This is a genomic window from Photobacterium sp. WH77, from assembly GCF_022014395.1.
Lineage (GTDB): Bacteria > Pseudomonadota > Gammaproteobacteria > Enterobacterales > Vibrionaceae > Photobacterium > Photobacterium arenosum.
Map to the genome: position 1 here is coordinate 115,344 of NZ_JAKLTE010000001.1, position 115,343 is coordinate 230,686.

Sequence of the window (115,343 nt, forward strand, 5' to 3'; positions counted from 1 at the left end):
GGGGATTGACCCGGACAGTGATGATCTGAGCGGCCTGCGCTACGGTAAGATTTGTGTGCTGGCTGACGCCGACTCAGATGGTCTGCATATCGCCACCTTGTTATGTGCGCTGTTCATGAAGCATTTTGAAGCCCTAGTGCGAGCCGGTCATGTGTATATCGCCATGCCGCCTTTGTACCGTATCGATCTGGGGAAAGAAGTGTATTACGCCCTGGACGAGGCGGAGAAAGAAGGCATTCTCGATCGCCTCAGCGGCAAACGCGGCAAAGTGAATGTGCAGCGCTTTAAAGGCTTGGGTGAGATGAACCCCTTACAGCTGCGTGAAACCACTATGGATCCCAATACGCGCCGTTTGGTGCAACTGACAGTGGATGATGACGAGCAGACTATCCTGATGATGGATATGCTGCTGGGTAAAAAGCGCGCTGAAGACCGCCGTAGCTGGCTGCAGAGTAAGGGTGATCTGGCCGACGTGGAAGTCTGAGCCTCGCCAATTGATGATTTCCGCCTGCCGGTCAGACCGGCAGGTATCAGGACAACACGGATTTAGCCACCATGACTGATGTCTCAATGGAAGGTATCGAGCAGCTGCCGCTGCGCAAGTTTACTGAAGATGCCTATCTGAATTACTCCATGTACGTAATCATGGACCGGGCCCTGCCGTTTATCGGCGATGGCCTGAAACCGGTACAACGCCGGATTATTTACGCTATGTCAGAGCTGGGCCTGAGCGCCACAGCCAAATATAAGAAATCGGCCCGTACTGTCGGTGACGTTCTGGGTAAATACCACCCGCACGGCGACTCGGCCTGCTACGAAGCCATGGTACTGATGGCGCAGCCCTTCTCATACCGCTACCCGCTGGTGGACGGTCAGGGGAACTGGGGTGCCCCGGATGATCCGAAATCGTTCGCTGCGATGCGTTACACCGAATCGCGTCTGTCCCGTTTTTCTGAAATCCTGCTGAGCGAGCTGGGCCAGGGCACGGTGGAATGGGGGCTGAACTTTGACGGCACCATGAAAGAGCCGACTATGCTGCCAGCCCGGCTGCCGCATATTTTACTCAATGGGGTGACAGGCATTGCCGTGGGTATGGCGACGGATATTCCGCCGCATAACGCCCGTGAAGTGGCCAATGCCGTGGTGCATCTGATTGAGCATCCGCAGGCGGATCTGGATGCCTTGATGGAATTCGTCAAAGGCCCGGATTACCCGACGGAAGCGGAAATCACCTCTTCCAGCGAGGATCTGAAAAGAATTTACCGTACCGGTAAAGGCAGCGTGAAGATGCGTGCTGTGTGGTCGAAGGACAACGGCGAAATCATTATCACCGCTCTGCCGCATCAGGTGTCCGGTTCTAAGTTGCTGGAGCAGATTGCCGGCATGATGCGCGCGAAGAAGCTGCCGCTGGTGGAAGACTTGCGTGATGAATCGGATCACGAGAACCCGACCCGCATTGTGATCGTACCGCGTTCAAACCGGATCGACGCCGAGCAGCTGATGGAGCACCTCTTTGCGTCGACAGATTTAGAAAAGAGTTTCCGGGTTAACCTCAACATGCTGGGGCTGGATGGCCGTCCTCAGGTGAAAGGTCTGGTAACTATCTTGTCAGAATGGCTGGTGTATCGCCGCGAAACCGTGCGCCGCCGTTTGCAGCACCGTCTGGATAAAGTGCTGGCGCGCCTGCACATTCTCGAAGGTTTACTGGCGGCTTATCTCAATATCGACGAAGTGATTGAGATTATCCGCACGGAAGACGATCCGAAAGCTGAGCTGATCAGCCGCTTCGGGCTGAGTGCGACGCAGGCCGAAGCCATTCTTGAGATCAAATTACGCCAGTTAGCCAAGCTGGAAGAGATCAAGATCCGCGGCGAGCAGGATGAGCTGAGCAAAGAGCGTGAGAAGCTGGAACAGCTGCTGGGCTCTGAACGACGCATGAACACTTTGCTGAAGAAAGAAATTCTGGCCGATGCCGAGACATACGGTGATGATCGCCGTTCGCCGCTGGTTGAGCGTGCTGAAGCCAAGGCGATGACTGAACGTGACTTGCTGCCCAGTGAAGCTATCACTGTGGTGCTGTCCGACAAAGGCTGGATCCGCCACGCCAAAGGGCATGAGGTGGATCCGAGCAGCCTGAACTTTAAGTCTGGCGACAGTTACCTGAGCCATGCCCGCGGTAAGAGTAACCAGCCAGCGATCTTTATTGGCAGCGATGGCCGCAGCTATGCGCTGGAGTCCCATACACTGCCCTCGGCGCGGAGTCAGGGTGAACCTGTGACCGGCCGTCTCAATATTACGGCCGGCAGCAGCGTGCGTCAGGTGCTGATGTCTGAAGAAGAGCAATACTGGCTGATGGCCTCTGATGCCGGTTATGGCTTTGTCTGCAAGGCCAGCGATATGATCTCCAAGAACCGCAATGGTAAGGCCTTGTTGTCCGTTCCGGCGGAATGTGAGGTGATGCCGCCCCAGCCGATCTCAGATCTGAGCAAAGATCAGGTGCTGGCGATTACTAATGAAGGCCGCATGCTGATCTTCCCGATTCAGGATCTGCCGCAACTGGGTAAAGGCAAGGGCAACAAGATTATCAACATTCCTTCGGCCAGAGCCAAAGCCAGGGAAGAGTTTCTGTCTCACTTGCTGGTCTTACCGGCAGGCAGTGAACTGACCCTGTACGCAGGGAAACGTAAGCTGGGCCTGAAAGTCTCGGATCTGGAGAATTTCTATGGTGAGCGCGGCAGAAGAGGCGCTATGCTGCCTCGCGGTCTGCAGCGGGTCACCAGTTATGAAATTGCTTATCCTGATCATAATCAAGACAGCTGATTGCCATTCACCGCAGCGTGTTAGACAAAATAAGCCTCGTTCAGAGGCTTATTTTATTTGCGCTTTACCGAACGGAAATGGCGTCAGGATCAAACAAAAAAGCCGTGATAAGGGTGTAATTTCCCTTTGACTGAGTATACTAGCGCACGCTTGTACGCTGAGGAGAATCTGATGATTGCTGTATTACGACTGTTGGCACTTACGCTGTTTGCCATCGTCATGTTTGTGTTTGGCTGTGGTTACTGCCTGTTAAGCCCGCGTAACCCGAAACACGTCCACACTATTGCGCTGTATTTCGCGAAAATGGCCCGCTTTCTGGGCATTAAACTGGAATTACGGGTTGCGGACGCCGCGCGGGAAGTGGGTCCGAGCGTGCATGTTGGCAATCATCAGAATAACTATGATCTGTTTACGATTTCAGGTGCTGTGCTGCCGCGTACAGTGACTGTCGGCAAGAAAAGCCTGCTGTGGATGCCGTTATTTGGTCAGTTATATTGGCTGACAGGCAACATTCTGATTGATCGCGCCAACCGCAGTAAAGCAATGGGGACTATCGGTCAGGTGGTGGCTAAAATTAAAGAGCGTAAGGTCTCGGTATGGATGTTCCCGGAAGGTACCCGCTCTCGTGGCCGGGGTCTGTTGCCTTTTAAAACCGGTGCTTTTCATGCTGCCATCGGGGCTGGTGTGCCTGTGGTGCCTATTGTGTGCAGCTCCACCGACAAGGTGAAGTTTAACCGTTGGAATAACGGCGTGGTAATTGTGGAAGTGATGCCGCCTGTCTCAACGGAAGGCATGACCAAAGAAGATGTCCGCGAGCTGTCAGAGCACTGTCGCAATCTGATGGCGGCTAAGCTGGATGATCTGAACGCCGAAGCGCAGGCCCGTTCAGCGAAATAACCGTCTCGGATCGCGTCGAATTATCAGGAAGGCAGGCCGTTAGGGCCTGTCTTTGTTTTCAGGGCAGTATGACCTTTTAGCCGTCAGAGGGGTGAGAGATGAGCCGGGAATATGTGATATTGGTGAATCAGGCTGGTGAGCACCTGGGCCTGGCGGAAAAAATGCAGGCTCACCGTGACGGCAGGCTGCATCTGGCGTTTTCCGTTCTGCTGTACCGCCAGACGGCGTCAGGTAAAGAATATCTGCTGCAACAGCGAGCATTAACTAAGTATCACAGCGGTGGTTTATGGACCAATACCTGCTGCTCGCATCCCCGCGACGGTGAGAGTCTGCAGCAGGCGGCAATACGCCGGCTGGGAGAGGAAATGGGGATACGCGAGGTGGCGCAGTTTGAACAGGTCGCCCGTTTTATTTACCGGGCTGAACTGGATAACGACCTGACAGAACACGAACTGGATTATGTTCTGGTGGCGGAAACTTCAGATCTGCACATAGTACCGAACCCGGAGGAGGTCATGGCCTGTCGCTGGTGGCCGCAATCGGAGTTAACCGCTTGTCTGGACAGCCAGCCTGAACAGTTTACGGCCTGGTTCAGTCAGGTGTATCACAAGGTGCTGGCAGCACTTAAATAACAAAAAGACGGGCTTAACCCGTCTTTATTGGTACTGTGCACTATGCAGGGAAGCCTCAGGCTTTGCGTACCGCAATGGCTTCAATTTCGATTTTGACATCTTTTGGCAGACGAGCGACTTCCACACAAGAGCGCGCCGGGTAGGAAGCGTGGTTTTCATCAAAGAAACTGCCGTACACTTCATTGACTGTGCCAAAATCGTTCAGATCCTTCACAAATACCGTCATTTTCACGATATCCGCCACTTTCAGCCCTGAAGATTCGACGACCGCTTTGACGTTCTCCAGCGACTGGCGAGCCTGAGCGGCGATATCTTCCGGTACTTCTCCCGTTACCGGGTTAACCGGGATCTGGCCCGAGGTCAGAACCATGTTACCGAGATCAACACCCTGAACGTATGGGCCGATAGCGGCAGGTGCTTTGTCTGTGTGCAGTACTTGAGTCATGTTTGATCCTTTTTGGCTTCAACAGAAATGCTTACGGCCTCTAGTGTGCAATGCCTTGACGAACAGGTCAAAAGGTTTGCTAGCGGAACGTGGGATCATTGCTCAGGTTCTGGATGACCTCGGCCGGCGAACGGCTGGTATCGGGTTTCTCTTCCTGATAGATAGTCGCTGCACTGTGCTGCAGGGCAACATCATTACTGTTTTCATCCGGCGGCGGGAAGGAGCCGGACACTGGCGTTGCATAGCTGGTGAGCGGGGAGGCCGCTGCCGCATTGTGAGGGGCGACAAGCGGTGTCAGGCCGTTGCTGCTGTGATTCTGGTTATCGGGCAGACCCAGAGAATCGGGCACGTCTGTGCTGCGGTTGAGGCGATTGACATAAGGCGAGACCTGAGCGCTGGCCAGTGCCGGGCTGGCTGATACAGGGCGTATGCCCAGTTCCTGCAGCCAGTCAAAAATCAGTGTGGCAGGGACAAACTGGCTGTATCGTGCGGCCGGGCGCAGGTTGGCGAGATCTTCCGGGTTATCGACAATGGCAACCGTGATGCCGACGATTTCTCCGGCTTCATTGAACACAGGGCCACCGCTCATGCCAGACATCACAGGCGCATCGCTCAGGGAATACAGGCAATTATTGTTGGTATCTATCACATCCTGCAGGTACTTGCCTTTACCTTCAATGCTGTTTCCGAGCAGAGAGTGGCCCTGATGGACCACAGGCTGATCAGGAAAAATTAATCCCCAGGTGGGCACCTGGGCAGAGTCCGTGCGGATCAATGCCAGATCACACAGCGGGTGATAGATAACGTCACGGTTCCAGGAATAGCGCGCAACATGTTTGGCCGTGACCTGCAAATTCGGTGTGACAGGAACGGCTGAACCAAATCCGCCCAGCAAAATGGGCACCCCGATAATCACTTGCTGGTTGGCCATATTTTTTGGCGCATCAAAGACGTCACCGTTGGTCATGACACAACCAGACAGGATCAGACCGGCCAGTATGGCTGGCCGTACGGGTAACAGAGGCCAGAGATAACGATGACAAAACCGCGCACAGATATTCATGCTATGTACTCGTTGTTGGTCACACTTGCTCTTACAGAACGGGTTGATAACCGTTCTGTGCTGATTTCGGCTCAGCGCGGCACTTTGACTGTGAAAGGAGCCAAAAGTGGCACTTTCCCTGAGTCTAGAAACGGAATTAGCGAAACAATGTTGTTGAACTGAGAATGGCTGAACTGAGGCAGAAAAGGGGCGGGAAACTGAAAAGCCGGCTCAGGGCTGAGTCGGCTTTCTTATTTTTGTCACAGGCGGTTTTTCAGGCATGAGTGCCGGAATGTCAGTGGTAATCTGTCACTATGTCGCGAGCGAACACTTTTTCACAGTATTTGCACTTCAGGCGGACTTCGTCATGCTTGGTCACCACTTTAAAGCTGCTGTCGACCGGCTCGTTGTGGGTAATGCAGTTTGAATTCGGGCACTTAAAGACAGCGTTGATCTGTGAAGGCAGCGACAGGGTCAGCTTCTTGACCACTTTGTAGTCTTCAATCTGGTTCACTGTCGCCTTGGGGGCGTAGAGCGCCAGCTGGTTAGCCAGCTCCTCATTGAGGAACACATTTTCGATTTTGATCAAATCTTTGGTTCCCTGTGCTGAGGAAGGCAGATTGAGACCAATCGTGACTTTTTCTTCAGCCTGATGCAGTTGGAACAAGCGCAGCACTTTGATACCGACATTGGCAGGGATGTGGTCAATGACAGTACCGTTCTTAATGGCTTCGACCTGAAGTTGGGACTCTTTTGTCATGCGATATTCTCCTGCTTAAATGTCTTGATTGAGCACCAGTGCCAGCAGCGCCTGGCGGGCATAGACGCCATTTTCCGCCTGCTGGAAATAATAAGCGTGCGGGGTTTTGTCTACATCTGTCGTGATTTCATCAACACGTGGCAGCGGGTGCAGTACTTTGAGGTTGTCACGGGCATCGGTCAGCATGTCAGCACTCAGGATATAGGCGGCTTTCATGTGCGCATACTCGGATTCATCAAAGCGCTCTTTTTGTACCCGGGTCATATACAGGACATCCAGCTCAGGGATCACTTCTTCCATCTGGGTGTGCAGGCTGTACGCAATACCGGCCTCATCCAGCTCTTCGCAGATGTAATCCGGCATCGCCAGCGCTTCAGGGGCGATGAAGTAAAAGCGGATGTTATTGAACTTCGACAGCGCCTGAGTCAGCGAGTGCACCGTGCGGCCGTATTTCAGATCGCCGACAAAGGCAACATTGAGGTTGTCCAGGCGGCCTTGCGTTTCGGCAATACTGAATAAATCCAGCAGGGTTTGGGTCGGGTGCTGGTTGGCACCGTCACCGGCATTGATCACCGGCACTTTGCCTGAGAATTCTGATGCCAGACGGGCGGCCCCTTCTTGCGGATGGCGCATCACGAACGCATCCACGTAAGACGTAATGACCTGAACCGAGTCGATCAGCGTCTCGCCTTTTTTCGCCAGTGAGGTATTGCCACCATTATCGAAGCCAATCACGCTGCCGCCTAAACGCTGAATCGCCGTTTCAAAAGAAAGGCGGGTGCGGGTAGATGGCTCAAAGAAACAACTGGCAATCACTTTGTGCTTGAGCAGTTCAGGATTCGGCTGTTTCTTCAGCTGGGCCGCGGTGTCAACGATCAGCTCGAGTTCGCTGCGGCTAAGCTCGGGGATGGAAATAATGTGCTTATGATATAGCGAATTCGCCATGGCGCTTTTCCCTCTTTTAGTCTGGAACGGGTGGCTTTGGGTCTGTCTTGGCTATCGTACAGGCAAAAAAAAGCCCCCTGAGATCAGGAGGCTTTCGGATGACGATCCGGAGTAACAAAAACGGCATGGCACACCGTTAACCGGCGGCGTCGCTGCACAACTGTGATCGCGGATTGGGCCATTTTTGGTACTCGCTAGACAAATTGCGGAGGATTATACCGCCATTTCTCTATGGCGCAAGCGTTTGCCTGCACCGAACCTGACCCTGACGGTTGCGCACATGCCAGTGCTATTGACCTAAAGTCGCTACCATCACGGCTTTAATGGTGTGCATTCGGTTTTCGGCCTGATCGAAGACGATAGAGTGGGCCGACTCGAAGACCTCTTCGGTCACTTCCAGGCCAGACAGACCATACTTTTCAGCCACCTCTTTACCTACTGTGGTTTCATCGTTGTGAAACGCTGGCAGGCAGTGCATAAATTTCACATTGGGATTGCCGGTTGCCTTGAGTGTCGACGCGTTAACCTGGTATGGCAGCATGGTTTTAACCCGTTCGTCCCAGGCCGACTGTGCTTCACCCATTGAAACCCAGACGTCGGTATACAGATAATCACAGCCTTGCACGCCTTCCTGTACCGACTCGGTCAGAGTAATGCGGGCACCTGTCTCACTGGCAATCTCCAGACACTGGGTGACCAGATCCTCTTCCGGCCAGTAGTCTTTGGGGGCAACCAGCCGGATGTCCATTCCCATCTTGGCCGCACCGACCATCAGGGAATTGCCCATGTTGTTACGGGCATCACCCAGATAGGCAAATTTTATGTCCTGTAACTGCTTGCCCGGGCTGTGTTCCTGCATGGTCAGAAAATCGGCCAGAATCTGAGTGGGATGGAATTCATCGGTCAGACCGTTCCAGACCGGCACACCGGCATATTGTCCCAGCTCTTCAACCACAGACTGACCGAAACCCCGGTACTGGATACCGTCGTACATACGGCCCAGCACACGCGCCGTGTCTTTCATTGATTCTTTGTGGCCGATCTGGCTGCCGGACGGGCCTAAATAAGATACACGGGCACCTTGATCAAAGGCGGCGACTTCAAAAGCGCAGCGGGTACGGGTTGAGGACTTTTCAAAAATCAGGGCAATGTTCTTACCGCTCAGGCGCGGCTGTTCATAACCACCGTATTTGGCTTTTTTCAGTTCTGCGGAAAGCGACAACAGGTGCCCGATTTCGCGTGGGGTGAAATCCAGCAGCTTGAGAAAATTCCGGTTGCGCAGATTAAATGCCATATCTCGTCCTCGTGTTCATGACTTCAGCGAACACTGATCGCTGCGTTATGTGTGAAAATTGATGTTTTATGAATAATTACCCATAAAATATGAAATTATATATATCTGTGTCAATCGCAAAATCCGAGAGAAAGGCGGGAAAAATCGTCTGCTGCATCAGAAAGGCGATTGTGCGACTTTCGCTGAATAGAGAATGGGGCGGGAAATCACGACAGAGGATGGAAATTCGCGGGGATCCGTGCCATATTGGCGGCCAATTTTATACATACTAGTGTGGCTGGTGCCCCTATTTGGAGAGACCTTATGTCTTACGCAGAATTGATTGAAGAGCAGAAGGAAGAGACTCGCGAAATCATTGAGTCCCTGCTGGAAGATGGCAGTGATCCGGATGCGCTGTATTCGATTGAACACCATTTTTCTGCTGATACATTTGCTCAGCTGGAAGGTGCCGCTGCTGAAGCCTTCAAGATGGGCTTTGAAGTGATGGATGCCGAAGAGCTGGAGCTGGATGAAGAAGACGGTGGCGGTACAGTCGTTTGCTTCGATGCGGTCATGGAGTCAGCCCTGGACGCTGAGCTGATCGATGAGCAGGTGCTCAAGCTGGTAGAGCTGGCTCAGAAGTATAATATCGATTACGACGGCTGGGGAACTTACTTTGAGTCTGGTGAAGACGACGAAGAGTAATTCCATTCAGTGCTCAGGAAAAAAGCTGGCTTGCCAGCTTTTTTCTTGCCTGTCGTTTGCTAAACCGCGGATGCTCAGAACCACTTCACCATCCGGATCTCACAGGCGTCGTGGCCTGTGTTGCCCATAGGTTCTTTGGTGTGTTCAAAACCTAACGATGCATACAGCGCGATGGCTTCTGTCAGATTGGCTGTGGTTTCCAGATAGCAGGCCCGGTAGCCCTGTTCACGGGCAAATTGCAGGGCTTTTACCGCGAGCTTACGCGCCAGACCCAAACCGCGTAACTCAGGCAGGAAGTACATCTTCTGCAGCTCGCAGATATTTTCTTCGCCTGCCAGCCTGGCGATACCGCCGCCTCCGAGCACCCGGTGGCGGTGCTCAATAACCCAGTAAGCATGCCCTTCGGGCTGGTAAACCTCACTCATGCTGTCTAAGGTGGGATCGGCTACGCCATATCCCTTGTCTGCTGTCAGTCCGTATTCCGCAGAGACTTTTCGGATCACGGCCGCAATCGACGCATTGTCCAATGGCGTCAGCGGACGAATCTCGTAGCTTTGTTGTCTGCCCGCCATCACCATGGCTTTGCGGTACCGCTCCAGACTTTTGCCTAATTGTTCGATTTCATCTGCGTCCATTTGCGCCAGAAAACCATCGACCTGCTGATTCAGTCTCTGGTGCAGTTCAGCCAGTCTGGACTGGCCTGTCGCGGTAAGGCTGGCAATCTGGCTGCGTTTATCATCAGGATGCGGATGGCTGACGATCAGCCCGCTGTTGCTCAGCACCGCCAGTGTACGGCTGGCGTTGGATTTATCCACATTGAGCAGGGCGGCCATGTCGTTGACCGTGCAGGGATTCGCCTCCAGTTCAATCAGGGCATGGGCCTGAACCGGGGTGAGATCCATGTTGCCACACTGGTTGTCGAGCATGCCGAGTTGACGCACAAGCTGACGGGATAACTGGCGGAGTGTCTGGGCATCCATGTTGATTTATCCATATTGTTGTGATTTGCAACTAAATATAGTTGCGAGCCACAACTATGTCAACAGAGTACAAGTTAATGCAAATTAATGGATGATCGAGTGATGTTGGCAGGATGTGAAAGCGGCTTGGTGCCGGCGCTGCTCTTTGCGCTGCCAGAAGGTTTCATGCACAAGATAAGCCAGCGTATTGATCGACGGTTCGATCAGTGCCATCACGCCGCCAATCATCCAGCTACCGCTCAGTAAATACGCCACGCTGAAGGCCACACTGAAGTGGATCACCGCAAAACTCAGGGTTTTATTGGCGGGTTTGCCAAAGCGGGACTGTTTCAGCACAGGCCATTGCCAGACTTTCTCGTGAAAATAAAAAGCCACAGTGTTGACCATAGGCTCAATCATGGCGATCAGGCTGCCGAGGATCACATCACCTGTCAGCAAATAGGCGATGCTGAAGGCAACGGTAAAGTGGATAGCAGCAAAGCTGAGTGTCTTTTTCATGGTAAAACCCTCTGTAGATGTTCTCAGTATGGGCGTGACCATGCAATCAGTAAAAGCGTTTGATTCTATCCAATCAATAGTTAAATCCTATGATTTGATATTAATAAACATGAATAATGACTTATCGTCGCTTTATGATTGGGAGCGCTGTTTCAGAACCAAACAGTGCGCAAAAACTTTATGCTGTTGGTTGCATTTGGTTGGTTTATATTGAAGATATACTTTTCCAGCAATGAGGCTGGATTGTTCACATTTTTTGCGAAGACTTAGGATAAAAACAATGGAAAACAAGGTTAGGTTTCACGGCCAGGGGGGCGAATTTTTCGGTATCTGGATCGTGAATATTCTGCTCTCTGTCGTCACTCTTGGGATTTATTCTGCCTGGGCGAAAGTCCGCACCAAGAAATATTTTTACGGTAACACTGAGCTGGCGGGAGATAGGTTTGATTATCATGCCACACCGAAACAGATCCTGATTGGCCGTGTTATTGCCTCTGTCTGTGTGCTGGTGTGGTTTACCGCCAGCCATTTCATGCCGCTTTTCGCCCTGTTTCTGATGCTGGCCTTTTTTGGCATTTATCCATTGCTGGCCCGCAATAATGCCCGCTTTGATGCCCGCATGAGCAGCTACCGCAATGTGCGTTTTAACTTTAACGGCTCGGTGAAAGGGGCGTACTGGGCCATGTTGGGATGTGGTTTGGTTTCCATGATTCCGCTGGTGATCCTGTTTGTGATCACTGCCATGGTATTTGATAAATCGCTGTTAGTCGGCGCGCTGTTTGCGTTACTGGCCGTTGCCGCTTATATCTATGTATTTGCTAATATCACGGCCACCATCACCCGCTATTTTGCCAATGGTTACCAGTATGGTGACCGTCAGTTTAGCGCTGAGATAGGGACAGGTTTCTTCGTGAAAACCACAGCGCTGGCGTCTTTGCTCGGATTAGGGCTGTTTGTGGCGCTGATCGGCGTGTTTGTGCTGGTGGCTGGCGTGGGGGCGGTGTCATCCATTGCCAGCGGGCAATTGGATAACCTGCAAGGCGGTTCGCTCTGGCCTTTCCTGGCAATATTTATCGTTTATATAGGTATGTTGCTGGTGATGGTTGCCGTATCGGCATTTGTGAAAGCCCGCACCCGCAATTACACCTTTGCTCAGCTGAAAGCGGCCGGTGAGCCAGAGTATGGCTTTTCCTCTTCACTGAGAACGCCAGCTTTTGTCTGGCTGATTGTGTCGAATATCCTGATGCAACTGCTGACACTGGGACTGGCCCGTCCCTGGGCCATGGTGCGTACTCAGCGTTACCTTGCCGATAACACGGCTGTCATCGGTGATTTGTCTCTGCTTAACGTGACGGGCGAAGCCTTCGAGGGCGGTGCGGCCATTGCCGACGAAGTGGCTCAGGCCTTTGATGTCGGAGTAGGCATTGGATGATCATCAAAGGCTTCTGCCACCCGCCGCTCAGTTCTGAGCGGCGGGAAGCTGAGCTGGACTGCGGTCAGACGGGTCAGGTGACATTGCGCTGCGGCGAGCATATTGTCATGGCTGCCGTGGCCGAGCTGAAGATATCGCCACCTTTGGGATCTTTGCCTGCCAGCATTGGTTTTGCGGATGGCTGGCAGTTTAAAGCTGCTCAGGAGAATGAGCTGGCTGATTGGGTTCGCCACAACACGGTTCAGCCTCAGCGCTGGGTACACAGGCTGGAGCGAAACTGGCTGGCGATAGTGGCCAGTGCGGCGCTGGTGGCCGTATTGTGTCTGGGCGCTTATCGTTACGGTATTCCGGCGGCCAGTCATATGCTCACGCGTCTGCTGCCGCAAGCCGTGCCTGTGTATCTGGGCGAGCATGTCCTGGAGACGCTGGACGATCATATGCTGGCACCTTCTCAGCTTGATGCCCAGGAACAGTGGCAAATACAGGACAGGTTTGCCTTATTACAGGATAACCTGCCGCCGTTACCTTTTGAGCTGAAGATAGTGTTTCGATCCTGGCCGCATGGCCCGAATGCCTTTGCCCTGAGCGATGGCACAGTGATCGTGCTGGACTCACTGGTGGAAATGGCCACCACACCCGCCGAGCTGGACAGTATTTTGTTGCATGAAGTCGGGCATGTGTATCATCAGCATGTGATGGAGTCTGTGGTGCAATCGGCGCTGATTTCTGTGGCCACCGCACTGATTGTCGGTGACAGCTCTGGGATGGCGGATATGCTGACCAGCACAGGCGTATTTGTTGCTTCCAGCGGATACTCGCGGGATGCCGAGCGCGAAGCGGATCAGTTTGCGGCCGAGCAGATGCGGAAAAACTATGGCACCACAGAACCGATGGCCGCCATGTTCAACCGTTTTATGGAACACTATGGCGACAGCGATTTACCTGAGTGGCTACAAAGTCACCCTGAGCTGGAGCAACGGGTTCAGGCCTTGAAATAGTATCCATCCGATTCAGGCCGGAGATTCGGTTTAAAATTGTGGCATAAAAAAGCGACCGATATCGGTCGCTTTTTTTTGTCTGAAGCAATGGACATCGCTTACAGCGCTGCGATGGTCGCTTTCTGCTCTTCCAGTTTGATCAGGGTTTCTTTGTAACCTTCCAGCTTCTCGCGCTCTTTGGCCACCACGGCTTCCGGGGCTTTCGCCACGAAACCTTCATTGCCCAGTTTGCCCGCGATGCGTTTGATTTCGCCCTGTGTCTTGGCCATTTCTTTGTCCAGACGCGCCAGCTCGGCGTCTTTGTCGATCAGGCCAGCCATCGGGATCATCAGGGTAGACTTGCCGACCAGTGCCGTGGCACAGGCTGGGGTTGCTTCGCCGTCTGCCAGCACCTGCAGGCTGTCCAGCTTCGCCAGCGCAACCAGTACGGCCTGATTTTGCTGCAGGCGGGCCGCGTCTTTGTCATCAGCGGCTTTGAGCATCACATTCAAACCTTTACTTGGTGCGATGTCGTACTCGGCGCGCAGGTTACGGATGCTGGTGATGAATTGCTTCACCCACTCGATGTCAGCCAGTGCGTCCGCATTGAAGTTTGCGTCATCATACTGAGGCAGCGCCTGAGTCATGATGGTGTCGCCTTCTACGCCTTTCACCAGTGGTTTCACGCTCTGCCAGATGGTTTCCGTGATGTACGGGATCACCGGATGGGCCAGACGCAGAGTCTTCTCCAGCACAGTGATCAGAGTACGGCGGGTCGCACGTTGCTGGGCTTCGCTGCCTTTCCACAGCACTGGCTTGGTCAGCTCCAGATACCAGTCACAGAACTGGTTCCAGATGAACTCGTAGATCGTGTTGGCAGCCATGTCCAGACGGAAGTTTTCAATGTGGGCATTGAACTCTTTCGCGGCCAGCTCGAACTGCGACTCGATCCACTTGTCAGCCAGTGAGTATTCCAGCTCGGCACCGTCGGCAAAACCGCAATCCTGATCTTCGGTGTTCATCAGCACGTAGCGGCTGGCGTTCCACAGCTTGTTACAGAAGTTACGGTAACCTTCCAGGCGTTTCATGTCCCAGTTGATGTCACGGCCGGTGGACGCCATGGCGGCCAGGGTGAAACGCAGGGCATCGGTGCCGTAAGGTTCAATGCCGTTTTCGAACGTCTTGCGGGTATTCTTCTCGATCTTCGCCGCCAGCTGTGGCTGCATCATGTTGCCGGTACGTTTCTGTACCAGAGACTCCAGATCAATACCGTCGATCATGTCGATCGGGTCCAGCACGTTACCTTTCGATTTCGACATTTTGTCGCCGTTCTCATCACGGATCAGACCGGTGACATAAACGGTTTTGAACGGTACCTGGGCTTTGCCGTCTTCGTCTTTACAGAAGTGCATGGTCATCATGATCATGCGGGCAACCCAGAAGAAGATGATGTCGAAACCTGTCACCAGCACATCTGACGGGTGGAAGACTTTCAGATCGTCCGTCTGCTCCGGCCAGCCCTGGGTGCCGAAGGTCCACAGGGCAGAGGAGAACCAGGTGTCCAGCACGTCATTGTCTTGTTTCAGCACCACGACAGGGGCCAGGCTGTACTTCTCACGTACTTCTTCTTCGGTGCGGCCCACATAGACCTTACCGTCGTTGTCGTACCAGGCCGGGATGCGGTGACCCCACCACAGCTGACGGGAAATACACCAGTCCTGTACGTCGCGCATCCAGGAGAAGTACATGTTCTCGTACTGCTTAGGTACGAATTTGATATCGCCGTCTTCAACCGCTTTCACCGCCGGTGCAGCCAGCGGGGCAGTGCGCACGTACCACTGGTCGGTCAGCATGGGTTCGATCACCACGCCACCACGGTCGCCGTAAGGGACGGTCAGGTCGTGATCTTTGACTTCATCCAGCAGACCCAGCTGATCGAACTCGGCCACGATGGCTTTACGCGCTTCGAATCGTTCCATGCCCTGGTAGGCAGCCGGAAGGTCGGTGCTGTAAGCATCTGTGGGTTCGCCATTACTGTTAAAGACTTCAGCTTCGTTGCGGATGTTGGCATCGAAGGTCAGGATGTTGATCATCGGCAGGCTGTGGCGTTTACCGACTTCGTAGTCGTTGAAATCGTGCGCCGGGGTGATTTTTACACAACCCGTGCCTTTTTCCATGTCGGCGTGTTCGTCACCGACAATAGGGATGCGACGATTAATGATTGGCAGCAGAATGTGCTGGCCGATCAGATCTTTGTAACGTGGATCTTCAGGGTTAACTGCAACGCCTGAATCACCCAGCATGGTTTCAGGACGGGTGGTAGCAACCACAATGTAGTCTTTACCGTCTGCGGTTTTGACACCGTCGGCCAGCGGGTAGCGGAAGTGCCACATGTGGCCTTTCTTGTCTTTGTTCTCGACTTCCAGATCCGAAATGGCGGTGTGCAGCTTAGGATCCCAGTTTACCAGGCGCTTGCCACGGTAAATCAGATCGTCTTCATACAGACGCACGAAGACTTCACGCACGGCGTTAGACAGCCCTTCGTCCATAGTGAAGCGTTCGCGATCCCAGTCAACAGAAGCACCCAGGCGGCGCAGCTGTTTGGTGATGGTGCCGCCGGATTCGCCTTTCCATTCCCAGATCTTGTCGATGAAGGCATCACGACCGTAATCGTGCTTGGTTTTGCCTTCTTCTGCTGCGATCTTACGCTCCACAACCATTTGAGTCGCGATACCAGCGTGGTCAGTACCGACCTGCCACAGGGTGTTTTTGCCTTTCATGCGCTCACAGCGGATCAGGGTATCCATGATGGAATCCTGGAACGCGTGGCCCATGTGCAGGCTGCCCGTGACGTTTGGCGGTGGGATCATGATGCTGTAGGCATCTTTCGTCGTGTCACCGTGAGGCTTGAAGTAACCTGCCTCTTCCCAGCGCTTATACAGCGCTTGTTCAATCGATTGTGGGTTGTATGTCTTTTCCATAGCGCTCTTGATGGATCTAGGTGGAATTAGGGCGATTCAGGCGCAGGTGTGGTCTGCAATTGAATGCCTGCCAACCGGTACGCTTTATAGCGTTCGCGGGCCTGCTGCTTGAGTTTTTCATCGCAAGGCACGAAGTCTACCACTTGTGCAAAGGTCACGGCAAAATTTGGTGCATCCTGACTGAGATTGATCAGTATTGCCCGGCGACCGCTGTGTCGCAGGCCGGGCCAGCCGATTTCAACCGGAGAACCCTGTCTGGGGCCTTCTCCAATCAGGTTGTGGGGCACGAAGTTGTCGGGATCTTGCTGCCAGAGGTATTCGTCCAGCCATTCGGCCTGCTCACGGGTTTCCGCCAGCAGGAACACAGACTGGCCTTGCTGATACCACCATGCTGCTTGCTGACCGGCCAGTTTCAGCCTCGCCTCAGGTTCGGCGTCGTCAATGATATAAAAGGTAGCATGGCTCATAATGTCTTATCCGAAAAAAGGGGCCGGCTGGCCCCTCTGTCGATGATGGTTAATCGAGGTTTTCCAGCCCGGCCCGGTTGAGCAGGAACTGGACCAGCAAAGGTACCGGACGTCCGGTGGCGCCTTTGTTTTTACCGCCTGTCCAGGCGGTCCCTGCGATGTCGAGGTGCGCCCAGTTATATTTCTTGGTGAAGCGCGACAGGAAGCACCCTGCGGTAATTGTGCCAGCGCCCGGTGTACCTATGTTGGCCAGATCCGCAAACGGGCTGGCCAGCTGTTCATGGTATTCATCGTTCATTGGCAGGCGCCATGCGCGGTCGCCGGCCTGCTCAGAGGCGTTGACCAGCTCATGCGCCAGCGGGTTATGGTTAGCCATCAGACCGCTGATGTGATTGCCCAGGGCCACTACGCAGGCGCCGGTCAGAGTGGCGACGTCAATCACGCACTCAGGCTCAAAGCGCTCAACGTAAGTCAGTGCGTCACACAATACCAGGCGGCCTTCGGCATCGGTATTGAGCACTTCCACGGTTTGCCCTGACATAGTGGTCAGGATGTCACCCGGACGGTAGGCATTGCCGCCCGGCATGTTTTCACAGCCTGCCAGCACGCCTATCACATTGATGGGCAGATTCAGTTTCGCCAGTGAACGCATGGCACCGAATACGGTAGCCGCGCCACACATGTCGTATTTCATCTCGTCCATGTTGGCTGACGGCTTGATGGAAATACCGCCTGAGTCAAACGTCAGACCTTTACCGACCAGCACCAGCGGCTTGGCATTAGGATCAGGGTGACCTTTGTACTCAATGATCGACATCATGGCTTCATTTTTCGAGCCCTGGCCCACGGCCAGATACGAGGTCATGCCCAGCTCTTTCATTTCCTGCTCGCCAATGATTTTGGTGCTGACGGTGTCGAAGTCGTCTGCCAGCCGGCGGGCCTGAGAGGCCAGGTAGGCCGGATTCGCCACGTTAGGCGGCATATTGCCCAGATCTTTCGCTGCGCGGACACCTGAAGCGATCGCCAGACCATGGCTGATAGCACGTTCACCCAGTGACAGCTCGCGGCGTGTCGGGACATTGAAAACCAGCTTGCGCAGCGGGCGGCGGGTTTCCGGCTTGGTGCTCTTGAACTGGTTAAAGGTGTAGAGGCTGTCTTTGGTGGTCTCAACCGCCTGACGGACTTTCCAGTAAGTATCACGGCCTTTAACGTGCAGTTCAGTCAGGAAGCAGACGGCTTCCATTGACCCGGTTTCATTCAGCGTGCTAATAGTTTGCTTAATAATTTGTTTGTACTGGCGTTCATCCAGCTCACGCTCTTTACCACAGCCAACGAGTAAAACGCGCTCGGAAAGAACGTTCGGGACATGGTGAAGCAACAGCATCTGGCCAGGCTTTCCTTCCAGATCACCACGACGCAGCAGGGAACTGATGTAACCCTCGCTGATCTTATCCAGTTGTTCAGCAATTGGAGAGAGGCGGCGTGGTTCAAAGACGCCAACGACGATACAGGCACTGCGCTGTTTCTCGGGGCTACCACTTTTTACACTGAACTCCATGCGTACTCCTACATCCTATAAAGACAATTAGGGCTAAATGTTAGATAATACCGCACTTACTTGTTGGTTCTTGAATTCAGGTTAAGATCAAAGTGCAGGCTGACAGTTAGCCGAAAGATAAAAAAATAACTGATTTACCGGAAAATTATAGTGATTCCAGCAAAAAAACAAGTTTTCTATGGGTATATAACGCGTGATTATTGTTCGTTATTTGACACGTGAGACAATCAAGAGCCAGGTAGCGGTCCTTTTTGTATTGTTTCTTATCTTTATCAGTCAGAAGTTTATCCGCATTCTGGCTGATGCGACAGACGGATCCATTCCTGGTGATCTGGTGCTGACTCTGATGGGGCTTTATATGCCCTCAATGGCGATGCTGATGCTGCCGTTGAGTTTATATATTGGGATCCTGCTCACTTTCGGACGATTATATGCCGAAAGTGAAATCACGGTAATGAATGCAACCGGTATCGGGAACACCTTCCTGATCCGGGCGGCATTGTGGCTGGCGATTATCACAGGGGCAATTGCGGCGTTCAATGCGCTGTGGCTGGCTCCCTGGAGTGCCGAAAAAGAAACTCAGGTCATGGAGAAAGTGGAAGCAGACTCAGGTCTGGATCTGCTGGTGAAAGGCCAGTTTCAGGGCGCGCCGGATGGCCGTGGCGTGGTGTTCGTCGATGATATTTCTGACAAGGGCAGCAAGCTGCACCGGGTATTCGTCGCACAGCCGACTGCCAGTGACACATTGCGTCCCAGTGTGATGTTTGCCAACAGCGGTACTGTGGATGTACTCAAAGATGGCCGCCAGGTTCTCGATCTTCAGGATGGCGTCCGCTATGAGGGACTGCCGACCCGTTTGGACTATTCCATCACGGCTTTTGATAATTATCAGGCGGTGATTGGCCAGCGTGCAGTCAAAGAAAAAGATCGTGACTGGGATGCATTGCCAACCTTGGCCCTGATGCAGCGGCCAGAACTGGCGGCCCAGGCCGAATTCCAGTGGCGGATGTCCCTGGTGATCTGTATCCCGCTGCTAACCATGGTGGTGGTGCCTTTATCGGCAGTGAATCCGCGGCAGGGGCGCTTTGCCAAACTGGTGCCTGCGGTGCTGATCTATCTTTGTTATTTCCTGGCGATCAGCGCGGCGAAATCGGCGGTGGAAGATGGTGGGCTGCCGGTCGGTGTCGGATTGTGGAGTATTAATATTGTCATGCTGTTAGTGGCGATTGGGCTCAACAGCTGGGACTCGCTGCCAATGCGACAATTCAGAGACAAATTCCGGAGATGCGGCTGATGTTTAAAATTCTCGACTGGTACATTGGCCGTACCATTATTGCCACTTCTGCTCTGACGCTGTCGACCCTGGTGGGTCTGTCAGCCATCATCAAATACGTGGAACAGCTGCGTAAAGTGGGCGACGGGACGTACGATTTATGGAAAGCATTACTCTTTGTGCTGCTCAGCGCACCACGTGATATCGAAATGTTCTTCCCAATGGCTGTATTGCTGGGAGCGCTGATAGGTCTGGGCACACTGGCGTCCAGTTCAGAGCTGGTGGTTATGCAGGCGGCAGGCTTCTCTAAGCTGGATATCGGCCTGTCGGTGCTGAAAACCGCTGTGCCACTGATGTTGCTGGTGATGGTGCTGGGGCAGTGGGGAGCCCCGGAAGCGCAGAAAGCAGCGCGGGAATTACGTGCGATCTGGACTTCTGGCGGTAATGTGTTTTCGGTACAGCGCGGGGTCTGGGCCAAAGATGATAACGACTTTATTTACATTGGCCGAATTCATGAACAAACCAATCTTAACGCGATAAACATCTGGGAATTTGATGAAAAAGACGCGCTGAAAGACAGTTTGTTTGCCCGCTCTGCGACTTTTCTCGACGGAAAAGGCTGGGAGCTGAAAGATGTCACTGTGACCCACATTGGCGAAGAAAAGCAGGAAAATACCCATTTCGACACCAAAATCTGGCAGACCAGTCTGACCCCGGATAAGCTGGCCGTGGTCACAGTCAAGCCGGAAGAACTGGCACTTTCAGGTGTATACGATTATGTGCAGTATTTAAAAGACACCAAGCAGGATGCCTCCCGCTATGAGCTGGCATTCTGGCGTAAAGCCCTGCAGCCGTTCTCAATAGCCGTCATGATGCTGCTGGCTCTGTCTTTCGTTTTCGGGCCGTTACGTTCCGTAACTATGGGTGCACGGGTACTGTCCGGGGTGATCTTCGGGTTTGCTTTCTACATTTCTAATGAAGTGTTCGGCCCGCTGAGTATGGTGTACCGTTTGCACCCTGTTATAGGTGCGTTGGGGCCAAGTCTGGTTTTCCTCTTTATTACCCTCTATCTGCTCCGACGCAAACTCTGAGTCTGATGACAGGCTCCGATGACAGATAGACAAAAGGCGCCGTTCAGGCGCCTTTTTTGCACGTTCGATCTGCCGATCAGTTGGGTTTTGGCAGCAGCACCATTTCACATTCTGCCATCAAATCCTGCAGTGATTGTTTGGTGTGGCTGAAAGGCACCAGCAAATTGCCCAGGCCAAAGGCCGATGTCGCCATGCGGATAAGGGCTTGGGTAAAACGAATATTTGAACCATCGGCATTTTGAATGCGCAGCTTCCAGGCGCGCATTCCCAGAGTCTGGCCAGCCTTGCACCAGAAATAGCCAAAGAAGGCGACTATGGTGGCACCCAGATACACAGAGTATATCGGTGCAGCAACCGGATGCCGGGTGAGATATTCACTGGCATCAGCATAGTTGCCCAGGCTCAGTGCGCCGCTGCTGAGCAGCAGAGCAATAATGGCCATGGCAAGGCCGCCTGCCAGCATCAGTACCGCTGCGACGACCAGAGCGTCATAAATCCAGGCCCCGATCCGGCGAAATAGCCCCGGATATTGTTTGGTTTGCGTCATGTCCTTTTTCACTGTTGTTGTCATGGTTCCACCAGAAAGAGTAAGAGGGCAGGCAAACCTACTTGCCCTAAAAAAACTGCGGCACAGTGTAGCAATAGTTCCAGGCTCAGGGTACTCAAGTCGCGAGTTACCGTGCCATTGCACCTCATAGTGTCGACTGGATTGGCAACATTATGCATGGGAAAAAGCCTCAGTGATGAAAAATGCAGCAAACGGTGTATCACTCTTCATAAAGTTGCTTGCACATCAACACCGTATACGTATAATGACCGCCATTGCCCGGGTGGCGAAATTGGTAGACGCAGCGGATTCAAAATCCGCCGGTGGTAACACTGTGCCGGTTCAAGTCCGGCCCCGGGCACCAACTTCAACGACAAAGCCTCGACGAAAGTCGGGGCTTTGTCGTTTCTGCCGCTCAAAAACTTACGCTCGCTTTTTTCTTGTCATCAACCTGCGAGAGGCGAGCTTAAGCCTTTTTATCCTCATTCAATTGTGCATGAAAATGCCAGTGGCGGGATTTAGTGTACAGAGCCATACCTTGCCACAAACATCTTCACTGTTTCTTCGATCACGCTTTGCTCGTCGGCATTCTCTAGTGCGCTGAACCCATAGAGTTTCGGGTAAAACGTAAAGGCTTTCAGCTGGTAGACAAACTGCCGCGCTGCGAAGTCGCAATCTTCCACCATCAGCACACCGGCTGAATTGGCATCCTGTAAAAATTGCACCAGCGCAGTCATACAGCCGATGTCTGTATTATCAAGCGACTGCATCAGTTCGGGTTGCTGCAACATTTGCATAAAGGCAATTTTGGCGATGCGTAACAGCTGCGGTGAGGTCAGTAGGGCGACCTCCTGCCCGGCAATTTCTGTCAGCTGCTCTGCAATGTCCCGACTAGCATTAAAGGGTTTGTCCACTCCCTGGCTCAACTGCTCAAACATGCGTGCCAGGATAGCTTCAAACAGTACCTGCTTGGTGGCGAAGTGGTTATACACGGTGCGCTTTGAGACGCCGGCCTCACTAGAGACCTGATCCATACTTGTCTGTTCGACTCCCTGCTGATGAAACAGGGTTTCAGCGGCGTCCAGAATCGCCAGCCTCTTTTTCTCTGATAACGTCATGCCAGTCCTCACTATTCACCCCGGCATTGTAGCCAAACGCAAAAAAACTTGCACTACAGAGTTTACTTTTCTTTGTTTGAGTGTAAAACTACACCGTATAGTTTACTTTATTGGGTGGGGAAACATGCGTATCTGTCGATGGGCATTAACCTGTGCCGTGGGTATAGCAGTCGGAGTGATGATCGTGAATAACAACTTATCTGCCGAGATGACGGAAACCGCCGCTCAGTCTGAGCGCTTTTATGAAGGGACCTTTCATAATGACAAACACCGCGAGCAGCCGGGCTTGATGAAGACACTGGGTATCCTGACTCGCTATATCACAGAGAAGCGGGTGGATGTATCGCCCAGCAGTGCAGTACCTGTCCAGGCGTTGAGCAGAAGGCAGTTGGATGCGCTGAGCACAAATGCCATTCATGTCGTTAAATTAGGCCACTCTTCCATCTTACTCAAAGTGAAGAGTGAGTACTGGCTGCTTGATCCTGTGTTTTCTGAGCGCGCCTCGCCTTTTTCTTTTTTAGGGCCTAAGCGCTTTCATCCTGCGCCTATCAGCATAGATGCATTGCCGCCTATAGATAAAGTGCTGATTTCTCATAATCATTATGACCATTTAGATAAAGCGGCGATAAAACAACTGGCCGCGAAAACCTCGCAGTTTCTGGTGCCTCTGGGGGTGGAAGGTGATTTGAAAGACTGGGGCGTTGATGAAGCGAAAATCCTGACATTTGGCTGGTGGCAGGAACACCAGAGCAGGGATGCCATGATAGCGTTTACGCCGACCCAGCATTTTTCAGGACGCGGACTGACAGACGCGAATCAGACCTTATGGGGATCATGGGTGATCAAAACGGAGGACACCAGTTTGTATTTCAGTGGCGATTCCGGTTATTTCGACGGTTTTAAGGCCATCGGGCACAAATACGGCCCTTTTGATCTGACTATGATCGAAACCGGCGCTTATGATAAAGACTGGGCCAGCGTGCATATGACGCCGGAAGAATCGGCACAGGCCCACCTGGACTTACAGGGCAACATCATGATGCCCATCCACAACGGGACTTTTGATCTGGCGTTTCATGCCTGGTACGAACCGTTGGAACGTATCCGCTCGGTCTCCAAAGAGCGCGGTATTACTCTCACCACCCCTGTATTTGGCCAGCCAATGGCGCTGACACAGCTTCCTGTCACCACAGCCTGGTGGCGGGAGATCTGAGCCGTCAGAATTGAGTGTTCTCTGCCAGTCTCTGGCAACTGGTGGATCCGATCATTGCTGTTCGATGAACTGGGGCAACTTATTCAGCTTGGAATTCACGTCACCAAAAAACTGCATGGCGTACCTGAACCAGCCCCAGTAGCGGGTATGCTGGATGCCTGAATGTGCCGCCGGAACGCTTCCATTTCGGTCTAACGTATCTTTATCGCTTAACGTCAATGATAAAAAATGGCATAGGCCTCTACACTGTTAAGATGTTTTAACGCTGAAGTGGATAAAACAGGGAAGCGATATGATCGATCTGGTGACTTTGGGCGTAACGGTTTTTATGGGCTTTTTTGCCATTATGAATCCCATTGCCAATACGGCGGTATTCACTGGATTGACCGCCAGCCAATCAGCGCATGAAAAAAAGCAAACCGCCATTAAAGCGCTGACCGCCGCTTTTTTCATTGTCGCGGCGTTCAGTTTGCTGGGGAAAGGGATATTCCAGCTGTTCGGGATCACATTACCGGCACTGAGAATGGCCGGGGGAATATTGGTCTTTATGGTGGGTTACCATATGTTGCAGGGAAGCAGTTCTTCCATGCAGACACAAAGCCCAAGCAAGGAGGCCGAGGACGTCGCCATTTCTCCGCTGGCGATCCCGATTCTGGCGGGGCCGGGCACAATAGCAACCGCGATGAATTACTCAGCCGCAGAAAGCTTGCTGCATATTCTGATCACAATTTCTGCGTTCGGGGTGTTGTGCCTGGTCACCTTGCTGTGCTTTTTGTATGCCCAAAAGCTGGTGGCATTTCTGGGTAAAGACGGCGTGAATGTCATCACCCGTATCATGGGGTTACTCTTAACGGTAATTGCGATGCAGATGCTGATTCAGGGTGTACATGATGCGATGCATTTGTTTACGCCAGCGGGCGGTTAATGCATTAAGGATACTTGCAACATTACTAGCGAAATGTTGTAACCTGCTTATCTTTATGGCTTCAACTAGCGATGCTGGCTGAGCGTCAGGGCTGTGAGATTGTTCACTGTTTAAATCAATATATTTGTTCCTGTGTAATATGAAACTAGTCTTGCATGTGTGGTCTATCTTGGAGCGATTGCATGAAAGGTATTGGGCTAGGTTTTATCTTACTTTTGCCAGGCATGGTACTGGCGGCACAGCATAATAATACAGTGAAGATGTCATATGTCGGAGGGCGTATGGCGAGACAACGTTAGATGTATCCTCATCTGATCGTGAGGAATATGAAGAAGCGGGCTTTTCGATTGATGACACGGACAAAGGCTACAAGTTTTTCCTGGGCCACAGAATAAATCGTTACGCGGCTGTTGAAGGGTTTTTGGCGGATCTGGGTGAAGCAACACTGAGTCATCAGGATATGGCGATTTCTGCTTCTATGGAAATGGATACTTGGGGCGGGGCGGTACTGGGGATTGTGCCTTTACATCCACACATTGAAGCCTTTGCAAAGCTGGGGCTGCATGCTTGGGATATGAGCGCAAAAATGCAAGGCCAGACTCTGTTAGAGGATGATGGCACAGATGTGCTGTATGGGATTGGTGCCCGCTATATTTACTACCCGACCTATTCGGATGATGCAGTTTCTGTCCGTATCGAATATGAGCGCTTCGAGCTGGATGAGGAGAGCGTGGATTTGCTCACAGCTGGGATCAGCTACCATTTCTAAACCACCACCGGCTCAGTGAACCCAGGCTTGCCTGGGTTTTTTTGCTAATGGTAAGCAGTTTTCTGTTCACTGCCTGCCAACAATTAATAATCTGCTTTACAACCTCACTGACTATGGGCGAGACTTCTCCCTGTAAATTTTATGGTCAATGTTTTGTGCTGTTTGCTGCTGTGCAGGGCGCGATAATCTGCTAACAGGTTGAATGCTAACTATGTGGGATCCTTTATTGGAAAAAATTGAGCTGGTCATCATGTACTTTTTGACCCACAAACTCTTGCTCAGTCTGTGTGTCATACTGCTGGTGATCGTGATCCGTCGTGTCACCATCACGCGGATCCGTGGCGAGGTTAATTTTCTCAGTGAAGATCAGCGAAAATGGATCTCGCGCACCAAAAATGGTGCTTTTACCTTATTGCTGCTGACCCTTTTTCTATTATGGGAATCGGAAATCAGCAAGTTTGCCCTGTCGCTGACCGCCATTGCAGTGGCCCTGGTGGTGGCATCGAAAGAAATCATTCTCTGTATTACCGGCTCCCTGCAGCGTGCCAGTTCCCGTTCGTTCCGAATTGGCGACTGGATTGAAGTGGGACCAGTTTACGGCGAGGTTATCGAGCATAATCTGATGGCTACTGTGATTCAGGAAATTGCCCTGCAGCAAGGCCAGTACCATTACACGGGCAAAACCATTACTTTGCCGAACAGTATGTTTTTTACCGTGGCGGTAAAAAACCTGAATTTCATGAAACGCTATGTTTATCATGTGTTTACTGTCACAGTGAAAGAAACGGTGAACCTCTATCCTATGGTTCCTGTTCTGTTGGATAAAATTGACGAACATATCGCCGACTTTATCGATATAGCCAGACGCTATAACCATATGATTGAGCGCCATGCCGGGGTCGATTTACCGGGTTCAGATCCGCATATTTATATCACCACGACCGCCACGGGTGAGCAGCAGGTGCACTTTAAGCTGTTTTGTCCGACAGTGCAGGCAGCCGAACTGGAGGCGAGAATCCGGGAAGACTTTATGACCCTGTACTGTGAACAATACCTGCCTGTTACCGCCAAGGCTGTCGAGCTGGAATACCAACCAGCCTGACCCGCGCTGCATGAATTACAAAATCAATCGCAAAAAGCAGCGCCCTATGGCGCTGCTTGGCTTTTGCACAAACTGATTTTCATTGAACACAACACAATCAGGGTGGTGAATCACCACCACTGTGATAGAAGCAAGTTGCAGGCCAGCATGCCAGTTGGCAATTTCATTTTGCAGTTGCTCATTGTCGCCCACTCAGAATTTGCAATTTGAAAAGGCACAAGGCATTGTGCTACCGGATGTATAAGTATTTAAGGATGACACGTATGTTCAGTCAGGCCGTTGATCAGGATATCGAACTGGTTCTGGTGCAGCCCTCTTTCGCTGCCCGTTATGTCGAGCTGGTGAATGCGCATTTTGATTATCTGGCCCAGTGGCTGGCCTGGCCGCCACACTGTAATACTGAGGCGGATTTTACCGATTTTATCCGTCGCTCCCTGCATGATTACGCAGAGGGGAAATCCCTGGTGTGCGGCATTTTTTACCGGGGACAACTGGTCGGCAACTGCAGCTTTAATACCATAGATTACAGCCTGAAAACGGTGGATATCGGTTACTGGCTGGCGGCCGATTTTCAGGGGCAGGGCATTATTACCCGGGTATGCCGCCATCTTTGCTGCCTGGCGTTTGACCACTTTGCTATGGAGAAAGTGGTGATTTCAGCCGCGGTTGAAAATACGGCGAGCAGAGCGGTAGCGGAACGTCTGGGCATGAAGCTGGAAGGAGTGATCACCCGCAGTGAGAACCTCAACGGCCGCATCCTTGATCATGCTATTTATGCCCTCCATCGTGATTCAGAACATTAATGATTGTAAGGAGAGATAATGAGTGAAGTGACTTACCCTATTCACGGGGCCTGCCAGTGTGGCGGCGTGACGTATACATTGCTCGCACCGCCGGCAATGGTTGTGGCTTGCCACTGCAAAGAGTGCCAGAAGCTCTCGACCAGTGCGTTCAGCATTACCGCTATGGTGGACGCCAAAGACGTGGTTTTTGAAGGCGTGATGGCTGACTGGTCTCGTCCTGCTGACAGCGGTAATACCTGCGCCGCGAAATTTTGCCCGACCTGCGGCAACCGTATTTATCATTTTAATCCCAAGCAGCCTGATGCCATTAAACTGAAACCCAGTAACCTGAGTGACACCCGCGTGATTCAGCCGACTGCTCATGTCTGGGTCAGTGAAAAACAGGACTGGGTTTCTATTCCGGCTGGCGTGAAGCAATTTGCCAGGCAGCCGTAAATCCAGCCCACTCTTCCCTGCTTAATCAGTGCCTACTGCCTAACCTCGCTTGATCGTCTACCCCTTAGCTATGGGATATAACTCCAATGGTATGAAAGGTTTGTGCAGACAAGAGATTACTAATCACGGTGTTTTTTTGTTCTACACTCAGAAAGGCAATGTCCGGCAACCTCAGCATGCACGCTGTAAAAGGGCCGGGTGTAAAGCATGACATAAATAAGAATAACAGGGTATCGCGATGAGCAATGTATTCAATATTGGGCCAGGAAAGGCCTGTGGGTGGTTAGGCTTAGGTTTGCTGCTGTTATCTGGCGGCATACAGGCAAAAACAGAAGAAGAGGCAAAAGCGCAGATCAAGCAGGATCTGATAGGCTTTTGTTCAGATTGTCATGGCAGAAACGGGGTGTCTGAGCTTAAGAATGTGCCTAACCTGCGTGCCCAGCCTCCTGAGTATCTGAAAGCGCAGTTGCTGGCTTTTCGCAGTCAGCAAAGAAGCAGCTCATTCATGGATGCATTTATCTATCAGATTAATGATGCACAGATTGAGCAGGCTGTGGCCCATTTCTCTGCCCAGCCTTCGGCACTGAAAGGCAAACCAGCCTGGCGCGGTGAGAAATGGCCCGGTGACATGGCCGCCGGTGAACAGCTTGCGTATGTGGGTAATGCGTCGGCCAATGTTCCCGCCTGTGTGGCCTGCCACGGCCCAAGTGGTATTGGGGTGGAACCGGGTTTTCCACGGTTGGAGGGGCAGAAGCCTCAATACATGATCAACCAGCTTAAAGCATGGCAGGCCGGTAAACGTCCGCCAGGCCCCCTTGGTGTGATGAGTGCTATTGCCAAGTCAATGACGGATGATGAAATTGTCGCCGTTTCTCACTACTTTGCGCAACTGGGGGGCGAACAATGAAAACGCTAATGTTGTTCACTGTGTGTCTGATGAGCTCTGCGGTCTCGGCCGCCACCGAGTATGAACAAGAGTATGTGCATTTAGGCGAAGTGGAGCCGGGCAAGCGATTGCCAGAGGGAGAAAACTACCACGCCCTGCCAGACTGGAATAACCTGCCTGAAGCGCATTTTGGCGAAGCGGTAAAGAAGGGCTATACCCTTTTTACAGATACCCAATCGCTTAAAGAGCAGGGAGTGAGCAAAGGGGGGCTGAACTGTGTTAACTGCCATCTGAACGCTGGTCGTCTGGCCGGTGGCGCTCCGCTTTGGGCCGCTTATGTGGCGTATCCGGCCTACCGTTCCAAAAATGACAGAGTGAACACTTTTGAAGACAGGCTGCAGGGATGCTTTCGCTATTCGATGAACGGTGGCGATAAAGTACCGGCGCTGGACAGTGATGAAATCCGAGCCTTGACGGCGTATTCCTATTGGCTGGCAACCAATGCGCCGGTTAACAGCCAGTTACCTGGCCGCGGGTATTTCAGTGCAGACAAACCTGCACAGGCTCCTGATTTTGCACGTGGTAAAGCGGTTTATCAGGAACAATGCGCATTTTGCCATGCGCAGAACGGTGAGGGACGTAAAGCTGAAGGACGTTATGTTTTCCCGCCGCTTTGGGGAGAAGACAGTTATAACTGGGGCGCTGGTATGCACCAGATCAATACTGCGGCTGCTTTTATTAAAACCAACATGCCGCTGGGGATGGGCAATACGCTGACCGATCAGCAAGCCTGGGACGTCGCCCTGTACATCAACAGCCAGAACCGGCCCCAGGATCCGCGCTTTACCGGCAATGTAAAAGAAACCGCTGAAAAATATCATGCCCATCAGGGCATGTATGGTAAGCCTTCGCCGGCTGATAAGCACATTCTTGGTGATCCGGCTCAACAACCCAAATGACCCGGTGAGTTGAAATTAAGCGAGATAGCGAATGACGGCTCGCTGTCTCGCTTATTACGGCCGATTAAATCATTACACCTTGAAGTGACCTGCCATTTTTTCCAGTTGGGCAGAGAGGGTGGACAGCTCTTCGCTGCTGGCTGATATCTGTTCGACCGCGCTGCTGGTGTCGCGCGACATAATATAAATATTGTTGATATTATTGCTGATTTCTTCTGACACTGCAGATTGCTGCTCAGAGGCTGCCGCGATCTGAGATGTCATGTCTGCGATATGTTCCACCGATTGCACCACTTGCTGAAGGCGCTGAGTGGCATTGGTGGCCTGTTCAGAGACGCCGTAAGTGTGCTCAATGCTTCTGGTCATTACATCGCTGACGTCACGGCCGTGGTTGAGCAGGGTTTCCAGCATGGTGGCGGTGTCGCTGGTGGCATCCTGAGTGTGTTGAGCCAGATGACGCACTTCTTCTGCAACAACGGCAAAGCCACGCCCGTGTTCGCCTGCCCGTGCAGCTTCAATCGCGGCATTGAGGGCAAGCAGGTTAGTCTGGTCAGCAATGTTGCGTATGGTGTCCAGTACCTTGGTGATCTCATCTGAGCTTTGACGAAGCAGGCCCAGTTTATCGTTGGCTTCACGCATGTCACTGGACATTTCATTTAGCCTTTCAGTACTTTGCATAAGTAGGCCAGCGCAATCTGTCACTTGGGTGTTGGCATCGTTGCTGACAGTGGCGACTGTCGCTATATTGCCTGAGATATCTTTGGCTGTGGCACTCATCTGATCGATCGCCACTGTCAGCTGTGTGGTTTCCTGTTCCTGCCGCGATACAGTCTCTGCCGTCTGCACCGCACTGGCAGCTAATGCCTCCGCTTCACTGCGCTGCTGACCGGCCGCGATTTTCAGTTGATGGATGATCTCACTCAGTTTACCGGACATGGTTTTCATCGAGGCATACACCCCGGTCGCCGGTTTGTCGTCAGCCATGTCCAGACGCAGATTGCCGTCGGCAATGGCGCTGGCAATGTGTTCCATGTGCTCAGGCTCTCCGCCTATCGGTCTGGTAATGCTGCGGCTGATCAGGAGGGCGGCAGGAATGATCAGTACCAGCATAGCCAGAATGACAAAAAAACTGCTGATATTGAGCTGGCTGATGGCTGCCAGCGCTTCAGCCTGGTCGATCTCTGCAACGATAACCCAGCGTATGGCCCCGAACTGAACCGGTGCAAACGCCGATAGCACGGCGTTTCCTTTGTAGTCATTGATGGCATCAATATTGGTTTCACCCGCCAGGGCGCGGCGCACGGCTTCGGTATCAATACTGCCTTTGTCAGGATGCAGGAAAGAAGCATGTACTGAGTGGTTAACAGGGTCGATATACGAGTTGGAACGCATCAGCTTATCCGGCCCGACAAGGTAGGTTTCCCCGCTGTCACCCAGTCCGGCCCGGACGCCCATAATGGCCGTCAGACGATCGATCGGAAACTGAATAACTAATACACCAGCCAGACTTGCCCCCTGATAAACCGGGGCCGCTATGAAACCGGCCGGAGAGTGGTAAGAGGGCAGATAGAGGCTGAAATCTATCAACGCAGTCTGGCCTTTCGCCAGCGCCATTCCAGCCTGGTAAGCGTGACTGAGCAAGCTGGCACTGAAAGGGCCGTTACTCAGAGAGGTCGCAAAATCCACCTCCTTGTAGACGCTGTACACTACCTGTGACGTTTGCGCATCGATCAGAAAGAGATCGTAATAGCCTGAGGTTTCAATCAGCTCCCGAAAAAATGGGTGATAGGCAGCATGGGCCTGATCGTAGGCTGAATCACCGCTTTCATCGAGCCGTTGCTTCTCACCCAAAGGATAAGGACTGTTCGCCAGGTAGCTGGCTTGCAGTGAAATAGCTGCAGGAGAAAGCTGGCTAAATAGCGAGTCTGCGGATAACTGAAGATCCGGCGCGTTAGCCTTCAGCTTGGGGATGAACTGCTCGGTGTAAAACTGTTTGACCTGGTGACGTGCAGTCTCATCGACCGGCGGCAGTTCAGCGATTCCCTGACGCAAAGCCTTCAGTGCCTGCGCCGTGAACGGGTTGTTGGCTTCCAGTGTAATTTGCTGATTGAGTGCGGAAAAGTAACGCTCTACCGCATCCAGTTTTACTTCGCGTAATGATTCCAGCTGGTTATAGGCTTGCAGTTTTAGCGAGTCTCCGGCCTGATAAGTGGCAATGATCATCATAGCCAGTGCCGGAACCAGTCCTGACAGGAGCAAAGCGGTGAGTATTTTTTGCTGCAGTTTCATGGTTTGCCTCGTAGAAGCGACGCTGCTGTAATTCGAAATTAGTTCACGTTTTGTGCGACGACGTCAGTTAAACGCGATCAAGAGTGCGTTTTGTGATGTGAATCAAGTGTAATAATGTGAGTGTTGAATAAGCGCATTCAGGGCAGGGGCACGGATGAAGAATCAGGACAATTGTCCCAAAAATAAATGAATTTGCAGTCAGTCTCGGTGCTGAGCAGGCGATTCTTTTTCTGAACGATAAGATTCAGTCGCCCTAACTAGCAGTAATGAACTTAGTCAGGAGACTGTTTTGATGGCAAAAGTGACAACGCTGAGTGCAGAAGAGAAGCAAAATCTGGTGAATGAACTCAAACAGCTCATTGCCCTGCGCATGGGAAAATCGGTCAGTGTGACGCATCAGTTCAATGATGAACAGGGCTTAGTCGTAGCCTTTGCTGTCGAAGGACAACGCTGTATGGAAGTGGCCTTTTAGCCGCCAGTTGCCCGTGCTGAGGTAGCGACGGGCCGCTGACAGATTACACAGGATCAAAAGTGGCCAGCGCCAGTATCTGCTCGATAGTCCGGGTAAAGTCGAGACCGATTTCGCGGCTGGCCATCGGAAAGACGCTGCGCTGGGTCATACCCGGTGACGTATTCATTTCAATAGGGTAGATCTTACCGTCGTCGCCGAGAATCACATCCAGCCGGCCCCAGCCGCGGCATCCTAGCGCCTGAAAAGCCGACAGTGAAAGTTGCTGAATAGCCCGCTCTGTCTCGGTGTTAAGGTCGCTGGGGCAATGGTAACTCGCAGTCTGGGCGCCGAATTTGGCTGTCCAGTCAAAGAAAGTGTCAGAGCGAATTTGTACTACGGGCAGTGCGGTGTCACCCAGAATACCACAGGTGTATTCCCGGCCAGTGATGAAAGCCTCAAGCAGGATATCGTGGTCATATTCAAAGGCCTGCATCACTGCGGCCTCCAGCTGAGCTGAGGACTCTACTTTCGACACCCCTATGCTGCAACCCTGAGAGCTGGGTTTGACGACCAAAGGGTAGCCCAGATCGTCGGCTGCCGACTGAATCTCTTGCAGCGACTGCTGACGATGAACGGCGACCCAATTGGCATAGTGATAACCGTGTTGAGCCAATATCTGGCGTGTGCGCAGTTTATTGAGACACAGTGCCGATGTGGCCAGGCCGCTGCCGGTATAAGGGATTGTCAGCCAGTCCAGCAACCCCTGAATATGACCGCTTTCACCCAGGCTGCCATGCAGGGCAATAAAGACCTTATCGACCGACTGCAATGCCTCCAGGGTGCCGTACAGGCTGGAGGGATCAATCGCCACCACCTCATGCCCTAATTCATCAATGGCTTCGCAGACGGCCTGACCAGAACGCAGTGATACACTCCGCTCGCTCGATTCCCCGCCCATTAACACACCTACACGCATAATCAATCCCTTCCATAAGTCCGTAAGCTCATATAGTAACGAATTAGCCCTGTGATACAAAACTATTGATTTACAAAACAATAATGAAACATGACCTTGGTTCGGTAAATGACAGCTCAATCATTTACTTACCTTTAGAAAAAAAACGTGTCAGCGGATAAACGAAATCAGATCGCATGAGGTGGCATTGTTGTGATGATCTTCAAAGACAGCCCTTCTTTTTCTCTGCTAGCATTTGTTATCAAAGTTACCGGTAACATAACAACTAACAGCCGGCCTTTAACGACAACGACGTGACTAATAACAATAGGACTGTACCTGATGAAAAAGCTCACCTGCACTCTGCTCGCTGCCTCACTGGCCGGCACTTTTACTGCTTCCGCGCTGGCGGCTGACTACACCTTTAAATTCCAGTCGTCTGACCCGGCTGGAGATAAAAACTTTCAGGTTCAGCAAGCCTGGGCGGAGCGTGTTGAAACCATGTCTGCCGGCCGTATCGACATTGACTTACTGCCTGTGGGCAGTGTGGTTAAACACACCGAAACCCTGAACGCGATTAAACTGGGGATCCTGGATGGTCACATCACAGCGACCAGCTACTTTTCCGGCAAAGATCCTGCGTTCGGCTTGATTGGTAACACGGTCGGTGCCTGGTCTGATACCACTCAGCTGTTGCAGTATGTGAATTACGGTGGCGGCTATCAGCTGATGACCGAGCTGTATGCACCTTACGGGGTGAAATTTGTCGGCGGCTCGACCACAGGTGTGGAGTCTTTTGTGTCTAAAGTACCGGTCAATGGTGTGGACGATCTGAAAGGCCTGAAACTGCGTGCCCCGGAAGGTCTGGTTCAGCAGGTGTTTGCGGCGGCGGGTGCCTCACCGGTTAACCTGCCGGGTTCAGAAGTGTTCACCGGCCTGAGCAAAGGTGTGATTGACGCCGCGGATTACACTGTCTTTTCCACTAACCAGAAAGCCGGTATGAACGATGTGGCCACACACCCGGTTCAGCCGGGCTTCCACTCACTGCCGCTGATCGACATTTCGATGAGCCAGAAAAAGTGGGACAAACTGCCTGCGGATCTGCAGGAGATCCTGACGACCTCTGTACGCGATTTTGCCTATGACATGACCACTCAGCTTAAGATCGCCGATCAGCAGGCGGTGAAAGAAGCCCAGGCGAACCCTAACATTACCATTCACAACTGGTCGGACGAAGAGCGTAAGAAATTCCGGGAAATCGCCCGCGAACAATGGAAAGTGTTTGCTCAAAAGTCGCCAAATGCAGAGAAAGTCTACCAATCTGTAACTAAGTTCCTGGAAGATAACGCACTGTTGTAATCCTCCGAACTGCTTGTCTGACACGCACCACTAATCCCCCTGTGAGAGGGCTGTAATCAGCCCTCTGTATCCGATGTAGTAAGAGTTGTGAACTGTCATGAATACCAATCCAACCCCCGCAGAGCATGATGAGGACAAGCCGAAGAATGGCTTGGATGCGGCCATCGTCCACATAGGCAATGCGCTGAGTCTGTTGTTTATTTTTACGGTGATCATTTCATTTTATGAAGTGCTGATGCGCTATGTGTTTGATTCACCGACTATCTGGGTGCATGAAACCGCGTCGTTTCTTGGTGGTTCTCTCTTTATTGTCGGCGGCCTGTATGCCATGGCGACCAACAAGCACGTGCGTGTGGTCCTGCTGTACGACATGGTGTCACCGCGCACGCGTCAGTACCTGAATGTATTCCATCATGTGATGGGGCTGCTGTTTTCTGTGCTGATGTCATGGGCCTCGTACACCATGGCCCGTGAAGCCTGGATCACCCCTTGGGGCGAAATGCGTCTGGAAACCTCAGGTTCTGCCTGGAACCCTCCTTTTCCCGCTTTGCTCAAAGGGATCATTTTTATCTGCCTGTGTGTATTGTCTGTGCAGTTTCTGTTGCACCTGATCGCTGAAATCCGTGGACTGAGGAAAAAAGATGTTTGAGTTATCGTCAATGGGGATCGGCTTCGGCAGCCTGCTGATGCTGGGGCTGATGATTGCCTTGTTGCTGACCGGGATGCAACTGGCGTTTGTCACCGGCCTGGTGGCACTGATCTTTACCCTGGGCTGGTTTGGTCCGGATGCCTTGCCGCTGGTCACCAGCCGGATGTATTCGTTTGTCGACGGCTATATTTTCCTCGCTGTACCTATGTTCGTGCTGATGGCAGCGCTGCTTGATCGCTCCGGCATCGCCCGTGATCTTTTCGACGCCATGAAATCCGTCGGCCGTCGTCTTCGCGGCGGCGTCGCGGTGCAGACCTTGCTGGTGGCCGTGGTGCTGGCGTCCATGTCGGGCGTGATCGGTGGTGAAACCGTGCTGCTGGGTATTCTGGCGTTGCCGCAAATGCTGCGCCTGGGGTATGACCGCAAGCTGGCAATCGGCACCACCTGTGCCGGCGGCGCGCTGGGCACTATGCTACCGCCGAGTATCGTGCTGATCATCTATGGTCTGACGGCCAGCGTGTCGATTGGCGATCTGTTCAAGGCGGCTTTCCTGCCTGCCTTGTTGCTGGCACTGATGTACATCGGCTATGTCCTGATCCGCTGCAAACTCAACCCTGCGCTGGCCCCTTTGCCAACCGAACAAGAGCTGGCGGAAGACGCCGCCAGGGATATCAGCTATTTCAAAGCTTTATTTTTCCCATTACTGTCGGTCGGGGTTGTGCTCGGCAGTATTTACACTGGTGTGGCGTCAGTTACGGAAGCCTCTGCGCTGGGTGTGGTCGGCATCATGATCAGCACTGTGATCCGGCGCGAAATGAGCTGGAGCATGCTCAAAGACAGTGCCATTGCGACCATGCGTACCTGCGGCATGATCATGTGGATTGGCATCGGCGCCAGTGCGCTGGTTGGTGTGTACAACCTGATGGGCGGCATTGATTTCGTTGAAGAAACCATTCTGGCCTTCAGTGGCGGCAGTCCGACCATGACCTTGCTGATTATGATGGTGATCCTGCTGGTACTGGGTATGTTCCTGGACTGGGTGGGAGTCGCGCTGCTGACTATGCCTATCTTTGTGCCCATTATTACCGGTCTGGGCATGGACCCGATCTGGTTCGGCGTGGTGTTCTGCCTCAACATGCAGGTCTCTTTCCTGTCTCCGCCTTTTGGCCCGGCGGCTTTCTATCTTAAATCGGTGGCACCCAAAGATATCAGTCTAGGTGAGATCTTCAGCTCTCTGCTGCCTTTTATCGGCCTTCAGCTGATTGCACTGACTCTGGTGATTGTTTTCCCGCAGCTTGCGCTGTGGTGGCGTTAAGAAAATAACAATAACTATAAGGAACTGCCCTGCGCTGTGAGCAGGGCTGGGATAATGGCGATGAAACCAAAAAAGATAATTGTAATGGGCGTATCAGGGTGCGGCAAAAGCCTGATAGGCAGCACGCTGGCGACGGCACTGGGGCTGCGCTTTTTTGATGGCGATGATTTTCACTCGCCGGACAATGTTCGCAAGATGAGTGAAGGCGTGCCCCTCAATGATGAAGACAGGGCTGAGTGGCTGGCACGGCTCAACCAATTGTTGCGGGATGCCCCCAATGCGGTGCTGGCTTGCTCTGCGCTGAAACCTGAATACCGCCGCCAATTGCGCGCTGGGATCGACGGGCTGGAAATTGTCTACCTTCAGGGGGATTTTGACACTATCTGGAACCGCCACCAGCAGCGTGCGGATCATTATTTTAACGGTCGCGCCATGCTGGAAAGCCAGTTTGCGACTCTGGTTGAGCCAGAGCAGGATGAAGCACTGTTTATCGATATCCGCCAGTCTCAGCATGAGGTATTGCAGGATATTCTCACGCGACTGTCGCCGGCCTGAATAAGGCAAAGCGATTTTGAGTCACTCATTGCAGTAAAGGAAAAAGGAATGACATCAACCCAGTGCAATATAGCCATGATTGGTTTAGGCGTGATGGGGCGGAACCTGGCGCTGAACCTGCTGGAACACGGCTTTGCGGTGGCTGGCTTTGATCTGCAGGCCTCCCTGGTGCAGCAAGCCGGGCAGCAGGCTGAAAAGCTGGCGAAAGCGCCATTTACTGGCTGTGATTCTCTGCATCAGGTATTGGCGGCGCTACAGTCGCCGCGGGTGATTGCCTTGTCTGTCCCGGCAGGAAAACCGGTTGATGCCGTGATCTCTACGTTACTGGAAGCCGGACTGGAACCACAAGATATCGTGATTGATACCGGCAACAGCCTGTGGACGGATACCCTGGCCCGTGATAAGCAGTTTAAGGGACAGTTCCAGTTTTTCAGCACAGCTGTGTCGGGCGGTGAAGAAGGTGCCCGCCATGGCCCGGCTTTGATGGCCAGCGGCAGTGCCGCGGCCTGGCATCAGGTCGGCCCGATGTGGACAGCCATCGCCGCACAGGTCGACAGTGCGGGTCAGCCGCTGCCGCCGTTGAAGCAGGGCGAGGCCTGCGCGGCTTACCTGGGACCGGACGGTGCCGGCCATTACGTGAAAATGGTGCATAACGGCATTGAATATGCCGACATGCAGTTGATCTGCGAGGTTTATCACTTTCTCAGCCAGCACCTTACAATGTCTGCTGCCGAGATAGGTGAGATCTTTGCCAACTGGAACCAAGGGGTACTGAACAGCTATCTGATGGAAATCAGTGCCGATATTTTGCAGCAGCAGGATCCTGACTCCGACCGGCCGCTGGTGGAAATGATCCTGGATAAAGCCGGGCAGAAAGGCACAGGTTTGTGGACGGCCGTCAACAGCCTGGAAGTCGCCAGTCCGGCCCCGACTATTGCCCAGGCGGTGTTTGCCCGCGCGATGAGCGGGATGAAATCTCTGCGTGTGCAGGCGGCCAGCTCACTGCCTCTGGTCGCGGATGACGCTCAGACCCTGAATAAAGCCGAGCTGATCGCCCAGCTGCACGATGCACTCTACTGCGCCAAGCTGTGTACCTACGCACAGGGATTTGCGCTGATGAAAACCACAGCTGCCGGGCAGGGATGGCCGCTTGATTACGCCGTTATCGCCAGGATCTGGCGTGCCGGCTGTATTATTCGCGCTATTTTCCTGCAGGATATCAGTCGTGCCTTTGAGCAGCAGCCAGCGCTGGAAAACCTGCTGTTAGCCGATCACTTCCGCACTCAGCTTACCGAGCGTCAGTTAAACTGGCGTAAGGCCGTTGCGTCTGCCAGCTTGGCCGGTGTTGCCATGCCGGGGATCAGCTCAGCGCTGCAATACTTTGACACCCTGCGCAGTGAAGTGCTGCCGGCCAACCTGTTACAGGCCCAGCGCGATTACTTTGGTGCCCATAGCTATTCCCGCATTGATCAGCCAGAGGCTGACGCCTTCCATCTCAGCTGGGGTCAGTCCCCGCGCGTGCAACGCAAAGTGTAATGCAAACAGGCCGGAGGGCCTGTTTCTTTTTGCGCCAGGTTACAAATCACAACAGGCGCTTGTGGTAATCTTGGGCTTGTTTAGCCCAATCCGACACATGAAAAATACCATGACAACCAAAAATAAACGCCCGACTTTGCAGGATGTTGCGAACCTGGTCGGAGTGACTAAGATGACGGTCAGTCGTTACCTGCGCGATCCCAGTCAGGTTTCAGCGGCCTTGCAGAGCAAAATTGCCGCCGCTGTCGAGGAGCTGGGATACATTCCCAATCGCGCCCCCGATATTTTGTCCAATGCCAAAAGTTATGCCATTGGCGTGCTGGTACCCTCACTCACCAACCAGGTCTTTGCGGAAGTGATCCGGGGCATTGAAAAGGTCACCGGTCCTGCCGGTTATCAGACCATGCTGGCACACTATGGCTATAGCGCTGAAATAGAAGAAAAAAACATCGCCTCCCTGCTGTCCTACAATGTGGATGCCATTATTCTGTCGGAAAGCGTGCATACCGAGCGGGCGCGAAAAATGCTCGATACCGCCGGGGTGCCTGTGGTGGAAATCATGGATTCGGTTTCCCCGGCCATCGCTCAGGCGGTGGGGTTTGATAATCAGGCCGCCGCTGAGGCGATGACAGAGCAGATGATCGCCCGCGGTTGCCGCCATATCGTGTATTTTGCCGCCCGGATGGATGCCCGGACCCACTTGCGCTTTACCGGTTATCAGCAGGTGATGAAGAAACACGGGCTGGTGCCGCGCAGCATTCAGACCGAGGAAGCCTCCTCGTTCAGCTTAGGCGCCGGTTTACTGCGGCAGTCACTGGCAAAATATCCGGATGCCGACGGTATTTTCTGTACCAATGATGACCTGGCCATCGGGGCGATTTATGAATGCCAGCGGTTAGGTATTCAGGTGCCGGCGCAAATGGCGGTGGCCGGTTTTCACGGCCATGACATCAGTCAGGTGATGGTGCCGCGACTGGCCACTGTGGTTACACCGCGTGAGCGGATCGGCTATGTCGCTGCCGAGCAGATTCTGCAGCGGCTGCGCGGCGAGCCGGCGACAGAGAAGGTGATTACCCTGGATGTAAAAATTGAGCTGGGCGAGAGTATTTAGCGGCCCTGAGTTTGGCTTGTTCACGCAACACTGAGCAAGTCATCCGGCCAGTGGCAGAGGTAAAAAAAGGGGACCAGAGGTCCCCGAACTTATTGCCAACACAACCATATAGGATGTAAAAGACACTTCACGACACACGACAGAACCCACCCGCAGCTCACCACTGTGACCGGGCTCTGGACATGTTCTGTTAACCCTGGCGGTAGTTCAGTCCCACCCGGTCTAAATAGTTCAGCTGGCCATGGAGGCGGGCTTTGAAATCATCCCAGTCACGCTGATCCGGCGGACACCAGCAGACTTCACTGACCGCCAGCAGGCGGGGATAAAGCAGGTATTCAAACCTTGCCTGGCTGTAGACATGCTCACACCATAACGCGCACTGAATACCCATGATTTGATTCAGTTTGGGATCGTTTGGCTCCAGCTCGGCCAGCGGGCGATAGCTGTACACAGTTTCCAGCGGTAAGATCCCGGCCCAGTTTGCACCGGCTTCCTCGGCGGAATGTCCCTGCGCCAGATCCAGATAGGTGTACTGCGCGGGCTGCATGATGACCTGATAGCCTTTGCCTGCACAGTCCAGTCCTGCCTGTTCATTTATCCATGGCATCACTATGGTGTTTTTACTGACTTTGTCGCCTTTGACCACTTCCTGCCAGCCGAGCATGCGCTTGCCTTTCTGAGCCAGGTAATTTTCGACAAAGCGTAAAATATGGCCTTGCAGTTCAAACGGGTCTTCATAGCCCTCTGCGGCCATCAGCTCGCGACACGCGGGGCTGTCAGTCCAGACACCGTTTGGCACTTCGTCTGCCCCCACATGCAGGAAAGGCGCCGGGAACAACTCGCAGACTTCATCCAGCACTGTGGTCAGGAAGGTGTAAGTGCCTGCCAGCGCCGGTGACAAAATGTTGTCTGAGTAATTCTGGATGCTGCGGTACTGCGAGCGATCAGCTTCATCAACCAGCAGCTCCGGCAGCGATTTTATGGCTGCCCGGCAATGGCCGGGAATATCGATTTCCGGGATCACCTGAATACCGCGATCTGCCGCATAGGCGACGATATCCCGGATCTGCTGTTTGGTGTAAAAGCCGCCGTACCGGCGATCAACAGTCGAAAACTGCGGGACCAGCTGCTCTTGCGGCCCGCGCCAAGCCCCTATGTCAGTCAGGGCAGGGTAGGCTTCTATCTCGATGCGCCAGCCTTCATCGTCGGTCAGGTGCCAGTGGAACGTATTGAACTTATAACGGGCAAGCTGATCGAGCAGTTTTTTTATCCGGGCAACGGAATGAAAATGGCGCGCGCAATCCAGCATCATGCCGCGGTGGCCGTATTGCGGCTGATCGTTAATTTCCACCATAGGCACGCTGAGCGAGTGCTCAATCTGATGAGTCGGCTGAGCAGGCAGTAACTGCAGCAGGCTGGCAGTTGCATGGCTGAACCCGGCCGAGGAGCTGGCTTCGAGCCAGATGTGATCGGGTTCGACCAGCATATGGTATGCGCCTTCAGCCAGATCGGCGCGCGCCTGATAGTGAATATTGCCGCCGGGGCCGACCTGCAGAGGCGTGTCGAGCCAATGGGCCAACTCCTGCTGCAGCCAGTTCACACAGCCCTGTGCGGCGTCAGGAAACGCTGCCAGTGCGGTATCGCGGGTAAAACGGAACTCGCCCGGTAAGGTTTTCAGACTGGCGGGAGCCGGGATCAGGTTAATCGACTTGGGCGCAGGTAACTCGACAGTCTGTCTGTCCTGCACCGGGTGTTTCAGGTTCACCGGGGTCACAGTCACCGGCAGTGCTTCGCCTTGCTGACTGGCATACAGGCAGGCTTCGATCACGCCGTCACCATGCAGGGTGAGTGGCGGAGTCTTAATGGAAAATTCGGTATAGAAATGGCTGTTGGGTGCCAGGGCGGTAGCGTCTGAGGCTGACAAGGTGCAGTAGCTGCCAATCTGCTGCAACACGCCGCGAGAGACCGAAGCCGGTTCAATCCAGCGACTGAGGATAAAAGCCAGGGACCAGGCTTCCAGCGTCTGTTCACCCAGGTTGTGTAAGGTCAGCGCGAAGCGGGATTCCGTATCGGTTTGATTGATAACAGTTAAATCAAGGCGATAGCTCATGATAGCCCCTTATAATGGATACAGGTTATGATCGCCCTGAGCGATCAGTATTGCGCCATCCATGGCATCTCCCTGCGGAGCAGCCAGTCGGCGTTGAATAGCGGGTGTCAGCCAGGGGGCGATGCGTTCGCCAATGCCGCCCATCAGACACACTTGGTCTGCACCGCGCGTCAGCAGAGCGTTCAGCCACATCTCAATATCTGTGGCCGTCTGCTGAAGCAATGCCACCGCCAGGCTGTCGTTTTGCTCTGACAGTCGGAAAATCTGCGGGGAAAACTGGCCATAATCGCAAGGACGGGCGGTTTTTGACCATTCGACAATGGCATCGACATCCTGTCCGAAGTGAGCCAGTACATGGCGGACCAGTTCGGTTTGAGGCACGATACCGTCAACGCTCAGTAACACTTGCTGAATGAGGCGCAGGCCCATAATGGCGCCGCTGCCCTGATCGGAAATCGGAAATTCCCGCCCGCCCAGCACTGTGATCTCCTTGCCGCGGCGAAGAATACCGACAGAGCCGGTACCGGCGATGAAAATCGCGCCGTCCTGCCCGTTCCAGGCACCCAGACAGGCGCCATAGCCGTCTGTGTTGAGCGCCATCCGGCCATAGGGATGCGGCTGGGCCATGAAGTCGTACCAGGCTTTGCGATGTTCAGCGCCTGCCAGTGCCAGACCGACAGCCATGTGAGAAAAGTCGGCATCGGTCAGGCCGGCTTGTGCCGCGGCGGTTGCAATCGCATCTTGTATCGATGCCATGGCAACTTCCGCGCCGAGCAGAATATTGGCGCTGCCGGTTTTAGCTTCAGCCAGTAGCTGGCCGTTATGATCGCAAAGCCGTGCCCGGCAAGAGGTGCCGCCGCCGTCAATACCGACCAGAAAACGCAAATCATCAGCCATGATGGCGCTCCTTACATTGCATCACGATAGCTAACAGATACCAGGCGGCATGCGGGATCCATTGCTCCCCCCAGCGCCAGTTCTGCAGCATGTCATTCGCCTGGGCCGGTGGCGCAAAGGCAATATCCGCTTCATTGTCAAAACCTGAGGTAATGCCATTGCAGATACCGCCTTTGGCATTGAAAAAACCTAACTCAGGCAGATAAAGCGGATTATTACGGCCGTGTCCGTCCAGCATACTCATATCAAAGGGGTTGAGGCCCAGCATCCAGTTCAGGAGCTGAGTGCCGTAATCTTTCAGCCTGCGGCTCAGTTCACTGCTGTGCACAACCGGGGCGGCCATGAAGGCCATAGCGGCGAGAGAGCCAAGTCTGGCATTTTCTCCCTGCCACCAATATCCGCTTTCATTATTGTGCGGAATAAAGAAAGCACAGTGCTTGTCGCCATCCACTGCTTTGACATACTGGCGCGGATAGCCAAAAGGATTACTGGCCGATTGCGTGATGTTCAATTCAAATTGCAGTGCATTGTCCAGCACCTCTTCCATCGCGTTCAGGCGGTGCTGATCCGATTCAATTTGTAAATACTGCAGCAAACTGATGACCGGCAGACCCGCTTCGGCGGCATGAAAATACGGCCGGCTGCCATCAGCGTTCGCGCTCCAGTAATGTTGCTGCTGGTTATCGGACTGCTGACGTGCAGCCAGTCGATCGGCCCAGTAACGGGCTTCGCTGAGATAGCGGGTTTGATCAGTCGCTTTACTCAGCTCGACCGCCGCCAGCAGCGCGCAATATTCATCAATGATGTTTTCTTCACCATTATCCAGATATTGGCTGTTGTGGGTTTTAAGGTGCCAGTATGCCGTCTGGGCCGATTCCAGATAGGCGTCGGTATGTTTCACCTTGCCCAGATCCAGTTTGCTCACCGCAGCACTGCGTACCAGCCTGGCCGCTGCGGCCAGGGCGGCAATCGCCATGCCGCCGCCCTGACGAAAAGCGGCCTGATAGCTGTCAGCTTTTATTCCCTCCTGAGTTGAATAGCTACAAATCTCCCGTTGCCCGGTGGACTTACTCCACTTATCGAACACTGTCATATAAAAATAACCCTGCGGTGCATGCATCCGCAGTAAAAAATCCGCGCCAAAAAGTGCCTCTTCAATCAGGCGGACGCGGGAAAAATCCGCAAAAGCGGGATCACCCTGCAGCGACTCAAAGGCGGTGAGCATATTCCACACCACCATAGGCGTCTGCTGCGGATTGAGGTAATTGGCATAGGACAGGTGACTCAGGTATTTACTGACATCGCCCGAGGCGTCGTACCAGCCGCCATGGGCGTCGACGACTGTGTCCTGATGGCCAAACAGCGGGACGGCATGATCATGCTGATCGAATTTGCCGCCGCAGCGCTGGGATTTGAAATAGTGCAGTACATCACTGAAAGTGCGCTGCATCAGCAAGCCGTCTGCGATCTCAAAGTCTGAAGACTCAAGATCACCAAAGCGGATCCGGTAGCGTCCTGCTTCCTGCCAGGCACTGAAATCAATGGGTGTTGCCGTGCCTGTGTGCCATTGATCTGTGCGCTGGCTTTGAGAGAGCGGCAGTTGCATCACAGCTTGTCGGTCGTCACTGCGGATCAGGGTCGCCTGCGTCAGGGATAAAGGGACCTGATGCTGAACTATGGCAACCTTATTACCTGTGCGTTCATAACCGAGATGGTTGATTAACAACTGCATAGCTTTCCTTTGTTGTTGTGAGTTATTGTCGATTTTTCAGCGATGTTCGCTGCGATTAGTTACCTGAGCTGCCATCAGCTATTGAACAGATAGCAGCGGACAAAATGGTTTTCCGCCAGCTGCGTGACTTCCGGCAGGCGTTGACGGCACTGCTCGGTCGCGTGGACACAACGCCCTGCAAACGGACAGCCGACACTGTCTGGTGTCCACAGCGGAATATCCCCTTTGTTACCGGCTAACGGCTCATGGATCGACTTGCTCGGATCCGGCACGGCAGAGACCAGTAACTGGGTATAAGGGTGCTGCGGATGATGGATAATCTCTTCGGTATCACCCCATTCCACCATGTGACCGACGTACATTACGGCCAGATCTTCGGCGATATAACGCGCAGTGGCGATATCGTGAGTGATATAAAGCAGCGCCATCTCGCGCTCAAACTTCATTTCTTCCATCAGGTTAAGGACACCGGCACGAATAGAGACATCCAGCATGGAGGTCGGTTCATCGGCCAGGACCACTTCGGCACCAACCGCGATATTGCGGGCCAGGTTGACGCGCTGACGCTGCCCGCCGGATAACTGGTGCGGGTACTTTTCTGCTGTGGCTTTGGGCGGGATCAGGCCGACTTGCTCCAGCAGCTCATAGACTCTCTCTTCCAGCTCTTTTTTATTGCCCCGGCTGACTTTGTTGTGGATCAGCAGGGGACGGGCCAGGTGGTGAAAAATAGTATGGGTTGGGTTGAGCGATCCGAACGGATCCTGCCAGACCATCTGTACCCCCTGACGGTACTGCATCAGCTCGCTTTTTTTGGTGATGTCCTGAATATCACGACCGAAATATTCGATAGCCCCTGAAGTGGGCTCGTACATTTTGGCGATCATTTTCGCTGTGGTGGATTTACCGGAACCGGATTCTCCCACCACCGCCAGGCCACGACTTTTGTACATTTTAAACGACACCTGATTCAGTGCCCGCATCTTGGATTTTTTCAGCGAGTTACTGTTGACCGAAAAGTCTTTGACCAGGTTCTTCCCTTCGATAATGGGTGTTCCGACTGGATTGCTCATTTTGCCTCCGATCCTTCTTGTTATAACTTGTTGTACAGGTGGCAGTTGCTAAAACGGCCGGGTTCCAGTTGGCGAAGCTGTGTGCTTTGCGAGAAGCAGGCGTCGTGCGCTTGGCTACAGCGCGCCTGGAAACGGCAGCCCTGAGGCACTTCCAGCAGGTTGAGCGGATTGCCCGGAATGCCGGTCAGACGGGTTTTTGGCCCGGTCAGTGGCGGAAACGAGCTGCCCAAACCCTGGGTGTAAGGGTGGAACGGGGATTCCAGAATCTGCTTTGACGGCGCGACTTCGACCAGCTCACCGGAATACATGATGCCGATACGATCGGAGAACTCGACCATCAGAGACAGATCATGGGTGATGAACAAAATCGCGAAACCGAATTCTTCTTTCAGGGCATAGATCTTTTGCAGGATCTCGCGCTGTACCACCACATCCAACGCTGTTGTCGGTTCGTCCATGATGATCAGTTTGGGGTTCAGAGCCAGGGCAATGGCGATCACCAGGCGCTGGCGCATACCGCCGGAAAACTGGTGCGGGTAATCGCTCAGTCGGTTCGGGTGAATATCAACGATCTCCAGCAATCCCTGAGCGCGATGCACGGCCTGCTCTCGGGTCATGTTGGTGTGACGCATGATCACATCACAGAACTGCTCTTCCATGGTCAGTACCGGGTTGAGGGCGTTCATCGCACTCTGGAAGACCATGGAAATCTCACTCCAGCGAAAGCTGTTCAGTTTCTGGTCGCTGAAAGTCAGTATGTCGCCGTGACCGTCGAACAGCACTTCACCGGCAGTAATAAACGCAGGCGGCTTGTGCAGACGCATCAGGGAAAAGGCAACGGTGGATTTACCACAGCCAGATTCACCAGCCAGCCCGAAGACTTCACCTTTACCAATGTCAAAGCTGACATCGTTGACGGCGCGGACATCACCGGCGTCGGTAATATAGTCGACGCACAGGTTGCGAATGGAAATTTGTGGAGTCGTCATTACTTCTCTCCTCCTTGCAGTGCAGGCTTAACGGTCGTCGCGGTGGCACGCTGTGCCTGTTGGTTTTTCTTTGCCATGTTCTGCCAGCGGCGCAAGCCTTTGTGCGAACGCAACTGCGGGTTGGCAATCTCATCCACGGCGAAGTTCAGCATCGCCAGTCCGATCGCAATCAGTGTCAGGGCCACGCAGGGTGCCAGCAGCTCCCACCAGGCGCCAACCAGCATGGAAGAAGAGGTCTGTACGTTGTACAGCATTACGCCCCAGCTGATAGAGTTCGGATCGCCCAGGCCGAGGAATGACAGGGTGGCTTCTGTCATGATGGCGAGCATTACTGAGCCGATGAAGCTGGCGCCGATAATCGAAATCAGGTTAGGCAGAATTTCGACAAAGATGATGCGCCAGGAAGATTCGCCCAGGACTTCAGCCGCTTTGACGAACTCTTTTTCGCGCAGTGACAGGGTTTGCGCCCGGACCACACGTGCGCCCCATGCCCAGGAGGTCAGGGCGATAACCACGGCAATCGTCAGCGGTCCGGCCTGGCCGATAAAGGCAGCGATGACGAACAGAATGGGGAGCTGAGGCATCACCAGCATGATATTCATCGCAGCAGTCAGGATGTCGTCGATCCGTCCGCCAAAGTAACCGGCAGACACACCGATCACCGTTGCCAGGAAACAGACCATCAAACCGGCACCGAAACCGACCGCCAGAGACGTACGGGCGCCGTAAACCAGCTGTGACCAGATATCACGGCCCATACGAGAGGTGCCCAGTACATGGTCTGCTTTTTTTGATAACCGCAGGGTCCGGTTGTTATCAGCCAGATTCTGTGCCACCCAGCTGTCCGGGTTGCTCTGTGCCGCCTTGACGATAAAGGCCGGATACTCGTGCGGATTGCCGGTGCGGCGGTCAGGTTCATGCTTGGTGATCAAAGGTGCGAACACAGCGGCCAGAATAAATAAGCTGATAATGATTAAGCCAGCCAGTGCTTTATTGTTGTTGGACAATAGTTTGATTAAAGCTTTCATGATTATTTGCCTCCCTTACGCAGGCGAGGATCCAGTGCCACAATCAGCAGATCGGCCAGGAAGTTAAAGAACAGCATAAACAGCGTCATGATCAGCAGCTGGCCTTGCAGAACCTGATAGTCACGGGCGTGAATGGCATTGAGCATCACTGTGCCCAGGCCCGGATAGTTAAAGATGATTTCGACAATCAGCTGTCCGCCAATCGCCATCCCCAGCGCCATAGACAGTGCCGTTACGCTCGGCAGCATGGCATTACGGGCGGCATAGTTGAAAACCACGCGGTTTTCATTCAGCCCTTTGCCTTTGGCCATGGTGATATAGTCTTCGTTGAGCAGGTTGATCATGTTATTACGCATGCTGATCAAAAAGCCGCCGATTTGAATAGCTGTGGCACACAGCAGCGGCAGTACCGCGTGGTACAGGACGTCTTTATAGAAAGCCAGGCTGGTCCAGTCTGGCAAAGTGCCCGGTGTATAGGCATAGCTGGTCGGGAACCATTTCAGGCCCATGCCGAAAGTAAAGAGCACCAGCATGGCGATAACCACAGGCGGTACGGCCTGGATCACCAGCATACCGGGAGACACAAAGGCGTCATATTTACTGCCGCGTTTCCAGGCGGCGAAAATCCCCAGTACAGAGCCGATGCAGAAGGCCATGATGACTGCAGAACCGGCCAGGAACATTGACCAGCCGACCGCCCCGCCCAATATTTCGGTCACGGTTTGCGGATAAAATTTGATTGAAATACCCAGATCCCAGTTGAGGATACTTTTGATATAGGTGAAATATTGTTGGTACCAGACCTGGGCTTCATCAAAGCCAAGCAGTTTTTTCATTGCTTCGATACGCTCGGCTGTCACCTGAACGGAAGCATTGGCAAACATCATTGTCACCGGATCGCCGGGCATCGCCCGGGGAATTGCGAAGTTCAACGTGGCTGCAAACAGCAAGGCAACCAGGTAGAACGATAAACGACGTAGAAAAAATCCCATAACTCACACCTTTCCCAACCAGTGACTTACGACTCTGGGCTGAACTCTGGACGAAAAACCCCCTGACGCCTGGCGCCATACTTTACACAGTGTGGGGGAAGAGGCGGTGCGCAGAACACGCACCGCAAATTAAACAATAATTATGATTTTGGTTTCAGGTCAATGACTTGAAGTAAGCGCTCTGGAACGCCAGCCCAAACCATTGGACGACCGTTCGGGTGTTTCTCATTCCACCAGCCAGTGAAGCGGCTTGTGTTGTACTGGAACATATCAGCACTGGACATCACAGGAATGGTGATCTGATTTTCAGCAATGATTGCCTGAATCTGATAGGCCATTTTCTTCTGCTCGTCTTTGCTTGCTGTTTTGTAGAAACCATCCAGCAATTTGTCTAGCTCGGCATTCTTGAAGAAGTGCATGGCAAAACGTGGGTTTCCTTCGCCCTGCAGGCGGGAGTTGTAACCACTGTTCCAGTACAGATGCGGATCCGCACCGTGGAAGTAGTTGGTGTACGCCACGTCATACGTTCCTTTGATCATGCCTTCGTTATACACAGCGAAGTCAGGGGTGCGTGCGTTGGCCTTGATACCGGCTTCCTGCAGTTGCTCAACGGCCAGCTGTACTGTGTTGTTGAAGTCGGTCCAACCGTTCGGAGACTGAACGTCCAGCTCAATCTTTTTACCGCTTGGCGTTTCAACGAAACCGTCGCCGTCGATGTCTTTAAAGCCGGCTTTTTTCAGCAGGGCTTTTGAGTTCTCAAGGTTGTAGGTGTTGAAATCTTTGTACTTGTTGTAAACCGCATTGTCAGACCAGGCTTTGAAACCCTCACCCAAACCAGACGCATAGTGGTTTGGTGTACCGCTGCCATAGAAGGCAATGTCGATAATGGTCTGACGGTCAATCGCCATAGAGAAAGCACGACGGAAGTCTACATTGTTGATAGCTTCGTTGTTACCTTCTTTTGGCGACTTGAAGTTCAGCATGAAGGCTTGGGTGCCAGACGCCGGATACCAGTATTTGTGGTTCGGGTTAGAGGCCGCGTACGTGCTGTCGATGTCCGGGATGAACGACGATGTCCAGTCCAGCTCAGAAGCAATAACTTTGCTCAGCAACTGGTCATTGTTGGCAATCTGAGGCATACGAAGACAGTCAACATCCAGATTATCATTGTCCCAGTAGTGCGGGTTACGGCACTGAATGTACAACTGAGGTGTGAAAGTGTCGATTTCAGTAAACGGACCTGTACCAACCGGATTTTCGTTGGCAAAGGTTTCAGGCTCTTTCACTTTGCTCCAGATGTGCTCAGGTACGATAGAAACGAAAGACATTTCATAAGGTACGTTGGAGTTGGCTTCAGTCAGACCGAAAGTGATCTTATTGCCGTCAACTTTGACATCTTTCACCCACTTGATGATACCGCGCTGGTCAAGTGCAGGATGATTTTTCAGCAGCTCATAGGTGAAGGCCACGTCTTTGGCTGTGAAGGGTTTACCGTCTGACCACTGAACGCCGTCACGAATCACAAAAGTGACTTGCAGCAGGTCGTCAGACATATAGAAATCTTTCGCCAGACGCATGACAGGCTCGTTACCGTGCATCTGGTTGAAAATGACCAGTTGCTCATAAACGAAGTCTGTGGTGGTACGCAGGTTGGTTTGCAAATATGGGTTGAAGTTACGTACCAGAGTCGGATAAAAATCGGGCACTATGGTCAGCTCACTGCGCTCAGCACTCATCGCAGGAGAAGTCATGGCAGCGGCAGCCGCGGCCAGGATGGCAAGTGTTACCTTTGTTTTCTTTATGTTGGCAAGCATAGCTGTTCCTTACTCTTTGCTTTGTAGGGTTTACATTTCACTTAGGTTCCCCTCCATCTATGGTGGGGCTGGTAATCCACTCTGGACCGGTTGAGTAAAGCGACCTGGTTCAGATGGCCTGTGGACACTCAGTGCCCTAAGGAAACGACTTCGGGCGGGAATCGTCAATTGCATTGCACGTTAAAAACGTCAAAAACATTAAGCTTGCTGTCAAAAACGTAAAAATCGCCCGCTATTCTACGGGAAAATGCCAGCCATTCTAGCCTTAGAACGAATTGATAACTATCCGCATTTTGGCGCTTACTATCTAAATATTTCATTATTATTAATGATTTAGTTTTTATTTTAACAATGAGGATTACAGGCTTTGAACGTAAAAGCGCTTATTTTCAAACGGAAAATTTTTGTAAAGATTTTGTTGTGATTGGCGTCTCATATCATGAAATTTATCATTAGCTGCCCCTGGTTTGCTGTGGTTGAGGCGATTTTTTCATCACTACCTGGTGGCAGTTTGTACTTTATGTTGAGTGAAAACTAAGCTTATTTTTCGTCACGTGAATTCACTGACGGGCGATTTAGAGGCGAGGACTGTAGCATGAGCCGCGACCTGAAAAACGCACAGGATGCGCGCGTGGCTGAACGGCTGATGGCGGATGGGAGGCTGATGGTATGGCGAACTGATAGCGCACGGGAGGCTGATGGCACGCGGGGAACTGATGGCGGATGAGAGACTGATGACGTGGCGTACGGAGGGCGACGGAATTGCTGTCCGGGCCGCAGAGTGACACAAACCAGTCTCTAATCAAATAGGGTTATTTAAGGCCATAGATGGCTGTCATTCATCCAGCAGCGGCGATCTTACACGGGGGAGCTGCCCCATTGTCCGGGATGAAACGGCTGAATTTACTGGCTGATCATACGCTGAAGACGATTGCGCATCTCAAGGATTGCTTCCCTGTCCCGGCTCTCTTTGGCACAGCGTTCCAGCACAAAATCCAGTGTGTTGAGAACGGTGCGCCAGCGCGGTGTTTTCGGCAGTGTTTCCAGCTGTAAATATTTGTCCAGGGTACGTGTTTGCAGTGTGCTCCTGTCGAGGTACACGCGCCACAAGCCACTTTCTTCTGCCAGATCAAACTTGGTTTTTCCGGTAGAGGCTTCCCAGAACTGCAGGCAGTCTTTCATTACATCTACCAGCATTTGTCTCAACTGATCGGCTTTATCCGGCTGAGAGTGATCCAGCCGGTCTGCCAACTGGCTGAACTCACCACCCATGTCGCGTAAACGCTGCAGGCTGTGCTTGTCGCCATCTGTCGCGAAACCGGAGAGCACATCGACGGCATTTTCCAGTAACGCAATGCGTTGTACTGAGCTGGGACCCTGACTGTCAAAGATAAACATCTGGCTGAGCCCGGACTCGGCGGGCAACTGGATAAGATCGGTCGCCAGAGTCTGCTTGCCATCCTGAATCCGATAGCTCAGTTCACCGCTGTAATGGCGGTTCTGTTCAATATCTTCAGGCAGTTGGGTCAGCAGCAGATCCTGAATCGACAAGCGTTCCAGCTGCTCCGGTGCGCGCTGAAAGAGCTGACCGGCCGCATTGTTAGCATAGCGGATGCGGCCATCTTCGCGGGTGCACAGGATGGCCTCGCTGGTGGATTCCAGCAGACCCAGCAGGCGTGTCTGGGTATCAAGCAGGGCCAGCTGCACCTGTTCGCGGTGGCGGATTTCCTGCTGCAGCCATTGATTTTCAGTGCGCTGCCTTTCTGTCTGGGCGGCTTGCAGGTGGGCCCGGATCCGGGCGGTCAGCTCGTCTTTATTAAAGGGTTTGGTCAGGTAGTCGTTGGCACCGAATTCAAAGCCTTTTACCCTGTCCCGCACTTGCCCTAATGCAGACAGCATGATGATCGGCAGTTCTGTCAAACTATAGCGGGTACGTAATTGCTGACACACTTCATAGCCGCTCATGCCCGGCATCATGACATCAAGCAGGACCAGTGACGGTTGATGCGCTTCCATCAGACTGAGGGCTTGCTGACCGTTTTCAGCTGTGATCACCCGATAGCCGGCAATGCGTAAAAAGCTGGTGACGACCTGTAAGTTCACCGGTTCATCGTCGACGACCAGCAGGAGATCGCCATCAGGATTATCAGGCAAGTCATCAATATTGACCGTGTTGGCATCCTGGCGAGGAGCCTGAAAATGGTCATGCTGCGGCGTGCTGAGCTGGCTGCGGGCAATGTCTTCTTTGGTGGCCAGTGGCAGGATGAAGCTGAAGGTCGTCCCTATCATTGGCTGGCTGCTGACATACAGGCTGCCGCCCATCAGCTCAATCAGCTGACGGCTGATGGACAGTCCCAGCCCGGCCCCCTGGTGGTAGTTCGCCGAGCCTGTGTTGGCCTGCACCAGGGGTTCAAAAATGTGTTCCAGTTGCTCAGCAGGTATGCCCTGACCGGTATCAACTACCTGAATGCGGACCTGACTTTCCAGCACAGTGGCGGAAAGAATAATTTTGCCCTCTGAGGTGTACTTAATGGCGTTGCCCACCAGGTTGTACAATATCTGTTCCAGGCGTTGTTCGTCAGCGATCACCAGAGGTAAATCCGCAGGGATCTGATTGATGATACGCACCGGCTTGCCATCCAGCAGATGTGCCGACAGTTCAAGCACTAAGCGGTTGGCCGCCGCAAGATCGACCGCGTGGGGCTGGATATCGAGATCGCCATAGCGCATTTTGTGGTAGTCGAGCAAATCGTCGACCAGTTTGGTCAGGCGCTGACCACTGCTGATGATCATGTCCAGCTGGCGTTGCTGATCAGGCTGGATCGGTCCGTTGGCCCCGGCCAGCATGGCTTCGGCGATGCCGACCATACCGTGCAGCGGGGTGCGCAGCTCATGGGAGGTGGTGGCAAGAAATTCGTCTTTGAGCTTGTCGGCGGTCTGCAATTCTTCGTTCTGTTGCTGGATAACGGCCAGATTGTGTTCCAGCTCGGTATTTTGCTCGCGGATCAGGGTGATTTTTTCGCGAATGGAGCGTTGCATTCTGGCAAAGCTGATCGCCAGACGGCCAATTTCATCACGGCGATCGGTCGAGGTGATCTTTTGATCCAGATCGCCGGCTGAGACTTGCTCGGCGGCCCAGGTTAAACGCAGCAGCGGGGCGGTGATGTAATTGGACAGCCAGTGCGCCGTGATGGTCACCAGTATGACGGCAGCCAAAATGGCCAGAAGGAAAAATTCCTCTAACTGGTGGATGCGGGAGAAAGCTTCCTGCTCCGGCAGTTCAACTACCAGGGCCCATTTGTTGCCGAGCACGTCAATGGGGGCGTACGCACTCAGCACAGGAATCTTGTTGAAATTCAGTAAGCTGCCGACGCCTGCCTGGCCTGCCAGTGCATGATCAATACCGGCACTGGCCAGCTCTGCCGGTAAGTCACCGTCGTTGGGCAAGCGCAGGTTGTGGTCCTGCCCGATGAGCAGCGTCTGGACGTACTGATTAGCCTCACTGCTGCTGGACATGACGTCGGCAATGGTGCGGTTGCTCAGTTTAAAGAAAGCGTAACTGTGCAGGTAGCCATGCTGAATGATAGGAGCGGCGAACCAGGCGGTCGCTTCTCTGTTTTCGCCATCGGCGGCGAAATCGGTAAAGGCGATAGGCATCTGCTCTGGCTCGCGATCACCCAAGTTTTTTTGGCTGTTACGAGATTGCCGCTCTCTGAACTGAGCGGTCAGGTTTTTGATGGTGCTGTAAGTCTGGCTGAGTGCCGGGTATTGCGCGCTGCCGGCCCCTAAACGGGCTGCAAACAAATCCGGGCTGCGAGAGGTGTACACCACATTACCATCAAGATCCACCAGCAGAAGGTCACTGAAATCAGAGCGTTTCAGATATTCCTCATAGGCCCAGTGATAGCGTTTGTAGATCAGGCGGTATCTTTCCTGAACGATATAATCAGGGGAGGTGTTATCCACTTCGCTGGACGGTGGCCGGGAGATCAGGGTACGACTGAAATATTCGCCGTTAGTGGAGCCTTTGCTGAGGCGGTTGATGTCCCCTAACTGGCGGAATGCGCCGACTATGCCATAAAAACGCCCGCCACTGGCGTTGGCCAGTTCGGAGCGAACAAAGCTCTGTATTTCAGATTCTTTCGCGGTAAAAAAGGCACTGATCTGCTGGCGTTTGTTATCGCGCAATGAAGCCAGGTGATTGGTACTCTGTTCAGCCAGATCCCGGGTGTGTGAATGCAGGAAAAACAAAGAAGACAGGGTGAGCGGGATCAGGCTCAGCAAAAGGAAAGCCAGCATCAGAGTATGCTGGAGACGTTTAAAACGGGTGGTATTTTGCATGTCCGGCTGACCTTTGATCTGCTGATACAAATCTGTCTGTGATGCTATCAAAAGCGCTCACTGGCATTTTTGCCAAAACGCAGCCAGCCGTTTTGACGGCGAACGGGCAGTTTACGCGGGGGCTTTTGCAGCTGAGTTACCGTTTATACTGAGTTTTTTTTTACAATCAAGGAAGTCATGGATGAAGCGTGTGCTATGACACAATTTTGACGGATTTGACGGACTTTGTCGCGAAATGCAGGGATTTCATTGCCTGCCATCACAAAAGACGGCAGGCAAACAGACTTATTTTTTTGCGTGATAAATGGAGAACTTATTGTTTTTTGCGCGAATATCATAGCCCCCCAGGCAACGTTCCAGCAAAGGCGGATATTGCAGAAAATTGTTGGCCACTATCAACAGCTCCCCGCCAGCACTCAGGTGAGCCGGAGACTGTTCGATAAACTGCTCAGTGGCAGCATAGAAGGTTTTCAAACCGGCATGGAAGGGCGGGTTGCTGATGAGAAAGTCGTATTGTTCCGGCAGTGAATGATAAACATCGGTGGCAATAAAACCCCCTTCCAGGTGGTTGACGCGGAAAGTCTCTCTGGCAGAGGCAATGGCCAGGGCGCTGATATCCGCCAGATCCAGTGTGATGTCCGGAAAACGGGTTTTCATCACCGCACCTATGACGCCGGCGCCGCAGCCAAAATCCAGCACGCGTCCGGACAGATCCGGCAGATTGTCAACCAGAAGGCGGGATCCCTGATCAAATTCGCCCAGGCTGAATACGCCCGGCAGTGAACGGATAGTCAGCGTTTGCTCACCGATAGTCAGGGTGTAATTGCGGAACCAGTCATCAAGCTTGAATTCTGGTGCCTGATCCTGACAGCGTCCCCAGTAAAAACTGCACCGGCGTGCGGTGTCGTATTTGTTGAGCGGGCCGTACGGGGCAAACATTTTTTCGGCACTGCGCACGCCACTGCGGTTTTCACCCACAATGCAGATCTCGGTTTCCGGTCCGCAATGCGCCAGCAGCATCGCCAGCAGATAGTCGGCTTCGGCTTTGGCTTTCGGCCAGTAGAGCAGGATCATGTCGACCCCTGGTGCATCATCGGCTGACAGCTCTGCGCCGAAATGGCTGCTGATCTTACTCGAACGGCTCAGGCTGAGATGCTGGCCATAGTGGGTGGTGAAAACCCGGACACTACTGGCGACTGCTGCCAGCTCTATCGGATAGAGATCGTCCAGTTCTCCGGCTACCAGCACATGGCGATCGGTAAAAAAGTCGATTTGACGGGCAACTACCTGGCTGGCAGCACTATAGGTCGACGCATTGGAAGACATGAGAGCCTCTGTGGTGATTCTGATTCCGGGCGCGAATTGTTCCACAATTCCGGCCGTATGGAAAGGCAGCCGTTGATTCGGCTGCCGACGGTTGACTAGCTATGATCCTGCTGGTCGAGAAAGTCTTTAAACTCGGTTTCATACAGTTTAAACAAGACTAGGGTGACCGCGAAAATGATCGGCCCGTATATCAGCCCAATCAGGCCGAACAGATGTAAGCCGCCCAGAATAGAGAAGAAGATCAGCAAGGTGTTCATGCCTGAATTGCCCTGCATCAGCAGTGGCCGAACGAAATTGTCGATAGAGCCAACCACTATAATGCCCCAGGCGATCAAAAACACCGCCCATTGCCATTGATCAATCAGCAGGAGATATAAGGACGCCGGTAACCAGATCAGTGCCGTACCGAACACTGGAATGAAGGAAGCAAACGCCATCATAGATCCCCAGAATAGTCCGGGGAAACCGGCTAACCACATGGCAAAGCCGCCGGCGACACCTTGTGCCAGCGCCGTCAGGAAGGATCCCATGACGGCAGACTTTGCCACTTGCTCGACTTCAGTCAGTAAGGCATCTTCCTGGCTGCGCGATAAAGGCAATACATGGCGCAGGGTGGACACAATTTTGTCGTGGTCACGTAACAGAAAAAAGAGCACAAACAGCATCAGCAGAAAGCTGAGCACAAAGTTAGTGGCATCACCCAGCAATTTGGCACTGATATTCAGCAGTTGCGTACCCAGCTTAGAGGCCGCTGACGCCAGCTTCTGAACAATGGAGTGCACGTCCAGGCTTTCAAAAGGAGACCATTTATTGATGGTATGCAGCACAGTTTGCGCGTAAGGATGCGACAGAACTTCCTTGGGGCCGCCTTCGGTCAGCCAGACGTAGCTGTCTTTGGAAAAAGCGGAGCCTTGCTGAACAATGGAGGCGAAGACGACCAGCACAGGGATCACTATGATAAAGGTCAGTATGGTGCAGGATAAAATGGCAGAGCGATTTGGCCGGCCAAAGCGCTTTTCAATTCTGGCGTGCAACGGATAAAAAAGCAGGGAAATGATAAAGGCCATGACGATTGGGCCGAGATATGGCTCAATCAACCGGTAACTGGCATAGGTGGCCACTGCCAGCGCAGCCATGAGCATCCAGTGTCTCGACTGGGCTTGAAAAGGTTTTGGCACAGGGTTGTCCTTCAGCAGATTTGCAATCTGTTTATCATTGCATCCGGTTGAGATGCTGGCAATGGCGTCAGTGAGTATTTCTGTGATATTTCAGTGACATCTGTCCGGAACAAAAAGATGTTCATTCTGTAACAAAAGGTAAGCTGCAGAAAGAGCCAAGGAATGTGTAAAGGGTAGTGCAAAGAAAAGGGCAGGATTTCTCCTGCCCTTGCGCAATCAGAAATAGGACGCGTGTTTTACCGGGCTTCTTGTGCCAGTGTCGCAAACGCGTATTCTGCCGCTTCCAGGGTGGCGTCGATCTCTTTCTCGCCGTGTGCCAGCGAGGTAAAGCAGGCTTCGAATGCTGAAGGCGCCAGATACACACCTTTTTTCAGCATCAGGTTGAAGAAACGCTTGAATCTCTCCACATCACAGCGGGCAACGTCCTGGTAGCTGTGCACATTTTGCTGATCGGTAAAGAAGAAACCAAACATAGCACCGACCTGATTAGTGACCAGCGGGATGCCATATTTGTCGGCCAGCGCCTGAAAACCTTCGGCCAGACGCTGGGTGGTTTGCGCCAGGCGTCTTTCATTGCCTTCCTGGGTCAGGATCGTCAGGCAAGCAAAGCCTGCAGCCATGGCCACCGGGTTACCCGACAGCGTACCGGCCTGATAGACAGGGCCGGTCGGTGCAATATACTGCATGACCTCGCGTCGGCCGCCGAACGCGCCGACAGGCATACCGCCGCCAATGATTTTACCTAAAGTCGTCAGATCCGGTTTAACGTCGTAGTAAGCCTGAGCGCCGCCGTGAGCGACGCGGAAACCTGTCATTACTTCGTCCAGGATCAGCAGGGCACCGAACTCGTCACAGATCTCGCGCAGCCCTTGCAGGAAGCCCGGTACAGGTGGAATGCAGTTCATGTTGCCAGCCACAGGCTCCACTATGATGCAGGCAATTTGCTCCGGGTGTTCAGCAAAGGCTTCACGCACCGATTCCAGGCTGTTGAAGGTGCAAGTCAGTGTGTGTTTGGCGAAATCTGCCGGTACACCCGGCGAGCTTGGCTGGCCTAAGGTCAGGGCGCCGGAACCGGCTTTTACCAGCAGGCAGTCAGCATGGCCATGGTAGCAGCCTTCGAATTTGATAATTTTGTCGCGGCCGGTGAAACCACGGGCCAGGCGAATGGCACTCATGGTGGCTTCGGTGCCAGAGCTGACCATGCGCACCATTTCCATGGATGGCACCAGCTGAGATACCAGCTCTGCCATGGTGATTTCCATCTCGGTCGGCGCACCGAAGCTCAGACCCTGACGGGCAGCATCGATCACTGCATCACGGATGGCAACATGGTTGTGGCCAAGGATCATAGGTCCCCAGGAGCCGACATAGTCGATGTAAGCTCTGCCATCGGCATCAAAAATATAGGCACCGTCGGCACGCTCAATAAACAGCGGATCGCCGCCCACGCCAGCAAATGCGCGGACCGGAGAGTTGACCCCGCCAGGAATGGTATGTTGTGCTTTGGCAAATAATTCAGCCGATTTGCTCATGGTTATTTCCTGTAATCCTTTGGTGATAAGGGCGCTATTGTACGTAAATGCGAATTCAATGGCGAGAGGGCATTTTTGTTGATCCGCCCACTTATACGACGCGTTTGTGGTCAATACTTGAACGCAGCAGTCAGGTATTAGATAATCGTCTCAAAGGTCAGTTGACCAACATGAAGATGAATTGAGAGGTTGCTAATGAGCGATGCCAGTTTCCCGCTGAACTTTTCGGATGTTGCAGCGAATAAGGTGAAAGCGCTGATAGCGGAAGAGGAAAACCCTGAGCTGAAACTGCGTGTGTATATCACAGGCGGTGGCTGCAGTGGCTTCCAGTATGGTTTCACCTTTGACGAAAAAGTGAATGACGGCGATACCACCATAGAGAACAGCGGTGTCACCCTGGTGGTTGACCCTATGAGTCTGCAGTATCTCATTGGCGGTACGGTTGATTATACCGAAGGACTGGAAGGCTCCCGTTTCTTTGTGAGCAACCCGAATGCCACCACCACTTGTGGCTGCGGTGCATCCTTTAGCGTGTAAAGAGCCGTTACATGCGACGCCAAAAAAAGCCGTCACCTTGGGTGACGGCTTTTTTGTTTGCCATTTTTATCTCAAATCTCAGCTTCTGGACGGTATTAAACTGGCATTGCTATTGGTGGCCAGTAATTGTCGCAGCTGAGTAAGCTGCGCCAAACGTTCACTGGCTTGCTGCTTGAAGGCGGCTTTGTCTTTACCTTGCAGCGAGTCTGACTGAGGCAGAGAGACTGTTCTGGGGTTCTTGTGTACGCCGTTGACCAGAAACTCATAGTGCAGGTGAGCCCCGGTTACCCGGCCACTGCTGCCCAGTTTACCTATTGTTTGTCCCTGTTTAACCCGCTGTCCGGTTTTCACCAGGCGTTTGCTCAGGTGCAGGTATTTGGTGACATAGGTGGAACTGTGGCGGATAAAGACGTAATTACCGTTGAACTGATTGTAGGCCGATTTCATCACCACACCGTCACCGGCTGACCAGATAGGTGTCCCCACCGGGGCCACGTAATCGGTGCCGCGGTGCGCTTTCACCTGGCCGGTTACCGGGTGCAGACGGCGCGGGTTAAAGTTTGAACTGACGTAGCGGAAGTTCACCGGGGAGCGCAGGAAGGCTTTTTGCATCGCCCGGCCATCCGGATCGTAATATTTGCCGTCGCTGCTGTTTCTGACCGCAGTGAAGGTCTGACCCAGGTTGGAGAAGGTGGCGGCAAGAATATTGCCACGGCCTATGGGCTCGCCTTCGACATAGCGTTCTTCAAACAAGACTGAAAAGGTATCGCCTTCGCGGATATCCAGAGCAAAGTCGATATCCCAGCCAAAAATACCGGCAATTTCCATGATCTGGTTCGGTGTCAGACCGGCATCCGCCGCGGCATTCCAGAAGCTGGAAGTGATCACCGCCTGGGCAAAATTGAGCTGAGTATCGACCTTCTTCACTTCTGTTCTGGAATGGAAAGTGTCGCCCTTGCGTGTGATATAGAGGGTTTCTGTGGCATTTATCGGCTGAATTAACTGAATCAGATCTTTTTTGTTATCGAGCCCGAACCGTAGCTTGTCGCCGGGGCGTAATGTGATCAGGGATTTGGTGCCCTCATCGGCATTGATCAGGCGATAGAGTGTGGCTGGGCTGAGGCCGACTTTATCAAACACCAGCGCCAGGCTTTCACCCGGCTTGATCACATGCTCTGTCCAGCTCAGCGGGGGCGGTAATAAGGGCGGTGTGACGCCGGTTGCCTGCAGCTGAGGCCCGTCGACATTGATGTCGAGCGGATAGAGTTTGCCGATTTCAAACTTTTGTTCAGGCTTCTCCATCTCCTCTGCGCCCGGCAGCAGGATCAGCAGTACAGTCACCGCACTGATAATAGTGATGAGAATCTGATGTATCCTTGGCAAACGGGAAAATTTTGATATTAGCATTTGATAATTATTTTGATGTTTTTTGCGCATAAGAGAAAAATAAGACAAGGCTAAGTCTAACTGGTTTCAAAAAACATCGCTATTCAAGTAATATTGCCCTTTATCATATTTATGCCAATTTTGTGGGAGTGAACAGGAATGGCCAGCATTGAGCATGCGTTAGCGGAAATTAAGCGCGGGGTCGACGAACTGATCCCGGAAGAAGAGTTGATTGCCAAACTGAAGGAAAATCGTCCTCTGCGAATTAAACTGGGGGCGGATCCGACAGCGCCGGACATTCATCTGGGCCACACTGTCATCCTCAATAAACTGCGTACCTTCCAGGAGCTGGGCCATGAGGTCACTTTCCTGATTGGCGACTTCACCGGCATGGTGGGTGATCCTACCGGTAAAAACACCACACGTCCTCCCCTGACCCGTGAAGATGTACTGCGCAATGCCGAAACCTATAAAGAGCAGGTTTTCAAGATTCTCGACCCGGCCAAAACCAAAATTGAATTCAATTCCACCTGGCTGTCGGAGCTGGGCGCTGAAGGCATGATCCGCCTGGCGGCCAGTCAGACGGTTGCTCGCATGCTGGAACGTGATGACTTCAAAAAGCGCTATAACGAAGGCCGTCCGATTGCCATTCACGAATTCATGTACCCGTTGCTGCAGGGCTATGACTCGGTGGCAATGAACACCGATGTGGAGCTGGGCGGTACGGATCAGAAGTTCAACCTGCTGATGGGCCGTGAGCTGCAGAAAGCGGAAGGTCAAAAGCCTCAGGTGGTGCTGACTATGCCACTGCTGGTGGGCCTGGATGGCGTGAAGAAAATGTCCAAATCGGCCCATAACTACATTGGTGTGGCCGATGCCCCGACTGAGATGTTCGGCAAAATCATGTCGATTTCTGATGAGCTGATGTGGAACTACTATGAACTGCTGTCCTTCCGTCCGCTGGAAGAGATTGAGCAGCTCAAGCAGGAAATGGCGAACGGCCGTAACCCGCGCGATGTGAAAATTCTGCTGGCGAAGGAAATCATTGCCCGCTTCCACTCTGAAGCGGATGCCGATGCGGCAGAGCAGGATTTCATCAACCGTTTCCAGAAAGGGGCGATGCCGGATGAAATGCCTGAGTTCGAATTTTCTGCCGGCGTGGCAATCGCTAACCTGCTGAAAGATGCCGATCTGGTCAATTCAACCTCTGACGCACTGCGGATGATCCGCCAGGGCGCGGTGAAAATCGACGGCGAAAAAGTGGATGATACCAAGCTTGAGCTAAGTGCCGGTACGGCTGTGTATCAGGTCGGTAAGCGCAAGTTTGCCCGTATTACCCTGAAATAACAGCTTGTCATAGCATGAGAGAAGGCGCCATTACGGCGCCTTTTTTGTCTCTGTCAGGCCAGAGACGGCACAGGCGCACCGGTCACTACCGGCTGGGTTTGCAGGAGTGCCGCCACCCGCTGGCCCAGATGGGCCGCGGTTTTCACGTCGGCGTCACTGAGCTGTCCGGTTGGGGTGTGACCACTGGCACCCAGCTGGCGGCCCATAGGATTGATCCGTTTGTCGTCATAGCCATAGGGCATATCCATACCGACCCACAACATGCCATGCTGCATTGCCAGTACGAAGAGGTAATTCAGGGTACTGTCCTGCTCGCCGCCCAGACTGCCGCCGACGGTAAACCCGGCAGCCAGCTTGTTACGCCAGCCTTGCCCGCTCCAGCTGTCGCTGCTGGCATCGGCAAACGCTTTGAACTGAGCGGCGGGGCCGCCCATATAGGTCGGACTGCCAAAGAGAATGGCATCGGCCTGCTGCAGGCTGGCAAACAGATCCGGGTCGCTGAAGCGGCCGTTCTGAATATCTTCACCGACAATGCGGTAGCGCATCACCTGAGTGCCGGGCTGGGTTTTGGCACCCTGCGCAATCGCCTCGGCCATTTGATGGGTTGCGCCAGAGCCGGAATAGTAAACCAGTGCAATTGTTTTCATGCGGTGTTCCTTCATAGTTCTTCGTGGGCGGCTAAGCGCATTTGAATGGCCGACAGATATTCGTTGAACTGAAAAGTCTGATACAGGCGGCTGCAGCTGTAGGTCAGTTTGATACTGTGGTCGTCCGACAGGGTGGCGACTGTGCTGAACCAGGCAACCCAGTCCGGCTCAATGCTGCTTGGCTGCGGCTGATTCGGGAACGGACGATCCTGCGTGGAGCAGAAAGCCGCGACATACCCCTGCCAGTAGTAGGCCAGTGCCAGCCGGCGATCCGGCAGGAAAGGCATGAGTTGCAGCAAGGCATCAAACCCGGTGACCCCGTGCAGCAGGGTAAAGTCGTTGCTCGCCAGATATGCGCGAATAGTGAGGCGGGCAATATCCGATTCTGTGAGATCATCAGGAACGGCGGCGATGGACTGATAGGCTGCGTGATGAACCACTTCATTAACGCGATCAACAATGATGCCGGGTTGAAACGCATAGTGCCTGAAAGCCTCGCACGCCTGCTCGAGTTGAGTCTCAGCCTGATACTGCTCGGTGAAATGTAGTTCACCTAAAGCCTGATACTCACTGGCCCAGTAGGCAAGCGAAACGGCAATTTCATCGGATTCGCCCGTTTCTACCGCATAACTGAGGCGAATCAAACCGTGAAACGCGCTGGTGGCAAGGCCGGGCAGCAGGACGGGGAGCCATTCGTGCAGGACGGAAACGACACCCTGTGCCGCGATGTGCTGGCGAAATTGCCGGTAAAAAGCTGCGAAACTGTCGCGAATACCCAGCTCTGGTGCTGTTTCCTGTGTCGGGTTCCCCTGCCGGATTGGCTGCAATTGCGGCGTGTATTTCTGATAAAAATGCTGTAGCTGTAATGGGCTGGCACCGCAACGTGCCAGAGCGACCAATGCCATGGGTAAATGATTCGACAACTCAGGCCCGTAGATGGGGTCAAATTGCAATCCATTGTCAATCAAAGCCAGACATTCGGCGTGAATGGGCGCATACATTTTAAGATCTCCTGTCCTGAGGGGTTAGAGGGAATAATCATTGCGCAGCAATGGATCGTCACTCAGATACTGGGTGAATTCCCATTCAATACCGTCCCTGTCATAAAAGTAGATCCGCTGGCGCCATGGGTGACGGGTTTCCATGTCATTTTCCCGATACCCCGCGCTGAGCAGGCGCTCACGTACCTGTACAACATCATCAACCACCAGACCGATATGGTTGATCCCCAGATCCTGATAAGGCGTGCGATCGATCTGATCGCGAGCCACCACTTCCTGCAACGCCAGATACGTGTTTTCTGTGCCGATATGACACCAGCGATGTGTGGGTTGTTGCCCCTGGTGACGAACTGCAAATTCCGGGATCGCGGTTTGCAGAAAGCGAATCGTGTTGTCCAGATCACGGACTGTGACATTGGCGTGTTCAACGTAGGGCACCATATGACCTCCTGTCGGATGTTGTGTTTTTTTAGTAAGGTATTTTGTTTACATATTAGTGTGGATTTTGGTTAAGTAAAGTTTTTTGTTTACTTATAAGTGTGAGATCTTTCTTACGACGGCAATCGGGTATAGCATTAAAGTAAGCACACTCAGGAGAAGTTCATGCAGGAGCTGGTGCAGGAATTGTCGCCACTGATCGAGCAATACGGTTACTTAGTGCTGGCACTGGCGATTGCTATTGAAGGGCTGGGGGTGCCGGCTCCCGGCCAGTCTCTGCTGATAGTGGCCAGTTATCTTGCCGCGAGCGGTGCGCTTTCTTTGCCGTCTGTATTGCTGGTGGCGGGGGCGGCCAGCTGGCTTGGGAACACGGCAGGCTATGTGCTGGGTGCGATGCTGGCCCGGCTCGTCGAGCGACGAGGATGGGCAAAGCCGGCATCTTTAGTCAAAGTACATGCTTTTATTGATAAATATGGCGTGATTGGCTTGATCCTGAGCCGCTTTCTGGAAGGGATGAAACAATTGATCTGTCTCGGGTGCGGCCTCGCTCAGATGCCTTGGCACCTTTTTCTGACAGGCAACACTCTGGCGGTGGGGATCTGGCTGCTGGTGTTCGGCTATGGGCCGGCCTATTTTTATGACGAGATCGGACAGGCGGGTTTGTTCCTCCAGCGTCATCAGTATGCTTTATGGGTACTGGCGGTAATTGCAGGGCTGGCGTTGCTGCTGAAATTCATTCGCAAGCGCCGCCCGACAAGTTAATTTTACTGACTGCTTCGCAGTGAGAAGGTTGGCAGCGACAGGTGCCAGCGAATGGCCGCCAGCCGGATAGACAGGGTCGTGGCAATACCGCACAGGCTGGCGGCCGCTGTTTCCAGCCCGAAGTGCAGTCCTACTGTGTGGACAATACCGCCCAGAATACAGGCTGTGGCATACACTTCGGTTCTTAATACCATGGGGACTTCACGGGCCAGTACGTCACGGATCACCCCGCCGCCGCAACCTGTGATCACGCCCATGATCACGGCCACCATAGGGGAAGCGCCAAAACGCAGCGCTTTTTCCACACCAATGGCGACGAAGACCGCCAGGCCTATGGCATCGGCCACCGGCAGGAAATACCAGGGCATTTTACGCGGGTTCTGGATCGCCAGCATCGCCAGCAGACAGGTTGCAAAAATCACCCACAAGTAATTGGTGTCTGTGATCCAGAATACAGGTGTCGCGCCCAGTGCCATATCGCGGATAGTCCCGCCGCCAATGGCAGTGACACAGGCCAGTACGACAACACCAAAGGGGTCCATCCTTAACCGTCCGGCAAGCAAAATACCTGAGATGGCAAAAACAGCGGTGCCAAACATATCAAGAGAGTAAATCAGCATAGGATTCCTGCACACAACCAGTGATTAAAAACCGCGCCACCCTGATGACGATGTCGCGGTAAAAAGCGGCTGAGATTGTACGGTGAAATGTAACGCGCACAACCGATAACTTTGTCTTTGTGAGCTTATTCACATCCTATTGTGGGTGATGTTTGCGCACTTCATCCAGTTGCTTACAAATTTCCTGAGCGGCCAGCAATGCTCTGGGAGTAGGCCGGTTCAGCCAGTCTGCCTGGGTCTGATACAGATGCTGATCCCGGACCGCAGACAATTGCTCGCGCCAGGGTAACCAGAGGGTGAAGGCGTTGGCATCGGGGCCTGCACTGCCGTGGGTGGTGAAAATCGCTTCAGGACGGCGGACGATTACTTGCTCTTTCGATACCTGCGGGTACGCCACTGGACTGTCGGCAAAAATATTTTCGCCGCCGCAGAGCGCGAACACCTGGCTGGGCCAGCTATCGCCGGACATGCTCATGAGCGGCGATATGCCCAGCTGGTAAAAATAGCGTACCGGTTTTTGATGCCCGTATTGCTGATTCAGCTGCGCCATGGTCTGACGGAAATCCGAGGCGGCCTGATTGGCTGTGGTCGGATCATCGGCAAAAGTGCCGAGTGTTTCCAGGCTGTCGGCAATCGCATCGAGCGTCGTGGGATGGGAGTAAAAGATCCGGATGCCTAACTGTTCCAGTTTTGCCATTTCTCTGGGCGGGTTACCGCCTTGCCAGGCCAGCACCAGATCAGGCTTCAAGGCCAGGATACGTTCCAGCTTGATGCCCCGGTAATTCGCGACCCGTTCCAGTGCCAGAGCTTGTGGCGGGTAATCACTGTAATCACTGGCGGCGATAAGTTTGTTGCCCAGTCCGGCGGCATAGGCCAGCTCAGTGGTGTGCGGGGCTAGGCTGATAATACGCTGAGGCTTGCTGCCACTGGCCTGCGCTTCTTTGGTCTGTGCTTCTTTGCCATCTACTGTCGTGACGACCAATGTCAAAGGTATCAGCAGGGTAATAACCAAGGGTCTAAACAGATTCACAACAGACTTCCCATCAAAAACATGCACACACTTTGCAGCGCCACCCAGGCCCATAACCGCTGTTGCATCAGACGATCTATTTGCGATAAATGCAGGGCGGCAGGGGCGATACGGCCACCGAGCCGCGGACGTTCGAGCTTGCTGGTATCGTAGATAGCCGGACCACCTAAGGCTAGCTGCAGCTTATGGCCGGTGGCGGTGAGCAGCCAGCCCGGTCCGGGCAATTGCCAGTTTTCACCTTGTTCACGCAAACCACGAAAAGCATCACGGCTGTTCTTGCCGACACTGATAGCCACGGCGAGCAGACGCAGGGGGACAATATCCAGCGTAGCCAGAATACGTACCGCAGGTAGACCAAAATACTGATATTGCTTGCGGCTGGGAGACCAGCAACGGGCCAGGCTGACGGCCAGGCGGTAAAGAATAGCACCAAAACCGCCTGCCACCGCGTACCAGAACAGCACCGCTGCAACCTGGCGGCCATAGCTCAGCAGCTGGGTTTCGGCACAGGCTTTACCCAGGCCAAGCAGTGACAGAGTGTCAGTGTTTCGGTTAAGGGCGACAGAGAGCTGTGCTTTACAGCTGGCCTTATCTTCCCGGCTGTAGGCTTGAATGAAGTTGTGGCTGAAACGGCGGCTGTCACGCCAGCCGAGCGCTATCCACAGCAGCACCAGATGAAACAGGCTGTCTATCCACACCAGCTGATAAAAGGCAATCAGTAGGATCAGAATGGTCATCCACATCATTGACCAGGCCAGCGCGCCGGATAATATCCGCTGGCGCGGTGTATCTGTGGCTTTGTTCACCCGGGCCGCCAGCTGAATGGCGATCTGTTGCCAGATAAGCAAAGGATGGATACTGGCTGGTATGGGCAGCAGCCAGTGTAATGCCAGCGCTCCCCACATCGCCAGCAGGGTTGGATGTTGACTGAGGAGCACAAGCAAATCGTTCATTAGCGGTTAAGCAGCTCCGCCATTTTAACCACCATGGCGGAAGAACTTTTCGCCGCCAGCGGCAGGAATTCTTCGAAGCTCATCGGTGATTCTTTATCGGCCACATCTGAGATAGCACGTACTACCACAAAAGGTACCTTGAACTGATGGCAGGCCTGGGCAATTGCCGCGGCTTCCATTTCAACCGCAACCACCTGAGGGAAAAACGTGCGGATACGTTGCTGTTGTTCAGCGCTGCATACGAAGGCATCACCGGTGCAGATCAAACCACGTACCGCATGGGGGGTGTCATCCAGCTGAGCCAGCGCCTGCTCGGCGATCTGCATCAGTTTTTCGTCAGACTGGAAAGCGGCAGGTTGCTGCGCCATCTGGCCCATCTGGTAACCAAACGCAGTGACATCGGCATCGTGATAACGCACTTCGGTAGAGATAACCACATCACCGACACTCAGGCTGCTATCAAATCCGCCGGCTGAACCTGTATTGACGACCAGGTCTGGTTCGAAAATTTCCAGCAGAATGGCAGTTCCTACGGCGGCCGCGACTTTACCGATACCGGACTGAAGTAAGACTACTTCTGCACCATTGAGGGTGCCGGTATAAAAGGTGCAGCCCCCTTTTTGCAGGGTGGTGCAGTTGTCGAGTTGGTTTTTCAGGATCACGACTTCCTGTTCCATTGCCCCAATAATGCCGATTTTCATTTACGTTATCTCTTTCTTAAAGTGAACCTTACGGTGATTGGATGCGATTGTAACAATGCCAGACAGCGTGGGAAAGCCTAAACAAAAGGCGACAGAATCAAAGGGGAACTGAAAGAAAAAAGCGAGCGGGGGAGAGCCGCTCGCTTGGCCAGGCCTGCTGGTTTTATTCACCAACAGACCGTTTGGCATAACAGACCTGACTGGCTGGGATCACAAACCGAGGAAGCCCAGAATACCATCGGCGGCGCGACGGCCTTCATCGATGGCGGTGACCACCAGATCCGAGCCGCGCACCGCGTCACCACCGGCAAAGATTTTGCTGTTGGTAGTCTGGAAGGCGTGCTCGCCGCTGGTTTGAATGCGGCCCCACTGATCCAGTGCCACATCAAAGGTGTCCAGCCAGGGCATGGCATGCGGCTGGAAACCAAAGGCCATGATCACGGCATCGGCTTCCAGCACATGCTCGCTGCCCGCGACAGGTTCAGGACGGCGGCGACCCGCTTCATCGGGTTCGCCCAGCGCGGTTTGCACCACTTTTACCCCAGTGACCTGGCCGTTGCCGTTAACGACCACACCCAAAGGCTGAAGGTTGAACATGAAGTTCACCCCTTCCTCACGGGCATTTTTCACCTCACGGCGTGAACCCGGCATGTTGGCTTCATCACGGCGGTAGGCGCAGACTACATCGCTGGCTCTCTGACGGATGGAGGTACGGACGCAGTCCATCGCGGTGTCACCACCGCCCAGCACCACTACGCGTTTACCCGCCATGTCGATATATTCAGGGGCATTGTCTTCCAGATTCATCACCTTGTAAGTGTTGGAAATCAGAAAAGGCAGTGCATCGTAGACACCGGCGGCGTCTTCATTTTCCAGCCCGGCACGCATGTTTTTATAGGTACCGACACCGAGGAAAACCGCGTCATACTCATCGATCAGATCCTGAAGCTGCACATCAGTGCCAACTTCTGTATTGAGGCGGAACTCAACCCCCATCTCGGTAAAGATCCGGCGGCGGTTGATCATCACCTCTTTTTCCAGTTTGAACGACGGGATACCGAAGGTCAGCAGGCCGCCAATTTCCGGATAACGGTCAAATACCACAGGTTTAACGCCGTTACGGACCAGAATGTCGGCGCAGGACAGACCAGCAGGGCCGGCACCGATAATGGCGACTTTCTTGTCTGTCCATTCAACGCCGGACATGTCCGGTTTCCAGCCCATTTCAAAGGCTTTGTCGGTAATGTATTTCTCAACATTACCGATAGTTACCGCCCCGAAATCATCATTGAGCGTACAGGAGCCTTCACACAGACGGTCCTGAGGGCACACCCGGCCACAGACTTCCGGCAGGGTGTTGGTCTGGTGAGCGAGATCAGCCGCTTCGAGAATCCGGCCTTCATTGGCCAGGCTCAGCCATTGCGGGATGTAGTTGTGTACCGGACACTTCCACTCACAATAGGGGTTGCCACAGTCCAGACAGCGGTCAGCCTGAGCGCTGGCCTGCTGCTGAGTAAAAGGTTCGTAGATTTCGACGAACTCAATTTTACGGATTTCAATCGGCTTCTTCGGCGGATCGACACGTTCAACATCGATAAATTGGTAAATGTTCTGGCTCATTGGATTCCCTCCCTTATTGTGCCTGAACGCGGAGTTCAGCAGCTGAACGGCTTTGGTGACCCAGCAGAGTGTTCACGTCTGCCGACTTCGGTTTAGCCAGGAAGAATTTCGGGATCCACTGATCAAAGTTGGCCAGAATTTCCTGTGCACGGCTTGAGCCGGTTTCTTCCAGGTGGCGGTCGATCAGACCGCGCAGGTGTTCCTGATGAATCGTTAACTCCTGCAGTGGCAGAGCTTCGATCAATTCAGGGTTCACCCGGCCGGCGAAATCGCCGACTTCATCCAGAATGTAGGCAAAGCCGCCTGTCATACCTGCGCCAAAGTTGACGCCTGTGTGGCCAAGAATCGCCACGATGCCGCCTGTCATATATTCGCAGGCATTGTCACCGGCGCCTTCGACGACGGCAATAGTGCCAGAGTTACGAACCGCAAAGCGCTCACCGGCACAACCGGCTGCAAACAGCTTACCGCCGGTAGCGCCGTACAGGCAGGTGTTACCTATGATGGTGGATTCATGGGACTTGAATGCTGACCCGACAGGTGGCCGGATCGTAATCACACCACCTGTCATGCCTTTGCCGACATAGTCGTTGGCATCACCGGTCAGATACAGGTTCAGGCCACCGGCATTCCATACGCCGAATGACTGTCCTGCCGTACCCGACAGATGCACATTGATGGGGTTTGCCGCCATGCCCTGATTGCCGTAGCGCAGCGCAATTTCACCCGACAGGCGGGCACCGAAGGAGCGGTCTGTGTTGCGGATATCCAGATAGATATCGGCGCCACTCTGTGCTTCCACGGCGGGCAGTGCTTCGTCGACCAGTTTCTGGTTCAGTACACCGGTATCAAACGGTGTGTTCGGCTCACTGCAGTACAGGGTTTTGCCCTCAGCTGGCGTAGGCGCATGCAGCAGGCCGTTGAGATCCAGCTTGCTTTGCTTGGCGGTAAAGCCGTTGACCATTTCCAGCAGATCGGTGCGTCCGATCAGGTCGGTCAGTTTTTCAACGCCCAGTTTTGCCAGCAGGGTTCGTACTTCTTCACCCAGGCCGACAAAGTAGTTCATGACCTGCTCAGGCAAGCCCTTGAAGAAATCGCGGCGCAGGGTGTCATCCTGAGTCGCTACACCGGTTGCACAGTTGTTGAGGTGACAGATACGCAGGTATTTACAACCCAGAGCCACCATAGGCGCGGTCCCGAAGCCAAAGCTTTCTGCACCCAGAATAGCGGCTTTCACCACGTCCAGTCCGGTTTTCAGACCACCATCCACCTGCAGGCGGATCTTATGACGCAGGCCATTGGCCACCAGTGCCTGCTGCGTTTCCGCCAGGCCCAGCTCCCACGGGCTGCCAGCGTATTTCACCGAGGTCAGCGGGCTGGCACCTGTACCGCCGTCATAGCCTGAGACGGTGATCAGATCGGCATAGGCCTTAGCCACACCGGTAGCGATAGTGCCGACGCCGGGTTCTGATACCAGCTTGACCGAGACCAGAGCTTTCGGATTGACTTGTTTGAGATCGAAAATCAGCTGCGCCAGATCCTCAATCGAATAAATATCATGGTGCGGTGGTGGTGAAATCAGGGTTACACCCGGTACCGCATAACGCAGTTTGGCGATTTCAGTGGTGACTTTATGGCCGGGCAACTGGCCGCCTTCACCGGGTTTTGCTCCTTGCGCCACTTTTATTTGCAGCACATCAGCATTGACCAGATAGTGAGGAGTAACGCCGAAGCGGCCGGATGCGACCTGTTTGATTCGGGAATTGCGCTCGGTGCCGAAGCGACGAGGATCCTCGCCCCCTTCACCTGAGTTGGAGAAACCACCGAGACGGTTCATGGCAATTGCCAGGGCTTCATGGGCTTCCGGGCTCAGAGCACCGATAGACATGGCGGCTGAGTCGAAGCGTTTGTACAGCTCGGTAGCAGCTTCTACGTTGGCGACGTCAATCGGGTTGGCCGATTCTTTCAGTTTCAGCAAGTCACGCAGCGTTGCTGCCGGACGTTCGTTCACCACTTTGGCAAAGGCGAGATAATCCTGGTATTCACCGGATTTAACGGCTTTTTGCAGCGTAGTGACAACATCCGGGTTGTAAGCGTGGAATTCGCCACCATGGACAAATTTCAGCAAGCCACCGTGATCGATTTGCTTGCGCTTGACAAACGCTTTACGCGACAGGTTGAACAAGTCTTGCTGGAAATCATCAAAGTTAGCGCCTTCAATACGGCTTGATACACCCTTGAAGCACAATGCCACCACATCCGAATGCAGACCGACTGCTTCAAATAGCTGCGAGCAACGATAAGAGGCGACTGTGGAAATCCCCATCTTCGACATGATCTTATACAAACCTTTGTCGATACCATTACGGAAGTTCAGCATCACGTCGCGGTAGGGCTTATTGATAGCACCGCTGTCAATCTGCTGTGCCAGCGACTCGTAAGCCAGATACGGATAAACAGCCGTAGCGCCAAAACCCAGCAATACAGCGAACTGGTGCGGGTCACGGGCAGTGGCGGTTTCCACTATGATGTTGGCATCACAACGCAGGTTGGCGGTCACCAGACGTGCCTGCACTGCACCCACGGCCATCGCAGCCGGGATCGGCAGCTTGTCGGCACTGATACCACGGTCAGACAGCACGACAAGCACAGTCCCGCCACGGACCAGGCGTTCTACCTGATCACAAAGATCGACCAGGGCCTGCTTCAGATCTTTCTCGTTCGGATCGAAGTTAATGTCGATAATGCTGTTACGGTAATGCTGGTTATCCAGACCCAACAGCTGCACCATGTCAGAGTACAGCAGGATAGGTGATTTGAACGCCACACGGTGTGCATGGCCGTCGGTTTCGTTAAACACGTTCATTTCACGGCCGATACAGGTGGCCAGCGACATCACGTGTTTTTCACGTAACGGATCGATCGGCGGGTTCGTGACCTGTGCGAACATCTGACGGAAATAGTCAGACACCAGACGTTCTTTGGAAGACAGCACGGCCATAGGGGCATCATCACCCATAGAGCCGGTGGCTTCCTGACCGTTTTCACCGATCACCCGCATGACCTGATCAAGCTCTTCACGGTTCACCGCAAAGAGTTTCTGGTAAGTGTTCAGCTCTTCCGGCGACATTTCCCGGCTGCCGACCTGATCATCACCCATCTCTTCAAACGGTACCAGGCGGCGAACATGGGTATCCAGCCACTCTTTATAAGGGTGGCGTTCCATCAGATCGTTATCAATGTCGGCGGAATGCCAGATTTTGCCAAGCTTGGTATCAATGACCAGCAGTTCGCCAGGGCCGACCCGGCCTTTTTGCGCCACTTCGTCCGGCGCGTAATCCCAGATACCTACTTCTGAAGCCAGGGTGATCAGTTTGTCTTTGGTGATGACAAAACGCGCAGGGCGCAGGCCGTTACGGTCGAGGTTACAGGCGGCATAGCGACCGTCAGACATAACGATACCGGCCGGGCCGTCCCACGGCTCCATGTGCATGGAGTTAAAGTCGTAGAAGGCGCGCAGTTTCGGATCCATATCCGGGTGGTTTTGCCATGCCGGCGGCACCAGCATGCGCATGGCACGGAACAAGTCCATGCCACCGGCCAGGAACAGCTCCAGCATATTATCCAGGCTGGAGGAGTCAGAACCGGTTTCGTTAACAAAGGGCGCGGCTGTTGCCAGATCAGGCAGCAGCGGGGAGGCGAACTTATACGCCCGCGCCCGAGCCCACTGACGGTTACCGGCTATGGTGTTGATTTCACCATTATGGGCCAGGTAACGGAACGGCTGAGCCAGTGGCCAGCGGGGTTGTGTATTTGTCGAGAAACGCTGGTGGAACAAACAGATAGAGGATTCCAGACGTAAGTCACCTAAGTCTTTATAAAACTTAGGCAGATCGGCGGGCATACACAGGCCTTTGTAGACAGTGACCTGAGTCGACAGGCTACAGATATAGAAATCAGGATCGTCCTGAATGCGTTGCTCAATACGGCGACGGGCAATATAAAGGCGGCGATCCACATCCCTTGGCTTCCAGCCAGCAGGCGCATTGATAAATACCTGAGCGATAGCCGGCAGGGAGGCTTTTGCGATAGGCCCCAGCACTTGCGGGTTGATCGGTACATCGCGCCAGCCGGCAATAGACAGGGTTTCTTTGCTCAATTCTTCCTGGATGATCGTGCGGGCTTTTTCAGCCAGGACAGGATCCTGACTAAGAAACAGCATACCAACGGCGTACTCACGGGCCAGTGCCCAGCCAAGCTCTTTAGCAACCAGCTGATAAAAGCTGTCCGGCTTTTTCATTAACAGGCCGCAGCCATCACCGGTCTTGCCATCAGCAGCGATGCCGCCTCGGTGTGTCATACGATCCAAGGCCGATATTGCGGTACGGACCAACTTGTGGCTGGCTTCGCCTTCTGTATGGGCGATCAGACCGAAACCACAGTTATCTTTTTCCAGCTTTGGGTCATACAGTGTCATTGCAACTCTCCCTTGCGCCTGCTCCATTGAGCAGGGTTACTGCATAATTATGACAATCTCCCTGATTGTCACTCTCGCGTCCAGCGGACTTTCAAACTAACGGCAAATTACAAAAAGGTCAAATTTTCTTTAATTCTGGTCATAAATTCTGGATTATTCAAAGTCAACTATTTATCTGTATGATTTATAGTGATTTATTATTTTTTTGAAATATTTTGTTTACAATTGAAAGTGTCAGAAATGAGACTTTTTTGCGGTAAAACGAACTGATTTTCATTTGCAGGCAAAGTCAGTGTTAAAAAGGATAAAACACTGATTAGTTTTAAATAAAAAAGCCAGCTCCTGGGAGCTGGCTTTAAATTTTAGTATAAAATCCAGATTGATCAGGATTCTGATAGCATAAGTGAATGGTCTTTCGCTTCTAACTTAGAATCACCCATCAGGTAAGCGTCAATTTCGCGGGCACATTCACGGCCTTCATTGATGCATCGTACGACAAGTGACTGCCCGGTTCGCATATCACCCGCAGCAAACACGCCTGGCTGGTTTGTCGCAAATCCCTGGGTTGCGACATTGCCGCGATCATCGAGTCCAATATTAAGCTGGGCCAGCACACCCTGAGGTTCCGGATGCAGGAAACCCATGGCTAAAAAGGCCAGATCACACGGAATGATACGCTCGGATCCCGGTACTTCTTCAAAGCCTGGGCGTTCACCGGGTTTGGCTTCGTTCCAGCTGATGTCCGCAATGCGCAGTGCTGTGACCTGACCGTCTTCATTGCCGATGAATTCTTTGGTCAGGATATTCCAGTGGCGCTCACAGCCTTCTTCATGAGAGGTGGAGGTGCGCATGATCATCGGATACGCAGGCCAAGGTTGGTTCACCGGGCGCTTTTCTGGCGGCATCGGCATGATTTCGACCTGAGTGATGCTGGCTGCACCGTGGCGGTTAGAAGTACCGACACAGTCAGAGCCGGTATCACCGCCGCCAATCACCACCACGTGCTTGCCGGCAGCATGAATCTCTGCTGTTTTCAGATCCATGCCATTGGCGCGGCGGTTGTTCTGACCCAGGAACTCCATGGCAAAATGGACGCCTTGCAGTTCACGGCCCGGGATCGGCAGGTTGCGAGGCACAGTGGAACCGCCGGTCAGCAGTACTACATCGTGCTGTTTACGCAGTTCACGCGCATCAATATCCACACCTATGTGAGCATTGACCACAAACTTGATACCAGCCTGTGCCATCATATCGAGTTTACGGTCAATCACGCTCATGCTGAGTTTGAAATCAGGAATACCAAAGCGCAACAGGCCGCCTATTTTCTCATCGCGTTCGTACACTGTGACTGTGTGGCCGGCGCTGTTAAGCTGCTCCGCGGCTGCCAGGCCTGACGGGCCGGAGCCGATAATCGCCACGCTTTTGCCTGTGCGGCTGCGCGGGGTTTTTGGCTTTGCGTAGCCTTCACGGTATGCGGTTTCAACGATTGTCTTCTCTATGTTGCAGATGGTGATGGGATCTTGGTTGATCCCCAGTACGCATGAGCTCTCACACGGAGCAGGGCATACACGCCCTGTGAATTCCGGGAAATTATTGGTTGAGCTCAGGATATGCCAGGCTTCTTCCCAGCTGTCCCGGTACACCGCATCGTTAAACTCAGGAATGATGTTGCCGATTGGGCAGCCGTTGTGACAGAAAGGCACGCCGCAATCCATGCAACGTGAGGCCTGTGTGCCAATTTTGCTGCCGAACTCGTCATTCAGAACGAATTCTTTGTTGTCCTGAATACGCACTTCAGGGGCAATTTTTGACGGCAGTTCACGGCCGTGCTCGAGAAATCCGGTTGCCTTACCCATGGCTCACCTCCAGTGCTTCCTTGTTCTGTGCTTCTGCCGCTGCTTTACGTTTTTGCAGCACGGCTTTGTAGTCGCGTGGCATCACTTTGACGATGTGCTTGAGGTTTTCCTCCAGATTGCTGAGGAAGGTTTCAGCCACCGAACTGTCGGTCAGTTGCTGGTGACGGCTCACCATGTCTTTCAGCAGAGCAATGTCTTCGCTGTCCAGTGGATCCAGGTCGACCAGTTCAGGGTTGAGTTTGCTTGCAAAGTCGCTGAACTGATCCCAGACATAGGCGACACCGCCGCTCATACCTGCTGCGAAGTTACGACCGGTCTGACCGAGAATAATCGCTACGCCGCCTGTCATGTATTCGCAGCCGTGGTCACCCACACCTTCAACTACCACACGGGCACCTGAGTTACGGACACAGAAACGCTCACCGGCTTTACCTCGGATGAAAGACTCGCCCGATGTGGCGCCGTAGAAGCACACGTTGCCGACTATGATATTGTCTTCGGCAATCAGATCAGACTTGGCATCTGGGTAGAGCACCAGCTGACCGCCCGACAGGCCTTTGCCCCAATAGTCGTTGGCATCACCTTCAACGTCAAAGCGCACGCCTTTCGCCAGGAAAGCCCCCAGACTCTGGCCGGCTGAACCTTTGAATTTAACCTGCATAGGTTGCGGCAGGCCCTGGTCTTGGTAGACTTTGGAGATCTCGTTCGACAGCATAGTGCCGACGCTGCGATCTATGTTGGTGATCGGGAACTCAGCATTGACTGCTTCACCGCGCTCCAGCGCAGGCTGAGCCGCAGCAATCAGCTGGCGGTCAAGCACGGCATCCAGATGGTGGTTCTGGCTGCACTGGTTGTATACACCGTCGGCCTCACGGGCCGGTTCAATGTGCAGCACAGGGCTGAGATCCAGATTTTTGTATTTCCAGTGGCCAATATTGTCGCGGATTTTCAGGCGCTGTGACTGGCCGACCATCTCATCTATGGTACGGAAACCCAGCTCAGCCATGATTTCACGCAAGCCTTCAGCCATGTACTGGAAGAAGGTGACAACATCTTCGACGCGGCCGTCGAAACGTTCACGCAGGGTCTTGTTTTGTGTTGCGATGCCCACAGGACAGGTGTTTTTATGACACTTACGCATCATGATACAGCCTTCCACCACCAGAGCGGCGGTGGCAACACCCCATTCTTCGGCACCCAGCAGGGTGGCGACAGCCAGATCACGCGGGGTTTTCATCTGACCGTCACTTTGCACCACGATACGGTTACGCAGGCCGTTTTTCAGCAGTGTCTGGTGTGTTTCTGCCAGACCCAGCTCCCACGGCAGGCCTGTATGGCGAATCGAGGAAATCGGAGAGGCGCCTGTACCGCCGTCGAAACCGGCGATCAGTACCACGTCGGCTTTGGCTTTGGCGACACCTGAAGCTATGGTGCCGACACCGGCTTCAGAAACCAGTTTGACGTTGACACGGCTCTTGCGGTTGGCGTTTTTCAGGTCATAAATCAGCTGCGCCAGATCCTCAATAGAGTAAATATCGTGGTGTGGCGGCGGCGAAATCAGGCCGACACCTGGGGTGGAGTGACGAGTCGCACCGATCCAGTCGTCCACTTTGTCACCCGGCAACTGACCCCCTTCACCTGGCTTGGCACCCTGTGCCATTTTAATTTGCAGCTCATCGGCATTGGTCAGGTAATACGATGTCACCCCGAAGCGGCCAGACGCGACCTGCTTGATGGCAGAGCGTTCCCAGTCGCCGTTTTCTTTTTTCTCGAAACGGGCCGGGTCTTCACCGCCTTCGCCTGAGTTCGACTTGGCGCCGATACGGTTCATGGCGACAGCCAGTGTGGAGTGTGCTTCATGCGAGATAGAACCGAAGCTCATTGCACCTGTGGCAAAGCGCTTGAGGATATTTTCGGCCGGTTCTACTTCATCCAGCGGGATGCTGCGGCTGGTATCAACAGCAAACTGGAGCTGACTGCGCAGAGTGGCGGCATGGTCGCCCTGACTGTCTACAGCGTGGCAGTATTGCTTGAACTGACTGTAGTCTTTGCCGCGGGTGGATTGCTGCAGCAGAGAAATTGTGGTCGGGTTAAACAGGTGCTTTTCACCACGCTGTTTCCACTGATAAACACCACCGACATCCAGCATTTGCAATGGGATATCACGCAGCGGGTAACCGAGGCGGTGGCGGATCAGCACTTCTTTGGCAATGTCGTCCAGGGTCAGCCCCTGAATACGCGAGACGGTACCGGTGAAATATTTGTCGACCACGGCTTTGCTGATCCCCAGTGCTTCAAAAATTTGGGCACCGTGGTAGGACTGCAGGGTCGAGATCCCCATTTTGGAGAAAATCTTCAACAGGCCGCCGTTAACGGCTTTGCGGAAATTGTTGAAGTATTTATCGACACTGGTGTCTTTAGCCAGCTTGTTACGTTGCTGCAGCGAAACTATGGTTTCTGTCACTATGTACGGGTTGACCGCATTGGCACCGTAGCCGATCAGGGTGGCGAAATGGTGTGTTTCGCGGGCGTCGGCCGTTTCAACTACCAGATCGCACTTGGCACGCAGCCCTTTGCGGATCAAATGATGGTGTACCGCACCGACAGCCAGCATGGCCGGAATATGGGCATGCTGTGAGTTCACTGCACGGTCACTGAGGATCAGGATGGAGTAGCTGTCATTGACCGCATCTTCGGCGTGCTGGCACAGATGGTTCAGTGCTTGTTCCAGCTTGCCTGCTTCATCACTGGCCTTAAACACGATATCCAGGGTTTTGGCCTGCAGGTGGGGCTTGTCGATGGCGCGCAGCTTTTCCAGCTCGGCATCGCTCAGTACCGGTGAGTTGAGCTCCAGTTTCTGGCAGTGCGACGGACCTTCACTCAACAGGTTCTGATCTTCACCCAGATAGGTGTTGAGTGACATTACCATACGTTCACGGATCGGGTCGATCGGTGGGTTGGTCACCTGAGCAAACAGCTGCTTGAAGTAATGAGACAGATGCTGCGACTGGTGTGACAGAATCGCCAGCGGCCAGTCCGCCCCCATCGAGCCCAGAGGCTCTTTGCCGTCGCCGGCCATTGGCAGGATGATCTCATTGACTTCTTCATTGCTGATGCCAAAAGCCTGCTGTTGATGCAGTAGCTTCTCGGCTTCAGGCTGGCTATGGCTGTAATCGGCGTCAGGCAGATCGCTGAGATGAAGCAGGTTGTTTTTCACCCAGTCTTCATAAGGTTTGGCTGAGGCAATGCTGTCTTTGACTTCATCATCGGAGACGATGCGGCCTTGCTCCAGATCCGCAACAAAGATACGGCCGGGCTGTAAACGGCCACGGAAATGGACATTTTCAGGGGCGATATCCACCACGCCGGATTCGGAGGCCATAACCAGGAAATCATCTTTGGTTACTGTATAGCGAGACGGACGCAGACCATTACGGTCCAGGGTGGCACCCACTTGTACGCCGTCAGTGAAGCAGACAGATGCCGGGCCATCCCAGGGCTCCATCAGGTTGGCGTGATACTGGTAAAACGCACGGCGTTTGGGATCCATGGCCGGATTTTCCTGCCAGGCTTCCGGGATCAGCATCATCAGTGCATGGGGCAGGCTACGGCCAGACAGCACCAGCAATTCCAGGGCCATATCAAAGTTGGCCGAGTCCGACGCTCCTTCCTGGCAGATAGGCAGCAGCATGTTCAGCTCTTCTTCGCTGAACAGATCAGACTGCAACAGAGCCTCGCGGGCTTTCATCCAGTTCAGGTTGCCGCGCACTGTGTTGATTTCACCGTTATGGGCGATGTAACGGAAAGGCTGCGCCAGACGCCATCTCGGGAAGGTGTTGGTGGAAAAACGCGAGTGGACCAGCGCCAGAGCACTGACCATGGCCGGGTTTTGCAGATCGAGAAAATACTGCGGCACCTGCTCTGTCGTGAGCTGGCCTTTGTATACCAATGTTTTGCTGGAGAAGGCGTTAATGTAGAAATCGTCACCAATATTGGTCACGCTTTCCAGACAGACTCGAACCGTGTAGTTACGCAGGACATACAGCTTACGCTCCAGTTCTTCCTGCGGCATATCGCTGCCGCCGGTGACAAAAGCGTGTTCAAATTGCGGCTCAGTGCTGAGGGGATCGGCACCAATCATGCTGTTATCTGTAGGCAGCACTCGGTAGCCAAGTACGCTCAGGCCCAGTCGCTGGGCGTTGCGGGCCAGAATGTCGCGGCACTGTTCACGTTTGTCTTCGTCTTTCGGAAACAGGATGACACCGACGCCATACTGCTCAAAGGCAGGCAGTGTCAGGCCAATTTTCTGACATTCCTGCAATAGAAATTCATGGGGTTTTTGCAGCAGAATACCGGCACCGTCACCACTGCAGGGGTCGCAACCCTGGCCGCCCCTGTGCTCCATACGAGCCAGCATGTCCAGTGCCTGAGTGATAACCTGGTGGGATTTACGGTTCTTGAGATGGGCAACAAAGCCGATACCGCAGGCATCATGCTCCATTTCAGGGACATAAAGCCCCTGACCATTCAACACTTGATCTGTCATAACTACATCCTTCCAGTGTAGAGCAGACGGTTCCTCCGTCTGCGGTTCCCTATTTATTTTTATATATACCTGCATGTCTTGGTCAGGCGGGCATCTTGCCCGTTACTGGCCGCAGGAGGGCTGCCTTATCTGAAGGGAGGCAGCCAGTCTCAGACGTACGGGCTAAGCCAGCACGCTAAAGACATGAAAGCCATCCTGACGGATGGCAATCTGGTTATATAATGCACACAATGAAAATATATTACAGATCTGTTGGCTGAATTACTATCACTAAATCCGACTTTAGTTGTAGTGCGAGCTAAAACCCTGGCCGTTCTAGTTAAAATTATGACTAAAAATTCATGATACCCCTATGTTGATGAATTGTTACTCATTGGTGTAAAGGGAGGAGATTTTTTGATGGGAAAGTTTCAGTTGTATTTGTGGTTATTTTATTTCAGATTGTGTTTTTGGCATGATGGGGTGTGATTTAGATTACGGACTAGCAGATTACTCTGTCCTGATGAATGTAATTAGTGTCGAATCCTTGACGCTCAGGAGTGTCAAACATCACTTTTTGGCATATTAAAAATCCGCGACATGCAGCAGCTTCTTGCAACTGTGTTAAATTGGCGGTTGAGTATTGCAGAGCCAAGATGGCCTACACGGAACCGCCAGGGAAGACTGCGGGGAGAAGAAACAGCATGCAGAAAGTGAACATGATGGCGTTTGCTATCGTTGCCTGTACCGCTTTACCGGTATGGGGGGAAGCTGAAGAAGGGCTGAATATGTCAGTCATTGGTATGACATTTCTGTTGGTGGCTGTTTTGACTTCACTGGCGGCCTGGATAGTGCATCATTTGGGCAGTCTGGCCTTTCGGCGTCTCCATGCCACTATTTCCCGGCTTCCCATTGCAGCGGCCATTGTCCGCAGTAAAGATGGTGAGCTGTTTTATGCCAATGCCAGCTGCCGAGAGCTCTTGGGGGTCAGTAAAGTGGAGAGCCGCTTTTACTATCCGGAAGGTATTGGCGCGCGGATGATGGCGGATGTGCTGCGCCCCTTACAGCCAGGTACCGGGTTCGAAAACGTAGAAGAAACACTGCAACTCGGCAATTCGACCATCAGGGTGCTGATTTCCGGCCAGTTGCTCAGCTATCGCTGGCAATCAGCCTGGTTGCTGTTTTTTGTCGCGCCAACCAGTCAGGCTAACCCTTACGTCCAGATAGAACAGCGAGTTTTCCAGCGCGTCCTGAACTCACTGTCAGAGTTGGTATATTTTCAGGATAAGGCCGGTAATATCATAGGCACCAATACCGCCTTCGATCGTTTCTGGCGCGGCCGTCGGGAAGAGGGACTGATACAGGGCGATCCGACCGGCATCGGCGAAACGCCTGTGATTCATACCTGGACCACGGCACCCGATGGTGCCAGCCGGTTGCTGGAAACCAATAAAACCGTGATGACAGACGAAGACGGTCTGATCATTGGCACGCTGAGTATCAGCCATGACGTGACCGACTGGCACGAGATGCAAGAAAGCCTCAAGCAGGAAATAGAGAAGCGGGAAGTCACGGAGCAGATCCTGGCTCAGCGTAACACCCTGCTCAACTCCATCCTCAATGCCAGTCAGGATCCTATCGGTTTGTATAATGAGCACGGCGTCTATGTTGGCTGTAATGAACCTTTTGCCAAAGTGCTGGGGTTCAGTGCCAAAGAGTTGATCGGTAAGACAGCCCGCAATGTGATTGATCCTGAGATGCTGCAGGAGTTCTATCAGACTGACATTAAAGTGCTGAGAGACGGCCTGACCGTGAAGACGGATGCCTATGTCATTCTCGAAACCGGTGAGCCGGTCTGGTATGAAATTGTGAAATCCCCGTATCGCGATCCGACCGACGGCTCAGCCGGCGTGTTGCTGATAGCCAGGGACGTGACAGAGCGTAAGCAGGCTGAGCAGCAGCTGGCCGACGCCATCATGGAATTGCAGGAGCTCAGTTTTGTCGACAGCCTGACAAAAGTGGCCAATCGCCGCAGCTTCGATGAACAACTGCGCAAGCTCTGGCACAGCCATATGCGCGAGCAACAGCCTCTGACATTAATTCTTTGTGATATCGACAGTTTTAAAGCTTACAACGATAATTACGGTCACCAGCAAGGCGATCACGCATTGCAGGAAGTGGCCCAGGTGTTCGATAGCGTGATCCGCCGGGAAACGGATGAAGTCGCCCGTTATGGCGGCGAGGAGTTTGCCTTTCTGCTGCCGAATACGCCTTTGGCGGGTGGGCAAACAGTGGCAGGTAAAATCCATAATAAACTGGCTGAGAAAGCCATCCCTCATGGCTTTTCAGGCATCAGTGACATGCTGACTGTCAGCTTAGGTGTGGCCACCATGACACCTATGCCAAATCAGGATTATGGCGAGTTGATTGCAATGGCAGACAAAGCGCTTTACAAAGCAAAAGCAGACGGGCGGAATACTACCCGCCTGATGGCCGAATCAGATGAGTTTTAATGCTGCCTGAGGGCAGCATTTTGTTGTAGCAGGAATCACAATGAAACAAATAAAAATGTTGGCACAGTTCTATGTCGACCTGTTGGTGAAGCTTGGCATAGTGCGCTTCAGCCTGCTGTTGGCGTTAGCACTGGTGGCATTGGCTGTGGTGGTACAGGTGGGGGTCACACTGGCACTGCAGGGTGAAGTATTGGACATAGATATTGTCCGCTCTGTTTTTTTTGGTTTGTTGATCACCCCCTGGGCGGTTTATTTTCTGTCTGTGGTGGTGGATCAGCTTGAAGATTCCCGCCAGCGGTTGTCCAAGCTGGTGACCAAACTGGAAGAAATGCGCTCACGGGATCTGACCCTGAACAAGCAGCTGAAAGATAACATTACTGAGCTGAATCAGCAGATCGAAGTGCGGGTTAAGGCTGAAGAAGAGCGCCGGATTGCGATGCAGGACTTGGAGAATGAGGTGGCACAGCGTGAGAGCGCCCAGCTCGAACTGGCAGAGCAAAGTGCCTTGCTGAAGTCCTTTCTTGATGCGTCGCCGGATCTCATTTATTACCGTAACGAAAAGAATGAATTTTCTGGCTGTAACCGGGCGATGGCCGAATTGACCGGCAGAACGGAACAGGAGCTGGTCGGACTGACTCCCTGGGATGTGTACAGTGAAGAGGTGGCGGTCAAAATAGTGGAAACTGATCAGCAGGTTTTCACGCAAAATATCTCGCTGACCTACGAACAGTGGCTGGAATACCCTGACGGTCGCAAAGCTATATTTGAATTGCGTAAAGTGCCTTTTTACAGCCGTGATGGCCGCCGGCTTGGCCTGATGGGATTTGGCCGCGACATTACCGAGCGCAAGCAATATCAGGAAGCCCAGGAGAAAGCCAGCCGTGATAAAACCGCCTTTATCTCGACCATCAGCCATGAATTACGGACACCGCTGAACGGGATCGTGGGACTGAGCCGAATGCTGCTGGAAGGCCCGCTCAATGAGCAGCAGCGCGGCTACATGCGTACTATCTATGTCAGCGCCATTACCCTGGGCAATATCTTCAATGACATTATCGACATGGATAAGTCGGATCGCCGTCGTCTGGAGTTGTTGCCAACACCGCTGGACTTCGATGCTTTTATCGAAGAGATGGGCAATATTTCCGGCCTGATGGCCGAGCAGAAGGGTCTGCGATTCGATCTGGAACAACTGACTGATTTACCACCCTATATTCAGGTCGACGGCACGCGGCTGCGTCAGGTGCTGTGGAATCTGATCAGCAACGCGACCAAGTTCACCAAGGAAGGCGGGGTTATTCTGTCTGTGAGCAGCGAACTGCTGGACAATCAGCAGGCGGAAATCATTTTTGAGATCGAAGACAGCGGGATCGGCATTCCTGAGTCTGAGCTGGATAAAGTCTTCGCTATGTACTATCAGGTGAAACAGGGTCAGGATAATCTGCATGCCGTCGGCACCGGTATTGGCCTGGCGGTATCGCGCCAGCTGGTGAACATGATGGGCGGGGATATTGAAGTCAGCTCCGAAGTCGGGGAAGGCAGTACGTTCACTGTCACTATCTGTGTCCCTGTGCTTGAGCAGATTGTCGAGGATGAAGAGCTGCCCGAATTGGCACAGCATTCACTGCGCATTTTCATGGTGGAAGACATAGAGCTGAATATCACAGTTGCCAAGGCATTGCTGGAGGGCCTGGGGCATCAGGTCACTGTGGCGATGCGAGGGGATGAGGCACTGGAGGTGTTTACACCGGCTCAGTACGATTTGGTGCTGCTGGATATTCAATTACCGGATATGACAGGTTTTGAAATCGCCAAAGTCCTGCGTGCGCGCTATCGCCAGTTGCCGCCACTGGTGGCGCTGACGGCCAATGTCATTAAAGACAAACACGAATATCTGGATCAGGGCATGGATGATGCCATCAGTAAGCCGCTCAGCGTTAAGGCGATTAACACTGTGATTCAGACTTTGATACAGCAGGGTGCCAGCCAGACGGAGGGCCAGGAGCCTGTGATAGCTGACGAGAACAGTCTGAGCGAGGATACGCTGAGCAAACTGTTGGATTTGGAGATGCTGGACTCCTATGTGGATATTGTCGGTGCTCAGCCTGTGTATGATTCACTGGATATGTTCGAAAAAATGATGCCTGAATATCTGGCGATTCTTGATTCGAATATGACGGCGAAAGACAAGGACGGCATTAAGTTTGAAGCGCACAAGATCAAGGGAGCCGCGGGTTCTATTGGCCTGAAGCGTATTCAGCAGGTGGCCCAGAAAGCACAGTCGCCTGAATTGCCGGCCTGGTGGGAAAACATCGAAGACTGGGTTGATGAAATTAAAACGAGTTATCAGGCCGATTTGAAGGTGCTGAAAACCTGGTTAGCCAATAAAGAGAGCTGAACAGGCGGATAGCAAACCATTAAAAAAGCGTCGCAATAGCGACGCTTTTTTGTATGGCGGACAAGTTAGTGTCTGGTCTTAGTTTTCTTCGATATCACCGCAGAAACGATACCCTTCACCATGGATAGTGGCGATAATTTCCGGGGTGTCGGACACTGATTCAAAATGCTTACGAATACGGCGGATAGTGACGTCAACTGTGCGGTCATGCGGCTTCAGATCACGGCCGGTCATCTTTTTCAGCAGCTCTGCACGGGTCTGGATTTTGCCTGGATTTTCGCAAAAATGCAGCAGGGCACGGAATTCAGAGCGTGGCAGCTTGAACTGATCACCGCTCGGGCTCATCAGAGAACGGCTGTTCAGTTCCAGAGACCAGCCATTAAACTCATAGCGCTCAACCAGGCGGCGATCTTCTGAGGCCAGCCCCTGGCTCATTGCGCGAGTTAACAGGTTACGGGCACGAATGGTCAGCTCTCTTGGATTGAAAGGTTTAGTGATGTAATCATCCGCACCAATTTCCAGGCCAAGGATCTTATCCACTTCGTTGTCACGTCCGGTCAGGAACATCAACGCCATATCGCCTTGCTCACGCAATTCACGGGCCAGCAGCAGGCCATTTTTACCTGGCAGATTGATATCCATGATCACAAGGTGAACATGATGTTCAGACAGCATCTTGTGCATTTCTGCACCGTCGCTGGCTTCTAAAACCGTATACCCTTCTGCTTCAAAGATGCTTTTCAGGGTGTTACGGGTTACGTGCTCGTCTTCTACAATTAGAATGTGAGGGGTTTGCATTGGCAGTACCTAATTACTCAAAACGGAATCTGGTCTAACAGAGAATATTTCAATTCTATAAAAATAATTCGCTTACAGGCAAAGTAACAGAACAGTTGCAGTTTGCACCCGTCTTTTCAACTACCTGCTGGTACGCCATCCTCATTTTTCAGCGGCCCAACGGACAACTTGCTGAAAAACCCGAACTTGCGGGACTGGCTACAATTTCCCTTGGATACAGACGATTGTATGCATTTAACAGCGTACTAACAATATGATTTTATTGTATTGCGCTCAGTTTTTTCGATTTTACCGTGCGATACTAGCGTATCGGAAACACTATCTTATTGTTATAGCTCAAACAATTTGTTGTTTCATCAATGAAATAAGGCTGTTAAAGATAACAGTCGTATTGGCTGACCAGGCAGGGAGATCAGACACATGTCGGAAGATTGCCGCCACTCTGATGATGATCCGTTGCAGGACAGGCATGCGGAATGGCATGCCCGGCAGGCAATATGGCTAAGCTATCAGCAGATCATTTTTCGTGCGTCTGAGATACCTGACTACTCGAGCTTCGCTATTTTAACCGCTTTTAACCCTGAAAGTATCGTACTCAGTTGTAAGGAAAATCGTCAGCGGCAGCAGCGTCTGGAAGCTGAATTGTCCGCTTTGGGATATGCTTACCTGAGGCTTGATTGCAGTGCGCCGGACGGGCGCTGGCATGAGCCGAGTCTGGCAGTGTGTACCGGGTTGAGTCAGGCTTGTGAGCTGGCGGCGAAGTGGCAGCAAAATGCAATTTACTGGGTATCACAGCAGCAGCTGTTTCTGGTGCCCGTTATGCTTAAGCATCAGGGTTTTTCTCAGACCGAGCTCGGGAAATGGCCCGCTTATCTTCATATTCAAGGATTAGAGTAAGGAGTTCTACGATGAAAGATCTATTGCCGGATTTGTGTGACCACTACGAGGATGAAGTACGTTGGTTGCCGCTGGCACATCGCGATTTTGGTGGGAAGCCTGTGTTTTATGGCGAAGTGGTGACACTGCGCTGCTTTGAAGATAACAGTCTGGTGAGGGATATTCTCAACGAAGACGGCACCGGCAAGGTGCTGGTGATCGATGGTCATGGATCGTTAAACAAAGCCTTGTTGGGTGATCAGTTGGCTCTGCTGGCGATCAAGAATCAATGGGAAGGTATAGTGGTTAACGGCGCAGTGCGTGATGTCGTCGCGCTGAGCGAGATGGCGCTGGGGGTCAAAGCCATTGCGGTATGTCCGTTTAAAACTGAGAAACGCCAGACCGGAGACAGGAATGTCACCCTGACCGTCGCACATACGCTGGTTTACCCCGGGGATATTCTGTACGCGGATCCCAATGGTATCTTGTTGAGTAAAGAGCCGCTGGATTTGTCCGTGCTTTGAGCCTGTGCTCTGTTGGTGGGGGGGGGGCTTAAAATCGAAAGCCAATACCGAGCTGATACACCTGCTCTAACGCTTCATAATCCATGGTGGCATGCAGGTTTACCTTCTCATTCAGCTCGTATTGACTGCTGAGCTCGACACCCAGACGGGTGTTTTCTTCCACCCGCTCAGACGTTACCGCACTGCGCAGGCTGATTTTGGGGCTGAAGTTGTACTTTACGCCCGATAATAAGCCACGTGTTGCCGCCTGTTGCTGGTTGCCGCTTTTAAGGCGGGTACTGACATACACCTGGGTGGACTGAGTCAGGGCATAGGCATAACCGCTGTCTATCTGCCAGAGGTCAAATTGTTCAGCGCTGCGTGACTGAGAATTAAGAAACCATCCTGCCATTGCTGATGCTGAAACAGGCTCAGTTGCCGGCTCCGTGGCCAGCGCTGGCCAGGCCAGACAGAATAAGAGCAATAAGCAGCAGTGTTTCATCCTCAGCCATCCCTGTGAGTGCAGTTTCCTTTTGTATACCAATTAATCCTAGGCCAGAAATATTTCACAAAGTGCGTGTTTCGTCGCACATCATTGATTTACATCTCAGATTGCGGCAAAGATCAAATTACGAGTGTTTTTGTGCTCTTATCAGCCGGTGTTTTTCTTTATACGGAAAAACATCTTCAAACCGCCCTTGCTCAATGTTTGACTGTAAGTGCTGCCAGTAGCCGGGGTCAAACAAATCGCTGTGCAGTTCATCGAACAGTTTTCGCACTTTGGGGTTGATCAGCAGGAAAGTACGAAATTCTTCCGGGAAAACATCATTGGTGCCCACGCTGTACCAGGGTTCAGCTGACAGTTCATCTTCCGGGAACCGGGGCGGCGGAATATGGCGGAAGTTAATTTCGGTCATGTAGCTGATTTCATCATAGTCATAGAAGACCACGCGTTTATGGCGTGTCACACCGAAGTTTTTGAACAGCATGTCACCCGGGAAGATGTTGGCGGCCGCCAGTTGTTTGATGGCTTTGCCGTATTCATCCACGGCGTGGCGCAGATCGTCATCATTGGCTTGTTCAATATACAGGTTGAAAGGGATCATCCTGCGCTCGATATAGAGGTGCTTTATCATGATTTCCTTGTCAGTCACGATAAGGCTCGACGGTGCTTCACGCTGTAATTCTTCCAGTAACTCAGGACTGAATCGGCAGCGGTCAAAACTGAAGTTGCGGTATTCCTGGGTATCTGCCATCCGGCCGACCCTGTCATGCTCTTTAACCAGCTGATATTTCTCTTTGACTGTGGCTCGGTTCATTTCTTTCTGAGGGGCAAATTTGTCTTTGATCACTTTGAAGACGAACCCGTAGGAAGGAAGGGTAAAGACACTCATGACCATGCCCTTGATACCCGGCGCCAGATCGAACTTGTCGTCAGAGTGTTCAAGGTGATGGAGAAATTCCCGGTACAGCTCTGTTTTACCGTGCTTCTGGCAACCTATGGCGGTGTAAAGTTCGGCATGGGTTTTGTTTGGTAACAGCTCGCTGAGGAAACGGACCAGTGCAGCAGGTGCCGGAGCGTACACCATGAAATAAGAACGCGCGAAGCCAAAAACGATACTGACATCATCAACATGGCACAGACAGGCATCCACATACAGCTGGCGATTATCTGTGGTCAGCACAGGTAACACCAGGGGGATCTGGGTATTGTTTTCCAGCAACAGCCGGCCAATCAGGTAAGCGGCTTTATTACGGTAAAACGGTTCTTTGATCAGCTCAAGTCGCGCTTTTTGCATCGCTGCACTGCCAAACTCATTGTTGAGCCTGGTCACTATCAGGGCAATATCCCGGTTTTTGTCTTCCCAGTTCAGTGTGAAAGGGGTTTCATCCATCATGCGTTCAAACAGATAGTGCGACCCGTTCTCAGACTGGTACAAACGGGTTAAAGCGGTTGGATAAGGCGCGATGCGCCCGGTCTGCGAGCTGTGCACAAACAGTTTGTCGCGGTTGATATCGCGATGCTCGAAAATTCGGCAATAGACGGAATTAAAGAAGCTTTCGGCAATGTCATAGCGAGGGTAATCCAGCAGCAGATCTTCATAGGAGGATTTGACGGCGGTCAGAAACTCGCGGTTAGCGTATTGCCTGCCGAGCATAATCTGGATCTGGCGGCTGACCAGTTCCACATGATGGTCGTAAAAGCTGATCCTCTGTTTCAGGGCCTGATGGACTGACATCCAGTCCTGATTTTCAAATCTGTCCTGCGCACCGGCGGTGACATCCAGAAACCGGCCGTACATGGCATCAAAGCCTTGGAGTATGGTATGTGCAACAAGCTGTTCCATCGCTGCTGTCATGCCGGATCCCTCCGAAATATTATTGTAATCATTGTCATCCTCCAGGCTGTCTTCCTGCATGGCCTGTGAGTGATCTCTCTGGTTCTGAGGGTGCGTTGACTATCTTGAACCAGAACATTGTTGGGCTTTAACGGGTTAATTGCTTCAGGTCTTGCTTGAGAAGGCAAATAATCCTTACGAGTTACTATGCTATGTCAATGAGTTAACTGCAATTGCAGAAATGCGATTTCCTCTAATTTTATGCGACTAATCTATTCTTGGCGGGAATAATGAATTGGCAGAGACAAAAACTGTATTCTGGGAAAGTAAGAAATAAATCACTAGTCAGTGTTGACTCATACCTGGGGATCAGGTAAACGTAAACAACACGCACACAACATTAGCAATAATATAAAAACATGGCACTTAACCTTATCGGCACCACCACCATTATTATTACCGGCACAAACAGTGTTGGGGCGGGCTGATACGCGCAAGATTTCAAAAAAAAGCCCGCACCTCACAGTGCGGGCTTTTTTTTCACCATGATTTTTTCAGATTCAATGGCAATATTCACTGGCCACATACAATAACAGCCAGGAAGCAATTGCCGACAAGTCAAAATTAACGGAAGTGGAGTAGGGAATGCGAGTGCTTAAGTTTGGCGGTTCATCTTTATCGGATGCCGACCGGTTTCTCAGGGCGGCGGATATCATCGCCAGTAATGCCCACCAGGGTGAAGTCTCAGTGGTGCTGTCAGCACCGGGCAAAGTGACCAACAAACTGGTGTCAGTCATAGATACCACAGTCGCGACGGGCGATGCCGAGCTGCAGCTCACCGATCTGGAAAACACCTTTAACAGCCTGTTTGATGGTATTGAGCAGCTTTTACCTGCGTTTGAGCGTTCAGCCGTGGATGCCAAACTCGCCAGCTCGCTGGGGCAACTGAAGCAACTGGTCCACGGGATGAAGTTGCTGGGACAGTGCCCGGACAATGTTTACGCCCGTGTCATCAGTAAAGGTGAACGTATTTCTATCGTAGTCATGAAAGCGGTGCTGGAAGCCAAAGGGCATAAAGCGGATCTGATTGATCCGGTTGCTTCTTTAGTGGCGCATGGCGATTACCTGGAAGGGCATGTCGACATTGAAATCTCAACTGACAACTTCCGCCGTCATCCGCTGGCTGAAGGGCACATCCATATCATGCCGGGTTTTACAGCCGGTAATGAGAAAGGTGAGCTGGTTATTTTAGGCCGTAACGGTTCGGATTATTCAGCGGCTGTGCTGGCAGCCTGTCTGCGTGCTGAGTGCTGTGAAATCTGGACAGATGTCGATGGTGTCTATAACTGCGATCCGCGTCTGGTGCCTGATGCCCGTTTGCTGAAATCGCTCAGTTACCAGGAAGCAATGGAACTCTCTTACTTCGGTGCTTCGGTACTGCATCCCAAAACCATTGCACCCATCGCGCAATTCCACATTCCCTGCCTGATCAAAAACAGTTTTAACCCGCAAGGTGCCGGTACACTGATCGGTCAGGATACGGGTGAAGACAAGCTGGCGATCAAAGGCATTACCACGCTCAAAAACCTGACCATGGTAAATGTGTCCGGCCCTGGTATGAAAGGCATGGTCGGCATGGCAGCCCGCGTATTCGGGGCAATGTCAGCAGCAGGGGTATCAATTGTTCTGATCACTCAGTCCTCGTCTGAATACAGCATCAGTTTTTGTATCGAAAGTGATGATCAACTCGTGGCTGAGCAGGCGCTGCGTAATAATTTTGAGCTGGAGCTGAAAGAAGGTCTGTTAGAGCCGGTAGAGTTTATTGACGATTCAGCGATCGTGACCCTGGTCGGGGACGGTATGCGTACTTCCCGTGGTGTGGCGTCGCGCTTTTTTACCTCGCTGGCCGAAGTGAATGTCAATATTATCGCGATTGCGCAGGGCTCTTCTGAAAGGGCTATTTCCGCTGTGATTCCGGCCAACAAAGTCTCGGAAGCGGTGAAAGCCTGTCATGAGAACCTGTTCAACAGTAAACACTTCCTGGATGTGTTTGTGGTTGGTGTCGGTGGTGTTGGTGGCGAGCTGGTGGATCAGATCCAGCGCCAGCAAGAGAAGCTGGCTGAAAACGGCATTGTCATTCGTGTCTGTGGCTTGTCGAACAGCAAAGGCATGTTATTGGACAATAATGGCCTGCCGCTGGAAAACTGGCGCGATGCGATCGGCCAGGCAAGCGGAGGGTTCAATCTGGCTAGCCTGATTCAGCTGGTGCAGCGTAATCACATCATCAACCCTGTGATTATCGATTGTACCTCAGACGAAGCCATTGCCGAGCAGTATGTGGATTTCCTGGCCGCTGGTTTCCACGTTATCACGCCCAACAAGAAAGCCAATACGGCCAGTATGGCTTATTATCACCAGTTGCGTCAGGCCGCGCGCGTAACCCGCCGCCGTTTCATGTATGACACCACTGTCGGTGCCGGTCTGCCAGTGATTGAAAACCTGCAGAACCTGATGGCTGCCGGTGATGAGCTGGAGCGTTTCGCCGGTATTTTGTCAGGTTCGCTGTCTTTCATCTTCGGTAAGCTGGACGAAGGCATGAGCCTGAGTGAAGCAACGACTGTGGCCCGTAATAACGGTTTCACTGAGCCGGATCCCCGTGATGATCTGTCCGGCATGGATGTGGCGCGCAAACTCTTGATTCTGGCCCGTGAGGCTGGTTATGCCCTTGAGCTGAGCGATGTGGTGGTCGAGCCGGCCTTGCCGCCGGGCTTTGATCAAAGTGGCGATGTTGAGGCCTTCATGCAGCGTCTGCCACAGGCCGATGCTTACTTCAGTGAATGGTCAGCCAAAGCGGCCGCAGAAGGCAAAGTACTGCGCTACATAGGTGAAATTGACAACGGTAAATGCAAAGTGAAAGTGGCGGCCGTTGATCAGGATGATCCTATGTTTAAAATCAAGGACGGCGAGAATGCCCTGGCTTTCTACAGCCGTTACTATCAACCCATTCCTCTGGTTCTGCGCGGATACGGTGCCGGTACCGAGGTCACAGCGGCAGGGGTCTTCGCTGATCTGATGCGTACCGTCGGCTGGAAACTGGGAGTTTAACAATGAGTGTGACTGTTTACGCACCGGCATCTATTGGTAATGTCAGTGTCGGTTTTGATGTTCTCGGGGCGGCAGTGTCGCCCGTTGATGGCACCCTGCTGGGGGATAAAGTGACAGTGGCCGCCGGCACAGAGCCCTTTTCACTGCGATGTGAAGGTGATTTTGTCGCTAAGCTGCCGGCTGAGCCGCAAGAGAACATCGTTTATCACTGCTGGCAGGTGTTTGCCCGTGAGCTGGATAAGAAAAGCGTCAGCCTGAAACCTGTGTCGATGACACTGGCGAAGAATATGCCAATTGGTTCCGGTCTGGGTTCCAGTGCCTGCTCAATTGTGGCTGCCCTGGATGCGCTGAACCGCTTTCATGAAAACCCGCTGACAGAGACAGAACTGCTGGCGCTGATGGGGGAAATGGAAGGTCAGATTTCAGGCGGTGTGCATTACGACAACGTGGCACCCTGCTATCTTGGCGGGTTGCAATTCATGGTCGAGGAGCTGGGGATCATCAGCCAGTCGGTCCCGAGTTTCGATAACTGGTACTGGGTGATGGCGTATCCTGGCATCAAGGTATCGACTGCTGAAGCCCGGGCTATTTTACCGGCTCAGTACCGTCGACAGGATATCATTGCCCATGGCCGTTATCTGGGAGGTTTTATTCATGCCTGCCACAGCCAGCAGCCGCAACTGGCCGCCAAAATGATCAAAGACGTGGTGGCCGAACCCTACCGAGAAGGCTTGCTGCCGGGCTTTAAGGAAGCGCGTCAGTACGCCTTGGAAGCGGGCGCGTTAGCCAGTGGTATTTCAGGTTCAGGCCCGACCATGTTCAGCATCTGTGATGATCTGGAGGTCGCAGAGCGCATTGCCCGCTGGTTGCAGCAGCATTATGTCCAGAATGATGAAGGATTCGTCCATGTCTGTCGTCTCGACAGCCAGGGTTCAACAGAAATAGGAAGTGAGTATTAATCATGAAGCTGTATAACTTGAAAGATCATCAGGAAGAAGTGTCTTTTGCCCAGGCAGTCCGCCAGGGGCTGGGCCGTAATCAGGGCCTGTTTTTTCCTGCTCAACTGCCGGATTTAGGCGACATCGATGCGTTGCTGGAGCAGGATTTCGTTACTCGCAGCAGCCGTATTCTGTCTGCTTTTATCGGTGATGAACTGGGCGCGGAAACCGTCCGACAAATGGTCAGTAACGCTTTCCAGTTCCCGGCTCCGGTCGCACAAGTGAAAGACGCAGTCTATGCGCTGGAGTTGTTCCACGGCCCGACGCTGGCATTTAAAGATTTTGGTGGCCGCTTCATGGCGCAATCGCTGGCGGCAGTGTCTGACGCCAATGGCAACATCACTATTCTTACCGCGACCTCAGGCGATACCGGTGCGGCTGTGGCCCATGCTTTCTACGGTATGGACAACATCAAGGTGGTGATCCTGTATCCGAAGGGCAAAATCAGCCCGCTGCAGGAAAAGCTGTTCTGTACGCTGGGCGGCAATATCCACACTGTGGCAGTGAATGGCACCTTTGATGATTGTCAGTCGCTGGTCAAGCACGCTTTTGATGATGCTGAACTGCGTCAGGAAGTGGGCCTGAACTCAGCCAACTCTATCAATATCAGTCGCCTGATGGCGCAGATCTGTTACTACTTCGAAGCGGTGGCGCAACTGCCGAAAGCTGCTCGCGGCAATCTGGTGGTGTCGGTTCCTAGCGGCAACTTCGGTAACCTGACCGCCGGCCTGCTGGCCAAAGCGCTGGGTTTGCCAGTGAAACGTTTTATCGCCGCCACCAATGTGAACGATACCGTGCCCCGCTATCTGCAAGATGGCAAGTGGGATCCTAAAGCCACAGTGCCGACTATTTCCAATGCCATGGATGTCAGCCAGCCAAACAACTGGCCGCGTATTGAAGAGCTGTGTCAGCAACAAGGCTGGGGCCTGAACGAGCTGGGCTACGGCGCGGTAAGCGACGAGCAGACCGCAGAGACACTGCGTCAGATGGATGCCGACGGTTATCTGTGTGAGCCACATGGCGCCATTGCCTATCGTATACTCAATGAGCAGCTGCAAGCCGGCGAGACAGGTCTGTTCCTGTGTACCGCGCACCCAGCCAAGTTCAAGGAAGTGGTGGAAGATATCCTGCAAAAAGAGATAGATTTACCTGCGCCGCTTGCCAAACATGGCGCAATGGAGTTGCTGTCGGTTGAGCGTGACAATGATTTTGCTCAGTTAAAAGCTGTGCTGCAAGCCGTTCAGGACTGATACCTCTCTGCGGGTCATACTCTGATTGAGCCACCGTTATGGTGGCTCTTTTTGTCTGTATCGTTTCTTCATCATCAGGTTAAGATTATAATTTGATTATCATGTCCGACCGAGAGTAGCTGAGTGTGGAAAGCAAGACTGCCCGTTTTACCGTATTGATGGATCCCCGTAAAAAGCAGGCCTTTGAAAAGCTGTGCGCTTCCCAGGATCTGACACCGTCCCAGGTGGTCCGCCAGTTGATCCGTGAATACCTGGAAAAGCACGACATCAGTTATCTGGATGATGACGCAACGAAGAACCCTCAGGTGAAGTAATCGCTTCAGACAGCCATGCTGTGCCTGTATAAGATGTTGTTTTAATTAACAGTATCTCCTTCATGGCAGGGGTTTGTGATGACAGAACCGGCAAGGTGATAATTTAATGATAATTACATTATAATGTCAGGCATCTCGTCCGGCACTGACAAGTCAGTGGTGGGCGAATATCTTTAAGTGATGACTTTTTAAATGAGAGATAGCAGCGTATGAGCGATACCTTACCTCCTTGCCCTGAATGCAATTCATCTTATGTCTATGAAGACAGCAACCTGTTGATCTGTCCTGAGTGTGGTCATGAATGGATTCCGGGTGAAGTGACAGAAGATGTGGATGCACTGATTGTGAAAGACGCGAACGGCACTGTGTTGCAGGAAGGCGATTTCGTTACCCTGATTAAAGATCTCAAGGTAAAAGGTTCGTCATCTGTCGCCAAAGTGGGGACTAAAGTGAAAATCAACCGCCTGGTGGATGGCGACCATAACATCGACTGTAAGATTGATGGTATCGGGGCTATGATGCTGAAGTCTGAATTTGTGAAAAAAGCCTGATTTCAGTAAAAATCAGACGGTAAAAACGCCGCAGACCAATAGGTTGCGGCGTTTTTGTACGGCAAGCTTTTATAAAGTGCTGGTAAACGTCCGGGCGATGACATCACGCTGCTGCTCTGGCGTCAGCGAGTTGAAACGTACCGCGTAACCAGACACCCGAATGGTCAGCTGCGGATATTTTTCCGGGTGCGCCACGGCGTCTTCCAGGGTTTCACGCCTGAGCACATTCACGTTGAGGTGCTGCCCGCCTTCAATACGCGGAGCCTGTTCAACAGGCAGTTCGCGGTACTCAATCTGACCCAGTTCAGACAGGGCGATGTCCTGATCTTGCGCAAAGTCGTCAATGGTACACAGGCAGCGGGCTGTGCCACTGGCAGCATCCAGCAGCCAGATGGAATTGAGCAGTTGAGGATTAGCCGCTTGGGTAATTTGAATGCCGGTGATCATGGCAGCTCCTTGGTTGTCATCTGAAACAGCAAAATAGTGTGCCTGACAAAGTGGTCAGGGATAACGGCATCCTACCGCGTTGGGCCCCCGGTCCCTTGATCTGTATCAACTAAGCACTCTTACTGCCTTACTGCCTATTGCGTGACGCTGCACAAATTATGCGCACAAATGCGCTCAACTGGCGCATTGGCGATAAAGCAGATTGCTGCTTTGGTCGCCTGAGGTCTACAGATGCCGCTAAATCACTGTAAGAAAACTCTAGTGAACAAACTGACAAAGTTGGCATTGATCTTTCATTGAATAGACTGAACCTTCAATTATGAGGAAACACCCTATGAAAGCGAGCGCAATGCCAGCCCCCGGAATGAACTCAGTAAGCGGCTCACGCCTTCCTCAGGCCAATCGTCCTATTCAGGGACGCGGTCACTGGCGTACACCTGTTGGCCCTGTGTCCCGGCCCAAATGATACCTGTTGTCATTGCGATGCCGTGATCAGACAGGCAGAATGTCGGCTTACCTTCATTTTCCCCGCAGGAGCCGACATGTCTGTTTCAGATTCCCCATCTTCATCTCTTTTCGACTGGAAACAGTTGCTGGAACAGGAAAGGCAGCAAGCTTACTTTCAGCAGGCTGAGGCACAAGTTGCCGCAGAAAGGCAGGCTGGCAGAGTGATCTATCCGGCTGAGGCCGATGTATTTCGCGCTTTTGATACCACTCCCTTTGATCAGGTCAAGGTAGTGATCCTGGGCCAGGATCCTTATCACGGCCCTGAACAGGCACACGGGCTCAGTTTCTCGGTGCAACCCGGAGTTAAAGTCCCCCCGTCTCTGGCCAATATGTATAAAGAGCTGGCCACTGATATCGATGGATTTAGCATTCCCAGCCATGGCTGCTTACAGCCCTGGGCAGAGCAGGGCGTACTTCTGCTCAATACTGTGCTGACGGTTGAGCAAGGCAAAGCGCATTCGCACAGTAAATATGGCTGGGAAATGTTTACCGACAGGGTCATTGCCAGTCTGAATCAGCACAGAGATGGTCTGGTGTTCCTGCTGTGGGGAGCGCATGCCCACAAGAAAGGAAAACATATCGACAGGGACAGACACTGGGTGCTGGAAGCGGCACATCCGTCACCCTTGTCTGCTTATCGGGGCTTTTTTGGCTGTCGCCATTTCTCTCAGGCAAACAAGTGGTTGCGACAAAGCCGTAAAAGTGAGATTAACTGGCAACTTCCTGAACAAATGTAAGGCAACTTAACCTGGATCAAACAGAATTCGCTATCCCGGTTTACACTTATAGCTGGGATGTTAATGTCCGGGAGGTCGAAATGCTATTGGACAGTATTCACACCGAACATGGTTATATCAACCGGTTGCTTAAACTGTTAGGTACAAAATTAAAAGGGATCCAAGCGGGTCACGAAGTGAATTATCAGCTCATTCGCGACATAGTGACCTATCTGCAGAACCAGGCCGAGCACTGCCATCACCCAAAAGAAGATGTCATATACCATTACTACCTCAGACACTATGGTGAGGAGCAGGACATTTTGGATCTGGAGGCGGAACATATAGAGCTGGCTAGACTGACCGCAGAGTTTGCCGAAACCGTCGACATGATTCTGATGGATGCCGTGATTCCGCTGGATGTTTTTGCGGGAAAATTGAATGCCTTTGTAGAGCGCCAGCACCAGCACCTGGACACCGAAGAGAAGAAGGTGTTCCCTGTGATCCGCCAGCATTTTACCGACCAGGACTGGGCAGCCGTTGAAGAAGAATACCAGGATTGCCTGTGTGATCCTCTGTTCGGTAAAGAGGTTTCAGTTCAGTACCGGGAATTGGCAAACCGGCTTGAGCCCGATCATTAACATCTGCCGGGCCACAAAAAACAGCACCGGCTGCAGAGCCGGTGTTGGTCGTTTGATACTAGCCTTAACCTAGTAATGGTAGTGCAAAACCCAGATTACAAATCTACCTCATCGGTAAACTCATGTAAGATATCAATGTCCTGAAGTTCCTTTTTCAGTTTTTGCTTATCTTTGAGTGCTTCAATTTCCCGCCACTTACGCTTAACAGGTTTACTGCGTGCATTGCGACGAGGAAAATCGCTTTCAAGCATGTTGTCGAATCCAAAGCCATCCATATTGCACCTCTCTACCATTCTGAGTATTGCTCAGAGCGGGGGCATCTTGCCCCTCGATCATCAGTTAAATATCACAATACGGTGTAGAATAAAATTGAAGTATTTCGCATTTGTTATTTATTTGTGAAATTAGTTCAAACTGAATCATTGAACCCAATGGTTTGTCCAGTTGGTTAGAAAGTAATGCAGTGCTCAATTCTGTTCAGTGTGGATTGATTTTTTGCGACTAACTCCGCATCATCGCTCAGGTTTTCGGCAGCCGGGAACCAAAACGGGCTGAGATCAGCCAACAGGTCAGTATCTGCAATGCAAATGTTTTTCTGGCTTTATCTCAGCTTGGGCTGACAGATGAATTACAGTTGAATGAAGTGGCACAGCAAAGGCGTGCCGGGCAAAGATACCTTTGAGCAAGCTAAGGGGTTGGTGTGACAAGTCAGATAAATTTCCTCAATGATCTGCTGTGGGGATCTGTATTGATTTACCTGCTGGTCGGGGTAGGGATCTATTTTACCTACTTGCTGGGGTTTATTCAGTTCCGGCATTTTGTCCATATGTTTAAAGTGATGAAAAACAGCCGTAAGTCGGATGCTGCCGGTATCTCTTCTTTTCAGGCATTATGCACCAGTCTGGCTGCCCGGGTCGGAACCGGCAACATGGCCGGGGTCGCCGTGGCACTTACCTTGGGTGGGCCGGGCGCGATTTTCTGGATGTGGCTGATTGCCATGTTAGGGATGGCGACAGCATTCGCGGAAAGTGCGCTGGCCCAGTTGTACAAGACCCGGGATGATGACGGCAATTACCGGGGCGGTCCGGCGTACTACATGGAAAAAGGGCTGGGAATGCGCTGGATGGGGGTGGTGTTCTCTATCTTTCTGATCATTGCCTTCGGTCTGGTATTCAACGCGGTTCAGGCTAACTCCATTGCCAAAGCCATGAATGTGGCCTTTGGCTGGCAACCTGTGGTGGTCGGCATGGTGCTGGTGGCGCTGACCGGTTTTATCATATTCGGTGGCATGCGAACCATTGCCCGCACTGCTGAAATTCTGGTACCAGTGATGGCGATTTGTTATCTGTTGCTGGCACTGGTGGTCGTGGCAATGAATATCGAACAGGTTCCTTCGGTGATCGCCTTGATTTTCCGCAGTGCCTTTGGTCTGGAAGAAGCGGCCTCCGGCGCTCTGGGTTATACCATAGCTCAGGGCATGATTAATGGCCTGAAGCGCGGGCTGTTTTCCAATGAAGCGGGCATGGGTTCGGCGCCGAATGCGGCCGCCTCGGCCACGCCGTACCCGCCACATCCGGCGTCGCAAGGCTATGTGCAGATGCTGGGGGTCTTTACCGATACTATCGTTATCTGTTCGGCCACTGTGGCGATTATTCTGATGTCTGGTGAGTATGTACCTCATGGCGAAGTCACAGGTATAGAGCTGACGCAGCGGGCGCTGGCTTCTCAGGTGGGGGACTGGGGAGGGATCTTCATTGCTATCGCTATCTTCCTGTTTGCCTTTACCTCGCTGGTAGCCAATTACTCTTATGCCGAAACCAACCTGATTTTTCTTGAGCATAACCACAAAGCCGGACTGCTGATTTTTCGCGCCGTGGTATTGGGCATGGTGATGTTCGGGGCGCTGGCCGAATTACCGACGGTATGGGCGATGGCGGATGTGTCTATGGGAATGATGGCCATTATCAACCTGATCGCTATTTTGCTGTTGTCGGGCACAGTGGTGAAACTGGCGAAAGACTATAACGCGCAATTGGCTCAGGGTAAGGTGCCAACGTTTGACAGCGCCCAATACCCGGAATTGCATGCTCAGCTGGATGAAGATATCTGGACCAGCCGTTCAGATCGATAGGCTGTCCCTATGGCAAAGAAAGCGACAACCACGCGCGTTGTGCGTGGTTTTTTGATGCCGAAATGGTAATCTTGCCGACAGACACGCTTACAGGACATCAAAACATGCTGATAGTGGTTTCCCCTGCTAAAACCCTGGATTATGAATCTCCTCTGGCAACAAAGACTTATACTTTGCCTGAGCTGACCGATCACTCGATGGAGCTGATTGAGGTTTGCCGTCAGCTGACGCCTATCGACATTGCGAGCCTGATGAAGGTGAGCGATAAAATCGCCGGACTCAATGCGGCCCGTTTTGCCGACTGGCATCCGGATTTTACGCTTGAAAACGCGCGTCAGGCGATTCTGGCCTTCAAAGGTGATGTGTATACCGGCCTGGAAGCCGATAGCCTGAGCGAGGATGACTTCACCTTTGCCCAACAGCACCTGCGCATGCTGTCCGGTTTGTACGGTTTGTTACGGCCGCTGGATTTGATGCAACCTTACCGTCTTGAAATGGGCACTAAGCTGGCCAACGGCCGCGGCACTAACCTGTATCAGTTCTGGGGCAGTATTATTACGGACAAACTGAATGACGCGCTTGCCGGGCAGGGCGATGATATCCTGATTAACCTGGCCTCCAATGAATATTTTAAAGCCGTTAAGCCGAAGTCTCTCAAAGGTAAAGTGATTACCCCGGTGTTTAAAGACGGCAAAAATGGTCAGTACAAGGTGATCAGTTTCTACGCCAAGAAAGCCCGTGGCATGATGGCACGTTATATCATTGATAACCGCCTGACTTCAGTGGAACAGCTGAAACAATTTGACGTGGCTGGCTATTACTTCGTACCGGAAGAATCGACGGCCGCTGAACTGGTATTTAAACGCGAAGAGCAATAAAGCTTCAGCGTTAAACTGTTGGCTGAAAAGAGGGCCGGATACTGTATCCGGCCCTTTTCTGTTTTAGTCTGCAGCTACGGCAAAGATTATTTGGCCGCCGCCTTTTTGTTGACGGATTTTTTCTTCTTGGCGTCTTTCTTTTTCGTGTCTTTCTTCTTACCGTCTTTGACTTTTTTCTTCTTCACGGTTGCCGGCTTTTTGTGTTTAGGGCGCAGGCCTTCAATAAAGCGCTCCGGTATTTCTTCTTTCATATAACGGCTGACACGCTCTATCATGCCTTGATCATGCGCTTCCACCAGCGAGATGGCTGTGCCTTTTTTACCGGCACGGGCAGTACGGCCGATACGGTGCAAATACACATCGGACGTACGCGGCATGTCAAAGTTGATGACATGGCTGACGTCTGGCAGGTCAATACCCCGTGCTGCGACATCGGTGGCGATCAGTATGTTGGTTTCACCTTCACGGAAACGACGAATGGCATTGTTACGGGTGGCTTGTGCCATTTCTCCCTGAATCCAGACGCAAGCGATTTTCAGTGACGCCAGCTGATCGCGCAGCTCGGCCAGTCGCTCGCGGGTTTTGACAAAAATAATACTGCGCTCGGCCTGATCGCTGAGGATATTTTCCAGCAACGCCATTTTGTGCGCCATGTCGTCACAGCGGTGGTATACCTGATGGATCTTCTTGCGTTCGCGACGCGGTGGCTCAGCGTTCACTTCGACGGGCTCACTTAAGATCGTCTGGGAGAACTCTCGTACCCCTTTGCCTTCCAGGGTGGCGGAGAACAACAAGCTCTGACGGCGCCAGCGACATTCTTCATGCAGGCGTTTCACAACGGCCCCAAAACCCATGTCGAGCATGCGGTCAGCTTCGTCCAGGATCAGGCACTCGATGGCACGGCAATCGAATTTCTCGCCTTCGATGTATTCCATCAGACGGCCCGGTGTGGCAACCACAATGTCCTGAGTTTTGCCCAGATACTCAGCGTGCTCGTCGTAAGAGATACCGCCTGTGATGGTGAAGATTTTCAGGTCAGTATGGGCTGCCAGGGCTTTGGCCTGATCGGCGACCTGAATGGCCAGTTCACGGGTTGGTGTCAGAATCAGCACGCGGGCCGGGCCGGGTTTACGGCGCGGAAAATCAAGCAGGTGCTGAATCATAGGCAATACAAATGCGGCAGTTTTTCCGGTACCCGTTGGTGCGGATGCCAGTACGTCACGGCCATCCAGGGCATGAGGGATAGCCTGAGACTGCACAACGGTTGGACGGGAATATCCCATATCTTCAATCGCTTGTAGCAGAGCGCCATCTAACTCTAATTCGGAAAAATCTCTCACCAGTCTTACTCCTAAGTAGCGGGCTGCCCGTATGGGTCGCATGTCGATGGGCAGTTTGCTGCTGTGATTCAGTTAAGGGGCGGCATTATAGTGTGATTTGATGCAAGTATCACCGATTAAAGCACAAAAACTTGGATTATCCCTGCCGCTCGCTGACAGGATCAGAGCTTGAGATAAAAGTCACGGGTCAGGGCCGTAAACCCGGCCGAGTACTGGCCTTGCTGATTGATCGTCAGCTGTGTTTCGTCACAGTCACCGTCCTGAGGGGAAAGCGCAATCAGCAGGCGATGAACCGGTTTGGCGGCGGTGCTTTTCACCCGGCACAGCCGGCGACAGTGCAAGCCATAGTCAGCCAGCATCGTCAGCAGTGCTTCACCTTCGTAGACCGGCAGAATCAGGCTGGCCTGTCCTGCCGGTGCCAGCAGGTATTGCAGGCAGCTGAGCAGCTCGCTGTGGGAGAGGGTGTCTGTGTGTCGGGCGGTCGCCCGGCGCTGGCAGTTCGCCTGTTCACCGTGATTGAAGTAGGGCGGATTGCATAATATGGCCTGAAAGCGGCCTTTGGGCTGAGAGCGGACCCATTCACGGATATCCTGGCGCTCGGCCTGAAGCCGCACGGACCAGGGCGAGGCCGAGAAATTTTTGCCGGCCGCTGTCACGGCTGCCGGGTCAATATCCAGCGCCAGAATATCGGCGGTGCCGGATTGCGTACGCTGCGCTGCCATTAAGGACAGCAAACCGCTTCCGCAACCAATGTCGAGTATCGTCTGGCGATTGACCTGAGTCTGACTGTCACGACAGCTTGACACCCAGGCCCATGCTCCTAACAACACACCATCTGTGCTGACAGGCATGCCACATCCGTGATCGTCAACGTGAAATTGTTTAAACGTAAAACCTTTATTCATCTAATGAATGTCCGAAAAGGCGGCGAGTAAAATCAGTCCGCCATTATAGCGTTTATTCCTGTCAATGGTTGAGTTGCGGTCAAACACTGTAAAGTTTGGTGATCTGGTGGTTTTATATTCTGTGTTGGATGTTTTGTGAGCAATATTTATTTTGGTTATTAGTTCTAATTTATTGTTTTTTATTGGTGTTTTATTTTAGTTTTTTGGCTATACATCCGAAGAAAGTGGTGTTTTTGGCTGCAAGGTTGTCACTGGCATTCTTTTGCTTCATTATGCTGCCTCTTTTGCTGGATGTAGTGATATATCTCAGTAATGAGCCATTAATGCTAACACAACATAACAATAGACGAGTGGGAAGGTGCAGTTTGAATAACACACTCAAGGTTTCAGATATTTTTGCGATAGGTTTCATGACCTTTGCGTTCTTCCTGGGGGCCGGAAATATTATTTTCCCGCCACAGGCCGGTTTAAGTGCAGGTGATAACCTGCTGCCAGCGATGTTTGGTTTCTTATCGACGGCAGTTGGCTTGCCGCTGATCGGCATCATAGCCGTGGCTGTTGCCGGCGGCGGTTGGAAGGGGCTGACCCGTGATCTTCCGCCTCAGCTGGCAACGCTGATGGCCGTTCTTATCTTTATCATCATCGGCCCTGCTTTTGCTGCGCCTCGTACCGGTCTTGTGGCCTACGAAATGGCAGTCAAACCTTTTATGGCTGATGGGGGACAAACCAGTCTGACCATTTTTTCTGTTGTCTTTTTTGGACTGGCGCTGTTCTTTGCATGGTCACGCGGCAGGCTGATCGATTCTATCGGTAAGCTGCTCACCCCGGCGCTCTTTGCTGTACTGGCTATTCTGGCTGTGGCGGTATTCCTCAACCCGCAAAGCGAGATTCAGGCTGCACAGGGTGATTATGTGAACATGGCGTTCACCAAAGGATTCCTGGAAGGTTACAACACCATGGATACCTTTGCGGCGCTGATGTTCGGCATGCTGATTGTTGATGTGATCCGCAACAAAGGCATCAAAGATGATAAAGCCACCTGCAAATATCTGATGATGGCAGGTGTGATTGCCGCAGCAGGCCTGGCGTTTGTGTATATCTCGCTGTTTTATCTGGGCGCTACCAGTGCGGCGGTTGCCGAAGGTGCAGCCAATGGTGGTGCCATTCTGGCAGGCTATGTGCTGGCGTTGTTTGGTCCTGTCGGTCAGTACATTCTGTCGGCAATTGTGATGCTGGCCTGTCTGACCACGGCGATTGGCCTGATCAGTGCCTGTTCTGACTATTTCAGTTCGCTGACCCGATTGTCCTATGAGACATGGGCTGTGATCCTGGCAGTGATTTGCGGTGTGGTGGCCAATGTTGGCCTGAATCAGTTGATCAGCCTGTCGGTGCCCGTGCTGTTTGCCCTGTACCCTGTGGCGGTGGCGCTGGTTATCCTGACCTTTGTTCGCCGCTGGCTGCCAAATCCGCGTCTGGCATACCGTGTGGTACTGTTGGTTTCTCTGGTCTTCAGTCTGATTGATGCGGCCAAAGTGATCGGTCTGGATATGTCGTTTCTGAGTTTCCTGCCAATGTTTGATTACGGTATGGCCTGGACAACACCTACCTTGCTGGCACTGGCTGTGACCCGTTTCATCCGGGCAGACATCCGTGAGCCAAAAGCGCAAACGGTTTAAACAGCAAATAACAATTTGTCTGACCGAAACGCCCCGGTTTTTACCGGGGCGTTTTTTTACGGCCGAGATGGACAGCGACAAACATCTACCTAATGCTGAGGGTCAGGCAATATACTGAGCAGCTCTCCCGTTACAGCCTGGCTTTTTTGCCAGGCCAACAAGCATGGGATGATTCAGGGGCTGTTTGGTCAGTACCCGCCCGTCTCTCTACGGGCGTTAAACGTCGGACTAGAGTGAATCGCCGTACTCGGTCAGTACCTGCTCGCACCATTGCTGGATGCGCTCATCACTGAGTTCGTACTGGCTGTCTTCATCCAGTGCCAGCCCGACAAACAAGCTTTTGTCTTCGGTCAGAGCTTTTGAGGCTTCAAAGTTGTAGCCTTGATTTGGCCAGTAGCCAACGAACTGGGCACCGGTCGGCAGCAACTGATCGTGCAGCATGCCCATGGCGTCCAGGTACCATTCTGTGTAGCCTTCCTGATCGCCCAAACCGAACAAGGCGACGGTTTTTCCGGTCAGCGTCAGGCCATCCAGTTGATTCCAGACTGCTTCCCAGTCTTCCTGCAGTTCACCAAAGTCCCAGGTCGAGATGCCCAGGATCAGCAGATCATACTGGTTCATCTCGCTGAGTGCCGCTTCTTTGATGTTGTGCAGCTCAACCAGCTCGCCGCCGATGCAATCGCGGATTTTCTCCGCGGCCATTTCGGTATAGCAGGTGGTCGAGCCGTAAAACAGGCCGATTTTCATACTGATATTTCCTGGGGTGGCAACTAATTTGCGCTGATTTTACCCTGTCAGGCGCCTGGGTGCATCCCTCAAGCGAGCGCACCTAGTTACATTACAGGAGAAATTCAGTACTATGCTGCAATATACTGTGTTTATATCCAGATGTTTTGGGAGTGGCGCGACGTGGAAACCAATAACGATATTGCCCTGATCGAGCGCTTTTTAGATGCGATGTGGATGGAGCGTGGGCTGTCGGCCAACACCCTGTCTTCGTACCGTAATGATTTAATGAAACTGCAGCAATGGCTGGATTCACGGCGGCAGTCGCTGTTGTCACTGCACTCCGGCGATCTGCAGGATTACCAGCAATGGCTGTTTGAGCAAGACTTCAAGCAGAGTTCCCGGGCCAGAATGACATCGGCGCTGCGGCGGCTGTTTCAGTACTTTCACCGTGAAAAGCTCAGGGAAGACGATCCCAGTGCCATTTTGCACAGTCCCAGATTGCCGCAGCGGTTGCCGAAGGACATTAGCGAAGATCAGGTCAGTGCCCTGCTGGGCGCGCCTGATGTCAATGATCCGCTCGAGCTGCGCGATAAAGCCATGCTGGAGCTGCTGTATGCAACGGGCCTGAGGGTCACTGAGCTGGTCAGTCTGCGGATGGATAACGTCAGTCTGCGCCAGGGCGTGGTCAGGGTCACAGGTAAAGGGGATAAAGAGCGACTGGTGCCAATGGGCGAAGAAGCCATGGAATGGATTGAAACTTTTCTGGCTCAGGGACGACCGTACCTGTTGGGGGAAGTCAGTTCAGATGTTCTGTTTCCCAGCAAGCGTGCCCGCCAGATGACGCGTCAGACCTTCTGGCACCGTATTAAACATTATGCGGTGTTGGCCGGGATTGATGCCGATACCTTGTCGCCGCACGTCATGCGTCATGCGTTTGCCACCCATTTGCTCAATTACGGCGCGGACCTCAGAGTCGTGCAAATGCTGTTAGGTCACAGTGATTTATCTACCACACAGATCTATACTCATGTGGCAACCGAGCGTCTGAAGCAGCTGCATCAGGAACACCATCCGCGAGCCTGAAACCAGCAGTGACCTTTTGTTACACTCCGGCCAGTGCTTACTGGGGCAGAGATCCCAATCATAACCCTGCAGAGTCACCGGATTATGAAATCACTTGCCTTTTGAGATTGAACTTTGAAAGATGACCATACTCAAAGGGTCTGTATAGTATTCACAGGGACTATCCCTGAATTGCCAACGATTTGTTAAGGATGTTTTCATGTCATTTTCCCGCCGTCCCCTGCTTGTTGCACTGGCTGCGTTCACGGCTTTTTCTGCCAGTGCAGAACCTGATGTCCGTGCCATTGAAGCTACGTTGAATCCACTGGGCCTGACTGCAGCGTCAGTGACGCCATCACCGCTTAAGGGTATGAACGAGGTGGTGACCGAACGCGGTATTATTTATATGTCTGATGACGGTCAGTATTTTGTTGCAGGTCACCTGTATCAGTCTGTGGACGGTGAACCTGTCAATCTGACTGAACAGAAAATGGCCTCAATCAACAAAGACAAACTCAAAGGCATGGAAAGCGAAATGATCGTCTATCCGGCCAAAGATGAAAAATACGTGGTGACTGTCTTTACCGATACCAGCTGTGGTTATTGCCGTAAACTGCACAGTGAAATGCAGGCCTACAACGACGCAGGTATCACTATCCGTTATCTGGCTTTCCCGCGCGGTGGTGAGCGTTCGCAGAATTTCGGTGAGATGAGTGCTATCTGGGCATCGAAAAACCGGGCGCAGGCCATGGATGACGCCAAGAAAGGCAAACTGAATATTGAGCAAAGTCCGCATAATGACTCGCTGGTGATGAAGCATTACCAGTTGGGTGTGGCAATGGGCGTGACAGGTACGCCTGCGCTGGTGCTGGAAGACGGGACTATGCTGCCTGGCTATCAACCGGCTAGCCGACTGCTGCAATTTCTCAACAGCCGCAGTTAATTATTGCCTCTGCTGATCAACAGCCCGCAGTCCTTGCGGGCTGTTGCGTTATTCGTATTCGGGGGGATTTTCTGATCGGTCAGTCTTGTGAGCCCGATGCTGGATTGGCCTGTTCGGGTACCCGCCGCTGCGGTTTTTTGGTATAACACCTGCTCATTTTTCCCATCTGCCAATCGCCATTAAGTAGTCTAATGAAAATCGAAATCAAGCGTCGCCCTGAAGCGGATACCTCGGGTTTTTCCTCTGAGATCCACCCTCTGCTGAAGCGTATTTATGCCAGCCGGGGGTTGCGCTCTGACACAGATCTGGAGCGCGGCGCTAAGGGGCTGCACAGTTATGACCAACTTAATGGTATTGATGCTGCCGTTACTCTGCTGATTGATGCATTGCGTGAACACAAGCGCATAATTGTGGTGGGCGATTTCGATGCCGATGGTGCCACCAGCTCAGCGCTTTCTGTTCTGGCGCTGCGCCAGTTAGGTTGCCGCAATGTCGATTATCTGGTGCCGAACCGTTTTGATGATGGCTATGGCCTGAGCCCGGAAGTGGCTGAGCAGGCCGCAGCCCGTGGTGCGGAAATCATCATGACGGTGGATAACGGCGTCTCGTCGGTGGCTGGAGTGGCGGCGGCGAAAGAAAAAGGTATCCGGGTGCTGGTGACAGATCACCACTTACCGGGTGACGTCCTGCCAGCCGCAGATGCTATCGTCAATCCGAATCTGCACAGCTGTGACTTTCCGTCCAAGGCGCTGTGCGGGGTGGGGGTGGCTTTCTATCTGATGCTGGCACTGCGGGCGGCGCTGCGTCAGCAGAACTGGTTTATCGAGCAGGGGATCCCTGAACCCAATTTAGCCGGGTTATTAGATTTGGTGGCCCTGGGCACAGTGGCCGATGTGGTCGCACTGGATGGCAATAACCGGATTCTGGTGCATCAGGGCCTGCAGCGCATTCGCGCCGGGCAATGCCGGCCGGGGATTCAGGCGCTGATCGAAGTGGCGAATCGCGATCCGTCCCGGCTGGTGGCCAGCGATCTGGGTTTCGCGCTGGGCCCGCGCATTAATGCGGCGGGTCGTCTGGATGACATGTCTTTTGGCGTTGAACTGCTGTTGTGCGAAGACATTCAGTCGGCGCGGCGAATGGCGGTCGAGCTGGACGGCCTTAATCAGACACGAAAAGAAATTGAACAGGGCATGAAAGAAGAGGCGCTGGCGATTTGCGAGCGTTTGAAATTCAGCCAAAAAGACATGCCCTACGGACTGGCGCTGTATCAGGCGGACTGGCACCAGGGAGTTATCGGCATTCTGGCATCGCGGATCAAAGAGTTGTACCACCGCCCTGTGATTGCCTTTGCGGCGGCGGGCGAGGGCGAAATTAAAGGGTCCTGCCGGTCGATACCCGGCCTGCATATGCGTGATGTGCTGGATCTGATCGATACCCGTAACCCGGGGATGATCCTCAAATTTGGCGGTCACGCCATGGCTGCGGGATTGACGCTCGCCGCTGATAAGTTTGAAGCATTCAGCAAAGCCTTCGATCAGGTTGTCCGGGATGAGCTGGATGAGTCTGCCCTGCGCGGCATCTTACTGACTGACGGTGAGCTGGCGGCGCAGGAGATGACGATGGACACGGCCGAGCTGATACGCGGTGCCGGTCCCTGGGGGCAGCAGTTCCCGGAACCGAGCTTTGATGGCCGTTTCCGCTTGCTGCAGCAGCGTCTGGTCGGCAGCAAGCACTTGAAAATGATGCTGGAACCTGTCGCTGGTGGCAGCATGATAGATGCCATTGCATTCAATATTGATGTCCGGCGCTGGCCGGATGCCTCGGTACAGCAGGTCAACCTAGTGTATCGTCTGGATATTAATGAGTTTCGGGGTAATCGTAGCGTTCAGCTGATGGTTGAGTACCTCGAGGCGATATAATCTGTCTATCGGTGAAGCTGTCGCTTCACCGTTTTTCTTTTGTCCGAAAATCCATGCTGTCAATATTGCGAGTGATATTTTGAATAAGTTTTGTGATCCTCTGTTTATTCCTGCCGCAATTCGCTAGAATCCTCCGGTTATGTCCGTTTCGGCGAAAAGGCTAAGAAGAGTGGCAATGTTCGAAGTTAATCCTATTAAAAACCGTCTTGAGGATGTGTCTGCACGGACCGACATCCTTAGGGGGTACCTTTGACTACGATGCTAAAAAAGAGCGTCTTGAAGAAGTCAATGCAGAATTAGAGCAACCTGATGTCTGGAATGAGCCAGAGCGTGCTCAGGCATTAGGAAAAGAGCGCGCAGCGCTGGAAGCTGTGGTGGAAACCATCGACCAGCTGGATCAGGGCGTCGAAGACGTCGAAGGTCTGCTTGAGCTGGCGATCGAAGAAAGCGATCAGGAAACCTTTGACGAGATTGGTCTTGAACTGGACGAGCTGGTTAACAAGCTGGAACAGCTTGAATTCCGTCGTATGTTTGCCGGTGATCACGATAGCGCAGATTGCTATGTCGATCTGCAGGCCGGTTCTGGTGGCACAGAAGCCCAGGACTGGACATCTATGATGCTGCGTATGTACCTGCGCTGGGCTGAAGCCAAGGGCTTCAAAACAGAAGTGATTGAAGTCTCTGAAGGCGATGTGGCCGGACTGAAATCCGCCACGGTGAAAATCAGCGGTGAGTACGCTTATGGCTGGCTGCGCACTGAAACCGGCGTTCACCGTCTGGTGCGTAAGTCGCCGTTCGACTCAGGCGGCCGTCGTCATACGTCTTTTGCATCGGCTTTTGTGTATCCGGAAGTGGATGACAATATTGCTATCGATATTAATCCGTCTGATTTGCGGATTGATGTTTACCGTGCCTCAGGCGCGGGCGGTCAGCACGTAAACACCACGGAATCTGCGGTACGTATTACCCACGTACCTACCAACACTGTTGTGCAGTGTCAGAATGACCGATCTCAGCATAAGAACAAAGATCAGGCGATGAAACAGCTGAAAGCTAAGTTGTTTGAACTGGAAATGCATAAGCAGAACGCCGAAAAACAGGCGAATGAAGATGCGAAGTCTGATATTGGCTGGGGCAGTCAGATCCGCTCTTATGTGCTGGATGATTCCCGAATCAAAGATCTGCGTACCGGTGTCGAGAACCGCAATACCCAGGCGGTGCTGGACGGAGACCTGGACCGCTTCATTGAAGCTAGTCTGAAGTCCGGTCTTTAATGCCGGCCCCGAACTGTTGTTAAGGTTAACCATGACTGAACAAGTACAAGACGAAAACAAACTGATTGCAGAGCGCCGCGCGAAACTGGAACACATTCGTCAGGATTGCAAAGCAAACGGCCACCCGAATGATTTCCGCCGCGATAGCCTGGCTGCTGATCTGCAGGCCGCTTTTGGTGATAAAACCAAAGAAGAGCTGGAAGAAGCCAACAACATTGTTGCGATTGCCGGTCGTATTATGGCCAAGCGTGGCCCATTCCTGGCGATCCAGGATGTCTCCGGCCGTATTCAGGCTTATGCGTCCAAAGACGTACAGAAAGAGCTGAAAGAAAAATATTCAGGTCTGGATATTGGCGACATCATCGGTGTGAAAGGGGCTTTGCACAAGTCCGGCAAGGGTGATCTGTACGTCAACTTTGACGAGTACCAGCTGCTGACTAAAGCGCTGCGTCCATTGCCTGAAAAATTCCATGGTCTGACTGACCAGGAGCAGCGTTACCGCCAGCGTTATGTGGATCTGATCGTTAACGAAGATTCACGCAACACTATGCTGATGCGTTCCAAAGTGGTCAATGCGATTCGCCAGTTCATGACCACTAAAGGGTTCATGGAAGTGGAAACGCCTATGATGCACGTGATTCCTGGTGGCGCGACTGCGCGTCCGTTTATCACGCACCACAACGCGCTCGACATTGATATGTACCTGCGTGTTGCCCCTGAGCTGTACCTCAAGCGTCTGGTGGTCGGTGGTTTTGAGCGTGTATTCGAAATCAACCGTAACTTCCGTAACGAAGGTTTGTCGCCGCGCCATAACCCAGAATTCACTATGATGGAATTCTATATGGCGTATGCGGATTATCGTGATCTGATGGATCTGACCGAAGACATGCTGAGCTCTATTGCGCAGGATCTGTGCGGTTCCACTGGTCTGCCATATGGCGATGAAGTGATTGAATTTAAAGGTCCGTATCCGCGTCTGAGCATGCTGGACGCCATCAAGCAATATAACCCGAACCATGACACCATTCAGACCCTGACCTATGAGCAGGTGCAGGATCGTGATCTGATGGTGGGTATCGCGAAATCGCTGCACATTCAGGTTGAACCTTTCTGGACCTGCGGTCAGTTGCTGGAAGAAATCTTTGGTGAAACGGCCGAGCCTAAACTGCTGCAGCCAACATTCATCACTGAATATCCTGCTGATATTTCACCGCTGGCGCGCCGTAATGATGACAATCCGTTCATTACCGACCGTTTTGAGTTCTTCATTGGTGGCCGTGAAGTGGCCAACGGCTTCTCGGAGCTGAACGATGCAGAAGATCAGGACCAGCGCTTCAAAGCCCAGGTTGATGCCAAAGATGCCGGTGATGATGAAGCTATGTTCTACGACGCTGATTACATTACAGCGCTGGAACATGGTCTGCCACCAACGGCGGGTCAGGGGATTGGTATCGACCGCCTGGTGATGCTGTTTACCAACAGCCATACCATTCGTGACGTGATCCTGTTCCCGGCAATGCGTCCGCAGAACTGATGTGTTGAGACAATGCATCCCTTTAAGCCACTTCTGCAGAAGTGGCTTTTTTATGCCTTCAAAGCGACACAGGAGCGCGAAGTCGCGCAGCTGGCTGAAAGGTAAAACGTATTTCAGCGATGTTTAACATTTTTTGTTATCCGGTATAGATGATTTTATGAGTAAAGTGTCATAATTCAGGCTTTGTAGTGATGTGAACAACGTTAGGCTGATAAATGAAAAAAACGATCATTCCTGCTTTTGGCGCCATGGTGCTTACCGGCTGTGCAGCAATGGCACTGACTCAACCGCCGACAGAGTTTGTCGGTTCGCTACCTGAAGAGTGGAAACAAGAATTCACTAAGTTTAATGATTTACCTCCAGAGGGAGATCGGGGCGAAGTGCGTCAGTACCACTTTGACAGTGAGCGTTCACTGTTAACTATTATTCGCCAGTTACGCAGCACACGGTGGAACTGGCAGCTGGATGCGTCAAAAGTGAAGTCCGCTCTGGTTGATGTTGCCTGTGATAATTTTGGTGATGCCATTGCCATGGGGCTGGGGGTACGCTTTTGGTACACAGGTGCTGGCGGCTTTGTCAGTGAACCCGTGACGAACGAAGCCTGTATAGCAAAAAAATCCTAATCTCCATTTTTTAAACCTTATCCTCTTGAAGCCCTTCTGGAAATATCACCTGTTTTAGTTATTACAGGTGATATTTTTGTTATCTGGCGATCCTGTCTCTTATACTTGTTGAATACTGTTTTGCATTTTTATGATCAGAACCACTGTAGCAGTCTGGCTCCGAATGGTGCTGCTATCGCTGAAATGGGTGAATGAATGGGAATGGATGCGCGCAAGGATATCTGGCACGGTGAACTGGTGTTGCTCGGGGGACACACTATCCCCTGGCTGAATGCGTTGAAGCAGGCCGGATGGATTTGTCATCACTGTCACGATCTGCGGGCAGCAGAAACCTTATTACTTGAAACCGGCCCTTGCCTGGGGGTGGTTGATCTGAGCCATGATGATTTCAGTCTGCAGGCGATTGCCAGTCTGGTCAACCGGCACAAGCAGGTACGATGGCTGGCCCTGGTCAGAGACGAGCAGCTCAGCATCGAATCTGTCTGCCAGTTTATCGTCAGTTTTTGTATCGATTATTTTACCTCGCCGATTCCTGAATCCCAGTTGCTGAAAACTTTAGGCCACCAGCGCGGTATGCTGACACTGGAACGCAAAGTCTGGCCAAAGCTCGGTCACTTCGGCCAGCAGGGACTCCAGGGCAATACACCTGTCATGAAAAAGCTGCTGCAGCACGTGAAACGTCTGGCGGCGGCGGACATGCCGGTATTGATTCAGGGGGAGATAGGTACAGGCAAGGAAGTGGTTGCAGAGGCCATTTTTCAGGCTTCAACCCGCGCCAAAGGGCGTTTTGTTACCGTGAATTGCTCAAGTATCGGCCAGAGCTGGGCGGTGAAGGGAACTGAGTCTGAGTGCTGTTTTGAGGCGGCCAGAGACGGTGTGCTGTTTCTCAATGAAGTCACCTCATTACCTCAGGATCGCCAGCAAGAGCTGGTTCAGTGGCTGCAGGACGGGCGCTTTACCAAGGAAAACGGCTCTGAGGTCAGTGCTGAGCCCAGGCTGATCGCTGCGACACATTATCCGCTTGATACTTTAGTCAGCGAAGGGCGGCTGTGCAAAGCGCTTTTCTATCGGCTGAATGTGCTTAGCCTGACGGTACCGCCTCTGCGTGAGCGCGGAGACGATTTACTGATGCTGGCCGATGCATTGCTACTCAAGTATGCCCGCCAGTATAACTGCGGAGTGAAAGCATTTTCTGACAATGCCAGACAGGCCATAGTCACCTATAACTGGCCTGGCAATGTACAGGAGCTGATCGGGCGAATAAAACGGGCAGTGCTGCTGACAGAGCAGAAGAATATTGAGGCCGATCATCTTGAGCTGCCAAGGCAGGCCGATGATAAACAGAGTTTGAAAAAAATCCGGGAAGAATCAGAGCGCAGCGCCTTGTTAAGTGTACTGGAGAATAACCGGGGACAAATTTCAGCGGCGGCCCGTGAGCTTGGCGTATCCCGCGCCACTATGTACCGGCTGCTTAACAAACATGACTTGATCCCGCCACCGCGGGATCTGAGCCAGAATTCTTAACCACGTCAGGCCGTCTGTGTTTCAGGCAGTGGAAACACTTTGTCGTAGGTCAGGTTATAAACATATGCGTAAATCAGATAGAAGATCACCAGGCCAATATCCATCACCAGCGCCTGCCATAAACCGATCTCCAGCCACCAGGCCATGATAGGCAGCGTCAGCCACAACAGACAGAGCTCAAAGCCCA

At 52.8% G+C, this 115,343-nt stretch carries 96 protein-coding genes, 1 tRNA gene and 1 other annotated feature (2 of these 98 cut by a window edge); of the genes, 50 read left to right on the plus strand and 47 right to left on the minus strand.

Going from position 1 to position 115,343, the window contains the following annotated elements; genetic code table 11:
* From parE to idi, 4 genes are all read left to right on the plus strand, one after another.
* On the plus strand, nt 1–484 hold the final stretch of the coding sequence (parE, locus tag L6J37_RS00520) for a DNA topoisomerase IV subunit B (protein ID WP_192015469.1). It extends 1,406 nt beyond the left edge of the window; only the last 484 of its 1,890 coding nucleotides appear in the window; its start codon lies beyond the left edge, outside the window; its stop codon occupies nt 482–484.
* Between the two features lie 71 nt (nt 485–555).
* Complete coding sequence (gene parC / locus L6J37_RS00525) at nt 556–2,820, plus strand: DNA topoisomerase IV subunit A (RefSeq protein ID WP_218383507.1); 2,265 nt, start codon at nt 556–558, stop codon at nt 2,818–2,820.
* Nucleotides 2,821–2,991: 171 nt separating this feature from the next.
* Nucleotides 2,992–3,717, plus strand: coding sequence for a 1-acylglycerol-3-phosphate O-acyltransferase (locus tag L6J37_RS00530; protein WP_192015471.1), 726 nt, complete (start codon nt 2,992–2,994; stop codon nt 3,715–3,717).
* 98 nt (nt 3,718–3,815) lie between these two features.
* A complete protein-coding gene (gene idi, locus L6J37_RS00535; RefSeq protein WP_218383504.1) occupies nt 3,816–4,349 on the plus strand; it encodes an isopentenyl-diphosphate Delta-isomerase in 534 nt (177 codons plus the stop codon).
* 55 nt (nt 4,350–4,404) lie between these two features.
* On the opposite strand, the gene L6J37_RS00540 is transcribed toward idi, so the two are convergent.
* From L6J37_RS00540 to argF, 5 genes are all read right to left on the minus strand, one after another.
* The gene (locus L6J37_RS00540; RefSeq protein WP_192015473.1) at nt 4,405–4,794 is read right to left on the minus strand and encodes a Rid family detoxifying hydrolase; all 390 of its coding nucleotides are present in this window, start codon (nt 4,792–4,794) and stop codon (nt 4,405–4,407) included.
* Nucleotides 4,795–4,873: 79 nt separating this feature from the next.
* Nucleotides 4,874–5,857: a S1 family peptidase gene (locus L6J37_RS00545; RefSeq protein WP_237793776.1), complete on the minus strand. Its 984-nt coding sequence runs from the start codon at nt 5,855–5,857 to the stop codon at nt 4,874–4,876.
* A gap of 274 nt (nt 5,858–6,131) precedes the next feature.
* Nucleotides 6,132–6,596 (minus strand): aspartate carbamoyltransferase regulatory subunit, encoded by a 465-nt coding sequence (pyrI, locus tag L6J37_RS00550; protein WP_192015475.1) that lies wholly within the window; start codon nt 6,594–6,596, stop codon nt 6,132–6,134.
* 15 nt (nt 6,597–6,611) lie between these two features.
* Nucleotides 6,612–7,541 (minus strand): aspartate carbamoyltransferase, encoded by a 930-nt coding sequence (pyrB, locus tag L6J37_RS00555; RefSeq protein ID WP_027251907.1) that lies wholly within the window; start codon nt 7,539–7,541, stop codon nt 6,612–6,614.
* Between the two features lie 289 nt (nt 7,542–7,830).
* The gene (gene argF, locus L6J37_RS00560; RefSeq protein WP_192015476.1) at nt 7,831–8,835 is read right to left on the minus strand and encodes an ornithine carbamoyltransferase; all 1,005 of its coding nucleotides are present in this window, start codon (nt 8,833–8,835) and stop codon (nt 7,831–7,833) included.
* A 303-nt stretch (nt 8,836–9,138) separates the two neighbouring features.
* Here argF and rraB point away from each other — a divergent pair, with 303 nt between their 5' ends.
* A complete protein-coding gene (gene rraB / locus L6J37_RS00565; RefSeq protein WP_161459565.1) occupies nt 9,139–9,519 on the plus strand; it encodes a ribonuclease E inhibitor RraB in 381 nt (126 codons plus the stop codon).
* 74 nt (nt 9,520–9,593) lie between these two features.
* On the opposite strand, the gene L6J37_RS00570 is transcribed toward rraB, so the two are convergent.
* Both L6J37_RS00570 and L6J37_RS00575 read right to left on the minus strand, forming a co-directional pair.
* Nucleotides 9,594–10,499, minus strand: a complete 906-nt coding sequence (locus L6J37_RS00570) for a bifunctional helix-turn-helix transcriptional regulator/GNAT family N-acetyltransferase (protein WP_237793778.1) — start codon at nt 10,497–10,499, stop codon at nt 9,594–9,596.
* A gap of 84 nt (nt 10,500–10,583) precedes the next feature.
* Nucleotides 10,584–10,997, minus strand: coding sequence for a DUF2061 domain-containing protein (locus L6J37_RS00575; protein WP_237793780.1), 414 nt, complete (start codon nt 10,995–10,997; stop codon nt 10,584–10,586).
* A gap of 280 nt (nt 10,998–11,277) precedes the next feature.
* Between L6J37_RS00575 and L6J37_RS00580 the strand changes: the two genes are divergently transcribed.
* Entirely contained in the window at nt 11,278–12,429 is a 1,152-nt protein-coding gene (locus L6J37_RS00580; protein WP_192015479.1) for a YjgN family protein, read from the plus strand.
* On the plus strand, nt 12,426–13,427 hold the full coding sequence (locus tag L6J37_RS00585; protein WP_237793782.1) for a M48 family metallopeptidase: 1,002 nt from the start codon (nt 12,426–12,428) through the stop codon (nt 13,425–13,427). The genes L6J37_RS00580 and L6J37_RS00585 overlap by 4 nt, the downstream gene beginning before the upstream one ends.
* A gap of 98 nt (nt 13,428–13,525) precedes the next feature.
* On the opposite strand, the gene L6J37_RS00590 is transcribed toward L6J37_RS00585, so the two are convergent.
* Genes L6J37_RS00590 through pepA form a run of 3 tightly spaced genes read right to left on the minus strand, consistent with a single transcriptional unit; the run spans nt 13,526 to nt 18,412 of the window.
* Nucleotides 13,526–16,387, minus strand: coding sequence for a valine--tRNA ligase (locus L6J37_RS00590; RefSeq protein WP_192015481.1), 2,862 nt, complete (start codon nt 16,385–16,387; stop codon nt 13,526–13,528).
* Between the two features lie 26 nt (nt 16,388–16,413).
* Nucleotides 16,414–16,854: a DNA polymerase III subunit chi gene (locus L6J37_RS00595; protein ID WP_192015482.1), complete on the minus strand. Its 441-nt coding sequence runs from the start codon at nt 16,852–16,854 to the stop codon at nt 16,414–16,416.
* A gap of 49 nt (nt 16,855–16,903) precedes the next feature.
* Nucleotides 16,904–18,412 carry a leucyl aminopeptidase gene (pepA, locus tag L6J37_RS00600; protein WP_192015483.1) on the minus strand — a complete coding sequence of 503 codons (1,509 nt, stop codon included), beginning with the start codon at nt 18,410–18,412 and terminating at the stop codon, nt 16,904–16,906.
* A gap of 193 nt (nt 18,413–18,605) precedes the next feature.
* On the opposite strand from pepA, the gene lptF reads away from it, so the two are divergent.
* Together lptF and lptG are read left to right on the plus strand one after the other, a co-directional pair.
* Nucleotides 18,606–19,706 (plus strand): LPS export ABC transporter permease LptF, encoded by a 1,101-nt coding sequence (gene lptF, locus L6J37_RS00605; protein WP_237793784.1) that lies wholly within the window; start codon nt 18,606–18,608, stop codon nt 19,704–19,706.
* Nucleotides 19,706–20,776, plus strand: coding sequence for an LPS export ABC transporter permease LptG (gene lptG / locus L6J37_RS00610; protein WP_192015485.1), 1,071 nt, complete (start codon nt 19,706–19,708; stop codon nt 20,774–20,776). The genes lptF and lptG overlap by 1 nt, the downstream gene beginning before the upstream one ends.
* A gap of 76 nt (nt 20,777–20,852) precedes the next feature.
* Here lptG and L6J37_RS00615 read toward each other — a convergent pair whose 3' ends face one another.
* Nucleotides 20,853–21,347, minus strand: a complete 495-nt coding sequence (locus tag L6J37_RS00615; protein WP_225445135.1) for an RDD family protein — start codon at nt 21,345–21,347, stop codon at nt 20,853–20,855.
* A 253-nt stretch (nt 21,348–21,600) separates the two neighbouring features.
* On the opposite strand from L6J37_RS00615, the gene L6J37_RS00620 reads away from it, so the two are divergent.
* Nucleotides 21,601–21,687, plus strand: a tRNA-Leu gene (locus tag L6J37_RS00620).
* A 154-nt stretch (nt 21,688–21,841) separates the two neighbouring features.
* Here the strand turns inward: L6J37_RS00620 and L6J37_RS00625 are convergent.
* The gene (locus L6J37_RS00625) at nt 21,842–22,441 is read right to left on the minus strand and encodes a TetR/AcrR family transcriptional regulator (RefSeq protein WP_237793786.1); all 600 of its coding nucleotides are present in this window, start codon (nt 22,439–22,441) and stop codon (nt 21,842–21,844) included.
* 124 nt (nt 22,442–22,565) lie between these two features.
* Between L6J37_RS00625 and L6J37_RS00630 the strand changes: the two genes are divergently transcribed.
* From L6J37_RS00630 to L6J37_RS00665, 8 genes are all read left to right on the plus strand, one after another.
* A complete protein-coding gene (locus tag L6J37_RS00630; RefSeq protein WP_237793788.1) occupies nt 22,566–23,654 on the plus strand; it encodes an MBL fold metallo-hydrolase in 1,089 nt (362 codons plus the stop codon).
* Between the two features lie 292 nt (nt 23,655–23,946).
* Nucleotides 23,947–24,579 (plus strand): MarC family protein, encoded by a 633-nt coding sequence (locus tag L6J37_RS00635; protein WP_237793789.1) that lies wholly within the window; start codon nt 23,947–23,949, stop codon nt 24,577–24,579.
* Between the two features lie 265 nt (nt 24,580–24,844).
* Entirely contained in the window at nt 24,845–25,348 is a 504-nt protein-coding gene (locus L6J37_RS00640) for an outer membrane beta-barrel protein (RefSeq protein ID WP_330872732.1), read from the plus strand.
* Between the two features lie 226 nt (nt 25,349–25,574).
* Nucleotides 25,575–26,450, plus strand: a complete 876-nt coding sequence (locus L6J37_RS00645) for a mechanosensitive ion channel family protein (RefSeq protein WP_237793790.1) — start codon at nt 25,575–25,577, stop codon at nt 26,448–26,450.
* A gap of 263 nt (nt 26,451–26,713) precedes the next feature.
* Nucleotides 26,714–27,253 carry a GNAT family N-acetyltransferase gene (locus L6J37_RS00650; protein ID WP_218383604.1) on the plus strand — a complete coding sequence of 180 codons (540 nt, stop codon included), beginning with the start codon at nt 26,714–26,716 and terminating at the stop codon, nt 27,251–27,253.
* 27 nt (nt 27,254–27,280) lie between these two features.
* Nucleotides 27,281–27,688, plus strand: coding sequence for a GFA family protein (locus L6J37_RS00655; protein WP_237794024.1), 408 nt, complete (start codon nt 27,281–27,283; stop codon nt 27,686–27,688).
* Between the two features lie 238 nt (nt 27,689–27,926).
* The gene (locus L6J37_RS00660; RefSeq protein WP_218383462.1) at nt 27,927–28,595 is read left to right on the plus strand and encodes a c-type cytochrome; all 669 of its coding nucleotides are present in this window, start codon (nt 27,927–27,929) and stop codon (nt 28,593–28,595) included.
* The gene (locus L6J37_RS00665; RefSeq protein WP_237793791.1) at nt 28,592–29,533 is read left to right on the plus strand and encodes a c-type cytochrome; all 942 of its coding nucleotides are present in this window, start codon (nt 28,592–28,594) and stop codon (nt 29,531–29,533) included. The genes L6J37_RS00660 and L6J37_RS00665 overlap by 4 nt, the downstream gene beginning before the upstream one ends.
* A 72-nt stretch (nt 29,534–29,605) precedes the next feature.
* On the opposite strand, the gene L6J37_RS00670 is transcribed toward L6J37_RS00665, so the two are convergent.
* Nucleotides 29,606–31,822, minus strand: coding sequence for a methyl-accepting chemotaxis protein (locus L6J37_RS00670; RefSeq protein ID WP_237793792.1), 2,217 nt, complete (start codon nt 31,820–31,822; stop codon nt 29,606–29,608).
* Between the two features lie 292 nt (nt 31,823–32,114).
* Between L6J37_RS00670 and L6J37_RS00675 the strand changes: the two genes are divergently transcribed.
* Entirely contained in the window at nt 32,115–32,294 is a 180-nt protein-coding gene (locus L6J37_RS00675) for a hypothetical protein (RefSeq protein ID WP_192015495.1), read from the plus strand.
* Nucleotides 32,295–32,337: 43 nt separating this feature from the next.
* On the opposite strand, the gene L6J37_RS00680 is transcribed toward L6J37_RS00675, so the two are convergent.
* Complete coding sequence (locus L6J37_RS00680; RefSeq protein ID WP_218383458.1) at nt 32,338–33,249, minus strand: D-alanine--D-alanine ligase; 912 nt, start codon at nt 33,247–33,249, stop codon at nt 32,338–32,340.
* A 321-nt stretch (nt 33,250–33,570) separates the two neighbouring features.
* Between L6J37_RS00680 and L6J37_RS00685 the strand changes: the two genes are divergently transcribed.
* From L6J37_RS00685 to gntR, 6 genes are all read left to right on the plus strand, one after another.
* Nucleotides 33,571–34,587: a TRAP transporter substrate-binding protein gene (locus tag L6J37_RS00685; RefSeq protein WP_192015497.1), complete on the plus strand. Its 1,017-nt coding sequence runs from the start codon at nt 33,571–33,573 to the stop codon at nt 34,585–34,587.
* Between the two features lie 97 nt (nt 34,588–34,684).
* A complete protein-coding gene (locus tag L6J37_RS00690; RefSeq protein ID WP_192015498.1) occupies nt 34,685–35,236 on the plus strand; it encodes a TRAP transporter small permease subunit in 552 nt (183 codons plus the stop codon).
* On the plus strand, nt 35,229–36,551 hold the full coding sequence (locus L6J37_RS00695) for a TRAP transporter large permease (RefSeq protein ID WP_192015499.1): 1,323 nt from the start codon (nt 35,229–35,231) through the stop codon (nt 36,549–36,551). The genes L6J37_RS00690 and L6J37_RS00695 overlap by 8 nt, the downstream gene beginning before the upstream one ends.
* 60 nt (nt 36,552–36,611) lie before the next feature.
* Nucleotides 36,612–37,106, plus strand: a complete 495-nt coding sequence (locus tag L6J37_RS00700) for a gluconokinase (protein ID WP_027253165.1) — start codon at nt 36,612–36,614, stop codon at nt 37,104–37,106.
* A 48-nt stretch (nt 37,107–37,154) separates the two neighbouring features.
* On the plus strand, nt 37,155–38,642 hold the full coding sequence (gene gndA, locus L6J37_RS00705) for an NADP-dependent phosphogluconate dehydrogenase (protein ID WP_218383456.1): 1,488 nt from the start codon (nt 37,155–37,157) through the stop codon (nt 38,640–38,642).
* Between the two features lie 109 nt (nt 38,643–38,751).
* Entirely contained in the window at nt 38,752–39,753 is a 1,002-nt protein-coding gene (gene gntR, locus L6J37_RS00710; RefSeq protein ID WP_218383454.1) for a gluconate operon transcriptional repressor GntR, read from the plus strand.
* Nucleotides 39,754–39,943: 190 nt separating this feature from the next.
* Here the strand turns inward: gntR and L6J37_RS00715 are convergent, their stop codons facing one another.
* The 12 genes from L6J37_RS00715 to hemL all read right to left on the minus strand — a co-directional run bounded on the left by L6J37_RS00715 (nt 39,944) and on the right by hemL (nt 58,762).
* The gene (locus L6J37_RS00715) at nt 39,944–41,863 is read right to left on the minus strand and encodes a beta-N-acetylhexosaminidase (RefSeq protein ID WP_237793793.1); all 1,920 of its coding nucleotides are present in this window, start codon (nt 41,861–41,863) and stop codon (nt 39,944–39,946) included.
* A gap of 9 nt (nt 41,864–41,872) precedes the next feature.
* On the minus strand, nt 41,873–42,760 hold the full coding sequence (locus tag L6J37_RS00720) for a BadF/BadG/BcrA/BcrD ATPase family protein (RefSeq protein ID WP_218383450.1): 888 nt from the start codon (nt 42,758–42,760) through the stop codon (nt 41,873–41,875).
* Nucleotides 42,753–44,492, minus strand: coding sequence for a glycoside hydrolase family 9 protein (locus tag L6J37_RS00725; RefSeq protein WP_237793794.1), 1,740 nt, complete (start codon nt 44,490–44,492; stop codon nt 42,753–42,755). The genes L6J37_RS00720 and L6J37_RS00725 overlap by 8 nt, the downstream gene beginning before the upstream one ends.
* 74 nt (nt 44,493–44,566) lie before the next feature.
* A complete protein-coding gene (locus L6J37_RS00730; protein WP_192015505.1) occupies nt 44,567–45,562 on the minus strand; it encodes an ABC transporter ATP-binding protein in 996 nt (331 codons plus the stop codon).
* 20 nt (nt 45,563–45,582) lie between these two features.
* Nucleotides 45,583–46,551 carry an ABC transporter ATP-binding protein gene (locus tag L6J37_RS00735; protein ID WP_192015506.1) on the minus strand — a complete coding sequence of 323 codons (969 nt, stop codon included), beginning with the start codon at nt 46,549–46,551 and terminating at the stop codon, nt 45,583–45,585.
* Nucleotides 46,551–47,579, minus strand: a complete 1,029-nt coding sequence (locus tag L6J37_RS00740; protein ID WP_237793795.1) for an ABC transporter permease — start codon at nt 47,577–47,579, stop codon at nt 46,551–46,553. Before L6J37_RS00740 ends, L6J37_RS00735 begins: the two co-directional genes overlap by 1 nt.
* Before the next feature lie 2 nt (nt 47,580–47,581).
* Nucleotides 47,582–48,571: an ABC transporter permease gene (locus tag L6J37_RS00745; RefSeq protein WP_192015508.1), complete on the minus strand. Its 990-nt coding sequence runs from the start codon at nt 48,569–48,571 to the stop codon at nt 47,582–47,584.
* A 140-nt stretch (nt 48,572–48,711) separates the two neighbouring features.
* Nucleotides 48,712–50,385, minus strand: a complete 1,674-nt coding sequence (locus L6J37_RS00750; RefSeq protein WP_192015509.1) for an ABC transporter substrate-binding protein — start codon at nt 50,383–50,385, stop codon at nt 48,712–48,714.
* 903 nt (nt 50,386–51,288) lie between these two features.
* Nucleotides 51,289–54,726, minus strand: a complete 3,438-nt coding sequence (locus L6J37_RS00755) for a hybrid sensor histidine kinase/response regulator (RefSeq protein WP_237794025.1) — start codon at nt 54,724–54,726, stop codon at nt 51,289–51,291.
* A gap of 285 nt (nt 54,727–55,011) precedes the next feature.
* Nucleotides 55,012–56,052: a 16S rRNA (guanine(1207)-N(2))-methyltransferase RsmC gene (rsmC, locus tag L6J37_RS00760; protein ID WP_237793797.1), complete on the minus strand. Its 1,041-nt coding sequence runs from the start codon at nt 56,050–56,052 to the stop codon at nt 55,012–55,014.
* Between the two features lie 95 nt (nt 56,053–56,147).
* A complete protein-coding gene (locus L6J37_RS00765) occupies nt 56,148–57,230 on the minus strand; it encodes an AI-2E family transporter (protein ID WP_237793798.1) in 1,083 nt (360 codons plus the stop codon).
* 236 nt (nt 57,231–57,466) lie between these two features.
* Nucleotides 57,467–58,762, minus strand: coding sequence for a glutamate-1-semialdehyde 2,1-aminomutase (gene hemL, locus L6J37_RS00770; protein ID WP_237793799.1), 1,296 nt, complete (start codon nt 58,760–58,762; stop codon nt 57,467–57,469).
* Between the two features lie 195 nt (nt 58,763–58,957).
* Between hemL and erpA the strand changes: the two genes are divergently transcribed.
* Nucleotides 58,958–59,299 carry an iron-sulfur cluster insertion protein ErpA gene (gene erpA, locus L6J37_RS00775; protein WP_027253150.1) on the plus strand — a complete coding sequence of 114 codons (342 nt, stop codon included), beginning with the start codon at nt 58,958–58,960 and terminating at the stop codon, nt 59,297–59,299.
* 78 nt (nt 59,300–59,377) lie between these two features.
* Here erpA and L6J37_RS00780 read toward each other — a convergent pair whose 3' ends face one another.
* On the minus strand, nt 59,378–60,706 hold the full coding sequence (locus L6J37_RS00780; RefSeq protein ID WP_237793800.1) for a peptidoglycan DD-metalloendopeptidase family protein: 1,329 nt from the start codon (nt 60,704–60,706) through the stop codon (nt 59,378–59,380).
* A 138-nt stretch (nt 60,707–60,844) separates the two neighbouring features.
* On the opposite strand from L6J37_RS00780, the gene tyrS reads away from it, so the two are divergent.
* On the plus strand, nt 60,845–62,032 hold the full coding sequence (tyrS, locus tag L6J37_RS00785; RefSeq protein WP_218383440.1) for a tyrosine--tRNA ligase: 1,188 nt from the start codon (nt 60,845–60,847) through the stop codon (nt 62,030–62,032).
* A 53-nt stretch (nt 62,033–62,085) separates the two neighbouring features.
* On the opposite strand, the gene L6J37_RS00790 is transcribed toward tyrS, so the two are convergent.
* Genes L6J37_RS00790 through L6J37_RS00800 form a run of 3 tightly spaced genes read right to left on the minus strand, consistent with a single transcriptional unit; the run spans nt 62,086 to nt 64,121 of the window.
* On the minus strand, nt 62,086–62,679 hold the full coding sequence (locus L6J37_RS00790; protein WP_218383438.1) for a flavodoxin family protein: 594 nt from the start codon (nt 62,677–62,679) through the stop codon (nt 62,086–62,088).
* A gap of 11 nt (nt 62,680–62,690) precedes the next feature.
* Nucleotides 62,691–63,680 carry a questin oxidase family protein gene (locus L6J37_RS00795; protein WP_192015516.1) on the minus strand — a complete coding sequence of 330 codons (990 nt, stop codon included), beginning with the start codon at nt 63,678–63,680 and terminating at the stop codon, nt 62,691–62,693.
* A gap of 24 nt (nt 63,681–63,704) precedes the next feature.
* Nucleotides 63,705–64,121 (minus strand): VOC family protein, encoded by a 417-nt coding sequence (locus L6J37_RS00800; protein ID WP_192015517.1) that lies wholly within the window; start codon nt 64,119–64,121, stop codon nt 63,705–63,707.
* Between the two features lie 162 nt (nt 64,122–64,283).
* On the opposite strand from L6J37_RS00800, the gene L6J37_RS00805 reads away from it, so the two are divergent.
* A complete protein-coding gene (locus L6J37_RS00805) occupies nt 64,284–64,880 on the plus strand; it encodes a DedA family protein (protein WP_192015518.1) in 597 nt (198 codons plus the stop codon).
* Nucleotides 64,881–64,882: 2 nt separating this feature from the next.
* Here the strand turns inward: L6J37_RS00805 and L6J37_RS00810 are convergent, their stop codons facing one another.
* The 8 genes from L6J37_RS00810 to gltB (L6J37_RS00845) form a co-directional block, all read right to left on the minus strand.
* Nucleotides 64,883–65,500 (minus strand): TRIC cation channel family protein, encoded by a 618-nt coding sequence (locus L6J37_RS00810; protein WP_027253144.1) that lies wholly within the window; start codon nt 65,498–65,500, stop codon nt 64,883–64,885.
* Nucleotides 65,501–65,636: 136 nt separating this feature from the next.
* Nucleotides 65,637–66,530, minus strand: coding sequence for a vitamin B12 ABC transporter substrate-binding protein BtuF (gene btuF, locus L6J37_RS00815; RefSeq protein WP_237793801.1), 894 nt, complete (start codon nt 66,528–66,530; stop codon nt 65,637–65,639).
* A complete protein-coding gene (locus L6J37_RS00820) occupies nt 66,527–67,483 on the minus strand; it encodes a cobalamin biosynthesis family protein (protein WP_237793802.1) in 957 nt (318 codons plus the stop codon). Before L6J37_RS00820 ends, btuF begins: the two co-directional genes overlap by 4 nt.
* On the minus strand, nt 67,483–68,184 hold the full coding sequence (mtnN, locus tag L6J37_RS00825; RefSeq protein ID WP_192015521.1) for a 5'-methylthioadenosine/S-adenosylhomocysteine nucleosidase: 702 nt from the start codon (nt 68,182–68,184) through the stop codon (nt 67,483–67,485). The genes L6J37_RS00820 and mtnN overlap by 1 nt, the downstream gene beginning before the upstream one ends.
* A 210-nt stretch (nt 68,185–68,394) precedes the next feature.
* Entirely contained in the window at nt 68,395–69,804 is a 1,410-nt protein-coding gene (locus tag L6J37_RS00830; protein ID WP_192015522.1) for an FAD-dependent oxidoreductase, read from the minus strand.
* A gap of 13 nt (nt 69,805–69,817) precedes the next feature.
* Entirely contained in the window at nt 69,818–74,281 is a 4,464-nt protein-coding gene (gltB, locus tag L6J37_RS00835) for a glutamate synthase large subunit (protein WP_237793804.1), read from the minus strand.
* Between the two features lie 383 nt (nt 74,282–74,664).
* Nucleotides 74,665–76,137: a glutamate synthase subunit beta gene (locus L6J37_RS00840; RefSeq protein ID WP_218383428.1), complete on the minus strand. Its 1,473-nt coding sequence runs from the start codon at nt 76,135–76,137 to the stop codon at nt 74,665–74,667.
* Nucleotides 76,130–80,683: a glutamate synthase large subunit gene (gene gltB, locus L6J37_RS00845; RefSeq protein WP_237793806.1), complete on the minus strand. Its 4,554-nt coding sequence runs from the start codon at nt 80,681–80,683 to the stop codon at nt 76,130–76,132. The genes L6J37_RS00840 and gltB (L6J37_RS00845) overlap by 8 nt, the downstream gene beginning before the upstream one ends.
* Before the next feature lie 683 nt (nt 80,684–81,366).
* Between gltB (L6J37_RS00845) and L6J37_RS00850 the strand changes: the two genes are divergently transcribed.
* Nucleotides 81,367–83,175, plus strand: coding sequence for a diguanylate cyclase domain-containing protein (locus tag L6J37_RS00850; protein WP_218383424.1), 1,809 nt, complete (start codon nt 81,367–81,369; stop codon nt 83,173–83,175).
* A 40-nt stretch (nt 83,176–83,215) separates the two neighbouring features.
* Nucleotides 83,216–85,573, plus strand: coding sequence for an aerobic respiration two-component sensor histidine kinase ArcB (gene arcB, locus L6J37_RS00855; RefSeq protein ID WP_218383421.1), 2,358 nt, complete (start codon nt 83,216–83,218; stop codon nt 85,571–85,573).
* A gap of 78 nt (nt 85,574–85,651) precedes the next feature.
* On the opposite strand, the gene arcA is transcribed toward arcB, so the two are convergent.
* The gene (arcA, locus tag L6J37_RS00860; RefSeq protein ID WP_192015528.1) at nt 85,652–86,371 is read right to left on the minus strand and encodes a two-component system response regulator ArcA; all 720 of its coding nucleotides are present in this window, start codon (nt 86,369–86,371) and stop codon (nt 85,652–85,654) included.
* A 420-nt stretch (nt 86,372–86,791) separates the two neighbouring features.
* On the opposite strand from arcA, the gene L6J37_RS00865 reads away from it, so the two are divergent.
* Complete coding sequence (locus tag L6J37_RS00865) at nt 86,792–87,268, plus strand: DUF3293 domain-containing protein (RefSeq protein WP_218383419.1); 477 nt, start codon at nt 86,792–86,794, stop codon at nt 87,266–87,268.
* Nucleotides 87,269–87,279: 11 nt separating this feature from the next.
* Complete coding sequence (locus L6J37_RS00870) at nt 87,280–87,771, plus strand: putative 4-hydroxy-4-methyl-2-oxoglutarate aldolase (protein WP_237793808.1); 492 nt, start codon at nt 87,280–87,282, stop codon at nt 87,769–87,771.
* A gap of 28 nt (nt 87,772–87,799) precedes the next feature.
* Here L6J37_RS00870 and L6J37_RS00875 read toward each other — a convergent pair whose 3' ends face one another.
* Together L6J37_RS00875 and aceK are read right to left on the minus strand one after the other, a co-directional pair.
* Entirely contained in the window at nt 87,800–88,252 is a 453-nt protein-coding gene (locus L6J37_RS00875; protein WP_237793810.1) for a hypothetical protein, read from the minus strand.
* A gap of 127 nt (nt 88,253–88,379) precedes the next feature.
* On the minus strand, nt 88,380–90,110 hold the full coding sequence (gene aceK, locus L6J37_RS00880; protein WP_237793811.1) for a bifunctional isocitrate dehydrogenase kinase/phosphatase: 1,731 nt from the start codon (nt 90,108–90,110) through the stop codon (nt 88,380–88,382).
* A gap of 405 nt (nt 90,111–90,515) precedes the next feature.
* Nucleotides 90,516–90,631, plus strand: a sequence feature (Thr leader region).
* A 103-nt stretch (nt 90,632–90,734) separates the two neighbouring features.
* On the opposite strand from aceK, the gene thrA reads away from it, so the two are divergent.
* The 5 genes from thrA (at nt 90,735) to L6J37_RS00905 (ending at nt 96,307) form a co-directional block, all read left to right on the plus strand.
* Nucleotides 90,735–93,194, plus strand: a complete 2,460-nt coding sequence (gene thrA / locus L6J37_RS00885; protein ID WP_237793813.1) for a bifunctional aspartate kinase/homoserine dehydrogenase I — start codon at nt 90,735–90,737, stop codon at nt 93,192–93,194.
* 2 nt (nt 93,195–93,196) lie between these two features.
* Nucleotides 93,197–94,153, plus strand: coding sequence for a homoserine kinase (gene thrB, locus L6J37_RS00890; protein WP_192015534.1), 957 nt, complete (start codon nt 93,197–93,199; stop codon nt 94,151–94,153).
* A gap of 2 nt (nt 94,154–94,155) precedes the next feature.
* Complete coding sequence (gene thrC, locus L6J37_RS00895; RefSeq protein WP_192015535.1) at nt 94,156–95,442, plus strand: threonine synthase; 1,287 nt, start codon at nt 94,156–94,158, stop codon at nt 95,440–95,442.
* A 125-nt stretch (nt 95,443–95,567) separates the two neighbouring features.
* Nucleotides 95,568–95,756 carry a CopG family transcriptional regulator gene (locus L6J37_RS00900; protein WP_027253128.1) on the plus strand — a complete coding sequence of 63 codons (189 nt, stop codon included), beginning with the start codon at nt 95,568–95,570 and terminating at the stop codon, nt 95,754–95,756.
* Between the two features lie 209 nt (nt 95,757–95,965).
* A complete protein-coding gene (locus L6J37_RS00905; protein ID WP_027253127.1) occupies nt 95,966–96,307 on the plus strand; it encodes a zinc ribbon domain-containing protein YjdM in 342 nt (113 codons plus the stop codon).
* A gap of 69 nt (nt 96,308–96,376) precedes the next feature.
* Here the strand turns inward: L6J37_RS00905 and grcA are convergent, their stop codons facing one another.
* Nucleotides 96,377–96,754, minus strand: a complete 378-nt coding sequence (gene grcA, locus L6J37_RS00910) for an autonomous glycyl radical cofactor GrcA (RefSeq protein WP_192015537.1) — start codon at nt 96,752–96,754, stop codon at nt 96,377–96,379.
* Between the two features lie 334 nt (nt 96,755–97,088).
* On the opposite strand from grcA, the gene L6J37_RS21285 reads away from it, so the two are divergent.
* The 3 genes from L6J37_RS21285 (at nt 97,089) to L6J37_RS00920 (ending at nt 98,618) form a co-directional block, all read left to right on the plus strand.
* Nucleotides 97,089–97,220: a hypothetical protein gene (locus L6J37_RS21285; RefSeq protein ID WP_255557852.1), complete on the plus strand. Its 132-nt coding sequence runs from the start codon at nt 97,089–97,091 to the stop codon at nt 97,218–97,220.
* A gap of 76 nt (nt 97,221–97,296) precedes the next feature.
* Entirely contained in the window at nt 97,297–97,998 is a 702-nt protein-coding gene (ung, locus tag L6J37_RS00915) for a uracil-DNA glycosylase (RefSeq protein ID WP_237793815.1), read from the plus strand.
* A gap of 80 nt (nt 97,999–98,078) precedes the next feature.
* Nucleotides 98,079–98,618, plus strand: coding sequence for a hemerythrin domain-containing protein (locus L6J37_RS00920; protein ID WP_237793816.1), 540 nt, complete (start codon nt 98,079–98,081; stop codon nt 98,616–98,618).
* Between the two features lie 95 nt (nt 98,619–98,713).
* On the opposite strand, the gene L6J37_RS00925 is transcribed toward L6J37_RS00920, so the two are convergent.
* Entirely contained in the window at nt 98,714–98,893 is a 180-nt protein-coding gene (locus L6J37_RS00925) for a DUF3545 family protein (RefSeq protein ID WP_192015540.1), read from the minus strand.
* 425 nt (nt 98,894–99,318) lie between these two features.
* Between L6J37_RS00925 and L6J37_RS00930 the strand changes: the two genes are divergently transcribed.
* Complete coding sequence (locus L6J37_RS00930) at nt 99,319–100,749, plus strand: alanine/glycine:cation symporter family protein (RefSeq protein WP_192015541.1); 1,431 nt, start codon at nt 99,319–99,321, stop codon at nt 100,747–100,749.
* Nucleotides 100,750–100,853: 104 nt separating this feature from the next.
* Entirely contained in the window at nt 100,854–101,627 is a 774-nt protein-coding gene (gene yaaA / locus L6J37_RS00935) for a peroxide stress protein YaaA (protein WP_237793817.1), read from the plus strand.
* A gap of 86 nt (nt 101,628–101,713) precedes the next feature.
* On the opposite strand, the gene srmB is transcribed toward yaaA, so the two are convergent.
* Both srmB and L6J37_RS00945 read right to left on the minus strand, forming a co-directional pair.
* On the minus strand, nt 101,714–102,967 hold the full coding sequence (gene srmB / locus L6J37_RS00940) for an ATP-dependent RNA helicase SrmB (protein WP_192015543.1): 1,254 nt from the start codon (nt 102,965–102,967) through the stop codon (nt 101,714–101,716).
* Nucleotides 102,968–103,128: 161 nt separating this feature from the next.
* Entirely contained in the window at nt 103,129–103,872 is a 744-nt protein-coding gene (locus tag L6J37_RS00945; protein ID WP_237793818.1) for a tRNA1(Val) (adenine(37)-N6)-methyltransferase, read from the minus strand.
* A gap of 365 nt (nt 103,873–104,237) precedes the next feature.
* Between L6J37_RS00945 and brnQ the strand changes: the two genes are divergently transcribed.
* On the plus strand, nt 104,238–105,548 hold the full coding sequence (brnQ, locus tag L6J37_RS00950; RefSeq protein WP_192015545.1) for a branched-chain amino acid transport system II carrier protein: 1,311 nt from the start codon (nt 104,238–104,240) through the stop codon (nt 105,546–105,548).
* A 228-nt stretch (nt 105,549–105,776) separates the two neighbouring features.
* On the opposite strand, the gene fldB is transcribed toward brnQ, so the two are convergent.
* Nucleotides 105,777–106,295, minus strand: coding sequence for a flavodoxin FldB (gene fldB / locus L6J37_RS00955; protein ID WP_192015546.1), 519 nt, complete (start codon nt 106,293–106,295; stop codon nt 105,777–105,779).
* A gap of 210 nt (nt 106,296–106,505) precedes the next feature.
* Between fldB and xerD the strand changes: the two genes are divergently transcribed.
* The 7 genes from xerD to L6J37_RS00990 all read left to right on the plus strand — a co-directional run bounded on the left by xerD (nt 106,506) and on the right by L6J37_RS00990 (nt 115,156).
* Nucleotides 106,506–107,360, plus strand: a complete 855-nt coding sequence (gene xerD, locus L6J37_RS00960) for a site-specific tyrosine recombinase XerD (protein WP_370630665.1) — start codon at nt 106,506–106,508, stop codon at nt 107,358–107,360.
* Nucleotides 107,361–107,559: 199 nt separating this feature from the next.
* On the plus strand, nt 107,560–108,282 hold the full coding sequence (gene dsbC / locus L6J37_RS00965; RefSeq protein ID WP_192015548.1) for a bifunctional protein-disulfide isomerase/oxidoreductase DsbC: 723 nt from the start codon (nt 107,560–107,562) through the stop codon (nt 108,280–108,282).
* A 191-nt stretch (nt 108,283–108,473) separates the two neighbouring features.
* Nucleotides 108,474–110,201, plus strand: a complete 1,728-nt coding sequence (gene recJ, locus L6J37_RS00970; RefSeq protein WP_237793819.1) for a single-stranded-DNA-specific exonuclease RecJ — start codon at nt 108,474–108,476, stop codon at nt 110,199–110,201.
* Between the two features lie 175 nt (nt 110,202–110,376).
* A protein-coding gene (gene prfB, locus L6J37_RS00975) for a peptide chain release factor 2 (protein ID WP_237793820.1) occupies nt 110,377–111,475 on the plus strand; the annotation gives its coding sequence in 2 pieces (ribosomal slippage) (nt 110,377–110,451 and nt 110,453–111,475; 1,098 coding nt in all).
* Nucleotides 111,476–111,506: 31 nt separating this feature from the next.
* Nucleotides 111,507–113,009, plus strand: a complete 1,503-nt coding sequence (gene lysS / locus L6J37_RS00980; RefSeq protein ID WP_192015551.1) for a lysine--tRNA ligase — start codon at nt 111,507–111,509, stop codon at nt 113,007–113,009.
* Nucleotides 113,010–113,224: 215 nt separating this feature from the next.
* Nucleotides 113,225–113,632: a hypothetical protein gene (locus tag L6J37_RS00985; protein WP_237793821.1), complete on the plus strand. Its 408-nt coding sequence runs from the start codon at nt 113,225–113,227 to the stop codon at nt 113,630–113,632.
* A gap of 195 nt (nt 113,633–113,827) precedes the next feature.
* Nucleotides 113,828–115,156 carry a sigma-54-dependent transcriptional regulator gene (locus tag L6J37_RS00990; protein WP_375713940.1) on the plus strand — a complete coding sequence of 443 codons (1,329 nt, stop codon included), beginning with the start codon at nt 113,828–113,830 and terminating at the stop codon, nt 115,154–115,156.
* A gap of 5 nt (nt 115,157–115,161) precedes the next feature.
* Here the strand turns inward: L6J37_RS00990 and L6J37_RS00995 are convergent, their stop codons facing one another.
* On the minus strand, nt 115,162–115,343 hold the end of the coding sequence (locus L6J37_RS00995) for a PACE efflux transporter (protein WP_192015554.1). It continues 244 nt past the right edge of the window; 182 of the gene's 426 nt are visible here — the last part of the coding sequence; its start codon lies off the right edge, out of view — the gene reads right to left on this strand; it ends in the stop codon at nt 115,162–115,164.

What these genes read in the sequence shown, in the direction of transcription:
- parC (WP_218383507.1), top strand. Translation starts at nt 556, where the DNA reads ATGACTGATGTCTCAATGGAAGGTATCGAGCAGCTGCCGCTGCGCAAG.
- L6J37_RS00750 (WP_192015509.1), bottom strand. Translation starts at nt 50,385, where the DNA reads ATGCTTGCCAACATAAAGAAAACAAAGGTAACACTTGCCATCCTGGCC.
- argF (WP_192015476.1), bottom strand. Translation starts at nt 8,835, where the DNA reads ATGGCATTTAATCTGCGCAACCGGAATTTTCTCAAGCTGCTGGATTTC.
- L6J37_RS00920 (WP_237793816.1), top strand. Translation starts at nt 98,079, where the DNA reads ATGCTATTGGACAGTATTCACACCGAACATGGTTATATCAACCGGTTG.
- L6J37_RS00865 (WP_218383419.1), top strand. Translation starts at nt 86,792, where the DNA reads ATGTCGGAAGATTGCCGCCACTCTGATGATGATCCGTTGCAGGACAGG.
- L6J37_RS00660 (WP_218383462.1), top strand. Translation starts at nt 27,927, where the DNA reads ATGAGCAATGTATTCAATATTGGGCCAGGAAAGGCCTGTGGGTGGTTA.
- L6J37_RS00670 (WP_237793792.1), bottom strand. Translation starts at nt 31,822, where the DNA reads ATGAAACTGCAGCAAAAAATACTCACCGCTTTGCTCCTGTCAGGACTG.
- pepA (WP_192015483.1), bottom strand. Translation starts at nt 18,412, where the DNA reads ATGGAGTTCAGTGTAAAAAGTGGTAGCCCCGAGAAACAGCGCAGTGCC.
- L6J37_RS00990 (WP_375713940.1), top strand. Translation starts at nt 113,828, where the DNA reads ATGGGAATGGATGCGCGCAAGGATATCTGGCACGGTGAACTGGTGTTG.
- L6J37_RS00625 (WP_237793786.1), bottom strand. Translation starts at nt 22,441, where the DNA reads ATGACGTTATCAGAGAAAAAGAGGCTGGCGATTCTGGACGCCGCTGAA.
- L6J37_RS00875 (WP_237793810.1), bottom strand. Translation starts at nt 88,252, where the DNA reads ATGAAACACTGCTGCTTATTGCTCTTATTCTGTCTGGCCTGGCCAGCG.
- rraB (WP_161459565.1), top strand. Translation starts at nt 9,139, where the DNA reads ATGTCTTACGCAGAATTGATTGAAGAGCAGAAGGAAGAGACTCGCGAA.
- L6J37_RS00590 (WP_192015481.1), bottom strand. Translation starts at nt 16,387, where the DNA reads ATGGAAAAGACATACAACCCACAATCGATTGAACAAGCGCTGTATAAG.
- L6J37_RS00615 (WP_225445135.1), bottom strand. Translation starts at nt 21,347, where the DNA reads ATGACAACAACAGTGAAAAAGGACATGACGCAAACCAAACAATATCCG.
- L6J37_RS00695 (WP_192015499.1), top strand. Translation starts at nt 35,229, where the DNA reads ATGTTTGAGTTATCGTCAATGGGGATCGGCTTCGGCAGCCTGCTGATG.
- aceK (WP_237793811.1), bottom strand. Translation starts at nt 90,110, where the DNA reads ATGACAGCAGCGATGGAACAGCTTGTTGCACATACCATACTCCAAGGC.
- L6J37_RS00630 (WP_237793788.1), top strand. Translation starts at nt 22,566, where the DNA reads ATGCGTATCTGTCGATGGGCATTAACCTGTGCCGTGGGTATAGCAGTC.
- L6J37_RS00725 (WP_237793794.1), bottom strand. Translation starts at nt 44,492, where the DNA reads ATGCAGTTGTTAATCAACCATCTCGGTTATGAACGCACAGGTAATAAG.
- L6J37_RS00585 (WP_237793782.1), top strand. Translation starts at nt 12,426, where the DNA reads ATGATCATCAAAGGCTTCTGCCACCCGCCGCTCAGTTCTGAGCGGCGG.
- fldB (WP_192015546.1), bottom strand. Translation starts at nt 106,295, where the DNA reads ATGAAAATCGGCCTGTTTTACGGCTCGACCACCTGCTATACCGAAATG.
- L6J37_RS00680 (WP_218383458.1), bottom strand. Translation starts at nt 33,249, where the DNA reads ATGCGTGTAGGTGTGTTAATGGGCGGGGAATCGAGCGAGCGGAGTGTA.
- L6J37_RS00830 (WP_192015522.1), bottom strand. Translation starts at nt 69,804, where the DNA reads ATGAGCCAGAACATTTACCAATTTATCGATGTTGAACGTGTCGATCCG.
- L6J37_RS00795 (WP_192015516.1), bottom strand. Translation starts at nt 63,680, where the DNA reads ATGTATGCGCCCATTCACGCCGAATGTCTGGCTTTGATTGACAATGGA.
- recJ (WP_237793819.1), top strand. Translation starts at nt 108,474, where the DNA reads ATGAAAATCGAAATCAAGCGTCGCCCTGAAGCGGATACCTCGGGTTTT.
- L6J37_RS00780 (WP_237793800.1), bottom strand. Translation starts at nt 60,706, where the DNA reads ATGCTAATATCAAAATTTTCCCGTTTGCCAAGGATACATCAGATTCTC.
- L6J37_RS00545 (WP_237793776.1), bottom strand. Translation starts at nt 5,857, where the DNA reads ATGAATATCTGTGCGCGGTTTTGTCATCGTTATCTCTGGCCTCTGTTA.
- arcA (WP_192015528.1), bottom strand. Translation starts at nt 86,371, where the DNA reads ATGCAAACCCCTCACATTCTAATTGTAGAAGACGAGCACGTAACCCGT.
- grcA (WP_192015537.1), bottom strand. Translation starts at nt 96,754, where the DNA reads ATGATCACCGGCATTCAAATTACCCAAGCGGCTAATCCTCAACTGCTC.
- mtnN (WP_192015521.1), bottom strand. Translation starts at nt 68,184, where the DNA reads ATGAAAATCGGCATTATTGGGGCAATGGAACAGGAAGTCGTGATCCTG.
- lysS (WP_192015551.1), top strand. Translation starts at nt 111,507, where the DNA reads ATGACTGAACAAGTACAAGACGAAAACAAACTGATTGCAGAGCGCCGC.
- L6J37_RS00665 (WP_237793791.1), top strand. Translation starts at nt 28,592, where the DNA reads ATGAAAACGCTAATGTTGTTCACTGTGTGTCTGATGAGCTCTGCGGTC.
- L6J37_RS00945 (WP_237793818.1), bottom strand. Translation starts at nt 103,872, where the DNA reads ATGAATAAAGGTTTTACGTTTAAACAATTTCACGTTGACGATCACGGA.
- L6J37_RS00580 (WP_192015479.1), top strand. Translation starts at nt 11,278, where the DNA reads ATGGAAAACAAGGTTAGGTTTCACGGCCAGGGGGGCGAATTTTTCGGT.
- pyrB (WP_027251907.1), bottom strand. Translation starts at nt 7,541, where the DNA reads ATGGCGAATTCGCTATATCATAAGCACATTATTTCCATCCCCGAGCTT.
- tyrS (WP_218383440.1), top strand. Translation starts at nt 60,845, where the DNA reads ATGGCCAGCATTGAGCATGCGTTAGCGGAAATTAAGCGCGGGGTCGAC.
- L6J37_RS00925 (WP_192015540.1), bottom strand. Translation starts at nt 98,893, where the DNA reads ATGGATGGCTTTGGATTCGACAACATGCTTGAAAGCGATTTTCCTCGT.
- xerD (WP_370630665.1), top strand. Translation starts at nt 106,506, where the DNA reads ATGTGGATGGAGCGTGGGCTGTCGGCCAACACCCTGTCTTCGTACCGT.
- arcB (WP_218383421.1), top strand. Translation starts at nt 83,216, where the DNA reads ATGAAACAAATAAAAATGTTGGCACAGTTCTATGTCGACCTGTTGGTG.
- L6J37_RS00810 (WP_027253144.1), bottom strand. Translation starts at nt 65,500, where the DNA reads ATGCTGATTTACTCTCTTGATATGTTTGGCACCGCTGTTTTTGCCATC.
- yaaA (WP_237793817.1), top strand. Translation starts at nt 100,854, where the DNA reads ATGCTGATAGTGGTTTCCCCTGCTAAAACCCTGGATTATGAATCTCCT.
- hemL (WP_237793799.1), bottom strand. Translation starts at nt 58,762, where the DNA reads ATGAGCAAATCGGCTGAATTATTTGCCAAAGCACAACATACCATTCCT.
- L6J37_RS00745 (WP_192015508.1), bottom strand. Translation starts at nt 48,571, where the DNA reads ATGGGATTTTTTCTACGTCGTTTATCGTTCTACCTGGTTGCCTTGCTG.
- rsmC (WP_237793797.1), bottom strand. Translation starts at nt 56,052, where the DNA reads ATGTCTTCCAATGCGTCGACCTATAGTGCTGCCAGCCAGGTAGTTGCC.
- L6J37_RS00740 (WP_237793795.1), bottom strand. Translation starts at nt 47,579, where the DNA reads ATGAAAGCTTTAATCAAACTATTGTCCAACAACAATAAAGCACTGGCT.
- gntR (WP_218383454.1), top strand. Translation starts at nt 38,752, where the DNA reads ATGACAACCAAAAATAAACGCCCGACTTTGCAGGATGTTGCGAACCTG.
- thrB (WP_192015534.1), top strand. Translation starts at nt 93,197, where the DNA reads ATGAGTGTGACTGTTTACGCACCGGCATCTATTGGTAATGTCAGTGTC.
- dsbC (WP_192015548.1), top strand. Translation starts at nt 107,560, where the DNA reads ATGTCATTTTCCCGCCGTCCCCTGCTTGTTGCACTGGCTGCGTTCACG.
- L6J37_RS00540 (WP_192015473.1), bottom strand. Translation starts at nt 4,794, where the DNA reads ATGACTCAAGTACTGCACACAGACAAAGCACCTGCCGCTATCGGCCCA.
- L6J37_RS00635 (WP_237793789.1), top strand. Translation starts at nt 23,947, where the DNA reads ATGATCGATCTGGTGACTTTGGGCGTAACGGTTTTTATGGGCTTTTTT.
- L6J37_RS00715 (WP_237793793.1), bottom strand. Translation starts at nt 41,863, where the DNA reads ATGAGCTATCGCCTTGATTTAACTGTTATCAATCAAACCGATACGGAA.
- L6J37_RS00570 (WP_237793778.1), bottom strand. Translation starts at nt 10,499, where the DNA reads ATGGATGCCCAGACACTCCGCCAGTTATCCCGTCAGCTTGTGCGTCAA.
- L6J37_RS00675 (WP_192015495.1), top strand. Translation starts at nt 32,115, where the DNA reads ATGGCAAAAGTGACAACGCTGAGTGCAGAAGAGAAGCAAAATCTGGTG.
- erpA (WP_027253150.1), top strand. Translation starts at nt 58,958, where the DNA reads ATGAGCGATGCCAGTTTCCCGCTGAACTTTTCGGATGTTGCAGCGAAT.
- idi (WP_218383504.1), top strand. Translation starts at nt 3,816, where the DNA reads ATGAGCCGGGAATATGTGATATTGGTGAATCAGGCTGGTGAGCACCTG.
- L6J37_RS00735 (WP_192015506.1), bottom strand. Translation starts at nt 46,551, where the DNA reads ATGACGACTCCACAAATTTCCATTCGCAACCTGTGCGTCGACTATATT.
- thrA (WP_237793813.1), top strand. Translation starts at nt 90,735, where the DNA reads ATGCGAGTGCTTAAGTTTGGCGGTTCATCTTTATCGGATGCCGACCGG.
- L6J37_RS21285 (WP_255557852.1), top strand. Translation starts at nt 97,089, where the DNA reads ATGAAAGCGAGCGCAATGCCAGCCCCCGGAATGAACTCAGTAAGCGGC.
- L6J37_RS00870 (WP_237793808.1), top strand. Translation starts at nt 87,280, where the DNA reads ATGAAAGATCTATTGCCGGATTTGTGTGACCACTACGAGGATGAAGTA.
- L6J37_RS00730 (WP_192015505.1), bottom strand. Translation starts at nt 45,562, where the DNA reads ATGAGCAATCCAGTCGGAACACCCATTATCGAAGGGAAGAACCTGGTC.
- L6J37_RS00650 (WP_218383604.1), top strand. Translation starts at nt 26,714, where the DNA reads ATGTTCAGTCAGGCCGTTGATCAGGATATCGAACTGGTTCTGGTGCAG.
- ung (WP_237793815.1), top strand. Translation starts at nt 97,297, where the DNA reads ATGTCTGTTTCAGATTCCCCATCTTCATCTCTTTTCGACTGGAAACAG.
- lptG (WP_192015485.1), top strand. Translation starts at nt 19,706, where the DNA reads ATGTTTAAAATTCTCGACTGGTACATTGGCCGTACCATTATTGCCACT.
- L6J37_RS00820 (WP_237793802.1), bottom strand. Translation starts at nt 67,483, where the DNA reads ATGAACGATTTGCTTGTGCTCCTCAGTCAACATCCAACCCTGCTGGCG.
- L6J37_RS00575 (WP_237793780.1), bottom strand. Translation starts at nt 10,997, where the DNA reads ATGAAAAAGACACTCAGCTTTGCTGCTATCCACTTTACCGTTGCCTTC.
- L6J37_RS00700 (WP_027253165.1), top strand. Translation starts at nt 36,612, where the DNA reads ATGAAACCAAAAAAGATAATTGTAATGGGCGTATCAGGGTGCGGCAAA.
- thrC (WP_192015535.1), top strand. Translation starts at nt 94,156, where the DNA reads ATGAAGCTGTATAACTTGAAAGATCATCAGGAAGAAGTGTCTTTTGCC.
- L6J37_RS00790 (WP_218383438.1), bottom strand. Translation starts at nt 62,679, where the DNA reads ATGAAAACAATTGCACTGGTTTACTATTCCGGCTCTGGCGCAACCCAT.
- L6J37_RS00800 (WP_192015517.1), bottom strand. Translation starts at nt 64,121, where the DNA reads ATGGTGCCCTACGTTGAACACGCCAATGTCACAGTCCGTGATCTGGAC.
- gndA (WP_218383456.1), top strand. Translation starts at nt 37,155, where the DNA reads ATGACATCAACCCAGTGCAATATAGCCATGATTGGTTTAGGCGTGATG.
- L6J37_RS00905 (WP_027253127.1), top strand. Translation starts at nt 95,966, where the DNA reads ATGAGCGATACCTTACCTCCTTGCCCTGAATGCAATTCATCTTATGTC.
- pyrI (WP_192015475.1), bottom strand. Translation starts at nt 6,596, where the DNA reads ATGACAAAAGAGTCCCAACTTCAGGTCGAAGCCATTAAGAACGGTACT.
- L6J37_RS00985 (WP_237793821.1), top strand. Translation starts at nt 113,225, where the DNA reads ATGAAAAAAACGATCATTCCTGCTTTTGGCGCCATGGTGCTTACCGGC.
- L6J37_RS00595 (WP_192015482.1), bottom strand. Translation starts at nt 16,854, where the DNA reads ATGAGCCATGCTACCTTTTATATCATTGACGACGCCGAACCTGAGGCG.
- L6J37_RS00755 (WP_237794025.1), bottom strand. Translation starts at nt 54,726, where the DNA reads ATGCAAAATACCACCCGTTTTAAACGTCTCCAGCATACTCTGATGCTG.
- L6J37_RS00720 (WP_218383450.1), bottom strand. Translation starts at nt 42,760, where the DNA reads ATGGCTGATGATTTGCGTTTTCTGGTCGGTATTGACGGCGGCGGCACC.
- gltB (WP_237793804.1), bottom strand. Translation starts at nt 74,281, where the DNA reads ATGACACTGTATGACCCAAAGCTGGAAAAAGATAACTGTGGTTTCGGT.
- L6J37_RS00530 (WP_192015471.1), top strand. Translation starts at nt 2,992, where the DNA reads ATGATTGCTGTATTACGACTGTTGGCACTTACGCTGTTTGCCATCGTC.
- L6J37_RS00850 (WP_218383424.1), top strand. Translation starts at nt 81,367, where the DNA reads ATGCAGAAAGTGAACATGATGGCGTTTGCTATCGTTGCCTGTACCGCT.
- gltB (WP_237793806.1), bottom strand. Translation starts at nt 80,683, where the DNA reads ATGACAGATCAAGTGTTGAATGGTCAGGGGCTTTATGTCCCTGAAATG.
- L6J37_RS00685 (WP_192015497.1), top strand. Translation starts at nt 33,571, where the DNA reads ATGAAAAAGCTCACCTGCACTCTGCTCGCTGCCTCACTGGCCGGCACT.
- L6J37_RS00805 (WP_192015518.1), top strand. Translation starts at nt 64,284, where the DNA reads ATGCAGGAGCTGGTGCAGGAATTGTCGCCACTGATCGAGCAATACGGT.
- L6J37_RS00690 (WP_192015498.1), top strand. Translation starts at nt 34,685, where the DNA reads ATGAATACCAATCCAACCCCCGCAGAGCATGATGAGGACAAGCCGAAG.
- L6J37_RS00840 (WP_218383428.1), bottom strand. Translation starts at nt 76,137, where the DNA reads ATGGGTAAGGCAACCGGATTTCTCGAGCACGGCCGTGAACTGCCGTCA.